Source organism: Pseudomonas sp. GW821-FHT09E04 (assembly GCF_059416185.1).
The window spans coordinates 287,909-397,997 of sequence record NZ_JBWKOR010000003.1 but is presented as its reverse complement, the minus strand read 5'-3'; the positions used below and the strand labels follow the sequence as shown (position 1 = coordinate 397,997).

119 protein-coding genes and 1 pseudogene (2 of these 120 cut by a window edge) are annotated in these 110,089 nt (G+C 60.7%); 59 read left to right on the top strand and 61 right to left on the bottom strand.

Translation table 11 applies throughout. From position 1 onward, the window contains the following. Positions 1-1,050 carry the 5' portion of a flavin-containing monooxygenase gene (locus AC07N4_RS12985; RefSeq protein ID WP_493066067.1) on the bottom strand. 405 nt of this gene lie to the left of the window's left edge, so 1,050 of the gene's 1,455 nt are visible here — the first part of the coding sequence; it begins with the start codon at positions 1,048-1,050; its stop codon lies off the left edge, out of view. Between the two features lie 171 nt (positions 1,051-1,221). Between AC07N4_RS12985 and AC07N4_RS12980 the strand changes: the two genes are divergently transcribed. After that, the gene (locus AC07N4_RS12980) at positions 1,222-2,295 is read left to right on the top strand and encodes a diguanylate cyclase (protein ID WP_102619568.1); all 1,074 of its coding nucleotides are present in this window, start codon (positions 1,222-1,224) and stop codon (positions 2,293-2,295) included. An 84-nt stretch (positions 2,296-2,379) separates the two neighbouring features. After that, positions 2,380-3,615: a M20/M25/M40 family metallo-hydrolase gene (locus AC07N4_RS12975; protein WP_493066068.1), complete on the top strand. Its 1,236-nt coding sequence runs from the start codon at positions 2,380-2,382 to the stop codon at positions 3,613-3,615. Between the two features lie 88 nt (positions 3,616-3,703). Here the strand turns inward: AC07N4_RS12975 and AC07N4_RS12970 are convergent, their stop codons facing one another. From AC07N4_RS12970 to AC07N4_RS12935, 8 genes are all read right to left on the bottom strand, one after another. After that, positions 3,704-4,573, bottom strand: a complete 870-nt coding sequence (locus AC07N4_RS12970) for an isocitrate lyase/PEP mutase family protein (protein ID WP_096822909.1) — start codon at positions 4,571-4,573, stop codon at positions 3,704-3,706. A gap of 160 nt (positions 4,574-4,733) precedes the next feature. After that, complete coding sequence (gene astA / locus AC07N4_RS12965; protein ID WP_096822908.1) at positions 4,734-5,768, bottom strand: arginine N-succinyltransferase; 1,035 nt, start codon at positions 5,766-5,768, stop codon at positions 4,734-4,736. Between the two features lie 55 nt (positions 5,769-5,823). Continuing rightward, a complete protein-coding gene (locus AC07N4_RS12960) occupies positions 5,824-6,840 on the bottom strand; it encodes an arginine N-succinyltransferase (RefSeq protein WP_493066069.1) in 1,017 nt (338 codons plus the stop codon). 118 nt (positions 6,841-6,958) lie between these two features. Further along, entirely contained in the window at positions 6,959-8,308 is a 1,350-nt protein-coding gene (locus tag AC07N4_RS12955) for an APC family permease (protein ID WP_085733174.1), read from the bottom strand. An 87-nt stretch (positions 8,309-8,395) separates the two neighbouring features. Further along, a complete protein-coding gene (locus AC07N4_RS12950; protein ID WP_493066070.1) occupies positions 8,396-9,148 on the bottom strand; it encodes an N-formylglutamate amidohydrolase in 753 nt (250 codons plus the stop codon). After that, on the bottom strand, positions 9,132-10,463 hold the full coding sequence (locus AC07N4_RS12945; RefSeq protein WP_493066071.1) for a type I glutamate--ammonia ligase: 1,332 nt from the start codon (positions 10,461-10,463) through the stop codon (positions 9,132-9,134). Before AC07N4_RS12945 ends, AC07N4_RS12950 begins: the two co-directional genes overlap by 17 nt. After that, on the bottom strand, positions 10,460-11,104 hold the full coding sequence (locus AC07N4_RS12940; protein ID WP_493066072.1) for a cysteine hydrolase family protein: 645 nt from the start codon (positions 11,102-11,104) through the stop codon (positions 10,460-10,462). Before AC07N4_RS12940 ends, AC07N4_RS12945 begins: the two co-directional genes overlap by 4 nt. A gap of 2 nt (positions 11,105-11,106) precedes the next feature. Further along, entirely contained in the window at positions 11,107-11,961 is an 855-nt protein-coding gene (locus AC07N4_RS12935) for a MurR/RpiR family transcriptional regulator (RefSeq protein WP_493066073.1), read from the bottom strand. A 317-nt stretch (positions 11,962-12,278) separates the two neighbouring features. Here AC07N4_RS12935 and AC07N4_RS12930 point away from each other — a divergent pair, with 317 nt between their 5' ends. Together AC07N4_RS12930 and cobF are read left to right on the top strand one after the other, a co-directional pair. Next, positions 12,279-12,851, top strand: a complete 573-nt coding sequence (locus AC07N4_RS12930) for a histidine phosphatase family protein (RefSeq protein ID WP_493066074.1) — start codon at positions 12,279-12,281, stop codon at positions 12,849-12,851. Beyond that, entirely contained in the window at positions 12,848-13,603 is a 756-nt protein-coding gene (gene cobF / locus AC07N4_RS12925; protein WP_493066075.1) for a precorrin-6A synthase (deacetylating), read from the top strand. The genes AC07N4_RS12930 and cobF overlap by 4 nt, the downstream gene beginning before the upstream one ends. On the opposite strand, the gene ftrA is transcribed toward cobF, so the two are convergent. Then, positions 13,572-14,561, bottom strand: a complete 990-nt coding sequence (gene ftrA, locus AC07N4_RS12920; protein WP_493066076.1) for a transcriptional regulator FtrA — start codon at positions 14,559-14,561, stop codon at positions 13,572-13,574. The genes cobF and ftrA overlap by 32 nt on opposite strands. 102 nt (positions 14,562-14,663) lie before the next feature. Between ftrA and AC07N4_RS12915 the strand changes: the two genes are divergently transcribed. From AC07N4_RS12915 to AC07N4_RS12900, 4 genes are all read left to right on the top strand, one after another. After that, positions 14,664-15,098: a rhodanese-like domain-containing protein gene (locus AC07N4_RS12915; RefSeq protein ID WP_096822899.1), complete on the top strand. Its 435-nt coding sequence runs from the start codon at positions 14,664-14,666 to the stop codon at positions 15,096-15,098. 255 nt (positions 15,099-15,353) lie between these two features. Beyond that, positions 15,354-16,133: an ABC transporter substrate-binding protein gene (locus AC07N4_RS12910; RefSeq protein ID WP_011333505.1), complete on the top strand. Its 780-nt coding sequence runs from the start codon at positions 15,354-15,356 to the stop codon at positions 16,131-16,133. A gap of 127 nt (positions 16,134-16,260) precedes the next feature. Further along, positions 16,261-17,373: a succinylglutamate desuccinylase/aspartoacylase family protein gene (locus AC07N4_RS12905; protein WP_493066077.1), complete on the top strand. Its 1,113-nt coding sequence runs from the start codon at positions 16,261-16,263 to the stop codon at positions 17,371-17,373. A 69-nt stretch (positions 17,374-17,442) separates the two neighbouring features. Next, complete coding sequence (locus tag AC07N4_RS12900; protein ID WP_493066078.1) at positions 17,443-18,159, top strand: alpha/beta hydrolase; 717 nt, start codon at positions 17,443-17,445, stop codon at positions 18,157-18,159. A 3-nt stretch (positions 18,160-18,162) separates the two neighbouring features. Here AC07N4_RS12900 and AC07N4_RS12895 read toward each other — a convergent pair whose 3' ends face one another. Then, complete coding sequence (locus AC07N4_RS12895; RefSeq protein ID WP_493066079.1) at positions 18,163-18,729, bottom strand: DcrB/PsbP domain-containing protein; 567 nt, start codon at positions 18,727-18,729, stop codon at positions 18,163-18,165. Positions 18,730-18,943: 214 nt separating this feature from the next. Here AC07N4_RS12895 and AC07N4_RS12890 point away from each other — a divergent pair, with 214 nt between their 5' ends. Further along, positions 18,944-19,273: a hypothetical protein gene (locus AC07N4_RS12890; RefSeq protein WP_493066080.1), complete on the top strand. Its 330-nt coding sequence runs from the start codon at positions 18,944-18,946 to the stop codon at positions 19,271-19,273. A gap of 40 nt (positions 19,274-19,313) precedes the next feature. On the opposite strand, the gene AC07N4_RS12885 is transcribed toward AC07N4_RS12890, so the two are convergent. Continuing rightward, positions 19,314-20,081, bottom strand: a complete 768-nt coding sequence (locus tag AC07N4_RS12885) for a hypothetical protein (protein ID WP_493066081.1) — start codon at positions 20,079-20,081, stop codon at positions 19,314-19,316. A 147-nt stretch (positions 20,082-20,228) separates the two neighbouring features. On the opposite strand from AC07N4_RS12885, the gene AC07N4_RS12880 reads away from it, so the two are divergent. After that, positions 20,229-20,768 (top strand): chalcone isomerase family protein, encoded by a 540-nt coding sequence (locus AC07N4_RS12880; protein ID WP_096822894.1) that lies wholly within the window; start codon positions 20,229-20,231, stop codon positions 20,766-20,768. A gap of 76 nt (positions 20,769-20,844) precedes the next feature. Further along, a complete protein-coding gene (locus AC07N4_RS12875) occupies positions 20,845-22,164 on the top strand; it encodes an Nramp family divalent metal transporter (protein ID WP_102619580.1) in 1,320 nt (439 codons plus the stop codon). Here the strand turns inward: AC07N4_RS12875 and AC07N4_RS12870 are convergent. Then, positions 22,161-23,054: a LysR family transcriptional regulator gene (locus AC07N4_RS12870; protein WP_102619618.1), complete on the bottom strand. Its 894-nt coding sequence runs from the start codon at positions 23,052-23,054 to the stop codon at positions 22,161-22,163. The genes AC07N4_RS12875 and AC07N4_RS12870 overlap by 4 nt on opposite strands. 18 nt (positions 23,055-23,072) lie before the next feature. On the opposite strand from AC07N4_RS12870, the gene AC07N4_RS12865 reads away from it, so the two are divergent. After that, complete coding sequence (locus AC07N4_RS12865; protein WP_493066082.1) at positions 23,073-23,771, top strand: NADPH-dependent F420 reductase; 699 nt, start codon at positions 23,073-23,075, stop codon at positions 23,769-23,771. Positions 23,772-23,877: 106 nt separating this feature from the next. On the opposite strand, the gene AC07N4_RS12860 is transcribed toward AC07N4_RS12865, so the two are convergent. Genes AC07N4_RS12860 through AC07N4_RS12850 form a run of 3 tightly spaced genes read right to left on the bottom strand, consistent with a single transcriptional unit; the run spans position 23,878 to position 26,459 of the window. After that, entirely contained in the window at positions 23,878-25,059 is a 1,182-nt protein-coding gene (locus tag AC07N4_RS12860; RefSeq protein WP_493066083.1) for an acetyl-CoA C-acetyltransferase, read from the bottom strand. A gap of 11 nt (positions 25,060-25,070) precedes the next feature. Beyond that, complete coding sequence (locus AC07N4_RS12855) at positions 25,071-25,736, bottom strand: CoA transferase subunit B (protein ID WP_085648845.1); 666 nt, start codon at positions 25,734-25,736, stop codon at positions 25,071-25,073. Between the two features lie 24 nt (positions 25,737-25,760). Then, complete coding sequence (locus tag AC07N4_RS12850) at positions 25,761-26,459, bottom strand: CoA transferase subunit A (protein WP_085698663.1); 699 nt, start codon at positions 26,457-26,459, stop codon at positions 25,761-25,763. A 265-nt stretch (positions 26,460-26,724) separates the two neighbouring features. On the opposite strand from AC07N4_RS12850, the gene AC07N4_RS12845 reads away from it, so the two are divergent. Next, the gene (locus AC07N4_RS12845; RefSeq protein ID WP_096822891.1) at positions 26,725-27,603 is read left to right on the top strand and encodes a LysR family transcriptional regulator; all 879 of its coding nucleotides are present in this window, start codon (positions 26,725-26,727) and stop codon (positions 27,601-27,603) included. A 10-nt stretch (positions 27,604-27,613) separates the two neighbouring features. Here the strand turns inward: AC07N4_RS12845 and AC07N4_RS12840 are convergent, their stop codons facing one another. From AC07N4_RS12840 to AC07N4_RS12830, 3 genes are all read right to left on the bottom strand, one after another. Beyond that, positions 27,614-28,456, bottom strand: coding sequence for an NAD-dependent protein deacetylase (locus tag AC07N4_RS12840; RefSeq protein ID WP_096822890.1), 843 nt, complete (start codon positions 28,454-28,456; stop codon positions 27,614-27,616). A gap of 80 nt (positions 28,457-28,536) precedes the next feature. Beyond that, positions 28,537-29,583 carry a class I SAM-dependent methyltransferase gene (locus AC07N4_RS12835; protein ID WP_096822889.1) on the bottom strand — a complete coding sequence of 349 codons (1,047 nt, stop codon included), beginning with the start codon at positions 29,581-29,583 and terminating at the stop codon, positions 28,537-28,539. A gap of 53 nt (positions 29,584-29,636) precedes the next feature. Next, on the bottom strand, positions 29,637-29,903 hold the full coding sequence (locus AC07N4_RS12830) for a DUF3077 domain-containing protein (RefSeq protein ID WP_493066084.1): 267 nt from the start codon (positions 29,901-29,903) through the stop codon (positions 29,637-29,639). 285 nt (positions 29,904-30,188) lie between these two features. Here AC07N4_RS12830 and AC07N4_RS12825 point away from each other — a divergent pair, with 285 nt between their 5' ends. The 3 genes from AC07N4_RS12825 to AC07N4_RS12815 all read left to right on the top strand — a co-directional run bounded on the left by AC07N4_RS12825 (position 30,189) and on the right by AC07N4_RS12815 (position 32,662). Beyond that, a complete protein-coding gene (locus AC07N4_RS12825) occupies positions 30,189-30,722 on the top strand; it encodes a YjaZ family protein (protein ID WP_493066085.1) in 534 nt (177 codons plus the stop codon). Positions 30,723-31,080: 358 nt separating this feature from the next. Next, complete coding sequence (locus tag AC07N4_RS12820) at positions 31,081-31,920, top strand: HvfB family MNIO-type RiPP peptide maturase (protein WP_493066086.1); 840 nt, start codon at positions 31,081-31,083, stop codon at positions 31,918-31,920. Next, complete coding sequence (locus AC07N4_RS12815; RefSeq protein ID WP_493066087.1) at positions 31,913-32,662, top strand: HvfC family RiPP maturation protein; 750 nt, start codon at positions 31,913-31,915, stop codon at positions 32,660-32,662. Before AC07N4_RS12820 ends, AC07N4_RS12815 begins: the two co-directional genes overlap by 8 nt. Positions 32,663-32,667: 5 nt before the next feature. Here the strand turns inward: AC07N4_RS12815 and AC07N4_RS12810 are convergent, their stop codons facing one another. From AC07N4_RS12810 to AC07N4_RS12795, 4 genes are all read right to left on the bottom strand, one after another. Beyond that, positions 32,668-33,702 (bottom strand): NAD(P)/FAD-dependent oxidoreductase, encoded by a 1,035-nt coding sequence (locus AC07N4_RS12810; protein WP_102619587.1) that lies wholly within the window; start codon positions 33,700-33,702, stop codon positions 32,668-32,670. Further along, on the bottom strand, positions 33,689-35,872 hold the full coding sequence (locus AC07N4_RS12805; protein ID WP_493066088.1) for a hypothetical protein: 2,184 nt from the start codon (positions 35,870-35,872) through the stop codon (positions 33,689-33,691). Before AC07N4_RS12805 ends, AC07N4_RS12810 begins: the two co-directional genes overlap by 14 nt. A 230-nt stretch (positions 35,873-36,102) precedes the next feature. Further along, positions 36,103-37,410, bottom strand: coding sequence for a sensor histidine kinase (locus AC07N4_RS12800; RefSeq protein WP_493066089.1), 1,308 nt, complete (start codon positions 37,408-37,410; stop codon positions 36,103-36,105). Then, a complete protein-coding gene (locus AC07N4_RS12795; protein WP_085708690.1) occupies positions 37,407-38,147 on the bottom strand; it encodes a response regulator in 741 nt (246 codons plus the stop codon). The genes AC07N4_RS12800 and AC07N4_RS12795 overlap by 4 nt, the downstream gene beginning before the upstream one ends. A gap of 306 nt (positions 38,148-38,453) precedes the next feature. Between AC07N4_RS12795 and AC07N4_RS12790 the strand changes: the two genes are divergently transcribed. From AC07N4_RS12790 to AC07N4_RS12780, 3 genes are all read left to right on the top strand, one after another. Next, a complete protein-coding gene (locus AC07N4_RS12790; protein ID WP_096822885.1) occupies positions 38,454-38,717 on the top strand; it encodes a DUF2790 domain-containing protein in 264 nt (87 codons plus the stop codon). Between the two features lie 27 nt (positions 38,718-38,744). Continuing rightward, a complete protein-coding gene (locus AC07N4_RS12785) occupies positions 38,745-39,041 on the top strand; it encodes a hypothetical protein (protein WP_102619590.1) in 297 nt (98 codons plus the stop codon). Between the two features lie 78 nt (positions 39,042-39,119). Continuing rightward, positions 39,120-40,334: a cytochrome c biogenesis protein DipZ gene (locus AC07N4_RS12780; RefSeq protein ID WP_493066090.1), complete on the top strand. Its 1,215-nt coding sequence runs from the start codon at positions 39,120-39,122 to the stop codon at positions 40,332-40,334. A gap of 18 nt (positions 40,335-40,352) precedes the next feature. On the opposite strand, the gene AC07N4_RS12775 is transcribed toward AC07N4_RS12780, so the two are convergent. Beyond that, entirely contained in the window at positions 40,353-40,814 is a 462-nt protein-coding gene (locus AC07N4_RS12775) for a GNAT family N-acetyltransferase (protein WP_169429817.1), read from the bottom strand. A gap of 225 nt (positions 40,815-41,039) precedes the next feature. Here AC07N4_RS12775 and AC07N4_RS12770 point away from each other — a divergent pair, with 225 nt between their 5' ends. Together AC07N4_RS12770 and AC07N4_RS12765 are read left to right on the top strand one after the other, a co-directional pair. Then, entirely contained in the window at positions 41,040-41,312 is a 273-nt protein-coding gene (locus tag AC07N4_RS12770; protein ID WP_493066251.1) for a DUF4242 domain-containing protein, read from the top strand. Positions 41,313-41,345: 33 nt separating this feature from the next. Beyond that, positions 41,346-42,158, top strand: coding sequence for a class I SAM-dependent methyltransferase (locus AC07N4_RS12765; RefSeq protein ID WP_096822880.1), 813 nt, complete (start codon positions 41,346-41,348; stop codon positions 42,156-42,158). Positions 42,159-42,203: 45 nt separating this feature from the next. On the opposite strand, the gene pcsA is transcribed toward AC07N4_RS12765, so the two are convergent. Next, positions 42,204-42,926 carry a phosphatidylcholine synthase gene (gene pcsA / locus AC07N4_RS12760; protein WP_102619594.1) on the bottom strand — a complete coding sequence of 241 codons (723 nt, stop codon included), beginning with the start codon at positions 42,924-42,926 and terminating at the stop codon, positions 42,204-42,206. Between the two features lie 259 nt (positions 42,927-43,185). Here pcsA and AC07N4_RS12755 point away from each other — a divergent pair, with 259 nt between their 5' ends. Both AC07N4_RS12755 and ligD read left to right on the top strand, forming a co-directional pair. Beyond that, entirely contained in the window at positions 43,186-43,929 is a 744-nt protein-coding gene (locus AC07N4_RS12755; RefSeq protein ID WP_096822878.1) for a tellurite resistance TerB family protein, read from the top strand. 122 nt (positions 43,930-44,051) lie between these two features. Next, on the top strand, positions 44,052-46,571 hold the full coding sequence (gene ligD / locus AC07N4_RS12750; RefSeq protein WP_493066091.1) for a DNA ligase D: 2,520 nt from the start codon (positions 44,052-44,054) through the stop codon (positions 46,569-46,571). Here ligD and AC07N4_RS12745 read toward each other — a convergent pair whose 3' ends face one another. Next, a complete protein-coding gene (locus tag AC07N4_RS12745; RefSeq protein ID WP_085733146.1) occupies positions 46,572-46,973 on the bottom strand; it encodes a hypothetical protein in 402 nt (133 codons plus the stop codon). Positions 46,974-47,069: 96 nt separating this feature from the next. After that, entirely contained in the window at positions 47,070-47,384 is a 315-nt protein-coding gene (locus AC07N4_RS12740) for a DUF2388 domain-containing protein (protein ID WP_096822876.1), read from the bottom strand. Positions 47,385-47,631: 247 nt separating this feature from the next. On the opposite strand from AC07N4_RS12740, the pseudogene AC07N4_RS12735 reads away from it, so the two are divergent. The 3 genes and pseudogenes from AC07N4_RS12735 to mqo all read left to right on the top strand — a co-directional run. Beyond that, a pseudogene (locus AC07N4_RS12735) lies at positions 47,632-48,390 on the top strand (MCP four helix bundle domain-containing protein); the annotation flags it as partial. After that, positions 48,382-49,245: a methyl-accepting chemotaxis protein gene (locus tag AC07N4_RS12730; RefSeq protein ID WP_371858598.1), complete on the top strand. Its 864-nt coding sequence runs from the start codon at positions 48,382-48,384 to the stop codon at positions 49,243-49,245. The pseudogene AC07N4_RS12735 and the gene AC07N4_RS12730, both read left to right, overlap by 9 nt. A 491-nt stretch (positions 49,246-49,736) precedes the next feature. After that, positions 49,737-51,383: a malate dehydrogenase (quinone) gene (mqo, locus tag AC07N4_RS12725; protein WP_096822874.1), complete on the top strand. Its 1,647-nt coding sequence runs from the start codon at positions 49,737-49,739 to the stop codon at positions 51,381-51,383. A gap of 67 nt (positions 51,384-51,450) precedes the next feature. On the opposite strand, the gene AC07N4_RS12720 is transcribed toward mqo, so the two are convergent. Further along, positions 51,451-51,879, bottom strand: a complete 429-nt coding sequence (locus AC07N4_RS12720) for a nuclear transport factor 2 family protein (protein ID WP_493066092.1) — start codon at positions 51,877-51,879, stop codon at positions 51,451-51,453. Between the two features lie 346 nt (positions 51,880-52,225). Beyond that, entirely contained in the window at positions 52,226-52,939 is a 714-nt protein-coding gene (locus AC07N4_RS12715) for a hypothetical protein (protein ID WP_493066093.1), read from the bottom strand. A 14-nt stretch (positions 52,940-52,953) separates the two neighbouring features. On the opposite strand from AC07N4_RS12715, the gene AC07N4_RS12710 reads away from it, so the two are divergent. The 3 genes from AC07N4_RS12710 to AC07N4_RS12700 all read left to right on the top strand — a co-directional run bounded on the left by AC07N4_RS12710 (position 52,954) and on the right by AC07N4_RS12700 (position 55,371). Beyond that, positions 52,954-53,400: an NUDIX hydrolase gene (locus tag AC07N4_RS12710; protein WP_096822871.1), complete on the top strand. Its 447-nt coding sequence runs from the start codon at positions 52,954-52,956 to the stop codon at positions 53,398-53,400. 94 nt (positions 53,401-53,494) lie between these two features. Next, on the top strand, positions 53,495-54,706 hold the full coding sequence (locus AC07N4_RS12705) for a helix-turn-helix domain-containing protein (RefSeq protein WP_493066094.1): 1,212 nt from the start codon (positions 53,495-53,497) through the stop codon (positions 54,704-54,706). 32 nt (positions 54,707-54,738) lie between these two features. Beyond that, positions 54,739-55,371, top strand: coding sequence for a Vgb family protein (locus tag AC07N4_RS12700; RefSeq protein WP_096822869.1), 633 nt, complete (start codon positions 54,739-54,741; stop codon positions 55,369-55,371). 5 nt (positions 55,372-55,376) lie between these two features. Here the strand turns inward: AC07N4_RS12700 and AC07N4_RS12695 are convergent, their stop codons facing one another. Together AC07N4_RS12695 and AC07N4_RS12690 are read right to left on the bottom strand one after the other, a co-directional pair. Beyond that, entirely contained in the window at positions 55,377-56,243 is an 867-nt protein-coding gene (locus tag AC07N4_RS12695; protein WP_493066095.1) for a CAP domain-containing protein, read from the bottom strand. 140 nt (positions 56,244-56,383) lie between these two features. Further along, positions 56,384-57,154 carry an alpha/beta hydrolase gene (locus AC07N4_RS12690; protein WP_493066096.1) on the bottom strand — a complete coding sequence of 257 codons (771 nt, stop codon included), beginning with the start codon at positions 57,152-57,154 and terminating at the stop codon, positions 56,384-56,386. 112 nt (positions 57,155-57,266) lie between these two features. Here AC07N4_RS12690 and AC07N4_RS12685 point away from each other — a divergent pair, with 112 nt between their 5' ends. The 3 genes from AC07N4_RS12685 to AC07N4_RS12675 all read left to right on the top strand — a co-directional run bounded on the left by AC07N4_RS12685 (position 57,267) and on the right by AC07N4_RS12675 (position 59,741). Next, a complete protein-coding gene (locus AC07N4_RS12685) occupies positions 57,267-58,211 on the top strand; it encodes an aldo/keto reductase (protein ID WP_493066097.1) in 945 nt (314 codons plus the stop codon). Between the two features lie 167 nt (positions 58,212-58,378). Then, on the top strand, positions 58,379-58,585 hold the full coding sequence (locus tag AC07N4_RS12680) for a hypothetical protein (RefSeq protein ID WP_096822865.1): 207 nt from the start codon (positions 58,379-58,381) through the stop codon (positions 58,583-58,585). A 94-nt stretch (positions 58,586-58,679) separates the two neighbouring features. Further along, positions 58,680-59,741 (top strand): hypothetical protein, encoded by a 1,062-nt coding sequence (locus AC07N4_RS12675; protein ID WP_493066098.1) that lies wholly within the window; start codon positions 58,680-58,682, stop codon positions 59,739-59,741. A 94-nt stretch (positions 59,742-59,835) separates the two neighbouring features. Here the strand turns inward: AC07N4_RS12675 and AC07N4_RS12670 are convergent, their stop codons facing one another. After that, positions 59,836-60,108: a hypothetical protein gene (locus AC07N4_RS12670; protein ID WP_096822863.1), complete on the bottom strand. Its 273-nt coding sequence runs from the start codon at positions 60,106-60,108 to the stop codon at positions 59,836-59,838. A 230-nt stretch (positions 60,109-60,338) separates the two neighbouring features. On the opposite strand from AC07N4_RS12670, the gene AC07N4_RS12665 reads away from it, so the two are divergent. Together AC07N4_RS12665 and AC07N4_RS12660 are read left to right on the top strand one after the other, a co-directional pair. After that, a complete protein-coding gene (locus AC07N4_RS12665) occupies positions 60,339-61,403 on the top strand; it encodes a hypothetical protein (protein ID WP_493066099.1) in 1,065 nt (354 codons plus the stop codon). 18 nt (positions 61,404-61,421) lie between these two features. Continuing rightward, entirely contained in the window at positions 61,422-61,775 is a 354-nt protein-coding gene (locus tag AC07N4_RS12660) for a DUF1428 domain-containing protein (protein WP_096822861.1), read from the top strand. A 15-nt stretch (positions 61,776-61,790) separates the two neighbouring features. Here AC07N4_RS12660 and AC07N4_RS12655 read toward each other — a convergent pair whose 3' ends face one another. After that, entirely contained in the window at positions 61,791-61,985 is a 195-nt protein-coding gene (locus AC07N4_RS12655; RefSeq protein ID WP_096822860.1) for a hypothetical protein, read from the bottom strand. Between the two features lie 107 nt (positions 61,986-62,092). Here AC07N4_RS12655 and thpR point away from each other — a divergent pair, with 107 nt between their 5' ends. Then, positions 62,093-62,632, top strand: coding sequence for an RNA 2',3'-cyclic phosphodiesterase (gene thpR, locus AC07N4_RS12650; protein WP_493066100.1), 540 nt, complete (start codon positions 62,093-62,095; stop codon positions 62,630-62,632). Between the two features lie 252 nt (positions 62,633-62,884). On the opposite strand, the gene AC07N4_RS12645 is transcribed toward thpR, so the two are convergent. From AC07N4_RS12645 to AC07N4_RS12625, 5 genes are all read right to left on the bottom strand, one after another. Next, entirely contained in the window at positions 62,885-63,982 is a 1,098-nt protein-coding gene (locus AC07N4_RS12645) for a polyamine ABC transporter substrate-binding protein (protein ID WP_096822858.1), read from the bottom strand. Positions 63,983-64,051: 69 nt separating this feature from the next. Continuing rightward, positions 64,052-64,936, bottom strand: coding sequence for an ABC transporter permease subunit (locus AC07N4_RS12640; protein ID WP_011333555.1), 885 nt, complete (start codon positions 64,934-64,936; stop codon positions 64,052-64,054). Beyond that, positions 64,933-65,814, bottom strand: a complete 882-nt coding sequence (locus AC07N4_RS12635) for an ABC transporter permease subunit (RefSeq protein ID WP_493066252.1) — start codon at positions 65,812-65,814, stop codon at positions 64,933-64,935. Before AC07N4_RS12635 ends, AC07N4_RS12640 begins: the two co-directional genes overlap by 4 nt. A gap of 29 nt (positions 65,815-65,843) precedes the next feature. After that, positions 65,844-66,986 carry a polyamine ABC transporter ATP-binding protein gene (gene potA / locus AC07N4_RS12630; RefSeq protein WP_096822856.1) on the bottom strand — a complete coding sequence of 381 codons (1,143 nt, stop codon included), beginning with the start codon at positions 66,984-66,986 and terminating at the stop codon, positions 65,844-65,846. Positions 66,987-67,205: 219 nt separating this feature from the next. Next, the gene (locus tag AC07N4_RS12625; RefSeq protein ID WP_007957108.1) at positions 67,206-67,967 is read right to left on the bottom strand and encodes a gamma-glutamyl-gamma-aminobutyrate hydrolase family protein; all 762 of its coding nucleotides are present in this window, start codon (positions 67,965-67,967) and stop codon (positions 67,206-67,208) included. Positions 67,968-68,249: 282 nt separating this feature from the next. Here AC07N4_RS12625 and AC07N4_RS12620 point away from each other — a divergent pair, with 282 nt between their 5' ends. The 4 genes from AC07N4_RS12620 (at position 68,250) to AC07N4_RS12605 (ending at position 73,285) form a co-directional block, all read left to right on the top strand. After that, positions 68,250-69,626: a glutamine synthetase family protein gene (locus AC07N4_RS12620; protein WP_096822855.1), complete on the top strand. Its 1,377-nt coding sequence runs from the start codon at positions 68,250-68,252 to the stop codon at positions 69,624-69,626. Positions 69,627-69,704: 78 nt separating this feature from the next. After that, positions 69,705-71,195, top strand: coding sequence for an aldehyde dehydrogenase (locus AC07N4_RS12615; RefSeq protein ID WP_273538546.1), 1,491 nt, complete (start codon positions 69,705-69,707; stop codon positions 71,193-71,195). A gap of 52 nt (positions 71,196-71,247) precedes the next feature. Beyond that, on the top strand, positions 71,248-72,531 hold the full coding sequence (locus AC07N4_RS12610; RefSeq protein ID WP_493066101.1) for an NAD(P)/FAD-dependent oxidoreductase: 1,284 nt from the start codon (positions 71,248-71,250) through the stop codon (positions 72,529-72,531). A gap of 205 nt (positions 72,532-72,736) precedes the next feature. Beyond that, positions 72,737-73,285, top strand: a complete 549-nt coding sequence (locus tag AC07N4_RS12605; protein WP_007957093.1) for a cupin domain-containing protein — start codon at positions 72,737-72,739, stop codon at positions 73,283-73,285. A gap of 117 nt (positions 73,286-73,402) precedes the next feature. On the opposite strand, the gene AC07N4_RS12600 is transcribed toward AC07N4_RS12605, so the two are convergent. From AC07N4_RS12600 to AC07N4_RS12590, 3 genes are all read right to left on the bottom strand, one after another. Next, positions 73,403-74,431: a hypothetical protein gene (locus AC07N4_RS12600; RefSeq protein WP_493066102.1), complete on the bottom strand. Its 1,029-nt coding sequence runs from the start codon at positions 74,429-74,431 to the stop codon at positions 73,403-73,405. Further along, a complete protein-coding gene (locus AC07N4_RS12595; protein WP_493066103.1) occupies positions 74,428-75,681 on the bottom strand; it encodes a hypothetical protein in 1,254 nt (417 codons plus the stop codon). The genes AC07N4_RS12600 and AC07N4_RS12595 overlap by 4 nt, the downstream gene beginning before the upstream one ends. A 196-nt stretch (positions 75,682-75,877) precedes the next feature. After that, a complete protein-coding gene (locus AC07N4_RS12590; protein ID WP_493066104.1) occupies positions 75,878-76,168 on the bottom strand; it encodes a fructose-bisphosphate aldolase in 291 nt (96 codons plus the stop codon). 588 nt (positions 76,169-76,756) lie between these two features. Between AC07N4_RS12590 and AC07N4_RS12585 the strand changes: the two genes are divergently transcribed. Next, positions 76,757-77,182, top strand: coding sequence for a hypothetical protein (locus tag AC07N4_RS12585; protein WP_102621935.1), 426 nt, complete (start codon positions 76,757-76,759; stop codon positions 77,180-77,182). An 80-nt stretch (positions 77,183-77,262) separates the two neighbouring features. Then, positions 77,263-77,694 carry a hypothetical protein gene (locus tag AC07N4_RS12580; protein WP_096820485.1) on the top strand — a complete coding sequence of 144 codons (432 nt, stop codon included), beginning with the start codon at positions 77,263-77,265 and terminating at the stop codon, positions 77,692-77,694. 15 nt (positions 77,695-77,709) lie between these two features. Here the strand turns inward: AC07N4_RS12580 and AC07N4_RS12575 are convergent, their stop codons facing one another. After that, the gene (locus AC07N4_RS12575; RefSeq protein ID WP_493066105.1) at positions 77,710-78,183 is read right to left on the bottom strand and encodes a hypothetical protein; all 474 of its coding nucleotides are present in this window, start codon (positions 78,181-78,183) and stop codon (positions 77,710-77,712) included. 203 nt (positions 78,184-78,386) lie between these two features. Here AC07N4_RS12575 and AC07N4_RS12570 point away from each other — a divergent pair, with 203 nt between their 5' ends. From AC07N4_RS12570 to AC07N4_RS12550, 5 genes are all read left to right on the top strand, one after another. Next, positions 78,387-78,776: a hypothetical protein gene (locus tag AC07N4_RS12570; RefSeq protein ID WP_493066106.1), complete on the top strand. Its 390-nt coding sequence runs from the start codon at positions 78,387-78,389 to the stop codon at positions 78,774-78,776. 15 nt (positions 78,777-78,791) lie between these two features. Next, complete coding sequence (locus tag AC07N4_RS12565) at positions 78,792-79,214, top strand: HD domain-containing protein (protein ID WP_085708646.1); 423 nt, start codon at positions 78,792-78,794, stop codon at positions 79,212-79,214. 28 nt (positions 79,215-79,242) lie between these two features. Beyond that, positions 79,243-80,262 carry an AbrB family transcriptional regulator gene (locus AC07N4_RS12560; protein WP_493066107.1) on the top strand — a complete coding sequence of 340 codons (1,020 nt, stop codon included), beginning with the start codon at positions 79,243-79,245 and terminating at the stop codon, positions 80,260-80,262. Positions 80,263-80,418: 156 nt separating this feature from the next. Beyond that, the gene (locus tag AC07N4_RS12555; RefSeq protein ID WP_493066108.1) at positions 80,419-80,559 is read left to right on the top strand and encodes a hypothetical protein; all 141 of its coding nucleotides are present in this window, start codon (positions 80,419-80,421) and stop codon (positions 80,557-80,559) included. Positions 80,560-80,923: 364 nt separating this feature from the next. Next, positions 80,924-81,709: a DeoR/GlpR family DNA-binding transcription regulator gene (locus tag AC07N4_RS12550; protein WP_493066109.1), complete on the top strand. Its 786-nt coding sequence runs from the start codon at positions 80,924-80,926 to the stop codon at positions 81,707-81,709. A 50-nt stretch (positions 81,710-81,759) separates the two neighbouring features. Here the strand turns inward: AC07N4_RS12550 and AC07N4_RS12545 are convergent, their stop codons facing one another. The 8 genes from AC07N4_RS12545 to AC07N4_RS12510 all read right to left on the bottom strand — a co-directional run bounded on the left by AC07N4_RS12545 (position 81,760) and on the right by AC07N4_RS12510 (position 89,379). After that, the gene (locus AC07N4_RS12545; protein WP_493066110.1) at positions 81,760-83,043 is read right to left on the bottom strand and encodes an NAD(P)/FAD-dependent oxidoreductase; all 1,284 of its coding nucleotides are present in this window, start codon (positions 83,041-83,043) and stop codon (positions 81,760-81,762) included. Positions 83,044-83,076: 33 nt separating this feature from the next. Further along, positions 83,077-84,441: a glutamine synthetase family protein gene (locus AC07N4_RS12540; protein ID WP_493066111.1), complete on the bottom strand. Its 1,365-nt coding sequence runs from the start codon at positions 84,439-84,441 to the stop codon at positions 83,077-83,079. Positions 84,442-84,863: 422 nt separating this feature from the next. Further along, complete coding sequence (chrA, locus tag AC07N4_RS12535) at positions 84,864-86,210, bottom strand: chromate efflux transporter (RefSeq protein WP_493066112.1); 1,347 nt, start codon at positions 86,208-86,210, stop codon at positions 84,864-84,866. A gap of 71 nt (positions 86,211-86,281) precedes the next feature. Then, positions 86,282-86,743, bottom strand: a complete 462-nt coding sequence (gene moaE / locus AC07N4_RS12530) for a molybdopterin synthase catalytic subunit MoaE (protein WP_102621924.1) — start codon at positions 86,741-86,743, stop codon at positions 86,282-86,284. Between the two features lie 3 nt (positions 86,744-86,746). Continuing rightward, on the bottom strand, positions 86,747-86,998 hold the full coding sequence (locus tag AC07N4_RS12525) for a MoaD/ThiS family protein (RefSeq protein ID WP_096820496.1): 252 nt from the start codon (positions 86,996-86,998) through the stop codon (positions 86,747-86,749). Then, positions 86,995-87,480, bottom strand: a complete 486-nt coding sequence (gene moaC / locus AC07N4_RS12520) for a cyclic pyranopterin monophosphate synthase MoaC (protein ID WP_493066113.1) — start codon at positions 87,478-87,480, stop codon at positions 86,995-86,997. Before moaC ends, AC07N4_RS12525 begins: the two co-directional genes overlap by 4 nt. Further along, complete coding sequence (fdhD, locus tag AC07N4_RS12515; RefSeq protein ID WP_493066114.1) at positions 87,477-88,319, bottom strand: formate dehydrogenase accessory sulfurtransferase FdhD; 843 nt, start codon at positions 88,317-88,319, stop codon at positions 87,477-87,479. Before fdhD ends, moaC begins: the two co-directional genes overlap by 4 nt. A gap of 160 nt (positions 88,320-88,479) precedes the next feature. Then, positions 88,480-89,379 (bottom strand): LysR family transcriptional regulator, encoded by a 900-nt coding sequence (locus AC07N4_RS12510; RefSeq protein WP_096820498.1) that lies wholly within the window; start codon positions 89,377-89,379, stop codon positions 88,480-88,482. A gap of 298 nt (positions 89,380-89,677) precedes the next feature. Here AC07N4_RS12510 and moaB point away from each other — a divergent pair, with 298 nt between their 5' ends. Together moaB and AC07N4_RS12500 are read left to right on the top strand one after the other, a co-directional pair. After that, the gene (moaB, locus tag AC07N4_RS12505) at positions 89,678-90,217 is read left to right on the top strand and encodes a molybdenum cofactor biosynthesis protein B (RefSeq protein WP_493066115.1); all 540 of its coding nucleotides are present in this window, start codon (positions 89,678-89,680) and stop codon (positions 90,215-90,217) included. Further along, complete coding sequence (locus AC07N4_RS12500; RefSeq protein ID WP_493066253.1) at positions 90,214-91,419, top strand: molybdopterin molybdotransferase MoeA; 1,206 nt, start codon at positions 90,214-90,216, stop codon at positions 91,417-91,419. The genes moaB and AC07N4_RS12500 overlap by 4 nt, the downstream gene beginning before the upstream one ends. A 6-nt stretch (positions 91,420-91,425) precedes the next feature. On the opposite strand, the gene AC07N4_RS12495 is transcribed toward AC07N4_RS12500, so the two are convergent. Next, the gene (locus AC07N4_RS12495; RefSeq protein WP_493066116.1) at positions 91,426-92,223 is read right to left on the bottom strand and encodes a MipA/OmpV family protein; all 798 of its coding nucleotides are present in this window, start codon (positions 92,221-92,223) and stop codon (positions 91,426-91,428) included. 199 nt (positions 92,224-92,422) lie between these two features. Here AC07N4_RS12495 and AC07N4_RS12490 point away from each other — a divergent pair, with 199 nt between their 5' ends. Then, a complete protein-coding gene (locus tag AC07N4_RS12490) occupies positions 92,423-93,067 on the top strand; it encodes a hypothetical protein (protein WP_493066117.1) in 645 nt (214 codons plus the stop codon). A gap of 49 nt (positions 93,068-93,116) precedes the next feature. On the opposite strand, the gene AC07N4_RS12485 is transcribed toward AC07N4_RS12490, so the two are convergent. From AC07N4_RS12485 to AC07N4_RS12475, 3 genes are read right to left on the bottom strand one after another with little or no spacing between them, the layout of a single operon-like run. Continuing rightward, a complete protein-coding gene (locus AC07N4_RS12485) occupies positions 93,117-93,734 on the bottom strand; it encodes a DNA-3-methyladenine glycosylase family protein (RefSeq protein ID WP_493066118.1) in 618 nt (205 codons plus the stop codon). 3 nt (positions 93,735-93,737) lie between these two features. Next, positions 93,738-94,535 carry an isocitrate lyase/PEP mutase family protein gene (locus AC07N4_RS12480; protein ID WP_493066119.1) on the bottom strand — a complete coding sequence of 266 codons (798 nt, stop codon included), beginning with the start codon at positions 94,533-94,535 and terminating at the stop codon, positions 93,738-93,740. 23 nt (positions 94,536-94,558) lie between these two features. Continuing rightward, positions 94,559-95,641 (bottom strand): methylated-DNA--[protein]-cysteine S-methyltransferase, encoded by a 1,083-nt coding sequence (locus AC07N4_RS12475; protein WP_273537213.1) that lies wholly within the window; start codon positions 95,639-95,641, stop codon positions 94,559-94,561. Positions 95,642-95,750: 109 nt separating this feature from the next. On the opposite strand from AC07N4_RS12475, the gene AC07N4_RS12470 reads away from it, so the two are divergent. After that, positions 95,751-96,164 carry a VOC family protein gene (locus tag AC07N4_RS12470; RefSeq protein ID WP_249490248.1) on the top strand — a complete coding sequence of 138 codons (414 nt, stop codon included), beginning with the start codon at positions 95,751-95,753 and terminating at the stop codon, positions 96,162-96,164. Here AC07N4_RS12470 and AC07N4_RS12465 read toward each other — a convergent pair. Beyond that, complete coding sequence (locus tag AC07N4_RS12465) at positions 96,161-96,781, bottom strand: LysE family translocator (protein ID WP_192560445.1); 621 nt, start codon at positions 96,779-96,781, stop codon at positions 96,161-96,163. The genes AC07N4_RS12470 and AC07N4_RS12465 overlap by 4 nt on opposite strands. A 273-nt stretch (positions 96,782-97,054) precedes the next feature. On the opposite strand from AC07N4_RS12465, the gene AC07N4_RS12460 reads away from it, so the two are divergent. Further along, on the top strand, positions 97,055-97,660 hold the full coding sequence (locus tag AC07N4_RS12460) for a biliverdin-producing heme oxygenase (protein WP_493066120.1): 606 nt from the start codon (positions 97,055-97,057) through the stop codon (positions 97,658-97,660). Beyond that, complete coding sequence (locus AC07N4_RS12455; protein WP_493066121.1) at positions 97,657-99,894, top strand: ATP-binding protein; 2,238 nt, start codon at positions 97,657-97,659, stop codon at positions 99,892-99,894. The genes AC07N4_RS12460 and AC07N4_RS12455 overlap by 4 nt, the downstream gene beginning before the upstream one ends. Here the strand turns inward: AC07N4_RS12455 and AC07N4_RS12450 are convergent. Continuing rightward, positions 99,872-100,657, bottom strand: coding sequence for a type 1 glutamine amidotransferase domain-containing protein (locus AC07N4_RS12450; RefSeq protein WP_493066122.1), 786 nt, complete (start codon positions 100,655-100,657; stop codon positions 99,872-99,874). The genes AC07N4_RS12455 and AC07N4_RS12450 overlap by 23 nt on opposite strands. Before the next feature lie 142 nt (positions 100,658-100,799). Between AC07N4_RS12450 and AC07N4_RS12445 the strand changes: the two genes are divergently transcribed. Continuing rightward, a complete protein-coding gene (locus AC07N4_RS12445) occupies positions 100,800-101,387 on the top strand; it encodes a LysE family translocator (RefSeq protein ID WP_493066123.1) in 588 nt (195 codons plus the stop codon). Between the two features lie 355 nt (positions 101,388-101,742). Beyond that, complete coding sequence (locus tag AC07N4_RS12440; protein ID WP_493066124.1) at positions 101,743-102,114, top strand: DUF6124 family protein; 372 nt, start codon at positions 101,743-101,745, stop codon at positions 102,112-102,114. Positions 102,115-102,154: 40 nt separating this feature from the next. Here AC07N4_RS12440 and AC07N4_RS12435 read toward each other — a convergent pair whose 3' ends face one another. Together AC07N4_RS12435 and AC07N4_RS12430 are read right to left on the bottom strand one after the other, a co-directional pair. Then, on the bottom strand, positions 102,155-102,988 hold the full coding sequence (locus tag AC07N4_RS12435; RefSeq protein ID WP_493066125.1) for a helix-turn-helix transcriptional regulator: 834 nt from the start codon (positions 102,986-102,988) through the stop codon (positions 102,155-102,157). 35 nt (positions 102,989-103,023) lie between these two features. Further along, positions 103,024-103,527, bottom strand: a complete 504-nt coding sequence (locus AC07N4_RS12430) for a VOC family protein (RefSeq protein ID WP_493066126.1) — start codon at positions 103,525-103,527, stop codon at positions 103,024-103,026. A gap of 148 nt (positions 103,528-103,675) precedes the next feature. Between AC07N4_RS12430 and AC07N4_RS12425 the strand changes: the two genes are divergently transcribed. From AC07N4_RS12425 to AC07N4_RS12415, 3 genes are all read left to right on the top strand, one after another. Beyond that, positions 103,676-105,022: an FG-GAP repeat protein gene (locus tag AC07N4_RS12425; RefSeq protein ID WP_102621906.1), complete on the top strand. Its 1,347-nt coding sequence runs from the start codon at positions 103,676-103,678 to the stop codon at positions 105,020-105,022. 165 nt (positions 105,023-105,187) lie between these two features. Then, positions 105,188-105,436, top strand: a complete 249-nt coding sequence (locus AC07N4_RS12420; protein WP_493066127.1) for a transmembrane sensor/regulator PpyR — start codon at positions 105,188-105,190, stop codon at positions 105,434-105,436. Positions 105,437-105,438: 2 nt separating this feature from the next. Beyond that, complete coding sequence (locus tag AC07N4_RS12415) at positions 105,439-106,593, top strand: NnrS family protein (protein WP_493066128.1); 1,155 nt, start codon at positions 105,439-105,441, stop codon at positions 106,591-106,593. 4 nt (positions 106,594-106,597) lie between these two features. On the opposite strand, the gene AC07N4_RS12410 is transcribed toward AC07N4_RS12415, so the two are convergent. Together AC07N4_RS12410 and AC07N4_RS12405 are read right to left on the bottom strand one after the other, a co-directional pair. Continuing rightward, positions 106,598-107,269: a class I SAM-dependent methyltransferase gene (locus AC07N4_RS12410; protein ID WP_493066129.1), complete on the bottom strand. Its 672-nt coding sequence runs from the start codon at positions 107,267-107,269 to the stop codon at positions 106,598-106,600. A gap of 37 nt (positions 107,270-107,306) precedes the next feature. Further along, positions 107,307-108,455, bottom strand: a complete 1,149-nt coding sequence (locus AC07N4_RS12405) for a GGDEF domain-containing protein (RefSeq protein ID WP_493066130.1) — start codon at positions 108,453-108,455, stop codon at positions 107,307-107,309. A gap of 109 nt (positions 108,456-108,564) precedes the next feature. Between AC07N4_RS12405 and AC07N4_RS12400 the strand changes: the two genes are divergently transcribed. After that, the gene (locus AC07N4_RS12400) at positions 108,565-108,957 is read left to right on the top strand and encodes a GFA family protein (RefSeq protein ID WP_192560457.1); all 393 of its coding nucleotides are present in this window, start codon (positions 108,565-108,567) and stop codon (positions 108,955-108,957) included. Positions 108,958-108,995: 38 nt separating this feature from the next. Here the strand turns inward: AC07N4_RS12400 and AC07N4_RS12395 are convergent, their stop codons facing one another. Next, complete coding sequence (locus AC07N4_RS12395) at positions 108,996-109,826, bottom strand: alpha/beta fold hydrolase (RefSeq protein WP_493066131.1); 831 nt, start codon at positions 109,824-109,826, stop codon at positions 108,996-108,998. Between the two features lie 227 nt (positions 109,827-110,053). Here AC07N4_RS12395 and AC07N4_RS12390 point away from each other — a divergent pair, with 227 nt between their 5' ends. Continuing rightward, positions 110,054-110,089 carry the 5' end (the start) of an acetoacetate decarboxylase gene (locus AC07N4_RS12390; RefSeq protein WP_493066132.1) on the top strand. It continues 897 nt past the right edge of the window, so only the first 36 of its 933 coding nucleotides appear in the window; the start codon lies at positions 110,054-110,056; the stop codon falls past the right edge of the window.

Sequence of the window (110,089 nt, the reverse complement as noted above, 5' to 3'; positions counted from 1 at the left end):
TCCGCTGACCGGGTAAGAAATCACGCCGTCGGTGGCGTCGTAACCGGTCGACCACACGATCAGGTCGACGTCGATGTGCTGGCCGTCCGTGGTGACGATGCCGGTTTCGTCGAGGCTGGCGATGCCTTGCTCGCGGCTGTGCAGCGTGACGTTGGGCCGGGTCAGCGCCGGGTAATAAGTGCTGGAGACCAATACCCGTTTGCAGCCGATGGTGAAGTCCGGCGTCAGTTTTCGCTGGAGTTCGGGATCCGTTACCTGGTGTTTGAGGAATTTCAGGGCCTGGTGCTGCACCATGTGAATCGCCGGTTTTGAATATTTGAAGGCGATGACCCGGGTTTCGAACTGCCAGTAGATCATCCAGCGCAACAGCTTGTAGGCCGGTTTCAAACCCAGCAGCCAACGCTGGAAGGGCCCGAATTTGCGGTCCGGTCGGGGCAGCACCCAATGCGGCGTGCGTTGAAAGACGTGCAGTCGCTCGACCTGCGGCGCAATCGTCGGTATCACCTGCGCCGCACTGGCGCCGCTGCCGACGATGGCCACGCGTTTACCGCGATAGTCGTAGCTGTGATCCCAACTGTTTGTATGAAAGGTCTTGCCCTGAAAGCGATCCTGTCCCGGGAAGTGTGGGACGACCGGTTGGCTCAATGGCCCGGTGGCGTTGATCAGGAACTGTGCGTAGAACGTGCCTTTGGTGCCGGTGTGTACGGCCCAACGTTTCTCGGTTTCGTCCCATTCGATGCGTTCGACGTTGGCTTGCAGTTCCACGCGGTCGCGCAGGCCGAAACGCTCGATCACATGTTCGGTGTAGTGATGCAGCTCGGCCTGTTCGGCGAACATCTGCGTCCAGGGGTAGGGCGCGAACGACAGTGAATACAGGGGCGACGGCACATCGACCGCCGCGCCGGGGTAAGTGTTCTGGCACCAGGTGCCGCCGAAAAAGTCCCGCCGTTCCAGCAAGCGAAAATCGTCGATGCCGGCCTTGAGCAAATTGATGGCCGCGCACTGGCCGCCAAACCCGCTGCCGATGATCAACACTTGATAGGTCTGCATGGGCCTCCTTCTTAGAGTGTTTTTTCCATTTTCTTCCTTTCATGTATAGCCAATCATTTGCCTGCTGTGTGATGGAAATGGCGGGGTATTCGGCCGCTGGCCGGTGATGGCTATTTAACGTCTCCCTGTTAGACTCCGAGCACATCCTTTTGCGGTGTACTCGAGGCCCTTATGGGAAGAACGGGAGGAAAGGGACTTTCACTGGCCAGGAGGCTTTACACATCGCGAACCCTCGGGTTGGTCCTGGGGCTTCTATGCGTGAGCGTTGCGATGCACCCGCTCGATCCGCCGACCTGGGTCTGGGCGCTGATGCTGTTCAACGGCCTGGTCTGGCCGCACCTCGCGTATCAATGGGCCCGACGGGCCAAGGTTCCGTACCACGCCGAACACCGCAACCTGCTGCTCGACGCCTTTCTCGGCGGCTTCTGGGTCGCCGCCATGCACTTCAATCCCTTGCCCAGTGCCACGACCATTTCAATGATGGCGATGAACAATGTCGCCATCGGTGGCCTGCGTTTTCTGCTGGCCGGGGCGGCGGCGCAGTTGCTTGGCGTCGGCGTCGGGCTGGTAGTGTTTGCCCCGGCCTTCATCCCCGCGACCTCTCCGGCGCAGCTCTATGCGTGCCTGCCGTTGTTGATGCTGTATCCGCTGGCGCTGGGCTGGATCTGCTTCCGCCAGGCCTACACCCTTGGCCTGCACAAGCGTGAATTGCTGGCGTTGAGCCGTACCGACAGCCTGACCGGTTTGCTCAATCACGGCGCCTGGAAGGATCAACTGGACATCGAATTCGAACGCAGCAAACGCCAGCAGACAGGCGCGGCAATTGCGCTGATCGACATCGACCATTTCAAGGCGATCAACGACACCTACGGCCATGTGGCCGGCGATATCGTCCTGCGTCAGTTAAGCAAGATGCTCAAGCAGAACCTGCGCATGGCCGATGTGGCGGGGCGCTACGGCGGCGACGAGTTTTGCGTGATCCTGCCGGACTTGCCGCTGTTCAACGCGGCGCAGGCCATGGAAGCCTTGCGTGAGCGTTTTTCCTTTCTGGTCTACGAACAGAGCCCGGCGCTGAAAGTCAGCTTGAGCATTGGCCTGGCGGCACTCGATCCGGCTCACGGCGATGCAACGCGCTGGCTGAACGATGCCGATGAAGCGCTCTACGAAGCCAAGGCCAGCGGGCGCAACCGGGTGATCTGCTGCAACGATGACAAGCCGCGGCGTGAGGTATTCGATTCGGTTTGAACGGATTGGGTGTCGCATCCGGGATAGAGCCTTGGGGCGATGTCAGGTACGGTTCAGTACCCGACACGAAACAAGGATTGATTCATGACGTTCAAATTCCCTCGTTCCCTGCTGGCCGCCGGTCTCGGCCTGACCCTCTCTTTCGCAGCCGCTGGCGCCTTCGCCGAACCGCACAAACAGGTGCTGGCCGACGCCGAGCAATACAAACCCGAAGCCCTGAAATTGCTCGAGCGCCTGGTCAATATCGACTCCGGTTCCGGTGATGAAAAAGGCCTCAAACAAGTCAGTGACATCGCCATCGATGAGCTGAAAAAGCTTGGTGCAACCATTGAATTGGTGCCCAACACTCCGGAAAAAACCAACCACGTGCTCGCCACGCTCAAAGGCACCGGCAAGGCGAAAATCCTGCTGATGGCGCACATGGACACGGTGTTCAAGGAAGGCTCCGCCGCCGAGCGACCGTTCCACATCAAGGACGGCCGCGCCTACGGGCCGGGGGTGATGGACGACAAGGGCGGGATCGTCGCCGGCATTTATGCGCTGAAGATCCTGAAGAACCTCGACTTCAAGGATTACGCGCAAATCACTTTCCTGCTCGATGCCAGCGAAGAAACCGGTTCGGACGTCGCCACCGACCTGATCAAGAAAACCGCCAAACTTCACGACGTGACCCTCAACCTTGAACCGGGTCGCCCGGCGGATGGCCTGGTGGTGTGGCGCAAGGGCAGTGCCACCGCACTGGTCGAGGTCAAGGGCAAGGCTGCTCACGCCGGCGTCGCACCGGAACTGGGGCGCAACGCGGCGATGGAAGCGGCGCATCAGATCCTGCAACTGGGCAAACTCGGCGACGAAGCCAAGAAAACCACGATCAACTTCACCGTGCTCAAGGCCGGCGACCGCACCAACGTCATTCCGGATCAGGCCATGGCCAAGGCTGACGTGCGGGCGGCGGTGCCGGAAGAGTTCGACCGGATCGAGAAGGATCTGGCGCGGGTGTCGCAGGACAAGTTGATTCCTGACACTGAGGTGAAAACTTCATTGCAACGCGGCTTGCCACCGATGCCGCAGACGGCGGAGTCGGATCGTTTGATGGCGATGGCCCAAGGGATTTATGGCGAAATCGGCCGCAAGTTGACCGAAGAAGGCAGTGGCGGGGCGGCGGATGCGAGTCTGTCAGCCGGGGTGGGCACGCCGACGCTGGATGGGTTCGGGATTGTTGGCGGCAACATTCATACGCCGGAGGAGTATGCGGAAGTGGAGAGTGTGGCGCCGCGGATTTATCTGTTGTCGCGGATGATTATGGAGCTGGCGAAGCAGTAACGGCAGCTAGCGGTTTCGCGGCGGGCGCCATGCGAGTGGACTCGTAATGGCGTCGGGCCGCTCTGCCTCTTTGTAGCGGGGTGCGAGGTTACTCTTTGACGCTCATGTATTCCTTGGCCCAGAGGATGTATTCCTCAGGCTGGGTGTAGGTGTGGGTCAGTTCGGTGGCGCTCAGGTCCGAGGCCTGGGTGAAGATCTGGCGCTGTTCGCGCAGGCTGTCGTAAGTGGCCTTGATCGCCGCGAAGTAAGCGCCGTGGCCGTCGATGGTCACGCGCACACCCAGTTCGGCCAGGCGCTTGTCGTCGCGCAGCGCCGGGTTGCCGTAGGTGACCAGCATCAGCGGGACAGTCAGGTGTTCGGCGATTTGCTCGAGCTGATCGAAGTCCTGGATGCCGACCATGCAGATACCGTCGGCGCCAGCGGCCTGGTATTGGCGGGTGCGGCTGATGATTTCCTGATTCGGCAGGATGCCGGCGTTGGTCCGGGCGATGATCGCCATTTCCGAGTCGACTCGGGCTTCCAGTGCCGCGCGGATCTTGCCGACGCCTTCGGCGACCGAGATCAGGTCGGTGGATTTACGGCCGAATTGTGCCGGCAGCAGGGTGTCTTCGATGGTCAGCGCGGCGACGCCGGCGCGTTCCAGTTCGACGATGGTGCGCATCACGTTCAGGGCGTTGCCGTAGCCGTGGTCGGCGTCGGCGATCACCGGCAATTGGGCGACCCGGCCGATGCGGGTGGCCTGTTCAGCGAATTCGCTGAGGGTGATCAGGGCAAAGTCCGGAGCACCCAGGACCTGCAGCGAGGCGACCGAGCCGCCAAGAATCCCTACTTCAAAACCCAGGTCAGCGGCGATGCGGGCGGACATCGGATCGAACACCGAGGCGGTGTGATAGCAGGTGTCGGAAGCCAGCAGCTGACGGAAGTTACGGCGCAAATCTTGATGAGAAAGCCTGGTCATACGAGTTCCACCAATACAAAGGAATGGAAAGGCTTGAGCAAAGGTGTCAACGCCGAAGGTGAAAAGGCTATCACGCCAATGGGTCAAGGATCATGACGAATTAACGAGGAAGTTAACCAGGGAAAACCTGTTCAGGCTTTCTTGCAGCAGGCAGAGGCGCTCAGGCCGCCACCGCCTGCTGCTGTTGATTGGGCAGCGGCACTGCCCGCACCGAGTTGCCCGGCTGCAATTGCAGGCGTTTGGCGGTGAGACGGTCGATTACCAGAGTGCTGCCGACCCGGCGCCCCGGAGCGACGGTGATGCGGCAGTTTTCCAGACGCCGGTTGTGGATCAGCCACAGCGGCGCCTGATCGTCCGGCGCGCCAATGCTCAGGGTCAGTTCCAGGCTGTCGCGTACCGTGCGGATACTGCGGATCGGCGCCTCGATGACCGGGCCGCCGTCGAAGATGTCGATGTAGCCTTTGTGGGCGAAACCCTCGGACTGGAGGATTTTCAGTGCCGGCTCGGTGTTGGGGTGGGCCTGACCGATCACGGCCTGAGCCTGTTCGGTGAGCAAGCAGGTGTACAGCGGCTGGCGCGGCATCAGTTCGGCGATGAAGGCCTTGTTGCCCAGCCCGGACAGGTGGTCGGCGTGGCTGAAGTCCATCTGGAAGAAGTGCCGGCCGAGGCTGTCCCAGAACGGCGAACAGCCTTGCTCGTCGGCACTGCCGCGCAGTTCGGCGATCATCTTCTCGCCGAACAGGTGCGGGAATTCAGCGACAAACAGCAAACGCCCCAATGACAGCAGGCGTCCATTGCTGCCGTGGCGCTGATCGTGGCGCAGGAACAGCGAGCACAGTTCCGATTGGCCGGTCAGTTCATTGTTGAGGAACAGCGTCGGGATCTGCCGCTGGATACCGAGGTCCGGCGCCGAGCTGACAGTCAGCCCGACCCGATAGTTGTACCAGGGCTCACGCAGGCCGACAGCCCCGGCCAGGGCGCTGACCCCGACCACCCGCTGCTCGTCGTCCTCGAGCACAAAAAGATAGTCGGCATCGGCCCGTTCGACCTGCTCGGCGAAGGCGCGCTGCGCCCAGCGTACCCGGTGGGCCAGGCGATCTTCGTTGGCGGGCAGGGTGGTGAACCCTGGCCCGGCCTGTTGCACCAGCGTCATCAACGCTGGCAGGTCGCTGACTTGGACCGGACGGACAATCATGCTGCAACTCCTTTTGCGCGCCTGCTCGGGCACTGTCGTTGGGTGAGGGCGCGGTTCACAGGGCAATCACCCGGATCTTGCTGCCAGCGCTGACATTCAGTGCTGCACAAATCGCCGGCGTAAGCGCCAAGGGCTGACCGGGCTGGTAATCCAGCTCCGCGACCACCGCCCGAAAGCCATGCAGTGCATCGTTACTCACCAGATAACGACCGCGGGCATCGATCAGTGGTTCCGTTTGAACCGTGGCGGTCTGGCTCTGGGCGATCGAACGGATGTTGGCGGTGCGTGCATACAAGGTCGGGCCGGCATCGAACAGGTCGATGTAGCTGTTGGTTTCAAAACCCTCGCGCTCCAGGATGTCGAAGGCCTCCTGACCGTCCGGGTGGATGCGACCGATGCACTCTTGCGCCGCCAGCGGCAGCATCGGCACGTAGATCGGGTATTGCGGCATCAGTTCGGCAAGAAACGTACGGCTCTGCAAGCCGCACAGGCGCTCGGCCTCGACGTAGGGCAGATCGAAGAAGTGCTTGCCCAGCGCGTCCCAGAACGGCGAGTTGCCCTGCTCGTCGCTGTAGCCGACGATTTCGGTGATCACCGCTTCGGCAAAACGCGTCCCGTGGGCGGCGATGAACAGCAAGCGTGCCCGCGACAGCAATTCCGAGAACGGCGTGCGCACCAGCGCCGCGTCGATGTGAAAACCGCGCAGCAGCGTGTGGCCGCTCAGGTCGTGGCACAGCGACAGCGCCGGCACGCCGTGTTCGATGTTCAGTTCCCGCGAAGCGCTGGTGAAGTGGCGGTTGCGCAGGCTGTAGAACGGTTCGTTGTGGCCGGCCGTGGCGAGAATCTCCGAGCAGCCGACCAGGCGACGGCTGTCCAGATCTTCCAGCACGAAGAAGTAATTCTCCGGGCCCTGAGCCGCGTCGTCGCTGTCGAACGAGGCGCAGGACGCGGCGATTTTTTCGCTCAGGCGCTGGCTGTCGTCCGGCAGGGACGTGACGCCCACCAGGCTGTCGCGAGCCAATTGTTGCAATTGAGGCAGGTCGTTTGGCTCGACTGGGCGTAAGACCAGCATGGATGCACTCCTGTATCAAAAGGTTCGGCCCATTCGCCGAACCTGACTATCACTGTCGGTTTCCACGCGTTAAAGCGGCGGACGCCTGATTTGTTGTCAGACGCCGCTCTTTTTCTTGTCAGCCATTGCTCGGGTCAGGCAGCGCGGTACTGGCGCCGAGCTTGTTCAGGAAGAACAGGTACACCAGACCCAGGGCGATCCAGATCAGGCCGAGTTTCTGTGCATCGACGCCCATGTTGTACATGATGGCCGCGACGATGATGAAGCCGATCACCGGGCAGATCAGGTGACGGATCACCTGGCCGGACTTCTGCCGGCGCCAGTAGTAATTGATCACGGTCAGGTGCAGCAGCATGAAGCCGCTCAAGGCGCCGAAGTTGACCAGCGAGGTCAGGGTGTCCACCGAGTTGATGAACAGGTAGCAGATCACCAGCGACAGCACGGCCACCAGATAGATGCTCAGGTACGGCGTGTTGTGTTTCGGGTGGACCTTGGCCAGCACTTTCGGCAGCTTGCCGTCGCGGGCCATGCCGAACAGCAGGCGCGAGACCGCCGCTTGCGAAGTGATCGCCACCGCCACGCCCCAGGCCAGGGCCGTGGCCACGCCGGTCAGGGTCGCGAGCCAGCTGCCAGCGGCAATTTCGGCGATTTCATAGAACGCGGTGTCGGCGGACTTGAAGCCCATGCCGGCTGCCAGGTCGGTAGCGATCCAGGTCTGTACGACGAAAATCGCGCCCATCACCACCAGGGTAATCAACGCCGCTTTGCCGACGCTGCGGCCCGGATCGCCTTTGATCTCTTCGGCGAGCGTGGAGATCGCATCGAAGCCAAGGAACGACAGCACCGCAATCGACACTGCTTGCATCAGCAGGGCGAAGTTGAAGGTTTCCGGGTGATACAGCGGCGCCAGGGTCAACTGGCCGTTGCCGCCACCGTTGTGCAGGGCATTCCAGGCGTAGAACAGGAAAATCCCCAGCACAACGAGTTGCGCCAGCAGGAACACGATGTTCATGCGGGCGGTGAAAGTGATGCCGCGCAGGTTGACGAACGTGGCGCTGACCAGGAACGCCAGGATGAAGCCGACCTTCGGAATGTCCGGGTACAAATGGTTGAGTGCCATCGCCGCGTAGACGTAGAGCAGCGGCGGAATCAGCAGATAGTCGAGCAGCATCAGCCAGCCGGCGATGAAGCCGACGTGTTGATTCAGGCCTCGTTGTGCGTAGGAATACACCGAGCCGGCAATCGGAAAGGCCCGGGCCATGCTGCCGTAGCTCAGCGCGGTGAAGACCATCGCCACCATGCCGATGATGTACGCCAAGGGCACCATCCCCGGTGCCTCCGCGTTGACGTAGCCATACACGCCAAACGGGGCGATGGGGATCATGAAGATCATCCCGTACACCACCAGGTCGGTCAGTGTCAGGCTACGTTTCAACTCCTGTTTGTAGCCGAACTCTTCTATTTCCATGAAGCGCAACTCCTTGTCAGCCAATCGGTCGTTTTAGTTGTTATATCGGTCCGTCGTTTACAGCGTCAGCAGTGGTTACAACAATCTTTACAGCAGGGGTGCCAGATAATTTGCCCAGCGGGTCACCGCTTCCGGGTTGCGCAGCAGGTCGTTGCGCACTTCGATCAAGACCGACTCCAGACCACGGGCATCGCCGTGCACCGGCACGGTCATGTCGCCCAGCGGGTCGATCTTGTACGGCTGGTTGCCGGCGACTTTCAGCGGATGCCGGTCGAGACCGTCGAGCAGGCGCTGGGCGTATGCCTTGGACTGACCGAACAGCACGCCGACTTCCAGTTCCCGTGGCTGGCCGTAGTACACCGGGGTGAAACTGTGAATCCCCACCACCCGCACTGGCCGGCCATCGGCCAGGCGCTCGTCGATCAGTTGTTGCAGCCGGGTGTGAAACGGCTTGAACAGGCACTGGCGACGGTATTCGCGGGTGGCTTCATCGAGCTCGCGATTGCCCGGCACCTGATAGATCTCGCTCTGCGCCGGAATGCTGTCCGGGGCATGTCGGGGCCGGTTGAGGTCGATCAACAGTCGCGAATAATTGGCGCTCAGCAGCGTGGCGCCGATCTTTTCCGACAGTTGCTCGGCCAGCTCCAGCGCACCGATGTCCCAGGCAATGTGTTCACGCGCAGCCGTGTCATCCAGGCCCAGATTGTTCAGGGCGTCGGGGATGTAACGGCTGGCGTGCTCGCACACCAGGATCAGTGGATGCGACGAGTTTTCGCGGATCAGGTTGTAGACCGGTCGGGTGTACAACCCAAGCTCGGCGGATTCAGTACAGGCGTGCATAGTGCTCACACAGGTCAGCGGGCGAGAGCTGTTCCGTCAGCGCCAGTTCCTCGGTTTTAAGGGCGAAATATGTGTCGAGCAACGGTGCCGGCAGCGCTGCCATCAGCGCTTCGCTGCGACGCAGGCATTCCAGTGCCTGAGCCAAAGAGGCGGGCAGGGCAACGATGCCCCGCGCCTCGCGTTGTTCGTCGTTGAGTGAATCGGGGATTTCATCGGTGATCGCGTTCAGCGCCAGACGCTGTTCGATGCCCAGGCGTCCGGCGATCAGCAGCGCAGCCATCGCCAGGTGCGGCGAAGCGGTGGCGTCCATGGCGCGGAATTCCAGGTTGTACTGCTTTGCCACGGGTTTGTTGCCCAGGCTCACGGTCGGGCAGATGCGCAGCGCCGCTTCGCGGTTCTGTTGCCCGAGGCAGGCGTAGGACGCGCTCCAGTGGTGCGGCTGCAAACGTTCATATGAGACCGGCGTCGGTGCGGTGAACGCACACAGCGCCGGCAAGTAATGCAGCACGCCCGCCGCCCAGTGCTGGCCGAGGGTCGACAAGCCATTGCTGGTGCCGGCGTCGTACAGCATCGGCTGACCGGCCAGGTCGAGCAGGCTGACATGCAGGTGCACGCCGTTGCACACCGCTTCAGCAGCGGTCTTCGGCGCAAAACTCAAATCCAGGCCCATCTGCCGGGCAATTTCCCGGGTGATCTCGCGTACATTCACCGCGCGATCCGCCGCCGCCACGCCGAGGGTCGGGCGGCAGGTGATTTCGTATTGATGCTTGCCGTATTCGGGCAGGAACATTTCCGGCTCGACGCCGCCGGCGCGCAACGCGCTGAGCAGCCAGCCGCCGAACTCGGCGCCCTGGCGTTGTGCTTCGAGAGAGAAGGCCAGGTGTTCGGCAAACCCTGCGTGCAGGTTGAATTCGTGTTCGAACGCGGCGTTGACCTGCAGACCGAGCTGGTCGCGATACCGCTCGATTTCATCGCGCAGCAGCGTGCGCGGGCAGGCGCCCCACGGGCGGCCGTCGGTTTCGCGGATGTCGCCGTGGATGAAATCCAGCGCCGGGGCGGCGGTGTCCGGGCCGTTGCCGACGGTGACGCGGCTGGCCAGATCGGGAATCAACCGCAGATCGCCATAGGCGCCCCACGGATTGCTCGACGCGATGATGTCCTGCGGCGTCAACGCGCTGTTGGCCGGCACCCAGCCGCAACCGGCCGCTTGATAGTGTTCCAGCTCATCGCTGGGAAACGAGCGGCCACGGGTGATACCGATCAGGTCGGTAGTGACGATGGTGGTCATCGGCAACGGCGACAGGCGTTCGCTCATGGCTGCATCTCCTGCAACCGGCCGAGTACGGTGTCGGTGTCGGTGATCCAGCAGTAGCCCTTGATCGCGTTCAGGCACGCGTCGTGGCGTGCTTCGGTGTAGGTCGCGCAGGCGTCCGCCACCAGTGTCACCAGATAACCCCGGTCGGCGGCGTCGCGCACGGCCATGTCCACGCACTGGTCGGTGACGATGCCGGCGATGATCAGGTGCCGGGTTTCCAGATTGCGCAGCACGTAGTCGATGTTGGTCGAGTTGAAGACACCGGAAGAAGTCTTCGGCAGCACGATTTCGTTTTCCGCCGGGGTCAGTTCGGCGATGACCTGTGCCTGCGGGCTGCCCTTGGGCAGGTGCATGTCCGACAGTTTGTGGTCCAGCGAGCGGTCGCGACCGTCGGCGGTGAGGCTTTCGATCAGGGTGTGCAGCACGTTCTGCTGTGCGTCGCGGAAGGCGTTGAGCAGGCGCACCTGATTCGGCACCACTTGCGAGCGCGTGCGGTTGAGGAAGTAGGCGGCGTCCGGGCCTTCGAGGTGCGGGTCGAACTGCGGCTCAAGCCAGGCACGCTGCATGTCCACCAGTAACAGCGCGGTGTGGTCGGTGACAAACGGCAGGTCCCGCGGCGAGCGGTGGGGAAGGCTGAACATCCTTATTTATCCTCCAGCAGGTGGGTGTCGAAGTCGTTGCGCAGGGCGTCGATGCCTTCCAGGCGATCGGCCAGGTCCGGGCTGCGCAGGGTCAGGCAAGCGATCAGTGCTTCAACCTGGGCCAGCGCCGGGACCATGGTGTCGAACGGCGATGCCGACTCCACCGGGGCGCTGATGATCATGTCGGCCAGCTCGCGCAGCGGCGAGGCATAGATGTCGGTGAACAGCACGACGCGAGCGTTGTTGTTCTTCGCGGCAGTGGCCACGCGCAGGGCCTGGGTCTGGTAGCGGCGATAGTCGAACACCAGCACCACGTCCTGGCGCTGCAGGTCGAACAGACGATCCGGCAATTGCGCGTTGTCCTCCAGCGCAAAGCAACCGGGGCGCAGCAGACGCAAATGATTGAGCAGGTAAGTGGCCATCAGGCTGCTGAAGCGCCCGCCGAAGCAGTAGATCTGGTGGCGCGTATCGAGCAGCCATTGCGCGAGAATCCGCACGTCTTCGGGTTGGGTCAGGGCCTGGGTTTCGGCCAGCAGATTGTGACTGTGGGCCAGATAGTGGCTCCAGGCATCGTCCTGATTCAGGTTCGAACGCGGTTGCAACAGCGTGCGCGGCGAGCGCAGGCGATGGTCCATGTCGCTGAGCAGGGCGTCCTGGAATTCGGCGTAACCGCCAAAACCGAGTTTTTTTACCAGACGCACGATGGTCGGATCGCTGACGCCGGCGTGTTCGGCCAGACGCGCCATCGGGCCGAGCCCGTTGCGCGGGTACTGATCGAGCAAGGCCCGGACGACTTTGCGCTCTGATGGCGTAAGGTCCAGGCCGGGATCAGTAATCAGGTCTCTGAGAGGGGGCATCCGGGCTCCTGCTGGATGGGGTGTTGGATTCGCTTCACAATCCGTTAAAACAGTATTTATGTAACTCACGCTACATGTCTAGTGAATTTTCCAGGCAATTATTTCAGCCCCAAAATGGGGCGAGATGCCCGTGTAACAAGGGCTACACGTCTATCGATCGATCTTGTAGTCCATTGCCCATTGTTGTGTCAGACATTGCCGCTTTGTTTTGACAGGGCGATTGAAGGGCTTCCCCGGAATCGCCCGGTTTACGGCACAATTGCCGTCCTGTCGGCACGTTGCCGGGTGTTTTTTACCTTCTGACCGAGTGACTGATTGTGCAAGCCACCCGTTTGACCTTGATCTGTCACGCCAGAACCGTCGCACAAAAATTGGCGCGTTTTCCTACGAACGAAGCTGTTGAAGAAAGCGCTGTAGCGTCTGACTCGCTGGCCGCTCGGTTCGAGAGGCCGCGCCGTTTGATCTGTGGCCCGGAATTGCGCACGCGTCAGACTGCCGCATGGTTCGGTCACGATGCCCAGGTGGATGAAGCACTGCGCGATTGCGACTGGGGCCGTTGGCAGGGGCAGTCGATCAAAGACCTGCAGCGAGATGAACCGGAAGCCCTGCAAGCCTGGTTCGAAGATCCCGGCGCCGCGCCCCATGGCGGGGAATCGGTGGTGCAACTCGGCGAGCGAGTGGCCGCATGGCTGACGACCCTGCAAACCACGCAGGGTCATGTCGTGGCCGTCACGCATCCGTTCATCATTCGAGCGGCGCTGATGCAGGTCATGCAAGGCCAGGCTTTCCATAGCATCGATGTCGAGCCGCTGGCGGTGGTCGAGTTGAGTTTCTTCGGGCGCTGGCGGCTACGCTTGTCCGGCATCGACCTTGAAGGAGACCGTACATGAAACGCTTGCTGGTCATCGGCATTGGCGCCGGCAACCCCGACTACATCACGATGCAGGCGGTGAAGGCGCTGAATCAGGTGGACGTGTTTTTCCTCATGGACAAGGGCCAGAGCAAGGACAAGCTGATCGACCTGCGGCGCGAAATCTGTGAGCGCTACATCACCGATCGTACCTACCGTTTCGCCGAAGCCCACAGCCCGGAGCGCGAGCGCGGCGATGTGGACTACAGCGCTAGCGTCGATGATCTGAACCGCGCCAAGCAGCAAACCTTCGAGCACCTGATCAATGACGAATTGGCTGACGGGCAGTGCGGCGGTTTTCTGGTGTGGGGCGACCCGGCGCTGTACGACAGTACGATTCGCATCCTTCAGGCAATCCTGGCCTCAGGACAATGCGCGTTCGAATTCGACGTGATCCCCGGCATCACCAGCGTTCAGGCCCTGGCAGCGCAGCACAAGGTGCCGCTGAACACCATCGGCCGCTCGATTGAAATCACCACCGGCCGGCGTCTGGCGGCGGGGCAGGTGAGTGATACCGACAGTCTGGTGGTGATGCTCGACGCCGAAGACTCCTACCATCAAGTGGCGGATCAGCAGACGGAGATCTACTGGGGCGCCTACCTCGGCACGCCGGACGAAATCCTCATCAGCGGCCGGCTCAAGGATGTCGCGGATGAGATCGAGCGGGTGCGCAAGGCTGCGCGGGCCGAGCATGGTTGGATCATGGACACTTATCTGTTGCGCAAGCCTTGACCTCACGACCAAAGCGCTCGCGATACACCGATGGCGGCACTCCGACCACGCTGCGAAACGCGACGCGAAAGCTTTCCACCGAACGATAACCGCAGCGCTGGGCGATCTGATCAGTGTTCTGCGGTGTGCTTTCCAGCAGCTCTCGGGCTCGGGCCAAGCGCTCGTGTTGCAGCCAGGCCTTGGGTGACTGGCCGCTGGCTTCCGTGAATTTGCGCAGGAAGGTGCGTTCGCTCATCGCCGCTTCGCTGGCCAGATCACGCACTTCCAGTGGTTCGTGCAGGCGTTCGCGGGCCCACTGCATCACGCGCGACAGATCGCTGCGCGGGGTCGGGCTGACCGGGGTGGGAATGAATTGCGCCTGACCGCCGGTGCGTTGCGGCGACATCACCAGCCGTCGCGCTACCGAATTGGCCACCTGAGTGCCGAAGTCCCGCGCCACCAGATGCAGGCAGGCGTCGATCCCGGCCGCGCTGCCGGCCGAGGTGATCAACTGGCCGGAATCGACGTAAAGCACATCCGGATCGACATCGATGGCCGGGAAGCGCTCGGCCAGCTCCGAGGTGTAGCGCCAGTGGGTGGTCGCGCCGTGCCCGTCGAGCAGGCCGCTGGCGGCCAAAACAAAGACGCCTGAACAGATCGACAGCAACCGAGCGCCGCGTGAATGGGCATTGCGCAATGCTTCGAGCAAGGCTTCCGGCACCGGCGCACTGCGGTCGCGCCAGCCGGGAATGATGATGGTGCGAGCCTCCGCCAGCAGCTCCAGCCCACCATCGGCCAGCACCTGAATCCCGCCCATGGCGCGCATCGGGCCTTGATCCACCGCTGCAATGCAGTGCGCGTACCACGGGAAATCGAACTCCGGCCGGGCCAGGCCGAAGATCTCCACGGCGATGCCGAACTCGAACGTACAGAGGCCGTCGTAGGCCAGGATCGCGACCAATCCAGGTGATTCAGGCATTTGGCGGAAACTTCCCGGTGAGTGTCTTGTGCGCCACTGTAGCGGCAAGCGGCAGCTCGATAAAGTCTGTTCATCCCTTCACAGACGTAGGAGCAACACAACATGCCTAGCCTGGTTCGCGAAATTCCTGCCGCCCCGTCGGCGATTGCCCTGATGCACTTCAGCAACCGTCTGACCTTCGAAACCGATTGTTCCGACGTCTTCAGCAGCCAGGAAGCCGGTGAGATCGATTTCGTGCTGGTGGACGTGCGCGGGCCGCTGGCCTTCGAGCGCGGCCACGTACCGGGGGCGATCAATATTCCGGGGCGTTTGCTGACAGCCGAAAGGCTGGCGGATTACCCAACATCCACGCTGTTCGTGGTGTATTGCGCCGGTCCCCACTGCAACGGCGCCAACAAGGCAGCGGTGAAACTGGCGGCGCTGGGTTATCCGGTCAAGGAGATGATCGGCGGGGTCACCGGCTGGCTCGATGAAGGCTTCGAATTGAGTGTCGCGGCACCGCGAGCGGCGACCCATCCGATTGCCTGTGATTGCTGATATTCAGTGAGTTGCCGCCCTCGGCGGCAACTTTTATCGGCTTTGTCCTACAACCCTTGCACCGCTCTGGCGCACACTTTTCCCACGTGATGGCACTCGCCGATTTTCTATAAGTATTTGTCGCTTAAACACAATTTGCCCCGTGCGCGCCGCCATAGACTGCCGGCCACTTCGGTTTCTTTGCGCTCCATAGCCCAAGGCCGAACCTGACAATCGAAAGCTGCCAATAAAAGCCTCCGCACACGGGAGTAATAAATGAAAAAGCTGGTTATGTTCGGTGCCCTGGCACTGTCGATGTTGTCCCTGACCGCCGTGGCCGAAGACGCCAAACCGATCCGTATCGGTATCGAAGCCGGTTACCCGCCATTCTCGATGAAAACCCCTGACGGCAAACTGGCCGGTTTCGACGTGGACATCGGCGATGCGCTGTGTGAGCAGATGAAAGTCAAATGCACCTGGGTCGAGCAAGAGTTCGACGGCCTGATCCCGGCGCTGAAAGTGAAGAAGATCGACGCGATCCTGTCCTCGATGACCATCACTGACGATCGCAAGAAAAACGTCGATTTCACCATCAAGTACTATCACACCCCGGCGCGCTTCGTGATGAAGGCAGGCTCCGGCGTGAAAGATCCGCTGACCGAACTCAAAGGCAAGAAAGTCGGCGTGCTGCGCGCCAGTACCCACGACCGCTACGCCACCGAAGTGCTGGTGCCGGCCGGGATCGAACTGGTGCGTTACGGCTCGCAGCAGGAAGCTAACCTCGACATGGTCTCCGGTCGTATCGACGCGATGCTGGCCGACTCGGTCAACCTGAGCGACGGCTTCCTGAAAACCGACGCCGGCAAAGGCTTCGAATTCGTCGGCCCGACCTACGAAGACGCCAAATACTTCGGCGGCGGCGCCGGTATTGCCGTGCGTAAAGGCGATACCGAGCTGGCGGAAAAATTCAACACTGCCATCAACGAAATCCGCGCCAACGGCAAGTACAAGCAAGTGCAGGACAAGTACTTCGACTTTGACGTGTACGGCCATTAATACGCCGTAGAAAAAAGTGGCCCCGTTGACGCGGTGGCCACTTTTTTTTCGCCTGTGATTTATCCTGTCAGCACATTTTCAATGCAGTCACTGTGCAGCAGCGACTACAGAATTTCCGGAGTTCCCCATGCAACGCATCGATCATGTACTGCCCTGGAGCCACTTGGGCAGCGAACGCTCCCTCAGCGTGTTCCGTTACGGCGCCGGCCCGCGCAAGGTCTACATCCAGGCCAGCCTGCACGCTGATGAACTGCCGGGCATGCGCACCGCGTGGGAACTGAAAAAACGCCTGGCCGAGCTGGAAACCAACGGCCAGTTGCAGGGCGTGATCGAACTGGTGCCGGTGGCCAACCCCATCGGCCTCGATCAGCACCTGCAAGGCAGTCACATGGGCCGTTTCGAACTGGCGAGCGGCAAGAATTTCAACCGCTCCTTCGTCGAACTCAGCGCCCCGGTGGCCGAGCGCATCGGCGATCAGTTGGGCAGCGATGCCCTGGCCAACATCGGCTTGATTCGCCAGACCATGGGCCAGGTACTCGACGAGCTGCCGGCCCCGGCCTCGCAACTGGAAGCGCTGCACCGTCTGCTGCTGCGCCACGCGTGCGATGCCGATGTCACGCTGGACCTGCATTGCGATTTCGACGCCGCGATCCACATTTACGCGCTGCCGCAACACTGGCCGCAATGGCAATCCCTCGCTGCACGTCTGAAGGCTGGCGTGGCGCTGTTGTGTGAAGACTCCGGCGGCAGTTCGTTTGATGAATCGTGCTCCACGCCGTGGTTACGCCTAGCGCGAATGTTCCCGGCGGCGGCGATCCTGCCGGCCAACCTCGCCACCACCCTGGAACTGGGCAGCATGGGCGACACCCGCGTCGATCAGGCCCAGGCCAATTGCGAAGCGATTCTGGGTTTCCTCGCCGAACAGGGCTTCATCAGCGGCGAATGGCCGAAGGCGCCAGACGAATGCTGCGAAGGCATGCCGTTCGAAGGCACCGAATACCTGTTCGCCCCGCACCATGGCGTGGTGAGTTTCCTGCGTAATGCCGGTGAATGGGTCGAGCGCGGTGATGCGTTGTTCGAAGTGGTCGATCCGTTGAAAGATCGCGTGACCACCGTGCGTGCCGGCACCAGCGGCGTGTTGTTTGCCATCGACCGTGGACGCTACACCCAGCCGGGTACCTGGCAGGCGAAAGTGGCGGGGCGCGAGCCGATTCGGGCGGGCAAGTTGATCAACGACTGAGGCCCCCCCATCTTCCGGATCACAGTGTTAGGCTCTGCCCCGAACCCTGCACTGTGTGAAGGAAGGCTTATGTTGAAGGTGTTTGCTCTGTTGACCCTCCTGGCGTCCAGCGCCGCCCATGCTCAAACCTCGCTGCAAACCGATCTGCCGCTCAACTACCTGGCCCAGGTTCACCCGGATGCCGAACAGCGTCCGCTGGTGCTTTTCCTGCACGGCTACGGCAGTAACGAAGCCGATCTGATCGGCATGAAATTTCAGCTGCCCAAGCAGTACAACTACCTGTCGGTGCAGGCGCCGATGGCGTTGGGGGAAGGGCGTTTCCAGTGGTTTCGCAAGAAAGGCGACGGTGCCTACAACGGCGAGACCGATGATCTGAAGATCGCCAGCCAGAAGCTGCGAGCCTTTATCGCCGCAGCCGCGCAGAAATATCACGCCCGACCGGACAAGGTGTACCTGATCGGTTTCAGCCAGGGCGCGATGATGACGTATGAGGTGGGCCTACGGCAGCCAGCGGCGGTCGGTGGTATTGCCGCGTTGAGTGGGCGAGTGTTGCCGGTGCTCAAGGGGGAGCTGAAGTCAGGGCAACAACATCCGCCGCTGGAAATCTTCATCGGCCACGGCACGGCGGATGACCGGGTGCCTTACAGTGGCGCCATCGCAGCCAAAGAGCTGCTGGAGAAGCTGGATTACAAACCGGCGTTCCATGCCTATCCCGGCGTCGGCCACAGCATCAGCGCGGCCGAGCTTCGGGACTTGAACGACTGGTTGCAGCAACTCAACCCTTGAGGATCATTTTTCGCTGAGGATGTTTTTTACCAGCGCATCGTGACCGCTCTTGTCGCTGGCCCGGGAAATCACCTGGACCAGCGCCATGTGCGTGCCGGAGCCCGCGATCAGCGTGGTGTTAAGGGTCTGGCCGCCACCTTGGGTCGCGGTGCTGTCGACTTGGCGCAGGCCCAGGCCGTTGCCTTTCTGTGTCAGGCTCTTTTCGCTGAGTTTGTTGAAGTCCGGCAGCGCCTTGCGCTGGGCTTCGATGAAATCGGACACGGTGCCGTCGAGGAACGCGCTGTCGTTATCCTTGACGTTGTTGCCTTCGGGAATCTGGTTTTCGGCGGTAATGACCACCGTCTTGGTCGCGTCGTTGGTGAACATCGTGCCCTTGGCACCGGTCGGGCCGGCCGGCAGCGGGTCACCGACAAAGCCTTTGGGCAGGACAAAACGGAGCTTGCCTTCGAGCATCGAGACTTTCTCGGTGACAGCCTTCTCTTTGGCTTTGGCTGCCTGAGCATTCAGGGCGCCGAAACCGGCCACCGCCGCCAGCAACAGGACGACGGCTTTCTTGCTAAGCAATGACATTCGAATCTCCGAGGGATGGTCGCGCTTGGGCGGCGATCATCCCATGCGGGTTAGTCGCACTCCAGTACGGATTGTCCGACTCCTCTGAAAATTGATGTTCAACTCATTTACCCGTTTGTCGGAACTGGTATTTCTTACAGGTGTGCGGCACGAGGCAGCTTGGTAACAATGATCCCGCAAATCTCAACTTCACGTATTAGAAAGGAAACTAGACATGACTACTGAAAAAATTTCGAATGTGGAAATTTTGTTCAAGCGGGGCAACGAATATGAATCCGATGTATTCAAAGTCTCAGGTCTGGGACCTGAGGGCGGTCGAGGCGATTTCGGGATGGCGAAGATTTATTACAAGGACAGAGTCAACTGGATTCCGTTTGCCAGCTGTCAAGTCGGCGCTTATGACCATGGTGCTCCAGCCATGATTGAGGATGTCAGGAAGACCGCTGAGTTTCCCCGCGGATATCACGACGTCACAGTTGCGTTGGATAAAGACGGACCGACTGGCAAGTCCGCTTCGGTTCCACAGTCAGTCGATTTCCAATAAGGGCTCAAGTTGTCTCTGAAAGGGACTTGGGTAAAAGATTTCAAGTACCTTTCATTGTTGATCGCAATGCAAGCTGTTTGGTGACTACCAGCATTGCCAATGACGTTGCCACACCGATTGCAAACCCTGACCAGCCAAACGTCGGCAAGGCAATCGCCAACACCAGACAAAACGCCGAAAACGAATACATCCCCGTCGCCGTCGCTCGCAACAACGCAGCGGTAAACGCCGGGCCGCGCGTCTGCTGGGAAAACACCGCCATCACGCTGCCCAGCACCGGAAATACCGCGAGCAATCCGCTCCAACGCTCGCCGACCGTGCTGGCCAGCATCGTCACTACCAGCGTCAACGCCGCGCCGGCAATCATCCGCCAGATCAGTTTGTCCGACTTCGGTGCTGGCCCACTGACCACCGGTTGAACCTTGGGAAACAGGTACGGCGCAGCAAGAAGGGCGGTTGCAGCCGCAGCCACCGAGAACGGTAGCGACGCCGGAATCAGCGACAGGATCAATGCCAGCAAGGCCCAGACCGACAAAGACACAACCAGCGCCAACGGCCAGTTCGCCCGCTGCGCCACCTGCGCATACGTGACGCAAAACGCGATCATCGCAAACATGGCCGACAACGCCGCGACCGCCGATTGCGCGGCAAACGCCGGCCCTTGCTCGATGGCGAGGAAGAACAGGATCGGCCCGACCACCACCGGCAACCCCGACAGCCACCCGGCCACACTGGGCCCCCAACGCTTGCCGGCCAGGGAAATCAGCAGCAGAAAACCGGGAATCAGCAGCAGTTTGAGGATCAGCACGCAGGTGTCTCCATCGGGTCAATGAGGGCCACGTTAGCATTGTCGTTAATGGATTGCTGCATATGTATGCAAAACATGTATACAAAGTGCTGAGCGGGATAGCCAACTATGCTCTGACTATCAGGGTTTACCGGAGTCGATGCCGCGATGAGCAGAACACCGAAGGTGTTGCGTGGATGCTGCGGAATCGGTTTGTGGGCACTGTTGCTGACGCCGACCTGGGCCAGTTGGCAGGACGCGGTGCCCGGCGCGCAAATCATTGGCACCGGCGATTTCAGCGTGTTCGGTTTCGACATTTATAACGCCCGGTTGTGGAGTGCCGCGCGCCCGCTGGCCGATGGACAGCCCTTCGCCCTGGAATTGATCTACCGGCGCAATGTGTCTCGCGAAGATCTGGTGAAGGCCAGCGTCGATGAGATCAAGCGCCTGGCCGGATCCTCCATCAGCCCGGCGCAACTGGCACTGTGGCAGGCCCAGATGCAGCAATCGTTCGTCGACGTTCAGGCCGGCACGCGGATTACCGGGGTGTACTTGCCGGGGCAGGGTGCACGGTTCTTCGTGGGGCAGCAGTTGCAGCACGAGATCGACGATCCGCTGTTCGCCCGGGCGTTTTTCGACATCTGGCTTGATCCCCGCACACGCAGTCCCGAGTTGCGTCAGCAATTGCTCGGCACTGCCAAACCCTGAGCGCAGCACGTCTGCTCTTGGGCACGCCGACTGAAACGTCTAAGCTGCGCCTTTCGACTTGTTTCTGGATGTGTGCGTGAAATTCAGTTTGCCCAAAATCGCCACGGCGCCGTTCTGCCCGCCGGAAGTGGCCGGCAGTGTCCCGGTGGATCCGAATGCCTCGTTCTTCAAACGCGTGCTGCGCTTTGCCGGCCCCGGTTTGCTGGTGTCGATCGGCTACATGGATCCGGGCAACTGGGCCACCGCCATCGAGGCCGGTTCGCGCTTCGGTTACAGCCTGTTGTTTGTGGTGTTGCTGGCGAGTCTGGCGGGCATGGTCGTGCAATGCCTGTGTTCGCGGCTGGGCATCGCCACCGGGCGCGACTTGGCGCAACTCTCCCGCGAGCGCTACAGCACCCCGACGGCGCGGCTGCAATGGGTGCTGGCGGAAATCTCGATCATCGCCACCGACCTTGCGGAAGTGCTTGGCTGCGCGCTGGCGTTCCACCTGCTGCTGGGTTGTTCACTGACGTTCGGCATCGCCCTGACCGCATTCGATACGTTGCTCGTGCTGGCCTTGCAAAATCGCGGCTTTCGGCGGCTGGAAGCGATCATGCTGGTGCTGGTGGGCACCATCGGCGTGTGCTTTTTCGTTGAACTGCTGCTGATCAAACCGTACTGGCCGGACGTCGCCCAGGGCTTCAAACCGTCGTTGTCGGCCATCAGCGATGCGGCGCCGCTGTACCTGGCTATCGGCATCCTTGGTGCGACGGTAATGCCGCACAACTTGTACCTGCACACCTCGATCGTGCAGACGCGGCTGATCGGCCAGGACCTGGCGAGCAAGCAGGATGCAGTGAACCTGGCGCGCATCGATACCATTGGCTCACTGGCGCTGGCGTTGCTGGTCAACGCGGCGATCCTGATTCTTGCGGCGGCAGCCTTTCATCAAACCGGGCATTCCGACGTGGTGGACATCCAGGACGCCTACCACTTGCTCGATCCGCTGGTGGGCGGCGCGCTGGCCAGTGTGTTGTTCGGCGTGGCGCTGCTGGCGTCGGGGCAGAGTTCGACCTTCACCGGCACCATCGCCGGGCAAGTGATCATGGAAGGCTACCTGAACCTGCGGATTCCCTGCTGGCAGCGGCGCCTCATTACCCGTGGGCTGGCACTGATTCCGGCGTTCATCGGCGTGTGGCTGATGGGCGATGGCGCGGTGGGCAAGTTGCTGGTACTGAGCCAGGTGGTGTTGAGCCTGCAACTGCCGTTTGCCCTGTATCCGTTGATCCGCATGACCAACGACAAACAGCTGATGGGGCCGTTTGTGAATCGCTTGCCGACGCGGGCTCTGGCTTGGGGACTGTTTGTGGTGATCAGCGGCGCCAATGCCTGGCTGATTCTGCAACTGGCCGCCTAGCGGCCGAAGGCATCCACCACAAAATCAATGAACACCCGGGTCTTGGCCGGCATCAAGGTGCGGCTCGGGTAGTACAGCGATATCGCCCCGGCGTCGCACTGCCAGTCGGGCAACAGCCGCACCAGTTCACCGCGCTCGATCTGCACGCTGACATCGGGCAGCACCACCATTGTTATCCCGAGTCCCAGCAGCGCAGCCTTGCGCATGGCCATTGGATCGTTGAGCACGATGTTCGGGTTGAGCAGGGCGCTGGCCTGTTCGCCGGCGCCGTTGTGCATCTGCCATTGGCGAATGCGCCCGGTGCGCAGGCCGCGCATGACAATGCCCTGGTGGTCGGCGAGGTCTGTCGGATGCCGGGGCAGGGTGCGTCCGGCCAGATACGCCGGAGAGGCCACTGCCAGTATTTCAGCGGACGCCAGTCGCCGGGAAATCACGCCGGGCGTCAGCTCGAACCCGCCACCAATCGCCACGTCATAACCCTCGGCGATCAAATCCACCTGACGATTCTCGAAGTGCCATTCCGGGCGAATCAACGGATAGCGCGCTAGAAACGCCGGCAGCAGCGGCAGCATGTGATCGATGCCGAACGTCGGCGGCAGGCTGATCTTGAGCACACCCGCCGGCTCGCCGCGCTCGGTCGCCACCGTCGCAATCGCTGCCTGCAAGGCGTCGAGGTTGCCGCCGATGCTCGCCAGAAAACCTTCACCGGCCTCGGTCAGCGACAGCTTGCGGGTCGAGCGCTGAAACAGCCGAACGCCGAGGTTGCGTTCAAGAATCGCCACGTTGCGGCTGACCGCTGCCGGTGTCAGCGCCAGCAACCGTGCGGCGGCGGAGAAGCTGCCGGTCTCGGCGCTGCGGACGAAGGATTCAAGATTGGCGAGGGTTTCCATGGTTTCGACCTGATAGCGATGCTTGAAGATCATTCAAGGCATTACCGGCTAATCAAGTGGGAATGGCAAGCGCAAGATTGGTTTCGAGTCTTACCCAACTTTCTGGAGAACACCATGAGCACTATCGGAATCATCGGCGCTGGCGCCATCGGTTCAGCGTTTGCCAAAGCCTTGTCGCGTCAGGGCATCCCGTTGGTCATCGCCAACAGTCGCGGGCCGGAGACCTTGTCCGGACTGGTCGCAGAGCTCGGCCCGACCGCCCGCGCCGTTACCCGTGAAGAAGCCGCTGCCCAGGACATCGTGCTGGTCGCAGTGAACTGGTCGAAACTGCCGACGGCGCTGGCCGGGTTGCCGGATTTCGGCGGGCGGATCGTCATCGACGCCAACAACTCGATTGAAGCGCCGTCGTTCAAACCAGTGGATTTACAGGGGCGGCCGTCCAGCGAAGTGTTCGCTGAATGGGTGCCTGGGGCGCGGGTGGTCAAGGCGTTCAACCATCTGCTGGCGCGTTTGCTGGAAGCGGATCCGGCGTCGGAGGGTGGCAAGCGCGTGTTGTTTCTGTCCGGGGATGATGCGCAGGCCAAGGCTGAAGTGGGCGCGCTGATCGATCAGCTTGGTTTCTTCGGGATCGACCTGGGCGAGTTGAGCGTGGGCGCGCGACTGGTGCAATTCCCGGGCGGGCCGTTGCCGGTGCTGAATCTGGTGAAGTTCGCCTGACGGCCGGGCAAAAAAATACCCGGTGCGACGTGAGTCGTACCGGGTTTGTTGCCAACAGGCAGTGGATGTCGTGGATCCGCCGCCCGCTGTTGAACCTCTTTTGCGCTTAAGCGCGTTCCAGCGCCAGGGCCACGCCTTGACCGCCGCCGATGCACAGGGTCGCCAGACCCTTTTTCGCATCACGCTTGATCATTTCGTGCAGCAGGGTCACCAGCACACGGCAGCCCGATGCACCGATCGGGTGACCGAGGGCGATGGCGCCGCCATTGACGTTGACCTTGTCCAGATCCCATTGCAGATCTTTGGCCACTGCCAGCGATTGTGCGGCGAAGGCTTCGTTGGCTTCGATCAGGTCGAGCTGGCCGATGCTCCAGCCGGCCTTGTCCAGGCAACGGCGGGTGGCCGACACCGGGCCGATGCCCATGATCGCCGGGTCGACGCCGGCATTGGCGTAAGCGGCGATTTTCGCCAGTACCGGCAGGCCCAGGGCCTTGGCTTTTTCGGCGCTCATCAGAATGACCGCAGCCGCGCCGTCGTTCAGCGACGAAGCGTTGCCGGCGGTGACGCTGCCGTCCTTCTTGAAGGCCGGACGCAGTTTGGCCAGGGATTCGGCGGTGGTGTCGCCGCGTGGCTGCTCGTCGACCTTGAACGCCACCGGATCGCCTTTGCGCTGCGGGATCAGGATCGGGGTGATTTCATCGACAAAACGGCCGACCTCGATGGCGGCTGCTGCTTTCTGCTGCGATGCAGCGGCGAAGGCGTCCTGCTGCTCACGGCTGATTTCGTACTTCTCGACCAGGTTTTCGGCGGTGATGCCCATGTGGTAGTCGTTGAACGCGTCCCACAGGCCATCGCTGATCATGGTGTCGACGATTTGCGCGTGACCCATGCGCAGACCGGTGCGTGCGCCCGGCATCACATAGTTGGCCAGGCTCATATTTTCCTGGCCGCCGGCGATGATCACGTCCGCATCGCCGCAACGGATCGCCTGGGCGCCGAGGTGCAGGGCCTTGAGGCCCGAGCCGCAGACCTTGTTCAGGGTCATGGCGGGTACGGCGTGGGGCAGGCCGGCCTTGATCGCCGACTGGCGCGCCGGGTTCTGGCCGGCGCCGGCGGTCAGCACCTGGCCCATGATCACTTCATCGACCTGAGCACCGTCCAGACCGGTCTGCTCAAGCAACTGGCGGATGACCGCTGCGCCCAGATCCACGGCGGAGACGGTGGCCAGCGATCCCTGGAAACTGCCGATCGCGGTACGCGTGGCGGCAACAATGACGACGTCTTGCATTTTCGAATTCCTCACTCGGCAGCGAACTGCATTTCCGGTACGTGATCCGGGACGATCAGTTTACCAGCGGTTTTGGCGACGATTTCCTCGACGCTGACGCCAGGTGCGCGTTCCTTGAGGACAAAAGCGCCATTTTCGATTTCCAGGTACGCCAGGTCAGTCAGCACGCGCTTGATGCAACCGGCGCCGGTCAGCGGCAGGCTGCATTGGCTCAGCAACTTGGACTCACCGTCCTTGGACGCGTGGGTCATGATGACGATGATGTTGTCGGCACCGGCCACCAGGTCCATCGCGCCGCCCATGCCCTTGACCAGTTTGCCGGGGATCATCCACGAGGCGATGTTGCCTTGCACGTCCACTTCGAAGGCGCCCAGCACGGTCAGGTCGACGTGGCCGCCGCGGATCATCGCGAAGGACTCGGCGGAGCTGAAGATCGATGCGCCGATACGCGCAGTCACGGTTTGTTTGCCGGCGTTGATCATGTCGGCATCGATGGTGTCTTCAGTCGGAAACGGGCCCATGCCGAGCAGGCCGTTTTCCGATTGCAGCATGACTTCCATGCCTTCGGGGATGTAGTTGGCGACCAGGGTCGGGATGCCGATGCCGAGGTTCACGTAGTAGCCGTCCTGCATTTCGCGGGCGACGCGTTGAGCCATTTGTTCGCGGGAAAGTGCCATGTTCTTGTTCTCCGTCAGCCTGGATTATTTGCGGATGGTGCGTTGTTCGATACGTTTTTCGAACGTGCCGCAAATGACCCGGTCGACGTAGATGCCGGGCGTGTGGATGTGTGCCGGATCCAGTTCGCCGGGTTCGACGATTTCTTCGACTTCGACCACGGTGATCTTGCCGGCGGTGGCGGCCAGCGGGTTGAAGTTCTGGGCGGTGTGGCGGTAGATGACGTTGCCGAAGTGGTCGGCTTTCCAGCCTTTGACGATGGCGAAGTCACCGGTGATGGACTCTTCCATCAGGTACTTGCGACCGTGGAACTCACGCACTTCCTTGCCTTCGGCGACCGGGGTGCCGACGCCGGTGGCGGTGAAAAACGCAGGGATGCCGGCACCGCCTGCGCGCATTTTTTCGGCGAGGGTGCCTTGCGGGGTCAGGACGACTTCGATGTCGCCTTTGAGCAGTTGCTCTTCGAACAGTTTGTTTTCGCCCACGTAGGAGGCGACCACTTTTCTGATCTGGCGATCGGTCAGCAGCACGCCGAGGCCGAAACCATCGACGCCGCAGTTGTTGGAGACGACGGTGAGGTCGCGGGTGCCTTTGCGCTTGATCTCGGCGATCAGGTTTTCCGGAATGCCGCACAGGCCGAAGCCGCCGGCGATCACGGTCATGCCGTCTTCAAGGCCTGCCATGGCTTCCTCGTAGGAATACACGCGCTTGTCGAAACCTGCCATATGCACCTCTTTTATTGTTTGTCGGGCGGCTGGCTAGCCGAATGGTTGGAGTGTCTCGCCGGGGGATATATTTGTTAAGTTGATTTTTAAGGTTGATTGATTGATAAAGCTCATCAAATGACCACCCTTTGTTTTGATCGTTCCCACGCTCCTGCGTGGGAACGCAGCCCGTGACGCTCCGCGTCACTGGACGCAGAGCGTCCCCGGAGGCATTCCCACGCAGAGCGTGGGAACGATCAAAATGCTGATATGGAAGCATAGCGTTATGACCATCAAGCAGATGCGCGCCTTTCTCGCCGTGGCCCAGAGCCTGAGCTTTGCCGTGGCCTGTGAGCGTCTGCACCTGTCGCAATCGGCGCTGAGCCTCACCATCAAGGCGCTGGAGGAGGGGCTGGGCGGGCGTCTGTTCAGCCGCAATACGCGCAACGTGGCGCTGACCCCTGAAGGGGAATCGCTGCTGCCGCTGGCCCGGCGTCTGATCGCCGACTGGGACAACGCCGAAGACGAAATGCGCCAGCGCTTCAGCCTGCAACGGGGGCGAGTGACGCTGGCGGCGATGCCGTCGTTTGCCGGCAACCTGCTGCCGCCGATCCTCAAGACCTTCCGTGCGCGCTATCCGAACGTCAACGTGACGGTCAACGACGTGATCAACGAGCAAGTGCTGGAAATGGTCCGCGATCGTCAGGTCGAACTCGGCGTGGCGTTCGAGCCGATGCAGAACACGTCGCTGACCTTCACGCCGCTTTACAGGGATCGCTTCGTCGCGGTGGTGCCACAGGATTCGCCGCTGGCCCAGCGCACCGACATCGACTGGCAGACCTTGCTGCAGGAACCGTTCATTACCCTGCAACGACCGTCCACGGTGCGGGTAATGCTTGAGGAACACTTGCAGGCCCGGGGCATGAAACTGCCGGTGGAGTTTGAAAGCCATCAACTGGCGACGGTCGGGCGAATGGTCGCCAGCGGGCTGGGTGTCAGTGCGGTGCCGGCGTTGTGCGCCGAGCAGATGCGTGAGCTGGGCGCGCGGTGTCTCACGTTGCATGAACCGGTGGTGGAGCGGGCGATTGGCGTGTTGACGGATTCCGGGAATGAGTTGTCGGCGGCGGCGCAGGCGCTTTTTGACATTCTCAAGGCTGAACACTGACCTTCGGAGGTCACGAAGTCAGGCGTTGTGTCAGAAGTGGCAATAGCTGTTCGCAGGACGCTTCAATCTTCAAATCCAGCAACTCATCCGCTCGCGTCTTCCCCAGGTTGATCGCAATCAGCGGCTTGCCCCGATCCGCAATCACCCGGCACAGGCGAAACGCCGAATACGCCATCAACGACGAGCCAACCACCAGCATCCCGGCCGCATTTTCCGCTGCCGCCATGGCCCGAGCCGCCGTCGGTTGCGCCACGTTCTCGCCAAAAAACACCACGTCCGGCTTCATCCGTTCGCCTTCGCAATGCGGACAATGCGGCACCTGGAAACGTGCCTCGAAGGCCGGGTCGAGCAGGGTATCGCCGTCCGGCGCCTGCACGGCGTCGACACCCGCCAGGTACGGGTTCTGCGTTTCCATCAATTGCTGAATCGAGTCCCGCTCGCTGCGCTGACCGCAATCCAGGCACAACACCCGATGCAGGCTGCCGTGCAGTTCGATGACGTCGTGGCTGCCGGCCTGATCGTGCAAGGTGTCGACATTCTGGGTGATCAGGCCGCCGATCCGGCCGTGGCTTTGCAGGCTGGCCAGTGCTTCATGAGCCGCGTTCGGTTGCGCCTGACGCACACGGGGCCAGCCGAGCATCGCCCGGGCCCAGTAGCGGCGGCGTGATTCGGGTGCCGACAGAAACTCCTGATACATCATCGGCTGTCGGCCCCGGCGCACGCCGTTGGTATCGCGGTAGTCCGGGATGCCCGACGGCGTGCTGATCCCGGCGCCGGTCAGCACCACGAAATCGCCGTCGGCCATGGCCTGTTGCAGGTAATCGAGATGTTCGTGGAGGGGGCGGTCGAGCATGGTCAGCGCTCCGCAGGCTGTGAGTGCCTTGCAGGTTAGCACTGTCGGGCGCCTCTTAAAGAGGCGCCCGGTGCCGACGTTTACTTGCGAGCCTCCAGAATCAGGTTGAACGGCGTCTGCGTCGCCCGCCGGAACTGCTTGAACCCGGCTTCGCTGAACACTTTGCGCAAGCGCATCTCGCCAGCCTGCGCACCGAGCCCCAGGCCCACTTCCTGGGACAGCGAGTTCGGTGTGCAAATGAACGTCGATGCTGCATAGAAAAGCCGCCCGACCGGGTTGATATTGTCGTCCAGCGTGTCGTTGGCAAAGGGCTCAACCAGCAACACGGTGCCGTCGTCCTTCAGACAATCGTAGGCATGTCGCGCCGCGCCGACCGGGTCGCCCATGTCGTGCAGGCAGTCGAAGTAGCAGATCAGGTCGTAGTCGTCGCCGGGAAAGCTTTTCGCCGTGCCCTGGAAAAACTTCGCGCGGCTGCTGACGCCGCCTTCTTCAGCACGCTGGGTGGCAACGGTGACCGAAGGTGCGTGGTAGTCGAATCCGACGAAACGCGAGTTGGGATAGGCTTGGGCCATGATCACCGTGGAAGCGCCATGACCACAGCCGACATCGGCGACCTTGGCGCCTTCTTCGAGTTTGGCCACAACGCCCTCCAGCGCCGGCAGCCATTCGGCAATCAAGTGTCCTTTGTAGCCGGGGCGGAAGAACCGTTCAGTGCCGGTGAACATGCACGGATGGTGATCACCCCAGGGCAGGGCGCCATTGCCGCGCATGGCTTTGACCAGTTTGTCCTTGTCGTGGAAAAACGACGCCACTACGCCGAGCCCACCGGCCACGTAGACCGGCGAATCTTCCTTGGCCAGGGCCATCGCCTGTTCTTCCGGCAGGCGGAATTTGCCGTCCAGGTGTTCCATGTAGCCGGACGCCGCGTGGGCGCTCAGCCATTCGCGGACCAGCCGGGAGTTGCAGGCGGTTTTTTCGGCGAGGGTTTCCGGGGAGATCGGTTGGCTGTCGGCCATGGCTTTGTACAAGCCAAGTTCTTCGCCGACGATGACATTGGCCAGCATCGCCGCGCCGCCCATGTCGTTGACCAGTTTGCCCATGAACTCGTTGAGTCTGGCCTCGTCCATGTCATGTGCTCCTGTTAAGGATCACAGTCCGGTGGTGTTGGGGGTCGAGGCATTCACCACCGGGCGGTGGTCGTGGAAACGGGCAGGGCGCCGATAGCGGCCTGCGTCCCCCTCGACTGGGTAATGTTTGAGTCTAGCCGCTGTTGGCGCCGGTGGGAGCGGGCTGCGTGGATTTCGAGGCTTGTATCGTTGTATGTCGCGACGGTGCGTGGATACGCTTTAACAAGGCCCAGCAGATCGGAAGCCTGTTCCAGCGCTTTTTTGACAGGGACGCCAGCGCTGAAAGAGAGGCCAGCAAGACGACGCCTGCTGAAAAGCACGATAGGCGCACTTCCTCACGCAACACGCAGATTTTGCCTACAACTTCGACGTGACTCTATCCCATATTCTTAATCGACTCGGTCGAGGCAAGGACTTTTGAGTGCTGAAGTCTTTGTTTATCTGTGAAGTCCGAAGTCACTTCCTCGCACAGGCTGATCGAATCCGCCGAGAAATCATCCCCGCTAAAAGCCATGAACTCTGTCGTCTGCCGGGTTACTCACCGATGGTGCACGCGAGCCGAAGCGCAGAAATGAAATGATGCATTGGATGCAACGGAGAGCGAATTGACCGCCTACTTTCCACCGCTGTGCATAGACGGATCAACGTACAACCTTTCTCATCTCGAACCCTTTACGTTCACGATTCAGAGTCAATTGGCGAAGCGTGATTTACGCGTGCATGTCACTTTTTCGAATCATTGTTTCAGCAAGGGATACGATCAAGACTTACATCCGGCTGGGGAGCCAATCCTGTTCGACCATGCCCAGCGGCAGCGTAGCTTTTGCATGACCCGTTACCGCCTTTCACTGTCACTGCCGCCAGTGATCAAGGGATTGAATCATCCCCAGGCGAAAGTTAGTGAAACGGCGGCGATGCGAAACTGGGCGTACTCCATCATGATTGAGGATCCGAGCGGGCCCTACCATGTCTTTTTTGAGTTGCGTCGCGCTGCCGAAGAGAAGCAGCAAGATCTCAATCTGGTCGTGGAAAGCGCTTACCACCAGACTGAAAAGCCGCCCAGGCTGTTCGGGAAAATGGGATTTATGCTGCTGTGCGGTAAGGTCTACCTTCGTCAACCGACCTCCACCAAACGCTGACACCAGAAACGAAAAAAGGCGCCAAAGGCGCCATTTTCGATTCGGTAAAGCAGATCCAGACACCACTTACGAACCGCCTTGCGCGGTTACAGCTCTCGCTGCTGGGAAGCGCTCAATCTCATCTGGTCAGTCGCTTCGATGGGGCAAAGCTAACGAAAACTGGCGGATACGTCAATGAATTAGTAACTCGTCGTTCACGAAGAAGTCAGCGGGTTCTGTATCACATTGTGTACAGGCTCGCCGCCGATACAAAACTCGCCATTTCCCGCGCATTGCCCACACAGCGGCGATACACCCACCGGTTTAACTGAGTCTGTCAGTCGCCACGCCCGGCGGCTCTTTTGCAGAGAACTTGCCCATGCAGACTCCCCACCCCACCTTGCAGGCCAGCGTCGGGCTCGGCCTGCGTCGCGGCTTGATGAAAGATCTTCAAGCCGCCCGCACCGGCGATTTCGACTTTCTCGAAGTCGCCCCGGAAAACTGGATCGGCGTCGGCGGTGCCCACGGTGCCGCGCTGCGTGAACTGGCCGAGCGTTATCCGTTGTCCTGTCACGGCTTGTCGTTGTCGCTCGGCGGGTCGGCGCCGCTGGATGTCGAATTTCTCCGGGAAGTCCGGGTGTTTCTCGATCATTACAACGTGCCGCTGTACAGCGAACACTTGAGCTATTGCAGCGACGACGGCCATCTCTATGATCTGCTGCCATTGCCGTTTACCGAAGAAGCCGTGCGCCACGTGGCTGCGCGGATTCGTCAGGCCCAGGACATCCTCGGCCGGCGTCTGGCAGTGGAAAACGTTTCCTATTACGCCGCGCCCCGTCAGGACATGGACGAGGTGACCTTCACCAACGCTGTGCTGCGCGAGGCCGATTGCGACCTGCTGCTGGACGTCAATAACGTCTACGTCAACTCGATCAACCACGGTTTCGATCCGCAGACGTTTCTGACCGGGATCGAGTCGGGGCGGGTGGTCGGGATGCACGTGGCCGGGCATTTCGACGAGTCCGACACGCTGAAGATCGACACCCACGGCGCGTCGGTGAAACCTGTGGTCTGGTCGCTGCTGGCGGACGCCTATGCACGCTTTGACGCCCAGCCGACCCTGCTCGAGCGCGACTTCAACTTCCCGACCTTCTCCGAGTTGGTGGCGGAGTTACAGACCATTCGCCGCTTGCAGAATCAGGGAGGCCAACGTGGATAACCTTGAGCAGCAACAACGGGCCCTGACTCGCTACCTGCGCGATCCCGAGAACGAGGCGCCCCCGGCCGCCATGAACGCGGCGCGGGTCAACGTTTATCGCGACCTGGTGTTCAACAATGTCTCGCAACTGTTGGGTGGGACCTTTCCCGTGCTGATCCGGATCATCGGCGATCAGCGCTGGCGCACACTGATTCGCGGCTTTCTGCGGGACTACCGCGCGCAGACGCCGAAATTCGGTGAGATCGCCGAGGAGTTTGTCGGTTATCTCGCCTCGGAACCCGCCGTATTGAGCGCGGGCGAGTGGCCGGCGTTTCTGGTGGAGCTGGCGCATTACGAGTGGGTGGAAATGGTGTTGCAGCAGTCCGACGCCGAGCCATTGTCGGCAAGTGATCCCGCGTTGCTGGTGGAGCGGCCATTGCAGGTTTCGGCGCTGGCGTGGCCATTGGCGTATGCGTGGCCGGTGCAAGTCCTCAGTTCGGATCATCAACCGTCTACACCACCGGCCCAGCCAACCTTGTTGCTGGTGCGGCGTGCGGTGGATTTCGGTGTGAAGTTTTCCGAGCTGAGCCCGTTGGCCTGGCGGTTGTTGCAGCGCATTGGCGAGTTCCCTGCGTTGAACGGTCGTGAGCAACTGGAAGGGCTGGCGATGGAGGCAGGGTTGCCGGGAACTGCGTCGTTCATGGACAGCGGGTTGGCGTTGTTGCGGCAGATGCATGCAGACGGTGTGCTGGGCGTGGTGTAGTCGGTTCAGCTATCGCGTAACAGCCATTCGGGTGGATGGGGATGCAGGCTGTAGAAATTGCGCAGTTGTGCCGAGTCTCGCTCGAACCACTCGTTCACCCATTGGCTGTATTGCTGGCGCGCGGCACCTTGCCATGCCGGTTGCCGGAGACAGTCGTACACGGTTTTTGCCGCCTGCATGCCCGTCATCAACGCTTTGAGTACGCCATGTGACGAGGCAGGGTCGAGCAGGCTGGCGGCATCGCCAACCATGAAATAACCTGGCCCGGCGGGCGCCGTGCAGAGGCGCCAAGTGACGTCGGCGCCGCGAATCGGAGCCGATCGTGGCAGTGTTCGCAGACGCTCGGGAATCATCTCTGGAGAGTACTTCTGCTTTTCGAAAGTCAGGCGCGCCCAGTGCAGCCGCTGCTGCTCAACCTGCGCGAGCCAGGTCCAGCCATCAGGATCGGCTGACAATCGAGGTGCCTTTTCATCGGGGGGCAGACTGCCCTCGTGATATCCGAAACAGGCCACCAACGGCGGCGAGTAGTGTCGAACTGCGATCTGTCGTTTTCGACTCAACCATCCCGGTCCACCACTGCCATCGATCAGGTAGGGAGCAAACAGCAGGCCGGCGTCGGTGTTCACGCCGATCACGCGATCGTCCCGCATGAGTACCTGTTGCGCGCGGCATGGCTGGTACACCGTGACACCGAGAACAGCAGCCTGTTGCAGCAGCGCCGCATCCAGTTTGGCCCTGGAGATCTGAAAGCCGCGCCAGGGGCCGTTGTCATCGCCACCAAATCCGATGAACTGCAGCGGACCATTCCACTGGACCCAGTGTCCCTCGAAACGCAAGGCATGGTGGTTACACAGTTGTTCAGCCACGCCAAGCTGTTCCAGCAACGGTTCGATGCCGGGGTGCAGACTTTCTCCGGGGCGGAATCTGGGAAATCGTTGCTGCTCGATCAGCGCAACCCGCAAGCCGCGCTGCGCACAGCCGATCGCCGCCGCGCAGCCTGCGGGGCCGGCGCCGATCACCAGCACGTCAAACCGATTCAAGTGCGAGCTGCCAGGCAGCGTTGCCGTACTTGATCAGCATGACTTTGGCGCTGACCAGGAGGCTCACTTGTTCCTCGACCTCAACATCCCGCCACTTGAAATTGGCGGCCGGCTGGATCACTTTGCCGCGCCTGTACATCTGGTAGCGATGCACCCATCCGTTCAACGTCACACCGGATTGTTGCTGAGCGATGTCGAGTTCTGCATCGGGACGTTGCACCAGGAAAAAAGACAGCAATGGCCAATAGTTGCGCAGGGCAGGGTTGTCGCCGGGTCCAAGCACGGTGTAAACGCGGTACATCGAGAGTACGCGGTCCTGATACGCCTGTTGGGTGATCTGGCCGGTCAGACTCAGCGAAAACCCGTTGGCAAGGGCCGTGCCCGTGTAGTCGCTGTACTCGTAGGCGTGGTAACGGACGAAGGTCTTGCCTTGGTCGAGTATCACCTGCGGGGCAGGATGACTGTCCCAGGCCACATCACCCTGACCGGTTTCCGCATCGGTCAGCGGGATGATGGTGTGCAGGCTGTCGCGTGGCTCGAAGGTGCGGGTGGAGTCCGGTGCAACGCCTGGCCAGTAGGAACCGAGCGCGGCACAGATGCGCTTGTCTTCACAAAAGGGGCTGGCCATCTGATAACCGGCCAGCGCATTGATCCAGGTTCCGTTCGGACCTGGCAAGCGAACCCAGCCCACCTCCCAGCCTGGGCCGAAGACCCCGGCGGCAGCGTCCGGCAATGAAGACGGGCGAGGGGGCGAGGGGTGCCAGGTTCCGGGGGCCGGACGCGGTTTCGGCTTGCGCGGCAGCGCCACAATGGCCGTGATCCCGCGATCCTCAGGCGTGAAGGGCTGATCTTTCAAACTCAGGTTCGCGCAATAGCGCACATTCGATAAGGCTTCCAGCCGCGCATGCCAGATGTCGGGGCTGGAGAAGGCAGGTTCCTCTTTCACCCAGTGCAGGAGCCGGCGCGGATTGCAAAACGTAAAGTAATCCGTGGCGCCGATGACCGAATAGACAGCCTTCGAAGGCAGGTTGTCTGTCAGGGGTGGGCAGATAGCCCGGACAAAACCGTCAGCGGTGCCATCCTGATAGTGCAGTGCACGATAGCCACCTTGCTTGACCAGTTCGGCAACTCCCTCGCGATCATTCAGATCCTCGATCTGGCCATCGTCTCTCACCTTGTGCCGGCCATGGACCATGCCGCCGGTGTTGGCCGGCATCATGAAAGACAGTGGTTGCCCCTTGTAATGAGCCAGCTCGACCAGATGCGGCTTGGGCTCAGGAGAAAGAATTCCCGGTCCCAGGTCAGGCTGCGTTGCCCAACCTGCAAGGTCCTTGGTGATGATGAATGGATGCTCGGATATCTCTGGCTCTTGCCAGCCGGTGCCGCTGTGGCGCAAGTGGACATGACGGATCTTTTCGTTGATCTGGTAGTTATCCAGCGTCAGGGTCAGATCCAGCCCATGCAGGCACTCCGCTCCACTGAAGAGCTTGTGCAAGGGCACTTGGAAATCCAGCCCGTCATCCAGCCCTGACTGAAAGTCCATAGGCCCGAATCGTTGGTCATCGCCTTTCAGTTGCACCGCAAGGTAGGCGCTGTAATGCACCGGCATCACCCGAATCCCGTGGACATCATCGTCGACGAAGGGCAGGAAACACCGCAGTCGTTCGTCATAGCGGGCGCCTGCGGTGCCTGTTCGGGCGATCCCGGTGCGGGAGAAACACAGATCGGCATGCTGGCCGTGGACCGTGTCGATGGCGCAGCGGTACTCGCTGGCGAACACCGCCACCGACAGTGGTGCACCTTGAGCCTGTTGCAGCAGGTCGTTGAGCGTGGGTGGCTGGATGCCGAACACGTAGTTCAGAACCGCCTCGATTTCGGCATGGGTAGGAAAAATCCCTAGAGGCTGCCCGGTCTCGTCAGCCGTGACTTGCGGTGAAGCGAGCGCGTGGTAGAGCAGGCTTTGTGCGGGCAGGGCAGGCTCGATGGCGCGGTTGCCGTCAGGGCAAAAGTCCTCGAAACCGGTGAGCGTCCGGTCGATGATCAGTGGTTTGAGCAATTCTGCCTTCAGTGAAGGCGCCAGAATATCCAGGCCGTGCGCCAGCAACAGCGAATGCCAGCCACCTGGAGCCAATCGCTGACAGGTTCGGGTTACGGATTCGAGCAGATTCATGCGTGCTCCATGGTACGGTTGTACGAGGGGCCATCGCACATCAATCAGTTGGCGATCGCGACTGTCAGAACTTACAGTCGCGACCAACGGTGCTCATCGCGGCGGTGGAAACCAAACGATAGAGTTCGACACCGGGCAATAACAGTCGGCCATTTCCGAGAAGAATGTAGCCGTCGACTTCGCGCGATGTCATCCCGGACACCCGCAGGCCGGCGTCGCTTAAACAGCCATCACGAATGAAGCGGTAACTTCAGCTCCGCACACAACCCGCCACCGTCACGGTTGCTCAGATTCAGCGAACCACCCAGCGCCATCGCCAGTTGCTGGGCAATCGCCAGCCCCAGGCCGGTGCCACCCGTGCTGCGGTTGCGTGAGTTTTCCACGCGGTAGAACGGCTCCATCACCTGGGCCAGTTCTTCTTCGGCGATGCCCGGCCCGCGATCCATGACTTTGATCGACAGTTCGGTGCTTTTGCGCTCGACGTACAGTTCGGCAGCGCCGGCGAACTTCAGCGCGTTGTCGGTCAGGTTGACCAGCACCCGGCGCAAGGCGTGGGGACGGGTGTCGATGACGGCATCGCTCTTGCCGCTCAATTGCACTTCTTTGCCCATGTCCTGATAGTCGAACACCAGGCTGTCGAGGAATGAATCCAGATTGGTGCGCCGACTTTCTTCGGTCGAACCGTGGATGCTGCGCGCATAGGCCACGCCTTCACGCACCAGATGCTCCATCTCGCCGAGATCGTTCCACAGTTTGTCCTTTTCCGCCGAATCGTCCATGAACTCCGCGCGCAGTTTCATCCGGGTGATCGGGGTTTGCAGGTCGTGGGAAATCGCCGCCAGCAATTGCATGCGTTCCTTCAGGTACGCGGCGATCCGCGCCTGCATGGTGTTGAACGCACGGGCGGCGTAGGCCACTTCGTTCGGGCCTTTTTCGTCCAGATTGATCGGATGGGCGTTGGGGTCGAGGGTTTCCACCGCGTTGGCCAGGCGGGTGAGCGGGCGAATGGCGATGCGAACTGCCAGCCAGGTGCAGGCGATCATCAGCGCCAGTTGTCCGAGCAGCACCACGGGTAACCACGGCGACAGCGGCACCATCGAAGGTCGCACGTCGATGGTCACCGGGCTGCCGTCGCTCAAGCGCAGGTGGCCCTGAAAGTGCTTTTTCGGCCCGGGAATATCGGTGAAGGTCAGCGGGTAGGCTTCGCCGATGGCATCGGTGATCGAGGTGACGGCAATCGGCACGTCGCCCGGGCCGATCGGCGTGCCCGGTTCGCCTTCGCTCAGCAGGTAACCGTAGTTGTTCCGGGCCAGGCGTTCGAGCCACATCGGGCGTTCGTCGGCGGGCAGGCGGTCGAGGATCGCGATCGAGGTCGAGACGTCGGTTTCCAGGTTGCCGAGCATGGTGTTCTTCGCGCTTTCATAGCGCTCGTAATACTGCGCACCGAACGACAGCGCCTGCGCCAACAGCAAACCGATCAGGAAAATCAGCGACAACCGTGAGGCCAGGGTACGCGGCCAGTGCAGGGCAAACGTCATGCGGGGGCTCCGAGGATTTCTACCGGTAGCGAGAACACATAACCTTCACTGCGCACGGTCTTGATGTAGGCCGGTTCGCGGGCGTCGTCCAGCAGGCGCTGGCGCAAACGGCTGACCAGCAGATCGATGGAGCGGTCGAACAGATCGGCGTCGCGGCCCTGGGTCAGGTTGAGCAACTGATCGCGGCTCAACACCCGTTGCGGATGATCGAGGAACACCCGCAGCAAGCGATATTCCGCACCGCTCAGGGCGACCATGGTGCCGTCGGTGTCCAGCAGATGCCGGGCCGAGGTGTCGAGCTGCCAGCGACCGAACGCCAGCAAGCGACCGCTTTCGGTGACCACCAGATTGGGCGGCAGCATCCGTGTACGGCGCAGCACCGCGTTGATCCGTGCCAGCAGTTCACGGGCGGCGAAAGGCTTGGTCAGGTAGTCGTCGGCGCCCATTTCCAGGCCGATGATGCGGTCGGTTTCGTCATTGCGGGCGGTGAGCATCAGGACCGGCGTGGCCTTGTGTTTGCCGGCGCGCAATTCGCGGCACAGCAGCAGGCCGTCATCGCCCGGCATCATGATGTCGAGCACGATCAGGTCGACGGTGTTGGCTTCCAGGAAACTGCGCATCTGCCGGCCATCGGCGACCACGGTGGTGCGCAGACCATTCTTCTTCAGGTAATTGCCAACCAGTTCGCGAATCTCGCGGTCGTCGTCGACGATGAGAATGTGATCGACATGATCCATGGAGCCAAACCTCTATCAAGGGGGGAATGTCTCGCAGTCTATAGAGCCCGCGCGGGCTCGCCTGCCTGCCTTTGTATTGCAGTGTATCCGGCGCAACGACGGATACACGGGGACGCAAAAACACGATTTTTTCAGGGTTTTGTATCGCTGTGTATCCCCCGGCGGGCGAGATACGTAGCGATTTATACCTGCCGTTTCCCGACACAGACGGGATACCTCGCGAGCCTTAAATGAGCTCCATCGAGGCACACCACAGCGCCTCGGCTCAATCAACGACCTACCCATTGAAGCCTTGAGGAAATCGCCATGAACAACAAATCCGTAATCGCCGCCTGCCTGTTTGCTGCCCTGAACATCTGCACCCTGTCGGCCCGCGCCGAAGCGGTTGCCGCTCCGCAAACCTACACCTACGGCACGCATCTGGACATCCAGAAAGTGATCTCGATGAAAGAGGACAAATCGATGACCTGCGGCATCGTCGACGCCCGCATGACTTACCTCGATTCGGCCGGTCAGACCCGCGTTCTCGACTACAGCAAATTCGCCGACGGCTGCGACAACCAGAACTGATCCGCCCCCAATTAAAGGAAGACCGCCATGAACAACGTATCGCGTTTCTTGACCGCCATTGCCTTCTCGTTTGCCGGTGTTGCGGCGCACGCCAACAGTGCCGTCGAACAGAATAGCTGCGCCGGCAGCACCTGCTTTCAACTGAGCCCGGTGGCCAAGCAGGGCAGTGATGCCTTGATCGCCGCCGACGGCGCCAGCCACACGCCGCAGGGCCAGATGGTCGCGGCAGACGGCTCCAGCCATACCCCGCAAGGCCAGACGGTGGCCGAAAACGGCGCCAGCCGAACCCCGCAGAGCCAATGGCTGGACAGCCAGACCGCTTAAGCCCCCGAGCGTGTCTGTCGGTCATCGGCAGACACCTGTTTTATCGGCAGACCGCCCATCCTTCAAGAGGTGAACCTCATGTTCCTTATCGCTTTCCTGGGCGGTCTGTTGACTGTCCTCAGCCCCTGCATCCTGCCGGTGGTGCCGTTCCTGTTTGCGGGCGTCGACCGCAGCCGTTCTTCGATCCTGCTGACCCTCGGCGGCATGGCCCTGACCTTCGCGGCGATTTCCAGCCTGGCGGTGGTCAGCAGCGAGTGGGTGATTCAGGCCAACAACACCGGTCGGCACATCGCCCTGGTGGTGATGGTGCTGTTCGCGCTGTCGCTGATTTCCGCGCGTATCGGTGACTGGTTGGCACGGCCATTTGTACTGCTGGGTAATTGTCTCGATCCGGACACCCGCCAGAAGGCCGGCCCCATGGGCTCGATCATGATCGGCGTTGCCACGGGGTTGCTGTGGGCGCCGTGTGCCGGTCCGATCCTCGGCGTGATCCTCACCGGCGCCATGCTGCAAGGTGCCAATGCGCAGACCAGCCTGTTGCTGCTGGCCTACGGTGCGGGCAGTGCGTTGTCGCTGGGGACGCTGATCTTCGCCGGTCGCGGCCTGGTCAACCGGTTGAAACCGTCGATCCCGTTCACTGGCTGGTTCCGGCGCGGGGCGGGTGTTGCGGTGTTAGCGGCAGCCGCCGTGATTTCCACCGGTGCGGATAAAACCCTGCTGGCCGGCACGTCATCCGAAGGTGTCGCCAGCGTCGAGAAAAACGTATTGGAAAACGCGCCGAAAGTGGTCGACTACTTCATCAGCAAAGTGCGGGCGGACTCGACGGCGGAGGAGCAGGGCAAAGGCGCGATGCCGTCTCTGACCGGCGCAGTGCAATGGCTGAACTCACCGGAACTGAGCGCCGAATCCCTGCGTGGCAAAGTGGTGCTGGTGGACTTCTGGACTTACGACTGCATCAACTGCCAGCACACGCTGCCATACGTGAAGGACTGGGAGAAAAAGTACGGCAAGGACGGCCTTGTGGTGATTGGCGTGCACACCCCGGAATACGGTTACGAGCGGATCATCGACAACGTCAAGGATCAGGTGAAGAAACTCGGCATCACCTACCCGGTGGCCATCGACAACAACTACGCGATCTGGCGCAACTTCGACAATCAGTACTGGCCGGCGCACTACCTGATCGACGCCAAGGGCCAGGTGCGTTACACCCACTTTGGCGAGGGGCGTTATGAAGCGCAGGAGCAGATGATTCAACAGCTGCTGAAAGAGGCCAAGGCGCCAGCAGCCTGAACCGCGAACATCAATGGCTTACAGGTCGCGCACCATGAGCCATTGTTCGTTGTCCCAGGCCTGAAAACGCTCCAGCACTGTCCAGCCGCGTTTTGCGTAGTAGTCCTGTTTGTTTTGCGTATGCAGGTAGAAACGCGGCAGGCCTTGTTTCTTTGCTTGCTCGGCAATCCCTTCGATCAACTTTTCTGCCAGCCCCTGACCGCGAGATTCGGGGCTGACCAGCACGCAGGCCAGCCAAGGCTCCAGATCCGGTCGTTGCGCAAGATCTGCACGAGCCAGTGCCGCGCCACCCAGCAAGCGCTCGCCGTCCAGTGCGATCAGGCAGCGCCAATCACCATTGGTTTGCCCTTCGGCAAATTCCCGCTGCCATTCGGCCAATGGTTGATGGGCATATTCGTAGTGAAACTGGCGGTGGATCCACTCGGCGTAAGTGTCGCTGTGCTGCATGTGGTCGGCGAGCCATTCGAGGCGCAAGGACATGGTCGGATTCCGTTCTCGGGTCGGGAGCGCATGAGAGCCGATCCGCTCGCGCATTGGCAACCCCCGGCAGTGTTTCGGGACCTTTACAAAATCCCGCCATTCATCGGCGAAAGCCCGGTTTACGGGCTCTTTAGACGATTGGAGGGGACGCCGGGCGGCCTCGGCGCGATAGTGGTGGAGCAGGGTGATGTGAACCCTGTCACACATAAGAAAAGCGAGGTTGCCATGCCGAAATTCGTGATTGAACGCGCGATTCCAGGGGCCGGAAAGCTGTCGGAGCAAGAACTCAAAGCAGTGTCGAAAACGTCCTGCAACGTGCTGCGTGAACTCGGGCCGGAGGTGCAGTGGCTGCAGAGTTACGTCACTGCCGACAAGATTTACTGCGTGTACATCGCACCCAACGAAGAGCTGGTGCGCGAACACGCCCGGCAAGGGGGATTCCCGGCCAACAGCGTGTCCCGGGTGACGACCATCATCGACCCGACGACCGCCGAGTGACGCCTGATCCAACCTGTCGTGGAGCACCTGTTCATGAGTACCCCCGTTGATCTCACTGCCCTGAAGGAACGCCAGAAAGTCGCCTGGGCCAGCGGCGACTACGCCGTGATCGGCACCACCCTGCAGATCGTCGGCGAAACCCTTGCCGAAGCCTGCGACCTGCGTTGCGACGAAGAAGTGCTGGACGTCGCCGCCGGCAATGGCAATGCCACGCTGGCGGCGGCACGCCGTGGTTGTCTGGTGACGTCCACCGACTATGTCGCGGCGCTGCTGGAACGCGGCCAGGACCGGGCGCGAGCCGAACACCTGGACGTGACCTTTCAGGTGGCCGACGCCGAAGCGCTGCCATTCGCCGATTCCAGTTTCGATGCGGTGCTGTCGACTTTCGGTGTGATGTTCGCACCGGATCAGACCAAGGCTGCGAAGGAGTTGGCGCGCGTCTGCCGCCGTGGCGGGCGGATCGGTCTGGCCAACTGGACGCCGGAAGGCTTCGTCGGCCAGATGTTCAAGACCCTTGGCCGCCATTTGCCACCGCCACCCGGTGCCCAGCCTCCGTCGAACTGGGGCGCGGAAGCCTGGTTGCATTCGCAGTTCGATGATCGCCAGTTCCAGGTGCAGGTGACTCGTCGTCACTTCAACTTCCGCTATCGCTCGGCGGCGCATTTCATCGACATCTTCCGCCACTGGTACGGGCCGGTGCACAAGGCGTTCGCGGCGTTGCCGCCGGAGAGCGGGCAGGCGCTGGAAGGAGATCTGACGCAATTGATCGACGGGTTGAACCGGGCAGGACCGGAGTCGATGGTGGTGCCCAGTGAATATCTGGAGGTGGTGATTACCAAACGCTGAGCGCAAACCCGTGTGGGAGCGAGCCTGCTCGCTCCCACGGGATTTCTATTTCAGGTGCGAAGCATCAAACCACTCCAACGCCGTGCGCCAGATGCAGATGCCGAGAAAGTACGCCGACGCCAGCAACCACAGGCCCATCACCAGTGGATTGATCACCGGGTGGTTGATCACCAGCGACAGACTGCACAGCAACCAGATCGCCGTCACCGCGATATTGATCGGCATGAAGCGCCGCACGCGGAACGGGTGCAGGAATTTCATCCGGGTGATAGTCAGCAAGGCCAGGCCGATCACGGTCAGGAAGGTGAGCCACGGCCCCGGGCCGATGATGTAAAGGCACAGCGCAACCACGTTCCAGGCGGCGGGGAAGCCGACGAAGTAGTTGTCCTTGCTCTTCATGTTGACGTTGCAGAAGCAGAACAGCGACGACACCAGAATCAGCGACACCGTCAGCAGCAGCGTGTAGTCGGGCAGCGGAATGTAGCGATAGATGAACAGTGCCGGAATGAATACGTAGGTCAGGTAATCGATCACCAGATCGAGGATCGATCCGTCGAAACTCGGCAGCACCGACTGCACATTGACCTTGCGCGCCAGCGCGCCGTCGAGTCCGTCGACGATCAGCGCCACACCCAGCCACATCAGGCAGTGGGTCGGCTGGTTTTCCAGCAGGGCGAGGGTGGCCAGAAAGGCAGTGACCACGCCAGTCGCGGTGAAACCATGGGCGCCCCAGGCCTTGAGCCTGGCGATGTGGACGGTCGATATCACAGGGGCGTTCTCCAGAAAGTGAAGCGAGCCGGGTATCACGCTTGATTGACAAGGGTGGCGGCCAACCGGGTCGGGTTTGCAGCTATCGACCGGTCGGGCCGGGATAAGGTTCACCCTTCATGAATCTTAGCTGGCCGGGAAAATTTTTCGACGCCGAAATCGCTTCCCCGCAGCAGCGTCAGCCAAACGGTGCTGGCGCAACGCGTGCGGAGGTCTATCGTTGCCTGACGCTGTTACGCCTTTGCCTGAGGACGATGTCATGAACACCAGTGATTTGCTCGAACAACTGCTGCGAGGCCAGGCCTCGGCGGGACAACAAAGTGGCGCTTCGGCCGGCGATGGCCTGGGCGGGCTCGGCGGTTTGCTGGGTGGCCTGCTGGGCGGCGGCGGTAACAGCGGCGGCGGTTCGCCTGCCGGTGGATTGGGTGGCCTGGGTGGGCTGCTCGGCGGATTGCTCGGTGGCGGAGCCTTGGGTGGCGGGGCGCTTGGCGGCGGTACGCAGAGTCGTTCCGGCGGCACCAACTACGCGGCACTGGCTTCGCTGGGCATGATGGCGTTCCAGGCGTATCAGGCCTGGCAGCGCAGTCAGGCATCGGCGGCGCCGCAACAAACACCGCAGACCGCAGACCTGTTGGCCGGCCCGCAAGTCGAGGAACACAGTCACGCCGTGCTGCGTGCGCTGATCGCAGCGGCCAAGGCTGATGGCCGGATCGACGATTCGGAAAAACACCTGATCAGCAGCGAAATCGGCCGCCACACCGACGACCCGAACCTGCAGCAATGGCTCGACGCTGAAGTCGCCAAACCGCTTGATGCCAGCGAAGTCGCGCAAGCCGCCAACAACGATCCGGCGGTGGCCGCCGAAATGTACATCGCCAGCGTGATGCTGGTGGATGACCAGCAGGACGCCGAGCGCAATTACCTGGATGAGCTGGCGGCGGCATTGCAGATCGATCCCGAATTGCAGGTGCATCTGGAGCAGCAGGCCAAAGGCACAGCCTGAAACACGTCATCACCCAAGCCCCGGACGTTTCCATCCGTCCGGGGCTTTTTTATGCCGATTGAATTTTTCTCCGCCAGCGTCGCTCTTCTGCATAACAGGACCCGATTGCAGCCGGAGCCGCCATGAACAGGAACCTCGACGACTACAACCGCATGCGCGACTTCTCGGCAACCTCTGAACCGGCGGCGGTCAAGCGGCGGGGCAAGAAGGCTGATGCCGATCACGCGTTGCAGTTCTGCATCCAGAAGCACGACGCGTCGCACCTGCATTATGACTTTCGCCTGGAACTCGACGGTGCGCTCAAAAGCTGGGCGGTGCCCAAAGGCCCGTCGCTGGACCCCACGGTCAAGCGGCTGGCGGTGCATGTCGAAGACCATCCGCTGGATTACGCGACCTTCGAAGGCAATATTCCCGAGGGCCATTACGGCGCCGGGGACGTAATCGTTTGGGATCGCGGCGTGTGGATCCCGCTGGAAGACCCGCAGAAGGCCTACGCCAAGGGCAAACTCAAGTTCGAACTGCAAGGCGAGAAGCTTGGCGGGGTGTGGAATCTGGTGCGCACTCACATGCCGGGCAAGCAGGAGCAATGGTTTCTGATCAAGCATCAGGACAGCGCCGCCCGGCCGCAAAGCGATTACGACGTGCTGGTCGCCGAGCCGGACAGCGTGCTCAGCGAGCGTACCTTGGTCGACAAACCCAGGCTCGACGCCAGACAAGTCAAACCGCTCAAAAAGCCAGCGCGCAAGCCAGCCTCAGGAAAACTTGTTGGCGCACACAAGGCCCGGATTCCCGCGCAGTTGAAACCGCAACTGGCCACGTTGGTGGACAGTGCGCCGGCGGGAGACTGGAGCTACGAAATCAAGTTCGACGGCTACCGGATCATGGCGCGCATCGATCATGACGACGTGCAGTTGTTCACCCGTAACGGTCATGACTGGACGTACAAACTGCCGGAGCAAGTCCAGGCGCTCGCCGCGCTGGGGCTGGAATCGGCCTGGCTTGACGGTGAAATGGTCGTCGCCGACGAGGCGGGTGTTCCGGATTTTCAGGCGCTGCAGAACGCGTTCGAAGCCAGCCGCAGCGCGAACATCATTTATTACCTGTTCGATCTGCCTTACCTCAACGGCGTCGATCTTCGCGAAGTACCGGTCGAAGAGCGGCGCGCGGCGCTGGCCACGGTATTGAAGGCGCACAAGGATCCACTATTGCGCTTCTCCGAAGCCTTCGACGAAACCCCGGAAGCGTTGCTCAACAGCGCCTGCCAGATGCAGATGGAAGGCCTGATCGGCAAGCGTCTCGGCTCGCCGTACGTGTCGCGGCGCAGCAGTGACTGGATCAAGCTCAAGTGCAAGCATCGTCAGGAATTCGTGATTGTCGGCTACACCGATCCGAAGGGTTCGCGCAGTGCGTTTGGTGCGTTGTTGCTGGGTCTGCACGATCGCGACAGCGGTGAATTGCGTTATGCCGGCAAGGTCGGCACCGGTTTCAATGAGGCCACGTTGAAAAACCTGCTTGCGCAGTTGAAGCCCTTGCGGGCGAAGAAACCGGCCGTGGTCAACCCGCCGAGTGGCTTCGAGGCCCAAGGCGTGCACTGGCTGAAACCGAGCCTGTTGGCGGAAGTCGCGTTTGCCGAGATGACTCAGGACGGTTCGGTGCGCCATGCGGTGTTTCATGGCGTGCGTGAGGACAAACCGGCCCGGGACATCACCCAAGAGAGGGCCAAAACGGTGAAACAGTCTGAATCAGAACCCGGCCTGGCCAGCGGCAAGGTGCGCATCACTCACCCTGACCGGGTGATCGACGCCAGCAGCGGCACCACCAAGATGCAACTCGCCGAGTATTACGCCAGCGTCGCCGAGTGGATCCTGCCGCAACTCAAGGATCGCCCCGTGGCACTGGTGCGGGCGCCGGATGGCATTGCCGGCGAACTGTTCTTCCAGAAAAACGCCGAACACCTTGCGATCCCGGGCATCCGCACGCTGGACAAGGACGTCACCGGGCAACCGGTCATGTTGATCAACAATGCCGAAGCGCTGGTCGGCGCGGTGCAGATGAGTACCGTCGAACTGCACACCTGGAACGCCACCACGGCGGATCTGGAGAAACCCGACCGCTTCGTCCTCGACCTCGACCCGGATCCTGCATTGCCTTGGAAAAGCATGGTCGAGGCCACCGCCCTGACTCTGACCGTGCTGGATGAACTGGGTTTGCGGGCATTCCTCAAGACCAGCGGCGGCAAAGGCATTCATCTGGTGGTGCCGTTGATCCGCAAGCACGGCTGGGACGAGGTCAAGGATTTCAGCCATGCCATCGTCAGCCACATGGCCAAGCTGTTGCCGGAACGGTTTTCAGCGGTGTCCGGGCCGAAGAACCGGGTGGGGCGGATCTTTATCGATTACCTGCGCAACGGTCTCGGTGCCACCACCATTTGCGCCTACGCGGTGCGCACCCGCGAAGGGTTGCCGGTGTCGGTGCCGCTGTTTATCGATGAAGTGAAGACGATCAAGGGCGGCAATCAGTGGAATATTCATAACGTCCACGAACGACTGGCGGATGTCGGCGATGAGCCTTGGGCGGACATGAAGAAAACCCGGCAAAGCATCACGGCCGAGATGCGCAAACGGGTCGGCATGAAAAAATGATCAGGTGTCGCGCAGCAAGTCGTGGGCGTTGAGCAATTGGTAGGCGACTTCCGGATGTTTTTTCAGGCCACGGCGGATGGCGGCCGGAATGGATTGTTTTGTCTTGCGGCAGAGGCCCGGCAGTTCATCGATCCTGATATCGATCCCGAGCATGGTCTTGACCACGTTGTCACCGGGGGCGATTTCCACGCGAATACCCAACTGCTCGAACATCCGGCCTTGCAGGCGTTCGAGATCGGCCAGGCTTTGCAGGTTTTCCAGACGATCGAGGAGGCGTTTTTCCTCCTGCCGGGTCAGCAACAGGATGCGTATATCTGCGCCAGGATTTTCCAGCAGCGGATCGCGCCCGCAGTCGCAGACACCGGGAGGGCAGGGGGAGCGGATCGGGGCGGAAATCGTCATGGCCTCCATCATAGAGGCCGTTCGACGGTTTTGCCCATGGTCGCCCGCCTGCCGTCCATCGGCAGAGTGCAGAGCTGGCGACGTCGAGCGTACGGCTTACTGCGACAAGCCTTCGTAATGAACCAGGATGGCGTTGGCCAGCTCTTCATCGCTGGCATTCAGGCCGGGGTTGTCCTGGCGAACCTGTTGCAGCACCGACTCCAGATACACGCCACGAATGGCACCGCCGCTGGCGACGAAGGCGGACAGGTCGTCACGGGCCGGAATCACCATTTTGTGATCCTTGAAGGTGGAGTACAGCGACGCTGAAACACCCGCCGATGTGGCGACATCTCCCGCATCCACACGGGCGAAGGCCGATCCAAAGGGCAGGCACAGCACAAGAGACGAAACGAGTAATAAACGACGCATGACGGTGTTCCTCCAGCAGCGTAAAGCGAAAAGGAAGTTCCACATAATGTGAGAGGTGCCGCGTGGCTCGGGAGTTCCATGGGCGGGAACAAGTTGTCGGGGCTGCAAACCGAGAACTGCCGCACAGTGTTCTTTTTTACCGGATGTGACGACACACGTTGAGACGCTCTAACCCGGCGGGTTCGCGGAAATAGGCTTAACTGAAGCTTTGAAAGCGCTGTGCGGCGCGACCAGGGAGAAAATTACCGTGTCGATCAAACTGCGTTTGGTGTTGCTGATTGCGACCAGTCTGTTGACGGCGCTGATCGTGAGCCTGGTCAGTTACGTCGGCAACCAGCGGATGGCTTCGGCGGTCAGTGACAACGCGGTCAGCATGAGCGCGCTGCGCAACCACATGGAAGCCGACATGATGCACGACGCCCTGCGCGCCGACGTCTATTCGGCGATGCTCGTAGGGTTGGGCAAAAGCACCAGCACGGCGGACGAGGTGCGCAGTTCCGTCGAAGAACACGCCGCGCATTTTCGTGAGGTACTGGGCGAGAACCTGAAACTGCCGCTCGACGCCACGATCCGGGCCGCGCTGGAGCAGATCCGGCCAAATCTCGACACTTACATCAACGCCGGCGAGCGGATTGTCGGGCTGGCGCTGGACAACCCGGACACGGCGCAACACGAACTCGGCACGTTCAGCGCCGCGTTCAGCCAGCTCGAAGAGCAGATGGCGTCCCTGAGCGAACTGATCGAAACCAATACCCGGCAGACCAGCCAGGGCACCGAAGCGGCGATCCGCAACGCCAATATCGCCCTTGGTGTCGTGTTGATTGCCAGCCTGTTGCTGCTGTTGGTGCAGGGGCGCTGGGTGATCCTGAGCATCACCGGGCCATTGAAAGCCGCCAGCCGCATTGCTGAAAGCATTGCCCATGGCAACCTCAGCGAGCCGATCGCCGAGCCTGCGGGCAAGGACGAGGCCAGCGTGCTGATCCGCACGCTGGCGACCATGCAGCGGGATCTGCGCGACATGATCGACGTGGTACGCCGCAATGCCCACGGCGTCAGCGGCATGAGCGAGCAACTGAGCCACGGCTGCCATCAGGTGGCCGACAGCAGCCAGCAGCAAAGTACCGCCGCCGGCACCATGGCCGCCGCCGCCAGCCAGATGACCGCCAGCATCGAGGAGATCACCCGCCACGCCGAACGGGCGCTGAACATGGCCAGTCAGGCCGAGTCACTGGCGAAAAACGGCGGTCAGGTGATCCATCAGGTGGTCAGCGACATGGACGACATCGCCCGTTCCGCCCAGCAATCGGCGCAGGTGATCCGCACGCTGGATCAGGAGTCCGAAGGCATCTTCAACATCATTCAGGTGATCAAGAGCATCGCCGACCAGACCAACCTGCTGGCGCTCAACGCGGCTATCGAAGCAGCCAGGGCGGGTGAACAGGGCAGGGGGTTTGCAGTGGTCGCCGATGAAGTGCGCAGCCTGGCCGCCCGCACCAGCGCTTCAACCCAGGAAATCGCCGCAATGGTCGCCCGCATCCAGAACAGCACGCGCGAAGCGGTCAGCAGCATGGAAGCAGGTGTGGCTCAGGTCGACAAGGGCATGGCGGTCACCGCCGACGTCGAACGCGCTATCCGCGAAATCCTCGAAGCTACCCTGAACACCACGCAACTGGTCAACGACATCACCCGCACCATCGGCGAACAGAGCCAGGCCAGCAACGAAATTGCCCATCAGGTTGAGATGATCGCGGGCATGTCGGAAGGCAATAGCAAAGTGATCGGCGAGACGGCGAATACGACAGATGAGTTGTCGAGCCTGGCGGGTAGGCTGGCGCAGTCGGTGGATCGGTTTCGGTTGTGAAGGTTTCTGGAGAGCGCAGTCGGGCGGTGCCGGGAACCCTATTTGTAACAAGGGAGCGTCAGGATTCTGGATTGGAAGGGGCGGTCAAACGGCTGAAAGGCTCAGGCCAGAGCCGCTGATGGGGGTCATGTTCGGCCGCTGGCAGCCGATAAGTCCTTGAACGGATAAAGACTATCGAGTCGGGAACAGACGCGCGGGTTTGTCCTGACGTGATATTCTTCGCCCCACTTGGTTTGACCTAATTCAGTCCGGCGCGCTTTTCGGCGGGCCGACCGAACCCCTGTCGCTCAAGTAGCTGAAGCCAATAATGATAAGAAGTCAGTTCAGAAGGGACATATAACTGAGGTCGACGCAGCCTGTCGGCCTTGTGTGCCCACCCGTCAAAATTGAAGTGTGCCGGAACCCGCGACGCTGGCCTGAGTGTCGCGAACAAGGGGAACTCATACGTACAACAGCGGCGGGCGGAAGGCGTTTTATCATAGGTGCAACAGATGTTTAAAAAAGTGAACACAGCCTTGCTGGGGCTGGCTTTGGCGATGGGGATGTCGTCTGCCAATGCCGAAGAAGCAAAGAAAGTCGACGTTCTGCTGATCGGCGGCGGCATCATGAGCACCACCCTGGGTGTGTGGATCAATGAGCTGGAACCGACCTGGTCGATGGAAATGGTCGAGCGCCTCGACGGCGTTGCCCTGGAGAGCTCCAACGGCTGGAACAACGCCGGTACTGGTCACTCCGCACTGGCCGAACTGAACTACACCCCGGAAGACGAGAACGGCAAAGTGTCGATCCCGAAAGCCGTCGAGATCAACGAAGCGTTCCAGGTCTCGCGTCAGTTCTGGGCCTGGCAGGTTCAGCAGGGCGTCCTGAAGGACCCTCGCTCGTTCATCAACACCACTCCGCACATGAGCTTCGTGTGGGGCGATGACAACATCAAGTTCCTGAAAAAGCGCTACGAAGCCCTGCAAGCGAGCCCGCTGTTCGCCGGCATGCAGTACTCCGAAGACCCGGCTGTGATCAAGAAGTGGGTTCCGCTGATGATGGAAGGGCGTGACCCGAACCAGAAAATCGCGGCCACCTGGAGCCCGTTGGGTACCGACATGAACTTCGGCGAAATCACCCGCCAGTTCGCCGGTTACCTGCAGACCAAGCCTAACTTCAGCATGAAGCTGTCGAGCGAAGTACAGGACATCACCAAGAACGCCGATGGCACCTGGCGCGTCAGCTACAAGAACCTGAAAGACGGCACCAAGACTGAAACCGACGCCAAGTTCGTGTTCATCGGCGCCGGCGGCGGTGCTCTGCACCTGCTGCAGAAGTCCGGTATCGAAGAAGCCAAGGAATACGCTGGCTTCCCGGTAGGCGGCTCGTTCCTGGTGACCGATAACCCGGCCATCGCCGAGCAGCACCTGGCCAAGGCCTACGGTAAGGCTTCGGTTGGCGCGCCTCCGATGTCCGTTCCGCACCTGGACACCCGTGTCCTGGACGGCAAGCGCGTCATCCTGTTTGGCCCGTTCGCAACCTTCAGCACCAAGTTCCTGAAGGAAGGTTCGTACCTGGACCTGCTGACCAGCACCACCACCCACAACATCTGGCCTATGACCAAGGTCGGCATCAAGGAATACCCGCTGGTCGAGTACCTGGCCGGTCAACTGATGCTGTCGGATGAAGACCGTCTGAACGCGCTGAAGGAATACTTCCCGAACGCCAAAGCCGAAGACTGGCGCCTGTGGCAAGCCGGCCAACGCGTGCAAATCATCAAGCGTGATGAAGCCGCTGGCGGCGTGCTGAAACTGGGCACCGAAATCGTTGCTTCGAAAGACGGCTCCATCGCCGGTCTGCTGGGCGCATCGCCAGGCGCATCGACCGCTGCACCGATCATGCTGAGCGTGCTGCAGAAAGTCTTCAAAGACAAAGTCGCTACCCCTGAATGGCAAGCCAAGCTGCACCAGATCGTTCCAAGCTACGGCACCCAGCTGAACAACGATCCAGCCAAAGTGGCTGAAGAGTGGGCTTACACCGCCAAGATCCTGCAACTGCCAACCCCACCGGTGATTGGCCAGGCTGCAGCTCCGGCGGCAGAAGCGGCTGACAAGGCTAAAGCTCCGAAAGAAAACGCTGCACGTGACATGGCTCTGTAATTCAGACGCCTGACACACAAAGCCCACTGAACCGGCGACGGTCAGTGGGCTTTTTTGTGTCCGGGTTTCAGGCCTTGGCAGCGGCCAGATAGACCCCCAACCGACGCCCCATTTCCTCACCGAGCGCCTGCAACCCACTTAACGGTCGCACCATCACCTCGAACTCGACAATCTTCCCCTGTTCATCGAAGCGGATCATGTCGATGCCCTTGAGCTCTTTCGACCCTACCTTGGCACTGAATTCCAGCACCACATTCAAACCATCAGCCGTCGCCAGTTCACGGTGGTATTTGAAGTCTTCAAACACTTCGAACACGGTGTTGAGGATCATCGCGACCACCGGCGCGCCGGGGTAGGGTGTGTGGGCCATCGGCGAACGGAATACGGCTTTGGGGTCGAGCAGGTCGGGCAGGGCTTTCAAGTTGCCGGTACGGATCATCTCGTGCCAGCGGTTCAGGGATTCGGCGGCGTTGGGGTGCAGGTTCAGCTCGGACATGGTTTCACTCCTGTATTTTTGTTGTTCTTGCGCGACGCCCATGACTCTAGATTAAAGCGGCGTAATGGAAACCTTCTGTACCGAGCTGAATGACGACACATGAGTGGGCCAAATCCATCTGATCCGCTTTTTCCTGTTGAATCTGCATCTGTAACCATCTCAGCCATAGGCCCAAAATACCCTTGCCGTTCGGCCACACGCGACGAGCTTCATTCCGAAGCGCCCGGTGCGCCGGACATTCAGTATTCAGGAGGCCTTCATGGCTAAGATGGCGTTTTTCCTCGGCGGCTTTCTCGTGTTGACCATCATGATCGGCGTTCTGGCCACGATTTCTCCGGTCTGACGATCAGCAGTTGAGTACCGGCATGTAACGTTCTTCATGCTTTTTGAAATGGATCGGCGCTGTCGGGATTTTCTCTCCGTTCAGGAAGAGCTCCGGCAGCGTCAGGATGAAATCGTCCATTTCGCCGCTGCCCAGGGGTGTTCCGGGGGAATATAGATCCAGCTCTTTTTCACGCGGGTCGAAACCGGTTTTCAAGCGTTCGATGCTGACCTGGTACGACTTGCCATTGGCCAGTTGCACGGTGGCCATCGGCGAAGCCGCGCTGATCCACAGGGCCGGTTCGGGCGTGCTGTAGGCGGTTTTCCACTGTTCCGGTGTATTCAGGTTACGCATGTACGGGGGCGTATAAAGATACGCGTACAGGCGCACTTCGGTATCGGTGCTGTGATGATAATCAGGCCTGGTCGGCGTCCCCGGCAGCGCTGCATAGACCAACAGATGCACCCAATCGAGCTCTTCTGACGTGGTCGTGTAGCTCATTGCCTGGTGGGGGCCGGGGCACGTTCTGATCAGCAACGCGTTCTGACCGACAGTCGATTGCGGATTCAGGTAAGGGCCCGAGCTACAGGCCGAGAGCAGGGGTAGAAGCAGATAGCAGGCTAGACGTTTCAAATAATCGACTCCGTGATTGGCTGTATTCCCTTTCAAACCACCGCAGATTACCTGAAGCAGCGCCCCTGCTGCGTGTGATCTAATGCCGGGCTTTTCATCCAGCAAACGGACTTCACCCCATGGCCGAACCGCGTATCCGCGCACTTGCACTGTGTGTCTTTCAGCACAACGGCAAAATTCTGGTTAACCGCTTCCACGACCCGGTCGCAGACCAAACCTTCTACCGTCCCATCGGCGGTGGCATCGAGTTTGGCGAAACCAGTCGCGAGGCCATCGTGCGCGAAGTGCAGGAAGAGTTGGGCCTTTCAATGAAAGACCTGCGCCTGCTCGGCACACTTGAAAGCCTCTTCGTCTACAACGGCAAACCGGGACATGAGATGGTTCAGGTGTATGACGCCCGTTTCGAAGACGCGCAGGTCTACGAGCAATTGCAGATCGTCGGTCACGAAAGCGACGGCGCCCCGTTCACCGCCAGTTGGCAGGACAACTCAAGTTTCACTGAGCAATCACCGCTGGTGCCCGTCGGTTTGCAGGCGTTGCTCAAGAACGCCGCCATTCTCGACTGAGCACGCAGTCACACGAGCACCCAGACAAAACCGCATTCGGTATTAGACTCCACCCACGATCTGATACCGGAAACCGTGACATGCCGGACTCCCCATGGACTCGCTGATCAACGCTGCCGGTCGCGCACTGGCGGCGGGTGATCCGTTGGCCGCGCTGAATTTCGTGGCGCTGCGCGAAGACCCGCCCGCCCTGGCCCTGCGCGGGATCGCCATGGCCCAGCTCGGCGATATGGCGCGGGCCAAGGTATTGCTGCAGCGGGCGGTGAAAGCGTTCGGCGCCAATGAGCCGTTGTCTAGGGCACGCTGCGTGGTGGCCGAGGCCGAAGTGGCACTGGCGGCGCGGGATCTGGGCTGGCCGGTGAAGGCGCTGGAGGCGGCACGGCGGGCTTTGCACGATCACTGCGACTGGCTCAACGCGGCGCACGCGCGCTATCTGCAGATTCGTCGGTTGCTGCTGATCGGGCAGTTGGACGACGCAGATGTGCTGCTCGCTGGACTCGATCCAGCACCGTTGCCGCCAGCCCTGCGCGCCGTTCATGAACTGATGACTGCCGGGATCGCGTTGCGCCGGGTGCAGGCGCACAAGGCGCAAATGGCGTTGGAACGTGCGCAACGGGCGGCTCAGTCGGCTGCTATTCCGGCATTGTCGGCGGAGATCGAGCACGCTCGGCAAATCCTCGAAGCGCCCGCTGCCCGATTGATCGTTGCGGGTCAGGTGCAAGCGGTGACATTGGCACAGGTTGAAGCGTTGTTTGCCTCGCCGACGCTGGTGGTCGATGCCTGTCGCTATAACGTTCGCGGTGCAGGAATGACGGTGGCGCTGGCCACGCGGCCGGTGCTGTTTCACCTCGTTCGGCTGCTCGCTGAAGCCTGGCCCGGGGATGTGCCCCGAGAGACACTGGTCGCCAAAGCCTTTCGATTGAAACTCGATGATGAATCCCACCGCGCCCGTTTGCGGGTCGAGATCGGCCGGTTGCGTGCAGCGCTGCAACCGCTGGCCGGAATCACTGCGACTTCCCGTGGCTATGCGCTGGTTGCACAAGACGTGGCGCTGCTGACGTTACCGCTCGAAGACAAACACGCCGCACTGCTGGCCCTGCTCGCTGACGGCGAGGCGTGGTCGAGCTCGGCACTTGCGCTCGCGCTGGGCAGCAGCCAGCGTCAGATACAGCGGGCACTGGAAACGTTGGCGGCGCAAGACAAGGTCCAGGCGTTCGGTGTCGGCCGTGCGCGGCGATGGCTGACCCCGCCCGTGCCGGGTTTCGCGACGATCTTGTTACTCCCGGTGTCGTTGGGCAATGGCTAGGCTGGACTCACCCACTCAACGAGGAAGCCAGCATGAAACACGCAAACGCAGAAATCCTTCGTGAATACGGCCCGTTCGACGGCATCGACGGTGTCCACGGCGTGACCTTCGACGGTCGGCAAGTCTGGTTCGCCAGTGACGGCCAGCTCAATGCGCTGGACCCGGCCAGCGGCGAAACCGTGCGCACGATCAAGGTCGGTGCCGATGGCGGGACCGCGTTCGACGGCAAGCACCTGTTCCAGATTGCCGACCGCCGAATCCACAAGATCGACCCGGCCACCGGGCGTGTGCTCCACACCATTCCGGCCCCCGGCGACGGCGGCGATTCGGGCATGGCCTGGGCCGAGGGCACGTTGTGGGTGGGGCAGTATCGCGATCGCAAGATTCATCAGATCGATCCGGAAACCGGGAAAATCCTCCGCACCCTCGAATCAAACCGTTTTGTCACCGGCGTGACCTGGGTCGACGGTGCGCTGTGGCATGGCACCTGGGAAGGCGAAGAAAGCGAGATCCGGCGGATCGATCCAGGCAGCGGCGAGGTTCTGGAAAGCCTGACGTTGCCCGCCGGGATCGGCGTCTCCGGACTGGAGGCCGATGGCGGGGATCGCTTCTACTGCGGTGGCGGCAACAGCAGCAAGGTGCGGGCCGTGCGTCGGCCGAAGTGAGGCGCTCAAGGCGCCCCGAACAGCATCGTCCAGTACACACCGTTATCGCTGCGGGCCTCACTGGCAAAACCGGCACCGACCTGGGTGAACATCGGGTTCATCAGGTTGGCGCAATGTCCGGGGCTGGCCAGCCAGCCGGCCATGGCCTTGCTCGGAGAACTCTGCCCGGCAGCGATGTTTTCGCCGATCTGCCGGCCACGGTAGCCGGCAGACCGGGCGCGGTCGGCTGGCATGTCGCCGTCCGGATCCTGGTGAGCGAAGTAGTTGCCGTAGGCCATGGCCTTGCTGTGACCCTGGGCGGCGGCGCCGAGGGCCGGGTTCCAGCTCAAGGGCCGGGCGGCGGCAAAGCGCTGGCGACCGCACATCCGGGGTCGGGCGCGGGCGGCGTTGACCTCGGCCAGCAAGGCTTTGCCGACACTGCGGTTGTCGCCCATGTGGCTGTCGATCACCGGACGCGCCAGTACCACTTGCCATTCACTGCGAGCGCGGCTGATGCCGATGTCGGCGTACTGCGCATCCAGCAATGCGCCGCAATGTTCATTCTGCAATTGATCAAACGCCTCTTCGGCATCCTCGGCCCCGACGATCCGGATGCTGCGCACCGCGACCGCTGCATAACCGGAGGCCTTCAGTTGCTCGCGCATCCCGCCGCCGTAGCCATAGCCGATGGGCAACGCAATGTTCTGCTTCAGCGCCAGTGGCGCCAGGCGTTGTGCCGGACGTCGGTCGCAGCGTTGCGGATGGGCACGGAGGTCATTGATGGCGGCTGCCAGTTGCCGCTCTGCGCCAGCGTGGACAGAGGGGGCGAGCAGGGGAGAAAGGATCAGCAGGCACAGCGAAACGAAGCGAGACGAACGGACGGCGTGGCGCATGGGACGCAAGGCTCTGAAAAAAGATAGCGCTGATAGGGAGTTAGCCGCGAAAGCGGCGCGAGTAGGACTGGCCTTTTTGCACTTGGTTCAGGAGGCGCCTCAGGCTTTCGCTGGTCGCCGACGAAGTGCGCAGGTTTCACTCACCGGTTCAACACATCCTTCATCCATTGCAGGTATTGCGGCCGTTCGGATATCGAGTTGTGCGCCGAGTCCTTTATCACTTTGAGCATCGCCACCCCGTCGGGGAAGCTGTGCAGCAGGCGTTCGGTGCTGGCCCGTGAAACCACCTCGTCATCGCTGGCCGCCAGCAGCAGCGTCGGCACGCTGATGTGCGCCGCATATTTGCCGGACTCGTAACGATCCTTCAGCAACCACTTCACCGGCACCCACGGGTAATGCTGGACGGCGAGTTCAACGAGGCTGTTGTAGGGCGTGACCAGAATCAGCTGGGCCACCGGCCGCTGGCTGGCCAGCCGCACCGCAACGCCGGAACCGAGGCTGCGTCCAACCAGTGCAATCTGTGGATGCCGGGCATACACCTGATCGAACAGCGCCAGCGCATCTTCAGCGATCGCCGCTTCGGACGGGGAGCCGCCGCTGCCGCCAAACCCCCGATAGTGCAGCAGATACACCGCGTAGTCGGGAAACGCCTCGGCAAACGCCGGCAGATTGCGCGACACGTCTTCGGCATTGCCGCCGAAATAGATCAGCGCTTTCGCCCCGGAATGCTCACGAACACTGACGCGAATATCGGCGTCGGGCATCGCCAGCGTCATTCGCGATTCCGCCGTATCCATGGAGCCGGGCTGCGGGAAATAGATCAGCGAGCGCTGAAAAACGAACAGCGCCGCGCACAGGATCAGGTACACGGCAACGATCAAGGCGACGAGCGACATCAGGATTCTGGACATTCGGCTAACTTTAACGGGGCGTGAGGGTGCTCAGTCGCAGTGTAGTTGAGCCTTCCCGAGTGACCGCCGCCGAACACAAGGCGCAACAGATCCATCAAGCAGAGACGCGAGCATGAGCCACACTGAGGGTTGTTCCCGCCGCCGCCTGCTCACGCTGGCTGCCGGGGTTTCGGCGGTTTTCACGTTTGACCGGGCGTTGGCCACTGCCACGTCGCCGAGCGCCTCAGGAGGCCAGACCATGCAGACCCGCGCCATTCCTTCCAGCTCCGAGCGGCTGCCCCTGGTCGGGCTGGGTACGTATCGCGGCTTCGATGTCGCGCCCGGCGATCCGGCCTATCGGCCCTTGGCGGCAGTGCTCGACGAGTTGTTCAGAAAGGGTGGCATGCTGATCGACAGCTCACCGATGTATGGCCGCGCCGAAGAAACCACCGGCGAGCTGTTGTCGATCCACGAACCGCGTTCACCGGCCTTTCTGGCGACCAAGGTGTGGACGCGCGGGCGCGAGGAGGGCATCGCGCAGATGGAAAACTCCTTCCGTCTGCTGCGCACCGAGCGCATCGACCTGATGCAGATCCACAACCTGCTGGACTGGCAGACGCATCTGCCGACCCTGCGTGAATGGAAAGAGCAGGGCCGCATCCGTTACATCGGCATCACCCATTACACGCCCTCGGCGTACGAGGAAGTGGAAGCGGTACTGAAGGCCGAACAGCTCGACTTCCTGCAGATCAACTACGCCCTTGATGACCGGGGCGTGGAGAAACGCATCCTGCCGTTGTGCCGCGAGCGTGGAGTGGCGGTGATCTGCAATCGCCCGTTCGGCGGCGGCGAGCTGCTGGCACGGCTAAAGGGCAAACCGCTGCCGGGCTGGGTGTCGGATGTGCAGGTCAACAGCTGGCCGCAACTGGCGCTGAAGTTTTTGCTGTCGAACACGGCGGTCACCTGTGTGATTCCCGGCACCGGCAATCCGCGCTACATGGCCGACAACGCCGGCGCCGGGTTCGGGCCGATGTTGACCGATGCGCAGCGCCAGCAGTTGATTGCGCTGGTGGGTTAGCAGCGCTCGCGTCAGTCTTGCAGGTAGGGCGATGAACGGTCGCTGTCTCCCTGTGAATCATCGTTCGTTTCCCAGGTCGTATCTGCGGCTGCGCGCACCTCGCCATTTCGGTGTGGGCTGCGTTGACCGTTTCCGTCGTCAAGACCTTGGTTTTAGGGAAATTCTGAATGATGCGTGCAACAACGCTGCTGCTGACTGTTTCCGCCGCCGTATTGCTGGGCGGCTGTGTGGCGGACTTTGATGATGACTACCGACATGGCCGCCATTACGACCGTGATCATGGCCGTTACTACGATCATGATCGGCGTTGGGACGACCGCGATTACGATCGCCGCGACGGGCGTCGCTACCACCGTGACCGGGATGATGATTGATCAACGCTGGACAGGCAGGTTTTGACGGGATGGACGCAGTAGTGGCTATTCAGTAGCATCGCGGCTTTTCCCGGCCTTTCCCTCAAGGATGAACATGCCAGTCACTTCGCTCCTTCGCCGTTCTTCGGCGCTTTTCGGCTTGATGGTGTCCCTCTCGGGGCTTGGTGGTTGCGCACTGACGGGGACCTATCAGGACGCCACCGGGCCAGACGCTGCCAAGATGCGTTTTGTGGCCAACACTGACAATGCCACCGTCAATTACTTCGACGCCGAGCATTGCGATGGCCTGACCACTGGCATCCTGAACAATTTATTTGTCAGAGACAGTCCGCGGCGGGTGGGCATGACCGTGGCGCCTCCGGAAAAGGCCCGTGGTTATCTTGAAGTGAAATTGCCGCCCGAAAAGGAAGTGTTCCTGCAGGTCAATACCCAGGTGGGCTATGGCGTGTGTGGCGCGGTATTCGGTTTCAGACCCGAGCGCGCAATGGAGTATGAACTCACCTTCGAACTCAAGGGCAACCAATGCTTGACCTTGATGCAGCGCCTGCAACGGGTTGATGGCAAGGATGTACGTACGCCCGTCACCATCAGGCGCGATGGATTTGCCGCTTGTGAGGGCCGCAGCCCGATCTTTCCGAAACCACCCGCGCTGCTGCCCGATACGCCGGAACGCACGGCGATGATGGATCGCATCATTGCCGGCAGTACGTTCGTCCGGATGACCTCCGACACGGCCAGGGACAAGGTCGCGGGCAACTCGCCGGAAAAAATCGACTCACTGATCAGCGAGCGCAAGGCCAAGCTGGGCTTCAATCTGCCGGACGAATACTGGACGTTGTATCGCCAGAATCTTGAGGCGTTCGATCAGGATTTCGCCGCCAAGAAGACGCAGGTGATGCAACGCTCGACCGACGAATACCGCAAACGCCTGAGTAGCGCGGACGACAAGCAATTGAAGGCGTGGACAGGAACGGGCGAAGCCGCCAAACCCATGAACGCGGCGCCGGCGGAGCTGGAAAAAACCATGGTCATGTTCTATTTCCAGACCGACAGAGCGGTGACGGTCGAAACCATCAATCGCCACCTCGACCGCATGGCGAAAATGGAGCAGCAGTACGACGTCTGCTCGCGCTACGCCGATTGCTGGAAGCGTTGATAGTCCGTCTGCGCTGACAAAAAAAGCCCACTGAGCCTAATCGGCCAGTGGGCTTTTTCATGGCCGTTCCTCAAGGGAACAGCAGGTACAGCGATTAAAAATGAGCGTTCGCCCGGACGCTGGATCGCGCAGGCACGGAGGCCTCGATGTCCAGCAAATGGGTGGCGAGTATGTCGCTCAGAAAGCGGAACTGATCGTTGAGGCCCACCACTTCATTGCTGAAATGATTACTCGCGGCGGGCATCAGCAGATCTTCGAAATCTTCGTTGAACACCAGCGGCTGTGTCTTCAGCGACACCACGTGCTGGTCGTAATAGTTGTTGCCGAAGACCGGGAAACTCACGGCGAGGGTGACGGTATGACTCATGATGTGAACTCCTCGTGGTGTTTGTCTCGGATGGGTAAATCCTGCGCCAGACGCGTTTGATGCGGAAGGCAATCGTCGTAATGGTGAACATCGACGTCAGTGATGGTTGGGAAGAATGTTGAAATCGCCCGCCAGAATTGCAGCCCCCTACAACCGGACAAACGGCTGAAACCCGCACCTATACTCAAACCATTACCTCCAGATCTGATCCACAAAAGGACACCGCCACCGTGAACCTGCGTGCGCTGATCGTCGCCGCACTGATGTTGCTGGCCGGCTGCGCGACGACGGCGCGGGGCCCGGCGAGCGCGCCGCCGGTGGTGGTTTCACCGGCTACCTGGCAGCAGATCGACCGGGACATCGTTACGGCCTCCCGACAGTCCACCGAGCAGGTCAAGGTTTTCGCTCGCGGTTCAATGGAACATTGGCGCATTCGCGTCTATGAGCAAACTGAAGAAAAATTCATCCCGTGGTTCAGCAGCTACTGGACCCAGGAATGGCTGTCGATGAAGGTCAGTTGGTACACCATCAGCGCCGGCGGCGAGCAGGATGCTTCGTCCAAACGTCTGGCCGCCTATTTGCTGGAGCAGTATCAGGAGCGAGTCCTGGCGCCCGTCGCGGCGGAAATCGACCCGGACGCGATCCTCGGCCAGTCCACCGCGTTCTACGCGCAATTGATGGCGCAGCAGATGCCGGTCATCGCCCAGCGCTACGGCGTGCCCATTGCCCAGCTCAACGGGCATTTGCAGAAAATCCCCGCCATTGCCCTCGGCCCGCCGCCGGCCCGGGATGCCTCGCTGTATCAGATCGTCAGCACTGAACCGCTGAACACCTTGCCGGCCTACGCGGCGTTGATTGACAAGATCCACATCGAAGGGGGGGCCAGGGGCATCGCCTCGACCGACGCAGGCATGGCCCCGGTGGCCAAGCGTGCCAGCCAGCGCATGGAGGCGGAAATGGCCCCGCGTGGCGCCGCCAGCGCGGTGGCGGCGGCGGCCGGCAAACTCGTCGGCGGGCTGATCTCGGCCGGTGTGGCAGGCATCCGCGCCATCCTCCAGGCCAGTGATCGTCCCGACAGCGAAGCGCTGATCCGCAGCAGTCTGGGCAACACCTTCGACAAGGCCTGGCTGAAGCTGGTGCAGAACCCGACCACCGGCGTGATGGCCGGTACGCTGCACATGGCGGCGCAGGTCGAAGGCAATCTGGGCGGGGGCGATGAACCGTCGGTCGGCTTGGGCGCCACTCCTGTCGAATGGCGGCCGCCTGAGTCGACTACTCAGCAGATCGACCCCTAAACCCGCAGGAGAACGACCATGGCTTACATTGATGTTTTTGTCGCACCCGTGCCGAACGCCAATCGCGAACAGTACAAAAAACACTGCGAAATCGCCGAGAAACTGTTCAAGGAGTACGGCGCCCTGGAGGTGGTGCAAGGCTGGGGCGATGATGTGCCGGACGGCAAGGTCACCTCATTCCCGATGGCGGTGAAACTCAAGGAAGGCGAAACCGTGTCGGCCGGTTGGCTGGTCTGGCCAGACAAAGCCACCCGCGACGCCGGCATGGGGAAAATGATGGAAGACCCGCGCATGCAACCGGACGTCAATCCGATGCCGTTCGATGGGCAGCGGATGATCTTCGGTGGCTTCAAGAACATTCTCGAATCTTGAGGCATAACTGCCGGATCACTCCGCCGACGGGGTGATCCGGCAGCCTTTGCGGTTGCGAATCTGCTCGTCCGTCGGCCGCTCGCGAACAAACTCGAAACGCGGCTCACCCTCGCTGTAATGCACCAGCCAGCCCCATTCCAGCTCGTTTTCATCCTGCCCCGGATTCGGTGGCCGAGCCCACCAGGGTTCTTTACTGAGGATCTCGCGCATGACGCCCTCCGGTTGATGGCAATCGTTGAACTATAAACCCCATGCCGAGAGTCGCCAGGAATGGCCGTGTAGAATCGACGGATCGACATCGACAAGGGAGCGGGGCCATGACGGATGACAAGCACGGCGAACAACCGTTCAAGCGGCTGTTCTTCGCCCTCGACTGCCCGCCGGCGCAGCGCAAGGCGATTGCCCAATGGCGCAGCGAACTGGGGCTTAGGACCGGTAAACCGGTGCCGGCAGACAATTTCCACCTGACGCTGCTGTTTCTCGGCGCGGTGCCGTTGGCGCAGATAGGTGAAGTCTGTGAGGCGGCGTCCAAAGTGAGTACGCCGGGCGAGGCGCTGAGGATTTCGCTGGATCGCTTGCAGGTCTGGCGCCGCGCCGGGGTGTTGTCGCTGGCACCGGAGCAGGCACCGCAGGGATTGCTGCGACTGGTGTATGCGCTGGAGCAGGCGATGTTGCCGTTTGGTTTTGAAGAGACGACGCGTGAATATCGCCCGCACCTGACGCTGGCCCGGGACTATCGGGCGACGGAACCGGAGTCCGCCACGCCGCCGGAGTTCTTCCTGCGGGCCGAGCGCTTTGCATTGTTCGAATCCCACAAGGGCCGTTACCGCGCACTGGCCGATTGGCCGCTGATCTGAGCCCACAAAAAAAGGCGCCCAAGGGCGCCTGAATTCACCTGAACCGAGGAAGCCAGGTGAGGCCGTTCAGAGCAGGGGGCAGCGGTGGTAAGGCGCTGCGTGAACGGAAACTTTCAAGGCTGATCGCTGACTGTCTGATCGTTCCCACGCTCTGCGTGGGAATGCAGCCCGGGACGCTCCGCGTCCCAAAGCGGACGCAGAGCGTCCATTGAGGCATTCCCACGCGGAGCGTGGGAACGATCACGGTAAGGTTTATTTGCCGAGTTTTACGCGGGTCCAGCCCCGGGTCATGATCCGTTGTGTGGAAATCGGTTGATCCGGCACCGCATACAGCGTGGCCATCACTTCCTGCGACGGGTACGAGCCCGGGTCGTTGCGGATCGCTTCGTCCACCAGCGGTGTCGCCGCCGAGTTGGCGTTGCTGTAACCGTTGCTGTTGGTGATCTCGGCGATGATGTCCGGACGCATCAGGAAGTCCATGAACAGGTAAGCGTTCTCGACGTTCGCCGCATCGCGCGGAATGGCGACCATGTCGTAGAAGCTGCCGGCACCTTCCTTCGGAATGCTGTAGTCGATCACTACGTTGTTGCCCGATTCCACCGCGCGGGCCTTGGCCTGCAACACGTCACCGGAGTAACCGACCGCCACGCAGATGTTGCCGTTGGCCAGGTCCGAGATGTATTTCGACGAGTGGAAGTACGCCACGTTCGGGCGAATCTTCATGAACAGCGCCTCGGCTTCCTTGATGTGCGCGGTGTCCTTGTCATTCACCGGATAGCCCAGGTAGTGCAGGGCAGCCGGGATCATTTCGGTCGGCGAATCGAGGAAACTGATGCCACAAGCCTTCAGCTTCTCGGCGTTCTCCGGTTTGAACAGCAGGTCCCAGGAGTTGGTCGGCGCGTTCTTGCCGAGCACTTCCTTGACCTTGGCCGGGTTGAAGCCGATGCCGATCGAGCCCCACATGTACGGGAACGCGTGGGCGTTGTCCGGATCACTGGCGGAGGCGTTTTTCAGCAGCACCGGGTTGAGGTTTTTCCAGTTTGGCAGCTTCGACTTGTCCAGGGTCTGATAGACCCCGGCCTTGATCTGCTTGGCCAGGAAACTGTTGGACGGCACCACGATGTCGTAGCCGGATTTACCCGCGAGCAGACGCGCCTCGAGGGTTTCATTGCTGTCGAACACGTCGTAGGTCACGCGGATGCCGGTCTCGTCCTCGAACTTCTTGACGGTGTCCGGGGCGATGTAATCCGACCAGTTGTAAACGCGCAGCACCTTGTCGTTGGCCTGGGCGCCTGTGGCGATTGCGCCCAATAAGGACAGTGTCAGCAGAGTCCTGCCAAACATTTTCATCGGTGAAACTCCATTCTTTTTATTCAAAAGCTTTTAAGCAAAAGCGCAAAGCCGTAAAACGCGACGGCCCTAGGCCGTCGCTGCCACTCGTTGAGGTTGCGGTTGCTGCCACGATTCGTTGGCGGTCTGATCCATCGCTTCCTGAATCGCCCGCTTGCGGTTGGCTTCTGCCTTGCGGCCGAAGTACCAGACCAGGAAGGTCACCAGTGACACCGCCAGCAGGATCAGGCTGGCCACGGCGTTGATCTCGGGCTTAACGCCCAGACGCACGGCCGAGAACACTTCCATTGGCAGGGTGGTGGAACCAGGCCCGGAGACGAAGCTCGCCAACACCAGGTCATCCAGCGACAGGGCGAAGGACATCATGCCGCCCGCCGCCAGCGACGGCGCGATCATCGGGATGGTGATCAGGAAAAACACCTTGAACGGTTTCGCACCCAGATCCATCGCCGCCTCTTCGATCGACAGGTCCAGCTCGCGCAAGCGGGCGGAGACTACCACCGCCACATAAGCGGCACAAAACGTGGTGTGGGCGATCCAGATCGTGACGATGCCACGCTCCTGCGGCCAGCCGATCAGTTGCGCCATCGCCACGAACAGCAGCAACAGCGACAGACCGGTGATCACCTCAGGCATGACCAGCGGCGCGGTCACCAGACCACCGAACAGCGTACGACCCTTGAAGCGTGTCACGCGGGTCAGCACGAAAGCGGCGAGGGTGCCCAGCGCCACGGCGGCAATCGCGGTGTAGCAGGCGATTTCCAGCGAGCGCACCACCGAGCCCATCAGTTGCGTGTTGTCGAGCAGGCCGACATACCACTTCACCGACCAGCCACCCCAGACCGTCACCAGTTTCGAGGCGTTGAACGAGTAGATCACCAGAATCAGCATCGGCAGATAGATAAACATCAGGCCGAAGATCAGCATGAACTTTGAAAATCCGAAGCGTTTCATCCCCGTGCCTCCATCTCTTTGGCCTGGCTGCGGTTGAACAGCAGAATCGGCACAATCAGGATCAACAGCATCACCACCGCCAGGGCGGACGCCACCGGCCAGTCGCGGTTATTGAAGAACTCTTGCCACAGCACGCGACCGATCATCAGGGTTTCCGGGCCACCCAGCAGTTCCGGGATTACGAACTCGCCCACCACCGGAATGAACACCAGCATGCAGCCGGCGATGATGCCGTTCTTGGCCAGCGGCACGGTGATTTTCCAGAAGTTGTTGAAGTTGCTCGAGCCCAGATCCTGCGCGGCTTCCAGCAAGCTGCCGTCGTGCTTCACCAGGTTGGCGTAGAGCGGCAGCACCATGAACGGCAGGTACGCGTAAACCACACCGATATACACGGCCGTGTTGGTGTTGAGGATCTCGATCGGGTGATCGGTGAGCCCGGTCCACATCAAAAATGCGTTGAGCAAACCGTTGTTGCTGAGGATGCCCATCCACGCGTAAACGCGGATCAGGATCGCGGTCCAGGTCGGCATCATGATCAACAGCAGCAGGACGTTTTGCGCTTCCTTGCTGGCCTTGGTGATCGCGTAGGCCATCGGGAAACCGATCACCAGGCACATCAGCGTGCTCAGTGCCGCGACCTTCAGCGAACCGAGGTAGGCCGACAGGTACAGCTCGTCTTCGCCGAGCATGGTGTAGTTGCCGATGTTCAGGAGCAGCTGGAATTTCTGTTCGGCGTAGGTGTAGATCTCGGTGTACGGCGGGATCGACAGCGCGGCTTCCGAGAAACTGATCTTCATCACCAGGAAGAACGGCAGCATGAAGAACAGGAATAGCCAGATGAACGGGATGCCGATGACGAACTTTCGCCCGCTGGGCACCAGGCGCAGGAAGTGCTGATTGAAGGTTCTCATGAGCGCAGTACCACGCCGCTGTCGTCTTCCCACCAGACGTAGACCTTGTCGTCCCAGGTCGGACGCGCGCCACGGCGTTCGGCGTTGGCCATGAACGACTGGACGATCTTGCCACTCGGCAACTCGACGTAGAACACCGAGTGGCCGCCGAGGTAGGCGATGTCATGCACCTTGCCTTCGGACCAGTTGTAGCGGGTCTCTGGCTTGATCGTGCTGACGAGCATTTTTTCCGGGCGGATCGCGTAGGTGATCGACTTGTCCTGCACCGAGGTGCTGACGCCATGACCGACGTAGATCTTTTGCTGCAAGTCCGGGCTGTGAATGATCGCGTGACCTTCAAGGTCCTCGACCACGGTGCCGTCAAAGGCGTTCACGTTGCCGATGAATTCGCAGACCATGCGGCTGACCGGCGCTTCATAAATGTCGACCGGGCTGCCGATCTGGGCGATCCAGCCCAGGTGCATGATCGCGATGCGCTCGGCCATGGTCATGGCCTCTTCCTGGTCGTGGGTCACCATCACGCAAGTCACGCCGACGCGTTCGATGATCTCAACCAGCTCAAGCTGCATTTGCGAGCGCAGCTTTTTATCCAGTGCGCCCATCGGTTCGTCGAGCAGCAACAGCTTCGGACGCTTGGCCAGGGAGCGGGCGAGGGCCACGCGCTGACGCTGACCGCCGGACAGTTGATGCGGACGGCGTTTGGCGTATTGGGTCATGTGCACCAGACGCAGCATCTCTTCGACACGGGCGTCGATTTCGCTGGTCGGCAAACGGTCCTGCTTGAGGCCGAAGGCAATGTTCTGCGCGACAGTCATGTGCGGGAACAGGGCGTAGGACTGGAACATCATGTTGATCGGCCGCTCGTACGGCGGCATGTCGGTGATGTCCACACCGTCGAGCAGAATGCGTCCTTCAGTCGGCCGTTCGAAACCGGCGAGCATGCGCAGCAGGGTCGATTTGCCCGAGCCGGAGCCGCCGAGCAGGGCGAAGATTTCGCCCTGATGGATCTCCAGGGACACGTCGTCCACAGCGGTGGTTTCGTCGAACTTCTTGGTGACTCGATCGACTTTCACCAGAACCTTTTTCGGTTGCTGATGACCTTCAAGAGCCTTCCTGTAAGTGCTGGAGGCGTTTGCCATGTGAAACTCCCAACAGGTTTCAGTCGCCGGGCCAACGTGGCCTGGCTTAAGAGTGGATTGCAGACCCGCACCGTGCGGGTTGTTCGGCGCCGCCGTCCTGGCTGCCGGGTGGTGCTTTTTGTTTTCGCGGTGTGTTGCTGATCGCGGATGACGGATGCGCAGGTGCGCAGCCGCCAATCCCGCGGGGGCAGTAAATGGTTTTGCAATCGTTGGGTGGCGTCAGCGCTGGTTGCGTCGCGCCGCACGCTGGCGGCAAGCCTCGCCGAATGCCTGGAAAATCCGCAGGTAGTTCGGGTTGTCCAGCACCTGCCATTCCGGGTGCCATTGCACGCCGAGGGCAAAGGTCGGGCTGTGCTCCACCGAGACCGCCTCGATCAGGCCATCCGGCGCCACGGCTTCGGCGCGCAGGCCGGGAGCGAGGCGGTCGATGCCCTGACTGTGAATCGAGTTGACCTGGAATTCACCCGGCAGCTCCAGCGCTTCGAACACACCACCGGCCAGCACCGTCACGGCGTGGGCCGGGGCGTACTGCACGGCGACATCCGGGCTGTCGGCTTCGCGGTGATCGAGCATGCCCGGCAACTCATGCACCTTCTGGTGCAGGCTGCCGCCGAACGCCACGTTCATTTCCTGGAAACCCCGGCAGATGCCGAGTACCGGAACGCCCGCCGCGATGGCTGCACGTAATAAAGGAAGGGTGGTGGCATCCCGCGCCGGATCGTGATCCGTGCCGGGAGCGCTGTCCGGGCCCTGATAGTGGAAAGGTTCCACGTTGGACGGCGAGCCGGTCAGCAACAGACCGTCGAGCTGACCCAGCAGGTCTTCGATTTCAGTCAGTTTGCCAAGGGATGGAATGACGACGGGCAACCCCAGCGCCGCAACGCTGACAGCGCGAACGTATTTGTCGCCGCTGATGTGGTAGGGGTGCAGGCCAATCTGTTTGACGCACGCAGTAACGCCGATCAATGGCTTGAATGCCATTTTTATTCACCTCGAAGTTTGACACTTGAACGAGCTTTTCCGGAGCTTAGCCTCGTTGATTTTAATTAACAACTCCCATGTAAAAAATTCTAAACGCCGTTCATCAAATCTTCATCAAGACCGGGGCCCTGGCGCTTGCATTGGCACGCGAGTGTTAAAAAAAGCCCGAAAAATAAACGCTGAGCGGCCATGTGTTCGCTATTGACTTCACTTTGCCGTTCGGGTTGACTGGCTCGGCGAAACAGCAGTGAACATAATAATTAACAGCTAAATAGGTGCATCATGTCGGTCCCTCTGCGTGCCGTTCAACTCAACGAAGCAAACGCATTCCTTAAGAAACATCCTGAGGTTTTGTACGTCGACCTTCTGATTGCAGACATGAACGGTGTGGTGCGCGGCAAGCGCATCGAGCGCACCAGTCTTCATAAGGTTTACGAGAAAGGCATCAACCTGCCGGCCTCGCTTTTCGCCCTCGACATCAATGGCTCCACGGTGGAAAGCACCGGTCTGGGCCTGGACATCGGCGACTCCGACCGTATCTGCTACCCGATCCCCGGCACCCTGAGCATCGAGCCTTGGCAGAAGCGTCCGACCGCACAACTGCTGATGACCATGCACGAACTGGAAGGCGAGCCGTTCTTCGCCGACCCGCGTGAAGTGTTGGCCAACGTGGTGCGCAAGTTCGACGAAATGGGCCTGACCATCTGCGCCGCGTTCGAACTCGAGTTCTACCTGATCGACCAGGACAACGTGAACGGCCGTCCGCAATCGCCGCGTTCGCCGGTTTCGGGCAAGCGTCCGGTGTCGACCCAGGTTTACCTGATCGATGACCTGGACGAGTACGTCGACTGCCTGCAAGACATCCTCGAAGGCGCGAAAGAGCAGGGCATTCCTGCCGACGCCATCGTCAAGGAAAGCGCCCCGGCGCAATTCGAAGTCAACCTGCACCACGTGTCCGATCCGATCAAGGCGTGCGACTACGCCGTCCTGCTCAAGCGTCTGGTGAAGAACATCGCCTACGACCACGAGATGGACACCACCTTCATGGCCAAGCCGTATCCGGGCCAGGCGGGCAACGGTCTGCACGTGCACATTTCGATTCTGGACAAGGAAGGCAACAACATCTTCGCCAGCGAGGATCCCGAGCAGAACGCCGCGCTGCGCCACGCGATCGGCGGTGTGCTGGAGACCCTGCCTGCGCAAATGGCTTTCCTGTGCCCGAACGTCAACTCGTATCGCCGCTTCGGCGCACAGTTCTACGTGCCGAACTCGCCGAGCTGGGGCATCGACAACCGTACCGTGGCAGTACGCGTGCCAACCGGTTCGGCAGACGCCGTGCGCATCGAGCATCGTGTCGCCGGTGCCGACGCCAACCCGTACCTGCTGATGGCTTCCGTGCTGGCCGGTATTCACCATGGCCTGACCAACCAGATCGAGCCGGGTGCCCCGGTGGAAGGCAACAGCTACGAGCAGAACGAACAGAGCCTGCCGAACAACCTGCGCGACGCCCTGCGTGAGCTGGACGACAGCGAAGTCATGGCCCGCTACATCGACCCGACGTACATCGACGTGTTCGTCGCGTGCAAGGAAAGCGAGCTGGCCGAGTTCGAAAACTCGATCTCTGACCTTGAGTACAACTGGTATCTGCATACCGTCTGACGCTCGAGCGCTCACCCCGCAAGCACCGCCGATTCCGTGGGAACGGCGGTCACCTCTTTCTCTGTGTGAGTCACCCCCATGACCATGACCCGCAACGACTGGGAACAACGCTTCCAGTCCCTGACCCTCGAATCCCGCGCCTTCATCAATGGCGAATACCGCCCGGCCATCAGCGGCGACACCTTCGAATGCCTGAGCCCCGTCGACGGCCGTTTCCTGGCCTCCGTCGCCAGCACCGATGAAGCCGACGCCAACCTGGCCGTCGAAGCCGCGCGTCAATCCTTCAACTCCGGCGTGTGGGCCAACAAGGCCCCGGCCGAGCGCAAGCGCATCCTGATCCGCTTCGCCGATCTGATCCTGCAACACCAGGAAGAACTGGCGCTGCTCGAAACCCTCGACATGGGCAAACCGATCAGCGACTCGATGAGCATCGACATCCCGGCGACCGCCAACGCGATCCGCTGGAGCGCCGAAGCGATCGACAAGATCTACGACGAAGTCGCCGCCACCCCGCACGATCAACTGGGTCTGGTGACTCGCGAGCCGTCCGGCGTGGTCGCGGCCATCGTGCCGTGGAACTTCCCGCTGATCATGGCCAGCTGGAAATTCGCTCCTGCGCTGGCGGCGGGTAACTCGTTCATCCTCAAGCCTTCGGAAAAGTCGCCGCTGACCGCGATTCGCATCGCTCAGTTGGCGCTGGACGCGGGCATTCCGAAAGGCGTGTTCAACGTCCTGCCAGGCTTCGGCCACACCGTCGGCAAGGCGCTGGCGTTGCACATGGATGTCGACGTGCTGGCCTTCACCGGCTCCACGGCGATTGCCAAGCAACTGATGATTTATGCCGGCCAAAGCAACATGAAACGCGTCTGGCTCGAAGCAGGGGGCAAGAGCCCGAACGTGGTGTTTGCCGACGCACCGGACTTGCGTGCGGCAGCACAAGCAGCGGCCGGCGCCATTGCGTTCAACCAGGGCGAAGTCTGCACCGCCGGCTCGCGCCTGCTGGTGGAGCGTTCGATCCGCGAGCAATTCATCCCGCTGCTGGTGGAAGCGCTGCAGGCGTGGAAACCGGGTCATGCCCTCGATCCGGCGACCACCGTCGGTGCTGTGGTCGATCAGCGTCAACTGGACAACGTGCTGCGCTACATCAGCATCGGTCGGGAGCAGGGCGCCGAGCTGATCGCCGGCGGCCACCGCACCCTCGAAGAAACCGGCGGAAGCTACGTCGAGCCGACGATTTTCGACGGCGTGACCAACGCCATGACCATCGCCCGCGAAGAAATCTTTGGCCCGGTGCTGTCGCTGATCACCTTCGACACCGTTGAAGAAGCGCTGCACATCGCCAACGACAGCATCTTCGGTCTCGCTGCCGGGGTCTGGACCAGCAACCTGAGCAAGGCCCACACCTTCGCCCGTGGCCTGCGCGCCGGCAGCGTGTGGGTCAACCAGTACGACGGCGGCGACATGACCGCGCCATTCGGTGGCTTCAAGCAGTCGGGCAACGGTCGCGACAAATCGCTGCACGCGTTCGACAAGTACACCGAGCTGAAAGCGACCTGGATCAAGCTCTGACTCTTTTACAGCGGTGGTCGCCTGCAACCGGCGACCCTCGGAGAATAAAAAAATGAAACAACAACACGTGAACAGCTACTACGCCGCCACCCGCAACGAAGTGATCGATTTCCCGATCCTCGAAGAGTCGGTGGAGTGCGATGTCTGCATCATCGGCGCCGGCTACACCGGCCTGTCCTCGGCGCTGTTCCTGACCGAAGCCGGCTACAAGGTGACGGTGCTGGAAGCGGCGAAAGTCGGCTACGGCGCCAGCGGTCGCAACGGTGGCCAACTGGTCAACTCCTACAGCCGCGACGTCGACGTGATCGAAGAGCGCTACGGCGACAAGACTGCCGAAATCCTTGGCAGCATGATCTTCGAAGGCGCCGACATCATCCGTTCGCGCATCAAGGAATACGACATCAAGTGCGACTACCGCCCGGGCGGCATTTTCGCGGCGATGAACAACAAGCAGCTCAAGGGACTCGCCGAGCAAAAGCGTAGCTGGGAACGTTACGGCAATAAAAACCTGAAGATGCTCGACGCTGCGGACATCCGCCGCGAAGTCGGCTCCGACGCCTACGTCGGCGGCCTGCTGGACATGCAGGGCGGCCACATCCATCCGCTGAACCTGGCCCTCGGTGAAGCCGCGGCCATCGTGCGTCTGGGCGGCAAGATCTACGAGCAATCCGCTGCGGTGGAAATCAAGTACGGCGAGCCCAACGTCATTCGCACCGCCAAAGGCCAGGTCCGCGCCAAGTACCTGCTGATCGCCGGTAACGCCTACCTGCCGCAAGGCCTCGACAACCGCGTGACCGCCAAGAGCATGCCGTGCGGTTCGCAGATCTGCGTCACTGAACCGTTGACCGAGAAACAGGCCCGCAGCCTGATCACCAACAACTACTGCGTCGAAGACTGCAACTACCTGCTCGACTACTACCGCCTCACCGCCGACAACCGTCTGCTCTACGGCGGCGGCGTGGTCTACGGCGCCCGTGAACCGGACGACATCGAAACCCTGATCCGCCCGAAGATCCTCAAGACCTTCCCGCAGCTCAAGGACGTGAAAATCGACTACCGCTGGACCGGCAACTTCCTGCTGACCATGTCACGCATGCCGCAATTCGGCCGCATTGAGAAAAACGCGTACTACATGCAGGGCTACAGCGGCCACGGCGTCACCTGCTCGCACCTGGCCGGCAAGCTGATCTCGGAAATGATCCGCGGCGACGCCGAACGCTTCGACGCCTTCGCCTCGCTGCCACACATGCCGATGCTCGGCGGCCGCACTTTCTCCGCGCCGCTGACTGCCCTCGGCGCCGTGTATTACTCGCTGCGCGACCGTTTCGGCATCTGATTTACCTCGCCGGCGGCGCCCCCCAAAAGGGCGCTGCCGGCTTTTTCATGTGCCGTCCATCGAACCTGCTGAGCAACACCGACAAACGTGATTTAATAGCCGCCTTTCACGGTTCCGGGACACGGGAGCAACGTGATCCGCGCGACCTGCGCGGCACCCGCCACCCACCCCCATTACCCTTAAGTCGTTCTCACATAAGGCTGTCATGGATACGGGTTCTCGACTCAAACTAGTACGCGAAAGCTACAAACTCTCCCAGCGCGAGCTGGCCCGGCGTAGCGGCGTGACCAATGCCACCATCTCCCTGATCGAACAGAATCGTGTCAGTCCTTCCGTCAGCTCACTGAAAAAGCTGCTCGAAGGCATCCCGATGTCCCTGGCCGACTTCTTCACCTTCGACCAGCCCCCGCGTGAACACCAATACGTCTTCCGCGCCAACGAACAACCCGACCTCGGCCGCCACGGCCTGCGCCTGCTGCTGATCGGCGCCTCGGTCCCCAGCCGCCAGATGCGCTTGCTGCGCGAGCAATACGCGCCGGGCGCGAGTTCCGGGGAAGAGCCGATTGTGCACTCGGAAGGTGAAGAGTGTGGGTTGGTGACGCGCGGCACCGTGGAGTTGACGGTGGACGGGCAGGTGAGCGTGTTGAGTGCGGGGGATGGGTATTATTTCCCGACCACGCTGCCGCACAAGTTCCGGAATATCGGGGCGGATGAGGCAGAGATTATTAGTGCGAATACGCCGGCTAACTTCTGATGATAGCGTGTTGGATAGGCTCGTTCAGAACTTGAGTCTCTGAAAATACTGCGTGATAGTTGATAAAGAAATGGCCGATCCAATTTGGATCGGCCATGTTGGTGCAAGTGGTGTGATTTACATTAATATTTTCTTTCGGTCCCGATCAAAAAAGTCAGCGACTATCCCCAGATAAGATTGGGCGTGAGCCGGTAAAGTTGAAGGGAGTGGGATATCTGTCATGTATCCATAGCCTTCAAATAACTTTGCGGACTCAAATAGGGAGGCAAATACTTGCGACTTTGAAAAGAATTCAGCTAATACTTCAGCTTTAACGTCAGAAGCTTGGTCGGCGAGCTCACGCTCGAGGGTTTGAGATAATCCTGGTTGTGTGACTATGCTACCTACTAAAGCAGACGCCATTTTTCCTACCTTCATCGTAAATGACTTACCAGCTGATCCATATCTAAAGCCATTGTCCAAAACCTGCTTTCTTTGGTCGTGCTCTGCTGCGACATGCTCGCGAAGAATAAAGTCTATACAGATTAGTAGGTGGGAAATTGAAATGTAGATCATTCTCCAAGCAGACGAAGAGTTTGAGTGGTTGTTGATCTCACTCATATAGTAGTCGATGTCATTCAACCAAGCGTTGGCTCCGTCAAAGTTTAGAGAGTCAAGCATCCTTGATTTGCTAGATTCGTATCTACCCCGCCAGTCACCTCCGAGCTTGCCAAGGGAATGCTTTTCAATTTCGGCAATGAGGTCCTCTTCGTTGATTCTGGCTAAATGACCTCTTTCGCTTTTGTTTAACCTGCTTAAAAATCTGCCGTCTAGAACTTTTACTTTGTGCTCAAGCCCAAAATCGCGTACGTCAGATCGGATGTCAGTAGTTGCGACCATGCTTCCGTCTAGGCCGAGAACTTGCTGCAGGCCTTTTGCCCAAAATATCCGTTCAATTGCTTGAGGCGTCTTTTTGTTTTTTATGTCGACATTCAACCGTTCGCGGCTAAATGCGGAACTCTTGCCGTAAATAAATAGGTCGATATCTGTAATGTCAAATTGATTGTATTTAAATTTGCACCCTCTTACGACGAAGTATCCGATGCTTAAGAAGTAATTCCTAATTGTTTCTTCTGCTGCTGCGCCTTTCAGGAGTTGTTGGCTCATCTGTTAAGTCCACCTGTCCTGATCTCGTTAAGTAGATTTCGAGTTTTTAATTTTACTGCCTCGGTCGAGTTTTTCCGGCAAATATCACGATTGACCTCCGGTGCTGTATATGACGTGACCTTAGCTCCGGGTAGATTGTCGACTGCTTCTCCAGTAATGTTTCCGCTCTGGATAACGGAAAGTGCTAATCGACCGACTTCAGGTTTCAACAATTTCATGCTGAACATTCCCCCATTTGCAGGGATGACTTTCACAACACCCTTGTATTCTAAAGCCTGGTAGTCATTGCCAATGGCAGTGGCTGGGCCTACAGTTCCTCCGTCAATCAGTTTTTGCATTAGTAATGATATGGCTGTAATTCTTCCGCGATAGTATGTACTTACGGTCATTCCATAAGTTAGTGATGCTACGAGTGCCTTAGCTAGATCGAGTGCATCATCTGCAATAGAACTAGTAAATTTGGAGAAGGCAGCTGGGCGCGTAACGAAAGAGCTTTTTCCGCTTTCGTTGCCAACTACGTTAACATCAAACATTCCAATTGAGTGGAGTTGAGAGAAAAGTTTTTCTCCTAGGATTTTCGTAATTGACGCCAGAGGTAAACAACCAGAAGCGTTCAGTCTTGCATTGACTTCATTCAGGTTCTGTGTTTCTGCTGCATTTAGTGTGCTAAGTACAGCATTGATTTTTCGGGCGTCTTCTCTGCGGAATAAATTCCCGTTGAAAATAAGTTTTTCAGTTGCGGATATTGCCTCTGTGTCGAAAAAGCCAATATTGCTACCAAGCTGTAATGTCGATTCAGCCTCTGTTTTTGGTATTTTGAAAGTGTCAGAAATGAAATCGATTGCTAAGGTGTTTGTAATAGGAAGGTCAGAGGTGGTTTCTGAAAGGCTTATGACTGCGTCTTCATAGCTTTCTCGGTCTGACTCATCGAATATGGTTGCGGTAAAGTTTAATACTTCTTTCCCTGTTAAACCTAAAACCTCAATTCCGCCTGTTCCCGACAAAATTAATTTTTGTCGCTCAAACTCTGCAAGAATTGCAGGGACTTCAGTTCGGGGGCTGATGTAGTTGGCTCTCGCTAGTGCGTCCAATCTCTTGTTAGAAATTTGCTCTTGGTTCTCGGCGGATATCGCGGATAAGAATTTTCCACATTTACCCGCAAATCCTATCGCGTCAAAATCTTGGTTGGTCGTCGCTTGTAGCTTTTGACCATGCTGAATGATCCACGCGCCTTTTATGTTTTTTTCCATATCCTATCCGCATCCTGTCGTATATCAGCACTCTTCAGCCACATTTCGGTGGGTGAAGATTATTCCCTCATTCGCGAGGGGTCGCGGCTAATAATTGCAGATTGCCATCGTCTGATCAATTGCGAGAAAAATGGGAGCTCGCTTCTTTGACGGAGAAGGTAAAGGTGCGGGATCCATGACTCTCTCCATGTGCCTTCTATTTCTGTTCTGCACCTAACTCTCTCCGTTCAATAACTCCAAACAAATCACTCACGTCCTGAACCATGATCCTCGCAATGGTGGTAACTGTGTTGATGTCTTGCTCTGCGTGGTCGAGGAGACGTATGCAGGCTATGAGGTCCAGGTATTTTAAAACGGCGTTGAGACGTTCGCTTAGGCAGGCGTGTAAGTCGCGTAGGGGTGCCTCTGCATCGATAAGCAGGACGGGTTGGTCTGTGGCTGGGTGGGACATGTTCACGCAGTGGCGGAGCGGTGTTTTGCTGGTCATTTGGAGCACTCTTCAGTTGGTTCAAAAGTGCCACCTTTCTGCTGCGAAACAAATGGGTGGCAGCTGTATGCGGGTTCGCAGACCGGAGAAGAGCTAAACCGGCAGACCGGAAGGTCTCCCACACACAGCCGCCATAAAATGAAACTGCGGCGAATTTTGCCACAGTTGTTATTGAGCGGTGTGCGTCACTTCTGAGGGCTGCGAAACCCTATCGCCAAATTCGTTCAGCGACAGACCCACTCTAGGCACCGATCCCCACTGCCGCAATCAGCCTGTAGGACGCAAAATCCCCGCATCTGGCCAGAGAGTTCGATCACGGTCGGCGGCGTAACTGGCGTAAATCAATGGCTGCGAAGTGTATGGGGAAAATGACTCGCCAGGTTTCGACCCGCTTCGCCTCCCCGCAAGAACAAGCTCCCTCACCACGCAGGGTAATTTCCTACGCCGTTTTCAGATCAAAAAAATCATCACACATTCCCGCCCCGGAACTTTCCCCAAAACCGATGTCAATTTGATGGCGTGTCGCGACGCTCATTCATCGGCTCAAGCAGTGCCAGGCTGTTTCCTGGTCGACCAAGGAAGTGTGTGATGAGACTAGTGCTTGCGATGTTGTTGATGTTCAGCGGATACACGTTTGCCGGGTGCGCCAGCATCAGTGACAGTGATCAGCGGGCCTATTGCGAAGCCAGAGAGAAGGGCAGCAGTTGTTCGTACATCCACGACTCTGATTTGCGTTCGGCCTGTGATGCTGAAGTGAACGGTAGATCCTGCTCGTACATCGCCGACACTGACCAACGTGACTACTGCAACGCCAAGAAGAACGGCAGCAGTTGCTCGTACATCCATAACTCGGATCTGCGCGCGGCGTGCGAGGCGGAGCTGAAGGGATATTCCTGTTCATACATCAGCGACAGTGACCAGCGCGCCCTGTGCAATGCCAAGCAGAGTGGCAGCAGTTGCTCGTACATCAGCAATTCCGATCTACGCAACGAGTGCGAAGCCATGAAGCGCTGATTTGAGGGTGCTTCGCGAGACTCATTTAAATCGGATTAAACAGTGCCAGTCTGCTGACTGGAATACCAAGGAAGCGTGTGATGAAGAAAATACTGGCGATGTTGTTGATGTTTGCCTTTGCCGGCCATGCCTTTGCTAGCTGCATGAACATCAACGATCCGGATCAGCGCAGATATTGCGAGGCCAAGTCCGGCAGTGGCAGCTGTAACGATATCAACAATACGGACCTGCGCAGGATGTGCGATGCGGAAAAAGGCAGTGGTAGTTGCAACTCGATCAATGACGGGGATCAACGTCGTTACTGCGAGGCCAAAACCCGTGGCGGCAGTTGCAACAGCATCAACGATACGACTCTGCGCAGGATGTGCGATGCAGAAACAGGAGGCGGTAGCTGCAACTCGATCAATGACACGGATCAGCGTCTTTTCTGTGAGGCCAAAACCCGTGGTGGCAGTTGCAACAGTATCGGCAGCCAGGATCTGCGTAATCAGTGCGAAGCGATGAAGCGTTGATTGGGTGTGATTGCGTCAACCAGTGCCAGTCTGTTTACTGGTAAGCCAAGGAAGCGTGTGATGAAGAAAATACTTGCGATGCTGTTGATGTTTGCCTTCGCCGGCCATGCCTTCGCTGGCTGCTCGGGCATCAACGATCAGGATCAGCGCAGATATTGCGAAGCCAAGTCCGGTAGCGGCAATTGCAGCGGGATCGGCAATCAGGATTTGCGCAGGATGTGCGAGGCAGAAACTGGCCATGGCAATTGCAGCGGCATCAACGATCAGGATCAGCGCAGATATTGCGAAGCAAAGTCCGGCAGTGGTAATTGCAGCGGGATTGGCAGTCAGGATCTTCGAAGAATGTGTGAAGCAGAGACAGGAAGCGGCAATTGCAGCGGTATCGATAATCAGGACCAGCGCCGTTTCTGTGAGGCCAAAACCGGAAACGGCAATTGCAGCGGCATTGGTGATCAGGACCTGCGCCGTCAGTGTGAAGCCATGAAACATTGATCGATTGGCTTACCCCAAACGCCAAAAGGGACACCCAACGGTGTCCCTTTTTTGTGGGCGACTGAAACGGAATCCCCGGACTGCCCAGTCAAACCTTTCACTTGCCACAATCCGACTCATCGCCAAAGGTTCCCCCCATCGGCACCACGTCGTAGACTGCGAAACAAGTTGTAACGCCTCTCCCACGGACGGAACCGCGCATGATTCAGATCGGCAGCCGCAACAACGCCCCCACGCCGCAGCACAAAACCCAGGACATCTACATCTTCAGCATCGACCTGTCCCGCCCGGCGACGCCGTTCTGCTTCGAGCAATCGATCGGCGGCGGGCATGCCAATCAGGGTGGTGCGCGGTGGTTGGCGCTGGATGAGCTGGAGGCGTGGCCGGGCGAGTGGCGGGAGCATTTGAAGAAGGCCGACTGCGCCTGGGTGGCCGACTTGATGGACGCTCATCCGGCGGCGGATCAGGCTGATCTGGTTTCGCTGATCCTCCAGCAATACGCCGAGCCGGCGCAGCCAACCGGCCGTTTGCAGGCGATTGGCCGCTGGCTCAAACGCAACATTCACGTCGGCGGCCGGTACGGCGTCTAACCCGAGGAAACGCCCATGACTCAGACTCTGGAACGCGCCATCGCCATTGCCGCCACGGCCCACGCGGGGCAGGTGGACAAGGGCGGTGCGCCGTACATTTTGCATCCACTGAAAGTCATGTTGCGCATGAGCAGCCTGGAAGAGCGCATCGTCGCGGTGCTGCACGATGTGGTCGAGGACTGCGGCATCAGCCTGGATGATTTGCGCAAGGAAGGCTTCAGCGAAGAAGTCTTGTCAGCCATCGAATCGGTGACCAAGGTGCCGGGCGAATCCTACGAGGATTTCGTCGAGCGTGCGGCGCAGAACCCGATTGGGCGGGTGGTTAAACTGGCGGATCTGGAAGAGAACAGCGACCTGTCGAGGATTGCCTCGCCGAGTTGGGAGGATCTGGAGCGGATCGAGAAATATCGGCGGGCGATCGGACGGTTGCGCGCCTGACTCAATTTGAATAGCCAGGAAGGCGACCATGAAATCCATTCTGTGTTTGTTGAGCGCTGCCGGATTCGGTGCGCTGTTGCAGTTCGAGGGCGTGCCTCACGGTTTGCTGTTGGGCTCGATCCTCGTCACCGCACTTGTCGTCACCCGGTTCGGCTTCGTGCCTGCGACGCCTTATGGGCTGGGTTACATCCAGGTCACGCTGGGCATCGCCACCGGACTGATGTTCGAAGCGTGGGACAGTGCGACCGTTTCGACGATGTTGCCAAGCCTCGGCGTGTTGCTGCTGTGCCTGACGGTGCAGGTCGCGCTGTCCGCCTGGTGGCTGGCGCGAGGGGCAGGGTGGAACCGCACGGATGCATTGCTGGCGGTGTATCCGGGGGCGCTGGCGGCGGTGTTTGATTTGCTGGAGTCGGAGAAGGCATCGAGCAAAGTCATCATCGTGCACCTGATGCGGTTGTTGCTGATCACGGTGCTGGTGAGTTTCCTGATTCCCGGGCCGGTATCGGTCGCCGTTGCCGAAGCCGATCCGCTGTCGACAGGCATGGCGTTGACCGTGCTGTCGGTGATCTTCCTCAGCGTGGTGGTCGGGCGATTGCTGCTGGCGATGGGTGTGCCGGCGCCGTTCATGTTGACGGCAATCATCATCACCGCCGTATTCGTGAAATCGGGATGGCTGCACGGCTTTCACATGCCGGACTGGAGTTTGAATCTGGCGGCGTTGATTCTCGGGGCGCGGATCGGCTCACGGTTCCAGGGCCTCGGCTTTGCGGAACTGGCCCGTCATGGCCGCACGGCGTTGGTCTCGGTGGGTTTGATGATTCTGGTCGCGGCGGGATTCGCCGAAGTGGCGGCGCGATTGCTGGGGAGTGATGCGTTGTCGCTGTGGCTGGCGTACATGCCGGGAGCGATCGAGACCATCGCCATCGTGGCGTTTGGTGGTGGGTTAAACGTGGTGTTTATCCTGACTCACCATCTGGTGCGGATGGTGGTGCTGCACTTTGCGCCGGCGTTGTTGGTGCAGGTGCGTAGAGCGCGGGAAGAGGTGTGATTTGTGCGTCGTTCACTTATTTGTGTCTTGAGGTAGGTCATGGGGTCATGGGTTCGGTGCAAATGTGATGAGCTGGTTCACAAAAACTGGTTTTGCGGGGCGGGTGTATCTCTGGTGGCTTCAGAGGATGCACTTGATCTGCCGGATGGAAATGAAATGTCCGCCAATCAACTCGTCGACAAGCTGTTTGCAGAGTCCGACATGCTTCTCAGATGCTGGAATTGCTCTCGGATCATTTTGTTGAACGAGCGGGGCGGGGAGTTTGTCGTCAAGTTCTTCGCGCCCGAAGAAGATTGATCTGTTGTGACGTGATTGTGAGCCTGGGCTGCCTGGCAGCCGACAGGAAAACTCGAGATAAGGCAATTAGAGGTGCGCCGTAAATCCTTCACTACGTGAAGGCGGTGCCCGCGTAAATCACGCGTGCCCCAACGCAATCGCAAACGACACGACGATCATGCACGCAAACGCAAAATTGAGATTCATGGGGTGTTCATCCTGGGCCTTATTAAAGTGGTGCCATTGTGAACAGGCCCGATGCAAAGAAAAAATTCGGCTTCATGATTTCAATGATCGAAACAATTGATACCAGCCGGTTTGTGTTTGCTCGAGGCTTTGGTTAGTCTCGTTAAACCTGCAACTACAAGCACAAACAGGCATAACCATGCACGATCATTCCGTTGCCGAGCTCCCCTCCCTGCGTCGGCAGAAAATCCTTCTGATTCTCGAACGTGACGGCAAGGTCATGGCTTCCGAGTTGAGCCAACACTTTGCGGTGTCCGAAGACACCATCCGCCGCGATCTGGCCGAGCTGGACAACGCCGGGCTGGTGCAGCGAGTGCACGGTGGGGCGCTGCCGCGACCGAAGGATACCGGCAAGGATTACTTCACGCGGATCAGTGAAACCGACGAGGTGAAAACCAGCCTCGCGCAGCTGGCGGCAGGCAGGGTGAAGAATGGTCAGATCGTGCTGTTCGATTCCGGCACCACCACCTTGCAGATCGCCCGTTCGTTGCCCTCGGATATCTCGATCACGGCTGTGACCACATCACCGATGACGGCGATCACCCTGGCTGAATACAAGGGCATCAAAGTGATTCTGGCGGGCGGGCAGCTCAACCTGGCGACGATGTCGGTCAGTGGCCACGAAACGGTGCGACTGCTGCAAAGCATCAAGGCGGATGTGCTGTTTACCGGGGTTTGCGCGATTCATCCGGAAGTGGGGCTGAGCTCGCTGTATTTCGATGAAGTGCCGGTGAAACAGGCGTTGTTCGACAGTGCGGCGCAGGTGATCGCCGTCACCACGGCGGACAAGCTGGGGGCGGTGGAGCCGTTCGTGGTTGCGCCGTGCAATCGGGTGCATACGTTGATCACCGAGCGGCACCTGGCGTCGGGCAGTGCCGAGGATTACCGGCGGTTGGGGATTGAGGTGGAGCAGTTGCAGGACTGACGTTTTGGAGCGAAACAAAGGCCCCACCGCTCGCGATGGGGCCCGTTCAATCAGCGCAGTTTTTCCAGCATCTGGTAGTACCACATGCCGGCGGCCAGCATCGGATTCCCCAGCAGATCCCCCATCGGCACCCGAATGTGCGAGCACGCGGCAAACGTGTCGTACTGCTGCATCTGCCCGGTGATCGCCCGGCTCATGATTTCGCCCATGATGTGGGTCGTGGCGATGCCGTGGCCGGAGTAGCCCTGGCAATACCAGACGTTGTCCGAAAGCTTGCCCAGTTGCGGAATGCGGTTGATGACGATGCCCATCGCGCAGCTCCACTGGTAGTCGATTTTCACCCCCTTGAGCGCCGGGAAGGTCTGTTCGATGCACGGCCGCAGTTCGCCGGCGATGTCCCGTGAGTCCTTGCCGCTGTAGTTGGCGCCGCCGCCGAACAGCAGGCGGCCGTCGGCAGTGAGGCGGTAGTAGTCGAGGACGAAGCGGCAGTCGTACACGGCGAGGTCTTCGGGGTTGATCTGTTTGGCCAGGTTCCCCAACGGTTCGGTGGTGACGATGCCGCCCATGGCCGGGAAGATCTTGCCCTTGAGCTGGCCCGGTTCGAGCTTGTGGTAGACGTCGCCGGCCAGCAGCACTTGATTGGCGTCGATCCGGCCGTGGGCCGTGCGAACACCCGGGCTTTCGCCGTGAATGATCTCCAGCACTTCGCTGTTTTCGAAGATCAGTGCGCCGAGGCTTTCCGCTGCCCGTGCCTCGCCGATGCACAGGTTGAGCGGGTGCAGGTGCATGTTGCGAGTGTTCTTGATCGCGCCGTGATAGAGGTCGCTTTGCAGCAGGTCGCGCACCTGGCTGCGGTCGAGCAGGCTGACCTCATCGCCCATGCCTCGGCGTACGGCTTCGTCGTAGTCGCTGCGCAGACCGGCCATGTGGCTCGGCTTGTACGCCGCGTGCAAATGGCCGTGCTTGAGGTCGCAATCGATTCCGTATTTCTCGACCCGTTGCTGGATGATTTCGTGCCCGCGCCAGCGCAGGTGCCAGATGAAGTCGTCGACTTCATCGCCCAGCGTATTGCGCATCTGTTTGCGCATCGCGCCGTCGCCGGACAGGCTGCCGGTGACCTGGCCGCCGTTGCGCCCGGTGGCGCCCCAGCCGATCTTGTGGCTTTCGACGATGGCGACTTTCAGGCCTTTTTCGGCCAGTTCGACGGCGGTGGCGACGCCAGTGAAACCGCCGCCGATGATCACCACATCGACCTTGTGCCGACCTTGCAGGGTCGGGTAGTCGGTGTCGCGGTTGAGGGTGGCGGTGTAGTAGGAATTGCTGCGTTCAGTCATGTCGGTATCCAAGGCAAAAAGAGGAAGAACGGATCAGGCTTCGGTCAGATACCAGCGCCAGTCCTGCTCACCCACTTCGGCCATGAACTGCCGGTATTCCGCACGCTTCACTGCCAGATACACCCCGAGAAACGCCTGCCCCAGTGCATCACGCGCCCATACCGAATTTTCCAGCGCCGTGAGCGAGGTCAGCCAGTCGGTCGGCAGCAATTCTTTCGCCTGCGCATAGCCATTGCCTTGCACCGGTTCGCCCGGATCGATGTCTTCTTTTATGCCGCGATGAATGCCCGCCAGGATCGCCGCCGCTGCCAGATACGGGTTGGCATCGGCGCCGCAGATGCGGTGTTCGATGTGCCGGGTGTTGGCCGGGCCGCCGGGCACGCGCAAGCTGACGGTGCGGTTGTCGACGCCCCAGGTCGGTGCCAGTGGCGCGTAGCTGTTGGCCTGGAAACGACGGTAGGAGTTGGCGTTGGGGCAGAACAGCAGCAGCGAATCGAGCAAGGAGGCGAGCATCCCGCCAATCGCCGTGCGCAACAGCGGCGTGCCGGCCGGGTCTTCGGAGGCAAACAGATTGCGCCCCTCGGCATCGGCGAGGCTGACGTGCATGTGCATGCCGGTGCCGGCCAGGTGATCGAACGGCTTGGCCATGAACGTCGCCTGCATCCCGTGCTTGTGCGCCACGGCTTTGACCAGCCGTTTGTAGCGCACCGCTTGATCCATCGCCTCCAGCGCATCGCCGTGTTCGAGGGTGATTTCCACCTGACCCGGTGCGTATTCCGAGATCGCCGTGCGCGCCGGAATGCCGTGCAGTTTGCAGGCGCTGTAGAGGTCGGCGAGGAACGGTTCGATCTGCTCCAGCTCGCGCAAACCGTAGACCTGCGTGTGCCTCGGTCGACCGCCGTCGGCATCCAGCGCCGGTTGCGGACGACCGTTGTGATCGCGTTTGGCGTCGAGCAGATAGAACTCCAGTTCGCAGGCCATCACCGGGTGGTAACCCTCGGCTTTCAAGCGGTCGATCACGTTGATCAGCAAGTGACGCGGGTCGGCAATGCTCGCCGGCATGCCTTGTTCCGGGTGCATGCTGACCTGCACCGCAGCGGTCGGAATCTGCCGCCACGGCAGGCGCACCAGACTGCCTTCCAGCGGGTAGGCGCGACAGTCGATGTCGCCGACGTCCCACACCAGACCGGAATTTTCCACGTCCTCGCCGTGCACGGTCAGGCCGAGGATGGTGCTCGGCAGCGGGCGACCGCTTTCGTACACGGCGAGCAGTTCTTCGCGGTGCAACAACTTGCCGCGGGGCACGCCGTTGGCGTCGAGGATGAACAGCTCGATCATGTCGATGTCGGGGTTTTGATCGAGAAAATGACGGGCGTCTTCAATGGCTGCGAATTTCATAATCAATCACTCACGATGGCGCCGCACAGGCGCGCAGATTCGGGCCGGACGCAGCTCGGCAATAGGCGCGGGCGTCCTGGCAGGGATATCGAAAAAAGAGGGGGACTGTCGCGGTTTTTAACGGCGCGATCAGACGGACAGGCAGATATCCGGCGGGCGTGCGGAGTGACGCAGCTTGGAACGGCTCAGGGCCATGGGGAGATTGACGATGCGATTCATGCGCGGCCCCTGTGAAGGAGGGCGCACAGTGCAGAGACGTTCAACGATTCTGATTGTTGTAGTGACGTGCTCATGACGCGTGTTTCCGTTGGCGGAAAACGTCGGCGGCGGGAGTGTCCCGCCATGCCGGTGTGGCTGGATAGTAAGGGGGAACTCCCGGATAAGTAAACGCCTGATTCCGGTGTGCGTGGCGAACCCCCGGTTCAGCGCAACAGGTGAAACCCCAGCCCGACGAGGGCGCAAACGATCAACACCTCGATCACCCCGCGCTTGAAAACAAACAGTGCGAGGGTTGCCGCCAGTGCGAGCAACAGCGCAAAAAAGTCAGGTTGCCCGGCAAACCCCTGGGGCCAGAACACGTGGTAAGCAAAGAAACACGCCAGATTGAGGATCACCCCGACCACGGCGGCGGTGATCGCAGTCAGCGGTGCGGTGAATTTCAGTTCGTTGTGGGTCGACTCCACCAGCGGTCCGCCGGCGAAGATGAACAGGAACGAAGGCAGAAAGGTGAACCAGGTCACCAGCGTCGCGGCCAGCGCGCCGGCGGCAAACGCATGTTCCGGGCCGAACGTCGGTTGCACGTAAGCCCCGACGAACCCGACAAACGCCACCACCATGATCAGCGGCCCCGGCGTGGTCTCGCCCAGGGCCAGGCCGTCGATCATCTGCGTCGGCGTCAGCCAGCCGTAATGCCCGACCGCGCCTTGATACACATAGGGCAGCACCGCGTAAGCGCCGCCGAAGGTCAGCAGCGCCGCTTTGGTGAAAAACCAGCCCATCTGCGTGAAGGTGCCGTTCCAGCCGAACAGCGCCGTCAGCAGCGCCATCGGCAGACACCACAGCAACGCGCCGACCAGCGCCAGACGCAGCAGCCTCGGCAGGCTGAACCGTGCATGTTCGGGCGTTGGCGTGTCGTCATCGATCAGCGCCGGGCCGAAGGATTTTTCGCTGCCACGATGACCGCTGTGGTTGAACCGCTGCGGCGCCCAGCGTCCGCCGAAATACCCGATCAATGCCGCGCCGAGCACGATCAGCGGGAACGGTACGTTGAAGGCGAAAATCGCCACGAACGCTGCTCCGGCAATCGCCCACAGCCAGCCATTCTTCAAGGCCCGCGAACCGATGCGATGGGCCGCGTGCAACACAATCGCGGTCACCGCCGGTTTGATCCCGTAAAACACCCCGGCCACCACCGGCACGTCGCCAAGCGCAATATAAATCCAGGAAAGGACAATCAGAATCAGCAGCGACGGCAGCACAAACAGCGCCCCGGCCAGCACGCCGCCGCCCGTGCGGTGCAGCAGCCAGCCGATGTAGGTCGCCAGTTGCTGGGCCTCCGGGCCGGGCAGCAACATGCAGTAGTTGAGCGCGTGCAGGAAGCGTCGCTCGGAAATCCAGCGCCGACGCTCCACCAGTTCCTGATGCATGATCGCGATCTGCCCGGCCGGGCCGCCGAAACCGATGCAGCCGAGCTTGAGCCAGAAGGGCCAGGCCTGGCGCAGGCTGACAGGCTGGGGGCGGGGCAAATCCTCAGGGGGCGTTGTGCTCAAGTGCGGCTCCGCGTTCGAATCGTCGGGAACCGCTATCTAATCAGGCTTTTGTTGCATCCGACAGTGCCCCGTCAGGCATGCGCCAGACTCCAGCGAAACGCCGCATTCTGATCACTTTCCCGCGCCTCAACCCAATGCGAGCCCTCAGGCGTGGTCTCACGCTTCCAGAACGGGGCGCGCGTCTTCAGCACATCCATGATGAACGCGCAGGCCTCAAACGCCGCATGCCGATGCTTGCTGCTGACGCCGACAAACACGATTGGATCGGTCACCGACAGCGCGCCGACCCGATGCACGATCTCCACCGCCAGCAGCGGCCAGCGCTCGCGGGCCTGTTCGGCTATCTGTTCCAAAGCCTTCTCGGTCATGCCCGGATAGTGTTCGAGGAACAGTTCGTTAACCGTTTGGCCGACATTCAGATCACGCACGTAACCGATGAAATTCACCACCGCGCCCACCCGTGGATTGCGCGCATGCAAATCCGCAATCAACTGACCGGCATCGAAGTTTTTGCGCTGGACTCGAACGCCCATGGCTCAACCTCCCGTGACCGGTGGGAAAAACGCGATCTCGTCGAAATCCTCGATCGCCTGATCCGGCTGGCAAAGCTCCTGATTCACCGCACACATCAGGTTGCCGGCGCCGAGCACTTCGCGCCATAAGTCGCCACGCTGCATCAGCATCTGCCGCACGTCCTCTACGCTGGCGAGGGCGCTGCTGGCCGGAATCTTTTCACCGCCCAGATTGAGCCGGTCACGGTAGCTGGCGAAGTAGTTGATCAGAATCATTGCAGGTTCTCCCATTGAAAGTGGCCGGAGCGGCCGCCCTGTTTGCTCAGCAGACGGATGTCGCCGATGACCATCGCCCGGTCCACCGCTTTGCACATGTCGTAGATCGTCAGCGCGGCGACGCTGGCGGCGGTCAGGGCTTCGAGTTCGACGCCGGTCTGGCCGGTGAGGCGGCAGGTGCTGGTGATCTGCACGCGGTCCGGTTCGCAGGCCTTGAGTTCGACGTGGATCGAGCTGAGCAGCAGCGCATGACACAGCGGAATCAACTCGTGGGTGCGCTTGGCCGCTTGAATCCCGGCGATCCGCGCCACGGCGAACACGTCGCCCTTGGGGTGGCCGTTGGACTGAATCATTTGCAGGGTTTCAGGACGCATCTGCACCCAGGCCTGGGCAGTGGCTTCGCGGCGCGTCGCGGCCTTGTCGCTGACGTCGACCATGTTGGCGCGGCCCTGATCGTCGAGGTGGGTGAGGGTGTCGCTCATGGGGTTTGCTCCTGGATCGGGCTGTAGATTCGGGGGGCGTTGCGGTGCGGGACGTGGATCAGGTTCAAGCGGTGCTTGAGCGCCCAACGCACGGTCAGTGCGGTGGGCGCGGACAGGCTGACGAGGGTGCCGAGGCGGGCGCGCACGGCTTTGTGGATCAGTTCAAGACTGCAACGGCTGGTGACCACGACGAAGCCCTGACGCGCATCGAGGCCTTCGAACTGCAGGGCGCCGATCAGCTTGTCGAGGGCGTTGTGGCGGCCGATGTCTTCGCGGCACAGCAGCGCTTCGCCGTCGGCGTCGAAGTACAACGCTGCGTGCAGGGCGCCGCTGCTGCGGGCCAGTTGCTGGGCTTGTTCGATGCGTTGGCGGATGCCCTCGAAATGCGCGGCCGGTGGCAACGGTGTCGGCGTCAGGATCTCCAGTTGCGGCAGCGCCTGTTCAAGGGCTTCCACACCGCAGAGGCCGCAACCGCTGGTGCCCGCCATCTGCCGGCGATGATCTTTCAGGGCCCAGAACGCGCGGCTGGAAATCTGCACGTCGGCCTGGCAGGCCTGGTCAAAGTGAGTCAGACGGATGTCGTGGATATCGTCGAGGCTGTCGACGATGGCGTTGCTCAGACTGAAGCCGCGAATGAAGTCCTCGATGTTGCCCGGCGAGACCATCATCACGGCCTGATTCAAGCCGTTGTAGCTGATAGCCAACGCGATCTCTGCCGCCAGCGCCGCGTGGGACACAGGCGCATCGTCGAGGTATTCGCGGTAAGCCACTGGCGAAGGTTGTGGCGCGGGGGCGTTGGCTTCGCCCGGTTCGATGAGTTGTTCAACTTGGCACAGCATCTTGAAAGTCCCCGAAGCGCTGAAGTGAGTTCAGGCTACGGGGCAGCGAAAAGTGCGTCCAATCGCTTGTTCCGATGCAGTGATTGGATTGGTCGATCACTGCTGGCGAAGTTGAAAGCGTTGCACCGAAGTGCAACGTTTCAGGCTACTTGAGGGGGTGTTAAACGGCAGGCGCCTCGATCCCGAACATCTTGCGCGCCTCGGCAAAACACTTTTCGGCAATCGCCGAGCGCGGTTCGGTCTTGCGCATCACCAGCCCCAGCGGCGCGAGTACGCTCGCATCCGGCAAGTTAATGAAGGCCAGGTGTTCGATCGGCTCTTGCAGACCACTGTCCAGCGGCATGATCGAGCAGCAGAAACCCTGGTGAATCGCCTGCAACAGTTGATAGGTCGAGTCGCTTTCCATGATCGGCTGCGGGTTGAGGCCGCGACTGCGGAAACTCAGGTCGATGGATTTGCGGTAATGCATGCCGGTGGTGATCATCCCCAGCGGCAGTTCGGCGGCGTCTTCCCAGCTCATTTCCGGGCCTTCGAAATGGAAGTGGCGGGTGTCGTAGAGCAGGCCGACGCGGGTTTCGCCGATCTCGAAGAAATCGAAGTAGTTCGGGTTGACGTGATCCAGATAACACACGCCCAGGTCCAGCTGATTGTTGCCCAGGCCTTCGATGATTTCGTTGGAACTCAGCGACGACAGGCTGTATTTCAGCTCCGGATAGATCGCGGACAAACCCTGAATGTAATTGACCGGATTGAAGTTGCTCAGCGGCACCAGCCCCAGGCGCAGACTGCCGACCAGTTGCCCCCGGCAGGCAGCAGCTTCGGCAAACAACCCGTCGTGGGCGGCCAGCAGCGTGCGGGCCCAGGCCAGTACGCGTTCGCCAGCCTGGGTGAAACCTTCGAAGCGCTGGCCGCGATTGACCAGTACCAGATCCAGCTCGTCTTCCAGATTACGCAGGCGCATCGACAGGGTCGGCTGGGTGATGTGGCAACGCGCGGCGGCCTGGCCGAAGTGACGGGTTTCGTCCAGCGCGATCAGGAACTTGAGTTGTTTGATGTCCACGATGGCACCTGCTCGATTGAGAATTTTGATTGAGTATTGACGCAGATGCGTACGGCGCACGGAAAGCGCAGGGGGTGACGATCCCATTGATCGCGTTTTACGTCCAATCGGAAGCGTTGAAGAGGCTATCGAGGGTTTCGATGACGGCCGGTTTCATTGGCGCGAACGGTAGTCGAAGTTCGTAGAAAAATAGCCGATAGAGCGGGTCGATAATGCGGTTGGTTAGAGTGATTAGACAGTCTTCATAAGTGGCACTTAGGCTCTGGCCCAATTGAATTGGCGAATGCCGGAGAGTGCCATGAGTGTTAAAGCGGATGCCCTGTTTGTTCCCTTGAATATTGCCGTGCTGACGGTCAGCGATACCCGCGATTACGCCAGCGATACTTCCGGCCAGTTGTTGGTCAGCCGTCTGCTGGAGGCTGGCCACACGTTGAGCGAACGCAACCTGCTCAAGGACGACCTGTACAAGATCCGCGCCCAGGTCGCGCACTGGATTGCCGACGACAGCATCCAGGTGGTCCTGATCACTGGCGGCACCGGTTTCACCGGGCGCGACAGCACCCCGGAAGCGGTAGCCTGCCTGCTGGACAAGCAGATCGACGGTTTCGGCGAACTGTTCCGCGCCATCTCGATTCTCGACATCGGCACCTCGACCGTACAAAGCCGCGCGCTGGCGGGCCTGTCCAACGGCACGCTGGTGTGCTGCCTGCCGGGCTCCACCGGCGCATGCCGCACGGCGTGGGAAGGCATCCTCGCTGAGCAACTGGATAACCGCCATCGCCCATGCAACTTCGTTCCGCACCTCAAACCGGTGCAAGCCTGCGGGCCACGCGGATGAGCAAGGCTGCATTGATGCCGGTCGAAGACGCCCTCGACCAACTGTTGGCGATGGCCAATGAACAACGCCTGCCGGACAGCGAATCAGTGCCGCTCAATGAGGCACGCGGACGAGTATTGGCCAGCGATCTGGTCGCCACCCTCGATCTGCCGCCGTGGCCGAACAGTGCCATGGACGGTTACGCCTTGAACCTCGCCGATCTGCACCGTCAGCCGTTGAATGTTTCGCAACGGGTCTACGCCGGGTTGGCGCCGGACGCCTTGCTGCCCGGTACCTGCGCGCGGATCTTCACCGGCGCACCGCTGCCGCCGGGCGCCAATTGCGTGGAGATGCAGGAAAACGTCGAAGTGCTGGAGGATGGCCGGGTGCGGTTTCTGCAACCGCTGAAGGTTGGCCAGAATATCCGTGCCCAGGGCCAGGAGAACCGCGTTGGCGATACTTTGCTGCGCGCCGGCAAACGCCTTGGCCCGTTCGAACTGGCGGTGGCTGCGGGGCAGGGCATGACTCATCTGCCGGTGGTCCGCCGACCGCGTGTGGCGTTACTCTCTACCGGTGATGAACTGGTGGAACCGGGCCAGCCACTGCGTCCCGGCAGCATCTACAACAGCAATCGCACCTTGCTCGATCACTGGTTACGCGAACTGGGTTGCGAGGTGATCGACGCGGGTATCCTGCCGGATCGTCCGGCGCAGACCCGACTCAAACTTGAGCAATTGCAGGTGGCCGCCGATCTGATTCTGACCACGGGCGGCGTGTCTGCCGGCGATGCCGATTGCCTCGGCCAGGTGCTGCGCGACAACGGCAAGCCGCTGTTGTGGAAGCTCGCGATCAAACCCGGCAAACCGTTGACGGTTGGCCATTTCGGCACGGTGCCGGTGATCGGTCTGCCAGGCAATCCGACCTCGGCGCTGGTGACGTTCGGCCTGTTGGCGCGCCCGTACCTGCTGCGCATTCAAGGCGTGGAAGAGGTGATGCCGCTGAGTTTTACCGTCAATGCCGGGTTCGACTGGCCGAAACCCGGCAGTCGCCGCGAGTACCTGCGGGTGCGTCTGGAGGGCGGGCAGGCGGCGCTCTATCCGAACCAGAGTTCCGGCGTTCTGCTCGGCGCCACCTGGGCTGACGGGCTGGTGGAAATCCTGGAGAACAGCACCTTGCGAATGGGTGATCCACTGCGTTTCATTCCGTTCAGCGAGCTGTTCTGAGCGCGATCAAAAGGTGTAGGCCACTTGCCCGGCGAGGGAGGTCTGCAGCCGACGTTCGACAATCGGGCTGTCGGCCGCCTCGTGGTTCAGGTATTGCACCGCCAGCACTGTCGAGACGCTCCATTGTTTGTCCAGAGGCAATGACCACGTCAGGTCTGCGCCGCGACTGATCAACCCGGCGCGGGCCTTGTACGCGCGGAACTGGCTGCGCGAGGCCTGCGCATCGCTGACGCCGTACCAGGTACGCATGTAGTTGCTGTCGCCAAACTGGCTGTTCAGACCGCCGACCACTTTGCCGAAACGCCCTTCGTAGAACGGCGCGCTGATGCTCAGCTTGAGGCGGTTCCAGGCCGAACCGGTGTCGTGGTCATCGTCATCCTTTTCCAGCGCATGCTCGAAGCTCGCGCCGAGGATGATCGGGCCCATGTGATAGGTCCCGTCGAGCCCGATCACCGGGCGCGACTTGATCGAGCCCATGCCGTTGAGCTCGTCCGAGCCTTTGAATCCGGTCTTGCGATCCTTGCGCACGTCGCTGGCGCCGATGTAGACGCTGAGGCCGAAATCCTCTTCATCGAAACCCCAGCCCAGGCCTCGGCTAGTGTCGAGGAACACGCCGTAGGGGCTGACGATTTCGACACCCACCAATGGCGCCACCACCCGCTCATCACTGCCGCTGTAGCGCGGCGCACTGGCAGCCCCGGCGCGCAGCGTGGTGTGCCAGTCTTCGGCACGCAGCGAGTCGCCGGGCAGCAGCAGGCAAAGGGAGGTCAGGGACAGCGAGAACGTACGCAACGAAACCGGCATGGGGCACCCGAGGGAAATGTGGATGCGCCATGCTAGGCGGGGGCTGGCCGGCAATCTTTGGCAGCTTTGTCGGGAAACTGTCAAAGACTGTTAAGTCGCTGTCTGTGGTGAGCATCAGTGGGAAGGGTCGGCAGCAGGAAACGGAAAACCGGTCTTTAATCAGATGCAATGGATACCGACTGAACATGGAGTGAGTTTCATGACCCCCGAGCAATTCGTAGAAGCCAGTCTTGGCGCCAAAGTGATACTGATTGGCGAGACTCACGACGATCCGGAGCCTGCTACGGTACTGCGCATCATCACCGAACTGCGCAATCGCGAACCCAAACTGACGTTTTACTTCGAGCAGTTTCCCGGACAATACGAACTACACGAAAAGCTGTCGAAACACGAAATCACCGTCGAAGGTTTTTTGAACGCCAAAGTGAATTACCCGAGTTACAACGTAAACGGGATCATCAACCAGACTCCGTTGGAGTATTGGGAGCGGCCTTTACAGACCGAAAAACTGAAGGCACTCATGACCTTCGCCAATCAGAACGGAATAGCAACCAAAGGCCACGACCTCATTCAGAAGAATTTTACGCCGGAAGGCACTCGGGAATGGAGCAGACGACGGGACATGTGGATGGTTCATTACATGTTGAGCGATTTCAAAAATGAGGGCGTCGTAACGGCAGTTGCGTTTATCGGCAATTACCACGTAAAACCACAGGCACACCTGCTGCGCCAGTACCTTGCTCCGGAGACTATCGTCACCCTGCGTTTCGATGAGTCTGTGGAACCGACAAATATCTTGCGCATCGAGCAATCTCCCACGCTTGATTACAAGTACCGCTCCTGACCAGGGCGGGCGATGTCGCGTGCTTGTCGACGGTCAACGATGAAACAGTCTACGGCTTGGCCACCCGCCACAAATACCAAGCCGCCACCGTCCGAAACGGACGCCAGCCCAACCCGATCTCAATCATCTGCTTGCGCGTCGGCTGCACCTCCAGCCCCTTCAGCCGGCGATATCCTTCGCGTACGCCAAAGTCATCCGCCGGCAAAATATCCGGCCGCTCCAGGCTATAAATCAGCAACATCTCCACCGTCCAGCGGCCAACCCCGCGCAGGCTGACCAAACGCTCGATCAGCGCCTCATCCTCCATCGCCAGCGCGGTCGAGTAATCCGGCACCACGCCGTCCAGGGTCGCCTGGGCAATCCCCTGAATCGTCGCAATCTTGCCTGCCGAAAACCCGCAACCGCGCAACCGATCGAAGTCCGTCGCCAGAATCTGCTCCGGACGCGGAAAGGTCTGCCCGGGAAACAACCCCACCAACCGCCCGACAATCGCATCGCCAGCCTTGGCATGCAGTTGCTGATAGGCAATCGCCCGCACCAGCGATTCATAGGGATCGCGCGCCGGATGCGGTTGATGCAGGCAAGGGCCGACCGCAGCGATGTGGCGCTGCCAGTCGGCGTCGAGGCTGGCCAGAAACTCGCTGGCCGGTTGGTAGGGATCGGGCATGGCTTACTTCAGCAGACCGTTGACTTCGCCATAGGTGAAGGCCTTGAGGTCATGGGTATCGAGCTTGCCGCTGGCGAGGAAACTTTTCACCAGTGAACCCATGGCGCCGTAGAGGAACTCGGCGATCCCGGAGCCCGCGCTCAAGCGGCGCACGCCGAGGGTGACCAACTCTTCGGGGGAGGGCAGGCAAGCGAAGCCGAGAACGTTGACCGGCAACGTCGTGCCTTTGCAGATGGCTTCGATTTCATAGGCGGAAGTCACCCCGGCGGCAAACAGTCCATCCGCCCCGGCTGCCTGATACAGCGCCGCGCGGTGCAGGGTTTCGGCGACGCGATCCTCGGCTGGCACCAGACTTTTGAGGTAAACATCGGTGCGGGCATTGATAAACAGCTTCACATCGCGCTTGTCGGCGACTTGTCGTGCCACTTCGATCTTGCGCGCCAGCAGTTCCGGCGTGCCGTTGCCGTCTTCGATATTGATCCCGACCGCACCCGCTGCGACAACCGCATCGATCACTTCGGCGACCCGGTCGAGGTCATCGGAGTAACCGGCCTCGATGTCCACACTCAACGGCACCTTGATGACACGGGCAATCGACTCCACGGTGCTGATCAAGCGCTCCAGCGGCAAGGTGTTGCCATCCGGGTAACCGTGGGCCCAGGCCACCGCGGCGCTGCTGGTGGCGACGGCCTTGCCGCCGAGTTGCTCGACCAGTCGCGCGCCCGTGGCGTCGGCAACGTTGGTCAGGATCAGCAGGCCATCGTGGTGCAACTGGTGAAACTGTGTGTCGAGCGCGTTCATCAAGATCCCTTCTTGTCGGTTTGTCAGAAAGCCAGCGGTTGCGTGAGCTGCACAGCGGCGTTTTCCAGCCTGAGCAGAAACGCCTTGCGCGGTTGCCCACCACCATAGCCGGTCAGCGAGCCGTCCGCACCGATCACCCGATGGCACGGCACCACGATCGACAGCCGATTGTGCCCGTTGGCGAGCCCCACCGCGCGACTGGCGCCGGGTTTGCCCAGCCGTGCGGCGATGCTGCCGTAAGTGCTGGTGTGGCCGTAGGGGATTTGCCGCAGTTCGGCCCAGACCTGACGGGCAAACTCACTGCCGGGCAGGTGCAGCGGCACGCTGAACTCGCTCAGCTTGCCGGCGAAGTACAGCGCCAGTTCGTTTTCGATCTGCTGCAAATGGGCGTTGTGTCCCGGCGCGACCACGTAGCCGTAGCGGTTTTGCAATTCTTCGACTTCGCGGGTCAGCGCCGGGCGGTCGAGAAACTCCAGCAACACCAACCCGCGTCGCTCGGCCATGGCGATCATTGGCCCCAGCGGCGTGGTCAGGCGGGTGAACAGCAGCGGTTCGCTGGCTGCCGCGCGTCCTGGTGTGATGTGGAATGACTTCTGAAACGCATCACGAAAACCGCTGAGGGATTCATAACCGGAGTCGAATGCCGCGTGGTCGATGGACGTGCCTTGCTTGATCCCGCCCAACGCCATGCCGAGCCGGCGGGTGCGCAGCCACGCATGAAAGGTCATGCCGAAATGCTGCTTGAACCAGCGCCGCAGCTTCAGCGGTTCGATGCCCTCGGCGAGCAATTGCGCATCGCTCCAGCGCAGCTCCGGATCGGCGTCGACGGCTTTCAACAGCCGTTGCACCCAGTCCGGGGCGATGGCTGCAGCGTCCAGCGGTTTGCAGCGCAAGCAGGCGCGGTAACCGGCGGACAGGCAGTCGTCAGCGTGGGCGAAGAACTCGACGTTTTCCGGTTTCGGCTTGCGCGCCGTGCAGGTCGGGCGGCAAAAGATCCCGGTGGTTTTCACGGCCGTGAAGAACACGCCTTCATAGGCAGTGTCGCTTGCGAGCATGGCGCGAACCATTTCGGCGTGAGGGGGCAGGGCAGTGGTCTGTATGTTCATGGGCCGAGGATAAAACCAGTTATTCGATGGCTCCACCGAAAAATCGACAATGAATTTTCGGGCCGCTGCACTACAGTGATCGGGTCGCTACAACTCGGGAATTGCCTGTATGCCACCGTTCACGATTCAACACATCGATCACATCGTGCTGCGCGTTGCGGATCTGCAACGCAGCATTGATTTCTACGACCGGGTCTTCGGTGCCGAAGTGGTCAAGCGCAACGAAAAATTCGGTCTGGTACACCTGCGCGCCGGCACGTCGATGATCGATCTGGTCGACCTCGACGGGGAAATCGGCCGCAAGGGCGGCGCCGCTGCCGGCAGCGAACGGCGCAATGTCGATCATTTCTGCCTGCGCATCGAGCCGTTCGATGAAGCGGCGCTGGTCAGCCACCTGCAATCCTGCGGCCTGACCGTCGACAAGGCCGCCACCCGTTTCGGCGCCGAGGGCTACGGCCTGTCGCTGTACTGCTTCGATCCGGACGGCAATCAGGTCGAGCTCAAAGGCCCGTCCGAAGCTTAGGCCCGTTTGGCCATCAGCAACACCGAAGCCGCCGCCGACAACAGCCCCGCGCAGCAACGGTTGAAGATTCGTTTGCCGCGCGGCTCGGCGAACCAGCGGCGCATGTGCAGACCCATGTAGGCGTAGGCGCTGATGGCGATCCATTCCAGCAGCAGGAACAGCACGCCCAGCAGCATGAACTGCGGAGTGATGGCGCGATTCGGGTCGACGAATTGCGGCAGGAACGCGGTGAAGATGAGGATTGCCTTGGGATTGCCTGCGGCCACCAGGAATTCCTGACGTGCCAGGGCCAGAAGCCCACTTGCCGGCGCAGTAACGGCGTCTTCTGCAGCCGGATTCGCTCGCCACAGCTGCCACGCCAGATACAACAGATACCCCGCGCCGACAATCTTGATCCCATAGAACAGCAACTCAGACGTTTGCAGCACCACCGCCAGCCCCGCCGCCGCGAGGGCGATCATCCCGGCAAACGCCAGCAACCGACCGACACCCGCCACACAGGCGCGACGATAGCCGTAACGGGTGGCGTTGCTGACCGACAGCAGGTTGTTCGGGCCGGGTGCCATGTTCAAGGCGAAACAGGCGGGCAGAAACAGGGATAGGGTGGCGAGATCCATGGCGTGGGCTCCGGTGGCGGGATGGCTATTTTTATCATGCTGGCGGCGGGCCGGAACCGTACAGTCAGGCTGCGGAGTCGCGGTACAGCGATTGCCGGGCGCGAATCCGTTCGAACTTTCTGCCGCCCCGCCAACTCTGAATTCGTCACAGGGTGATGGAATCGGCAGAAAAACCCATCAACCGGTCAGAAAACGCCTTGGCCGTGTAAGCTTTCGCGCCACGCTATTCCATTCCCCCATGGCCCCAGGCGGCCCACTGTACGAGCGACCTACATGCAAGCAAAGGCCCGCGAGGTTCATGTACCACCGGTGTTGCAGGATCTGCGCGCCGGCACGGCCGAACTGCACATTGCTCTGGAAAAACGCCTTCCTTTCTTCACCGACACCCTTGATCTGCAAGCCTTCGAGCGACTGATGCGCGCCTACTACGGCTTCTATCAGCCACTGGAAAGTGCATTGCAGGACAGCGGCGAGATCCCTGCCGATTTCGATCTGGTTTCGCGCCTCAAGACGCCGACCCTGCAACGCGATCTGCAAGCGTTGGGCGCGAACGGCGGAGAGTTTTCGCTCTGCCGCCAGTTGCCCGCCATCGATTCCGCCGCCGCGTGCCTGGGCGTGCTGTACGTGCTGGAAGGCGCGACCCTCGGCGGGCAGATCCTGCGTCGGGAGATCGCCGCGCGACTGGGCCTGGGCGCGGACAACGGCGCAGCGTTTCTGGACATCTACGGCGCTGCCACCGGTCGGCGCTGGCGCGACTTCATCGAATACCTGGGCAGTCGCTCGATGGACGCCGTCGAGCGTGAAGCCGTTGTGACGGCCGCCCACACCACATTTAGCTGTTTCGAGCGCTGGCTCGAAAGCCAGGAGGTTCTGGTATGACCCCGCAAGACAAAGAAGCCTTTGAAGAGTTGCTGGCCAATTGCGCCGACGAGCCGATCCGCTTTCCCGGCGCGATCCAGCCTCACGGGTTGCTGCTGACCCTGAGCGAGCCGGACCTTTCGATCATTCAGATCAGCGCCAACGTCGAGACTTTGCTGGCGCGCCCGGCACAAGAACTGATTGGCCAGCCACTGCAAAGCCTGATCGGCGATGCCCATGCCGCGCAGGTTCGCGAAGCCTTGCAGCAGCCGACCCTGTCCGACGCGTCGCCGCTGCACTTTCGCCTTAATGGCACGGCGTTCGAAGGCTTGCTGCACCGGCATCAGAATGTGCTGATTCTGGAGCTGGAAATCCACGTCGAGAACTTCCAGCCGCGCAACGTCGCCGGCACCGAAACCCACTTGGGGCGGATGCTCGCGCGCCTGCAAAAGGCCCAGAGCCTGCAGGCGCTGTACGACATCAGCGTCAAGGAAATCCAGGCCATGACCGGTTACGACCGGGTGCTGATCTATCGCTTCGAAGAGGAGGGCCACGGTCAGGTCATCGCCGAAGCGTCCGATCCGTCGATGGAAGTCTTCAACGGTCTGTTCTTCCCGGCCTCCGACATCCCCGAACAGGCCCGCGAGCTGTACCGCACCAACTGGCTGCGGATCATCCCCAATGCCGACTATCAACCTGTGCCGCTGGTGCCCAAGTTGCGCCCCGACACCCAGACCCCGCTGGACCTGAGCTTCGCCACATTGCGCAGCGTGTCGCCGATCCACTGCCAGTACATGAAGAACATGGGCGTGCTGTCCTCGATGAGCATTTCCCTGCTCAAGGGCGACAAGCTCTGGGGCCTGATCAGTTGCGGCAACCGTCAGCCGCTGCACGTACCCCATGAATTGCGCACGGCGTGCCAGACCATCGGCCAGGTGCTGTCGTTGCAGATCAGTGCGATGGAAGCGCTGGAAGTCAGCCGTCAACGCGAAGAAAAGGTCGAGGCGCTGGCGTTGCTCAATCAGGCGATGATCGATTCGCCACAGAACGTCTTCGATGGCCTGGCCAACCAGCCGCAGGTCCTGATGGCGCTGGCCAATGCCGGTGGCATCGCGATCATCGAAGACAAGCAATTGCACCGTTACGGCAACTGCCCGGAGCCGGAAGCGATTCGTGCGCTGCACAAGTGGCTGCAGGAGCGCGGCGAGCCGGTGTTTGCCAGTCATCACCTGGCCAGCGTCTATCCGCCGGCCGCGCACTATCAGCAGGTCGCCAGCGGTGTGCTCGCCATGAGCCTGCCCAAACCGGTGGACAACGGCGTGCTGTGGTTCCGCCCGGAAGTCAAAGAGAACATCAACTGGAGCGGTGACCCGCGCAAGCCGCTGGACCTGGAAAACTCCGACGCGGGCCTGCGTCTGCGACCGCGTACTTCGTTCGAAATCTGGAAGGTCGAGATGGCCGGAATTTCCACCAAGTGGAGCCACGGCGATCTGTTCGCTGCCAACGACCTGCGTCGCTCGGCGCTGGAAAATGATCTGGCCCGTCAGGTGCGCCGCGAGCAGGAAGCGGTGCGCGCCCGTGATGAGCTTGTCGCTGTGGTTTCCCACGATCTGCGCAACCCGATGACCGTGATCTCGATGCTGTGCGGCATGATGCAGAAGGCTTTCAGCTCAGACGGGCCGCACACTTCGCGACGCATATCGACCGCCATCGACACCATGCAACAAGCCGCCGGGCGCATGAACACGTTGCTGGAAGACTTGCTCGATACCTCGAAAATCGACGCCGGGCGCTACACCATCGCGCCGCAGAAACTCGACGTCGCGCAGATGTTCGAAGAAGCCCAATCACTGCTCGCGCCACTGGCGCTGGACAAGGACATCAGCATCTCGTTCGAGGCCGATCCCGATCTGAGCATCCATGCCGATCCTGAGCGACTGTTTCAGGTGCTGTCGAATCTGGTCGGCAATGCGATCAAATTCACGCCGCGTCTGGGCACGGTCGATGTGCATGCCAAGTCAGTCGGTGACGATATTGTCTTCACGGTACGCGACAGCGGCGAAGGCATCCCCAAGGATCACTTGCCGCACGTGTTCGACCGCTACTGGACGGTGAAGGAAGGCAATCCGAACGGCACCGGGCTGGGCCTGTACATCACGCAGGGCATCGTCGAGGCCCATGGCGGGCGGATTGTTGCCGAGAGCGAGCCGGGACAGGGCAGCGAATTTCGCTTCACCGTGCCACGTCTGGACTGAGTACCGGCTCGCGTCGGGTGGCCTGCAACAGGGCCACCCATTCTGCGGCGAATCGATGGCAATCGCCGGGCCAGCGCGCTGTCAGCAATTGGCCGTCACGCACCACAAATCCCGCGTGGGGTGACTGCGCGCAGTCTCGCTTGGCGATGAGTGGGCCGCGTATGAAATCGGCCTTGCTGGCCAGTGCGGTTTTCACTTCTGCCTCGACCGTCTGTTTGTAGGTGCGGTAGTAGCGCCCCAGCCAGAACGAGGTCATCAGCCACGCCGGCAGCTCCATGGTTGCCGCGAGCAATGCGGTGACCTTGCGCCCGAACAACACCGAACGCCCGGTCTCGGGGTCGAGCGTGCGCGCCAGCAACAGCACGCCATGACACACCGCCGCCACGGGTTTTTCGGCCTTGAAAAATTGCAGGGCGATCTGCTGGGCCTGTGTGGACTCCAGCAGCGTGCGCATCCCCTTGGCATGGCCGCCGGGAATCAGCAAACCGTCAAACTGCTTCGTGTCGACATCGGCATACGCCAGCGGCTGGCGAAACGCTTCGGATTCGATCATCTGCGTGTAACTGTCGAGGTCGGCCTTGCGCGTCATCAGCATCGAACTCAACAGACCGAACCCGATGTCCACCAGCCGCGGGTCGGCGTGGGCGGGCAAGCCTTGCGGCGTGGCAAAACGCACCTCGATGCCCGCGTTGCGCAATGCCTGCCAGGGCACGCTGCTTTCGGTGGGGTCGTAATCGGCGGCGGGCAGCAGAATCAGAATCATCGAGGGCGGACTTCCTGGTCGAGAGTGGTCGCATAGTCAGAGCGTAGTGGGTCTGCGCGTGCGGGGGTGATTTCCTTCAATACCGCCTGGTGTGTGCTGGCTACTGTGAGCGCCTTGTTCCTCGATTTGAAGCAGGTGTGCGATGAGTCTGATTGTGTCGATGGCGGCGTTTGCCCTGGCCGCGTCCATTACCCCGGGGCCGGTGAATATCGTGGCGTTGAGTTCGGGTGCGCAGTTCGGTTTTCGTGCCAGCCAACGGCATGTGGCGGGGGCGACGCTGGGGTTTGTGTTGTTGCTGGTGTTGATGGGACTGGGATTGCATGAAGTGCTTACGCTGTGGCCGTCGCTGACCCGCGTGGTGCAACTGGCCGGGGTGGCGTTTCTGTTGTTCATGGCCTGGAAACTGGCCACCGATAACGGTCAGTTGAATACGGGAGAATCGGGCAGGGCGCCGTCGATGCTCTACGGCGCTGTGATGCAATGGCTCAATCCCAAGGCGTGGCTGGCCTGCGTGGCGGGGATGGGCGCGTTTGTCGCCGATGGCGAGGCGCGGCTGGTGTGGCAGTTTGCGGCGGTGTATCTGGTGATCTGTTATCTGTCGGTGGGGTGTTGGGTGTATGCCGGGACGTTTCTGCGCGGTCATCTCGGCAACCCGGCGGGGATGCGGTTGTTCAACCGGGTGATGGCGGCGTTATTGGCGATTAGTGCGGGGTATTTGTTGCTGCCGTGAGCGGGCGGGCGTTGGGTTTAAAGGTGTTTAAGGATGCTTCCGGCAAGCCACAACGCCTTGCGCCTTTGCCTACGCATCCGCCAGAATCCGCCGGCTTGTGGGCCTTGGGGCCGGGTTCTATCGTGTGTCGGTCGCTGACGAATCAGCGATCGGGTTTCGCAGCCCGGATCAATCAAGGCGCCCAGCGCGTCGTTTCCGTTCAGCTTTTTTGGCTGATCGCGTAATGGCGGTTGTGCGCGGGATACCTTCGGGTATGCCGGGTTCCTTGATTCCCGGTCTGCGAACCCGCGTACAGCTGCCACCTCCTTTCGTTTCGCAGCGAACCGTGGCAGCTCCATCAATCAGGGAGTTCACCATGATCAAACCAACGCCAAACCCGCCTGAAACCGACCCGACCTCGCCCTACGAAACCCTCGATTCAAAGAAATTCCACGAAGCCGCCGAACGCGCCCTCGATCACTACCTCAATCCGTTCCACCCCAGAAAGCCGCTGCTCAAACCCAACACCCGCTACCTCATCGCCCCCGGCATCGCGAACGAAGAACTGCTGGCCGACGCCTGCGAAACCCTGACCTCGGCCAAAACCATGGCCAGCGATTTCGCCGGGATGCTCGACACGCCGCAGCGGCATGTGCTGTTGGGGATTGCGCAGTTGATCATGCTGGGGGAACTGGCGGTGAATCGGGTGCTGGATAATCTGGACGTGGCGGCTGAGCCCCGTGTCTGAGTGCTGAAACCGAAACGGCCCATTGCGGGCCGTTTTGTTGTTATCCCCGATACTGTCCCGGCGTCGCCGCCAGATGCTGCTTGAACGCCCGCTGAAAATGCGCCTGATCGGCAAATCCCGCTTCCAGCGCCACATCCGCAATCAATTGCCCGCGTCGCAAACACTCGCGAGCGAACTGGATGCGCTGGTTAACCAAAAACGCATGGGGTGTCATGCCGAAGTGCAGTTTGAAGGCGCGAATCAGGTACGACGGTGACAGCTCGGCAGCGACGCAGATGTCGTCGAGGCTGAGCAGGTCGGTGCAGTGCCGGCGGATGAAGTCGGCGGCGCGTTCGAGTTTGAAGTTTGGTTCGCGCAGTGGCTGTTCGATGGGGTTCAGGCGCAGTTGCAGCTCGCTGAAAAACTCCACCGCTGCGCTCTGTTTGCGCAGCACGTCTTGCTGATCGTCGACCAATACCGCGTACAACGCATTCAAGTCGCGAAACAGGCGGACATCATTCAAGTGGGTATCGGAAAACCGCCGAAACTCCAGTTCCGCACTGAACCCCAACTGATGCTGCAGATCTGTCAGCCACGGCGTTTCCACATACAACATCAAATACGACCACGGCTGATCGTCGATCGGGTTGCACGCGTGCACGTCCCTCGGGTTCATCAGCACCACGGTGCCGGCCGCCACTTCGAACGATGATTGCTCATGCACGTAAGTGCTGCGCCCGGCGGTGATCGCGCCGATGGAAAAATGCGCGTGGGAGTGCCGTGAGTAGCAGACCTCACGCCCGTCGGCGATGGCCCGCGCTTCGATGAAGGGCAGGGCATCGTCGCGCCAGAAGCGCGGGGCTTGTTCGGGGTTCTTGGCGGCAGCGTGTTTCATCGTTGTCGTTCTCGGCAGGCCAGTGCCCGAGTGTATTAGCTCTGGCCGGCGAAGGCTCGTTCCAGTTCGGCGATGTCGAGTTTTTTCATGCCGAACATGGCCTGCATCGCCCGTTGGGCTTTGGTCTGGTCGGCGTCGGTCATCATGTGCATGAAGGCCACCGGCACGATCTGCCAGGACACGCCGAACTTGTCCTTGAGCCAGCCGCACTGTTGGGCTTCCACTGGGCCGCCGGCGGACAGGTTGCCCCAGAAGTGGTCGACCTCTTCCTGGTTCTGACAATTGACTTGAAACGAGATCGCCTCATTGAATTTGAACACCGGCCCGCCATTGAGCCCGGTGAAGCTGTGGCCGTCGAGTTCGAAACTGACGGTCATCACCGAGCCTTCCGGGCGGCCGTGGAATTCCTGGCCGACCTTGCTGTAGTGGGTGAGGGCGGTGATTTTCGAGTGATCGAAGATCGAGCAGTAGAACTTGGCCGCCGCCTCGGCCTGATCGTCGAACCACAGGCACGGGGTCAGCTTTTGAAAGCGTTGCATGGCAGTCATCCTCGGCAGGTTAGACACGCTGGATTAATAGCGTAGTCAGTCCGAAGCGGGTCGTAGGCGCCATAGATCGACAAGTGCGCCCAAAAACGTTTGTCGTTAGACTTGCCGCCCCGATTTTGCCGCAAGGACGCTCTGCATCATGGTTGCCTCTCGTACATGGGTTTTTTTCTGCCTGTTTGCCGCCGCGTCGGCCAGTGCCGAACCGTTGAGCTGTCAGCTCTCGGATCCGGCAAACAGGTACAGCGTCGATGTGACCATCGAGCATCCACCGACGCAGAACTTCGAGCCAGTGGCGGCGCAAGTCATCCTGCGCGACAAGTCCAATGGCGAAGTGTTGCAACGAATCGACACGGCCGATGCCGTCGACCTGGTTCCGCTCAACGATTCAGCCAAGGCCTTGCGATGCGACGAGCAACGTCTGGTGGTGTTTGGCGACTTCAATTTCGATGGACACCAGGATCTGGCGATCCGCAACGGTAACGACGGTGGCTACGGCGCGGCGTCCTACGACGTCTATCTGTTTGATCCGTCGAGCCCGGTGCTGGTGCCGAACAAGGCATTGTCGGCGCTGACTCGCGAACCGTATCTGGGATTGTTCGAAGTCGATTCCGCCGCTCGCCGGCTGGTCACTCACGCGAAAAGCGGTTGCTGCTGGCGCCAGAGCCGTACCTGGCAGGTGCAGAACAATTCGCCGGTCAAGGTGACCGAAACCATCGAGGTGGCACAGCGGCCGTCCGAAGGCAGCCCGCTGATGCCGGCGGGTTACACCGACGTCACGCAGCGGGAATTGAAGGACGGCAAATGGCTGGAGCAGCGTCGCCTTGAAGGGCCAGTAGGTGAAGCACCCGTGATGCTGCGGGGCAAGCTTGACGGCAAGATCGCATTCGAGCTGTGGTGGCAGATGCTGGGTGGCGTCTACATTGGCGAGGTTCGTTACACGAAAACGGGCAATGGCCAACCGATCCGGCTGGTGGGCGAGACCTACGATGACGGAGCCGTGTTGCTGCATGAGCTGGATGCCCAGGGCCGTGTCACCGGCGACTGGTACGTGGCAGGTGAGCCTGATGAGCACGGCTTTCAGGGCGGAACATGGCACGACGGCGACAAGTCTCTGATCTTCGAAGCGCGACCGACGGCGTTCCGGGTTGCACCGCAAAAGTTTCAGACGCCCACGGGCGAACAGCGTGAAGGACGTTACGTGATGATGGCGTCGGATGAGCGATCGGCGTGGCTGACGATCAAAATCGTGCCGGCCACCGAGAAGGGCGCGGGTGAGCAGGCGTTGATCCAGATGGCCGTGACGCAACCGGGCAAACCACCCCGTCAGGAGAACCGGCAGTGGCCGTTGCAGGCGGGCAATCTGGTGATTGGTCAGGATCAGATCGCCGAGCCGCTCTATCGTTTGCGACTGCTCGACGGAGCGGTGCAAGTGGAGGGTGCCGGTGAGTTCTCTGATTTCAGAGGGGCTTACGCAAAGCAACCCTGAAGGCGATTGTTGTCTTTATGACAAGCATGGAAGTCAATATGACTCTTTTATGGTCGAGTCATATTGACTTCTTATGGATTATCTAGCTGATTTATAACGATAAAAAAGCTGGCACAAGAGTTGATACATCAATCGTACAAACTGATCCGCTCAGGAGTACGAAAGATGTTCACTGTCTTCGAGAATCCGCTGAACGTTCTGCAGCTGTCGAGCAAAGTGCTCGTTGCCGGTCTGGTCATGTTGCTGGCCGGAATCTACGGCGCTTATCTGTATCAGGGCCCTATGCCGATTGCGTTGCTGGTAGCGATGCACGCCATGACCATCGTCGGCCCGACGCTGCTGAAAATCGGCTACGTGATGCGGCTCCTGTCTCAATATCGGCTGGGGCGGACTCACGCCGCCGTGGTGGCTTGAACATGCGCAGACTCGCGGCGGCGCCAGTGTTCAGCCTGGGCTTTCGGCCGCTGTTTCTGGCCGGGGCCGGATTCGCCGCTCTGGCGGTGCTGATCTGGGGTCTGTGGCTTTACGGCCACTGGTTCGATCTGCAACCGGCGGGCGGCATGCTCGCCTGGCATCGGCATGAGATGCCGTTCGGTTTCGCGGCGGCAATCGTTGCCGGGTTTCTGCTGACGGCGGTGCCCAACTGGACCGGGATTCCCGGCGTGCGCGGCGGGGCGTTGATCGCTTTGGTGTCGGTCTGGCTGCTCGGGCGCGTGGCCTGGTGGCTGCCGTTGCCGACAGGGCTGATCCTTGCGCTGCAATGGGGTTTTCTGCCGCTGCTGGCGGTGATGCTGGCGCGGGATCTGATCGCCGCGCGCAAACGCGACAACTACCCGATTGTGCTGGTGCTCGCGCTGATGGCGGGTTGTCAGGCACTGACCTTGATTGGCCTGTTCAACGATGACACCGGTTTGCAGCGCCAAGGCGTGCTGGGCGCGTTGTGGCTGATTGCGGCGCTGATGACTGTGATCGGCGGACGGGTGATTCCGTTCTTCATCCAGCGAGGCCTGAACCGTCCGCCGGCGCCGGCCGCCCATCCGTTGCCCACGCGGTTGCTGTTGATTGGCAGTCTGCTGACGGCGATCACGTTTGCGGCGGGTCTTAACGATGTGCCCCGGCCGTGGCTGGCAGCACTGTTTGCGCTCACCGGCAGTTTGCAAATACTGCGGCTGATCCGCTGGCATGATCGCGGGATCTGGCGCGTGCCGCTGCTCTGGTCGTTGTACCTGGCTTACGGCTGGATGGCATTGGCAACCTGGGCCATGGCGGCGTGGCATCTGGGGCTGCTTGGCCAGCAAAGCCTGGTGACTCATGCGCTGGCCGTTGGCGGTGTCGGTGGCTTGATTCTGGCGATGATTGCGCGGGTCAGCCTCGGTCACACTGGCCGGTTGTTGCAGCCACCGAAAGCCGTGGTGCTGGGTTTTGCGCTGGTGCTGATCGCGGCGGGTTGTCGGGTGTTGCTGGTGCCGTTTTCGAGTCTTGGCCTCGGCTTGTCTGTGGTGCTCTGGTGTGCGGCTTTTATTCTGTTCTTACGGCATTACACCGGGATTCTGCTCAAGCCAAGGCTGTAGCGTTTCATCCGCGGCGCTCGGCTATCATCAACAACGACTGTGGCACAGGGCTTTGCGGATGTTGTGGCTCGCGCAGACTGCTCAACTGAAATCCGGCCATGTCCAGCGCATTCAGCCAACTGGACAAGGTGCGGAAATACCACGGCATCGGTTGCCACTGGCCCTTGAAACCGTCGAAGGTTTCCTCGCGCCAGCCATCCTGATAATCACCCGCTGCCACCGACCACGGATGCAGCGTCTGGATCACCAGCGCACCGCCGGGCACGAGCAGGGCGTTCATGGCGGCGAGCAGCGGGATGATGTCCTGATGCAGCAGGGAAAAGTTGGCGCAGATCAGGTCGTAGTCGCGGCCGATGTCGACTTTCGTTTCTACCAAATCTTCATAGCTGGCGACCTGTACCGGTGAAGATCCTACCGCTTGCGCAGCCTCGATCAGCGTCGCATCACCGTCCACGCCGACCGCTTCGATCCCGCGCTCTGCCAGCGCCCGCAACAGCCAGCCTTCGCCGCATCCCAGATCGAGCACGCGCTCGGGTTGGCGCCCCATGATTGCCAGCAGAATGGCCTGATCGGTGACCTGCCGACGGCTCTCGATAGCGCCGCTGCGTACGGCTTCGGTCCAGGCCCGGGCGTTGTGGTGCCAGCTCTGGAGGAGGGTGGATTCAGGCGTGGACATGGCGAACTCCGAGGATGCGGGTGCAGGCAAGGATAGGTCAGGTGTAGTCGGCCAGACGAATCCGGTTGCGACCGCCACGCTTGGATTCGTAGAGCGCGCTGTCGCCCTGTTCGATCAGTGCCGTGAGGCTGGCCGGCGGCTGATCGAACACCTTGGCGCCGATGCTCAGGGTGACCGCTTGCGGGGTGACGTAAGTCTGCGAAGTCATCTGCTGAAACTGCTCACGCAGCGCACTGCCCAGCACCATGATCTGTTCGTGAGAAGTATCGCCCAGCAACATGACGAATTCGTCACCGCCCAGCCGGGCCGCCAGTGCGCCGTTGGGCAGCACCGCGCGGATCATTTCGCTGAGGGCGATGAGCTGCCGGTCACCAGCGGCATGGCCGTACAGGTCGTTGATCAGTTTGAAGTTGTCGATGTCGATCAGTAGCAGGGCGCCGGGGCGAGTGCTGGATACTTGATCGAGCAGGCGCGGCGCGCGGACTTCGAGGGCGCGGCGGTTGTACAGCGCGGTCAGCGGATCCCGGGCGGCCAGTTCGGCGATCTGTTTTTCGCGGCGGTAGCGCTCGGTGCCAGTCATCGACAGCGCGATCAGCATGATCGCCATCGCGCCTTCGACCAGAGAAATCTGAATGATCTCGCCGCGCAGCGACGCCAGATCGATCAGCGTGCCCGGAATCACCGCGATGATCGCCTTGGTGAAATAGAACGCGCCGTGGATCAGCAGTACATAGCGCAGTTGCACCGCACCGATGCTCAGCGACTTGCCGTGAGGGCGCAGCAACAGACTGGCCCGCAGCATCAACAGCGCAATCAGCAGCGAGTTGGCCATCAGCATGATCTTCGACCACGACGGATCTTCCGGTAACAGAAGCAACGACAGCCAGAGCAGGAACATCAAGTACCAGGCCCGCGACAACTGTCGCTGAGTAAACCGTGCAACGCCCAACAGAAACAGCCAGTGCGCAACCACCAGCAAACCGTTGGCGAACCAGATGCCGATCAGCGGATAACCATTGGCGCGCAGCAGGGCCAGGCTCGAACCGACGGTGATGGTGGCGAAACCGGCGCTCCAGAACAGCAGGGAAGGTTCGCGGATGCTGCGCCATTCGACCGCCAGATACAGGGCGGCCGCCGCGGCCAAGGCGGTGGAAATGGTGAGCATCGTGAGGGGATCGAGCGCCATGAACGGACGGGTCTGCCTGGATAGTGGTAATGGGCCACGATTGTAAGCGTTCGCCCAGTGGGCTGCTATTTTCACTCACCGGTTATTCCATTTTCAGGCGAGGTGTTCCATGGACCGGTTTACGGGCGGTTGTCTGTGCGGCGAGGTGCGGATCGAGGCGTCGGGGCGACCTTACCGTGTCGGGATTTGTCACTGCCTCGATTGCCGTAAGCACCATGGGGCGCTGTTTCATGCATCGGCAATCTTTCCCGAGGATGCGGTGGCGATCAGCGGCGAAACCCGGGACTATGCCGGGCGACATTTCTGCCCGCGCTGCGGGTCGTCGGTGTTCGGCCGCAGCGGCGATGAAGTCGAGGTGAATCTGGGCGCGCTGGATGCGCCCGATCAATTGCAGCCGACTTACGAACTCTGGACGGTGCGTCGCGAGTCGTGGCTGCCGGCGTTTCCATTGGCCAGACACTATGTGGGTAATCGCGAGGCAACGGGGAGAACCGAAGAGTAGCCGGGGGCAGGTATCGCACCTGACCCCGGCCAATAAAATCAGCCGCGAATAAAGGCCAGCAGATCCGCGTTGATCGTTGGCGCTTCTGTGGTCGGCATCCCGTGAGGGAAGCCCGGATAAATCTTCAGCGTGCTGTTCTTCAGCAATTTCGCTGACAGCACACCGGCGTTTTCATAGGGCACGATCTGGTCGTCATCGCCGTGCATCACCAGCACCGGGATCGAGATGCTTTTCAGGTCGGCGGTGAAGTCGGTCTGCGAGAAAGCAACGATCCCGTCGTAGTGCGCCTTGGCGCCGCCCATCATCCCTTGGCGCCACCAGTTCAGGACTACGGCCTCCGAAGGCTTGGCCCCGGGCCGGTTGTAGCCATAGAACGGGCCGGCCGGCACATCGTGATAGAACTGCGAACGATTGGCCGCCAATTGGGCCTGAAGATCGTCGAACACCGACTTTGGCAGGCCGCCCGGATTACTTTCGGTTTTCACCATCAGCGGCGGCACCGCGCTGATGATTGCGGCTTTGGAGACCCGATCCTCGCCATGCCGGGCGATGTAATGGATGACTTCGCCGCCACCGGTGGAATGGCCGACATGCACGGCTTTTTGCGTTCCCAGATGATTGACCACCGCCGCCACGTCATCGGCGTAGTGATCCATGTCGTGGCCGTCCCAGACCTGGCTCGAGCGTCCGTGACCGCGTCGGTCGTGGGCCACCACCCGGAAGCCCTGAGCGAGGAAGAACAGCATCTGCGCATCCCAATCGTCCGAGCTCAGCGGCCAGCCGTGGTGGAAGTGGATCACCGGGGCATCTTTCGGGCCCCAGTCCTTGTAGAAGATTTCGACGCCGTCTTTCGTTGTGACATAGCCCATGTTCGCTACTCCTGAAAAATGCGGAACGGAAACGTGAAGGGGTGAAGACAAGCGCTATGAACTCTAGGATTGAAGTGCACTTTAAGGTCAAGCAAGTTCCGAACGGTCATCGCTGGCGTGAATGGTGGGCCATAGCCGTTGTGCGCTTGACCTTAAAGTTTGGTTGAACCTTAGAGTGGCGCTGACCGGCCACCTGCCGGGCCACTCATCGAGAAAGGTCAGCGAACATGAGCAAGCGCTTTACAGAAGTCGAATTCGGATCG

Coding starts and splice junctions, on each gene's coding strand:
- fdhD (WP_493066114.1), bottom strand. CDS start 88,319: ATGCTGTGCCAAGTTGAACAACTCATCGAACCGGGCGAAGCCAACGCC.
- ftrA (WP_493066076.1), bottom strand. CDS start 14,561: ATGCCTGAATCACCTGGATTGGTCGCGATCCTGGCCTACGACGGCCTC.
- AC07N4_RS12615 (WP_273538546.1), top strand. CDS start 69,705: ATGACCATGACCCGCAACGACTGGGAACAACGCTTCCAGTCCCTGACC.
- AC07N4_RS12880 (WP_096822894.1), top strand. CDS start 20,229: ATGAGCAGAACACCGAAGGTGTTGCGTGGATGCTGCGGAATCGGTTTG.
- AC07N4_RS12600 (WP_493066102.1), bottom strand. CDS start 74,431: ATGAGCCAACAACTCCTGAAAGGCGCAGCAGCAGAAGAAACAATTAGG.
- AC07N4_RS12610 (WP_493066101.1), top strand. CDS start 71,248: ATGAAACAACAACACGTGAACAGCTACTACGCCGCCACCCGCAACGAA.
- AC07N4_RS12680 (WP_096822865.1), top strand. CDS start 58,379: ATGATGCGTGCAACAACGCTGCTGCTGACTGTTTCCGCCGCCGTATTG.
- AC07N4_RS12670 (WP_096822863.1), bottom strand. CDS start 60,108: ATGAGTCATACCGTCACCCTCGCCGTGAGTTTCCCGGTCTTCGGCAAC.
- AC07N4_RS12765 (WP_096822880.1), top strand. CDS start 41,346: ATGAGTACCCCCGTTGATCTCACTGCCCTGAAGGAACGCCAGAAAGTC.
- AC07N4_RS12445 (WP_493066123.1), top strand. CDS start 100,800: ATGAGTCTGATTGTGTCGATGGCGGCGTTTGCCCTGGCCGCGTCCATT.
- AC07N4_RS12785 (WP_102619590.1), top strand. CDS start 38,745: ATGAACAACGTATCGCGTTTCTTGACCGCCATTGCCTTCTCGTTTGCC.
- AC07N4_RS12780 (WP_493066090.1), top strand. CDS start 39,120: ATGTTCCTTATCGCTTTCCTGGGCGGTCTGTTGACTGTCCTCAGCCCC.
- AC07N4_RS12870 (WP_102619618.1), bottom strand. CDS start 23,054: ATGGAAACCCTCGCCAATCTTGAATCCTTCGTCCGCAGCGCCGAGACC.
- moaE (WP_102621924.1), bottom strand. CDS start 86,743: ATGGGCGTTCGAGTCCAGCGCAAAAACTTCGATGCCGGTCAGTTGATT.
- AC07N4_RS12620 (WP_096822855.1), top strand. CDS start 68,250: ATGTCGGTCCCTCTGCGTGCCGTTCAACTCAACGAAGCAAACGCATTC.
- AC07N4_RS12970 (WP_096822909.1), bottom strand. CDS start 4,573: ATGACCAGGCTTTCTCATCAAGATTTGCGCCGTAACTTCCGTCAGCTG.
- AC07N4_RS12490 (WP_493066117.1), top strand. CDS start 92,423: ATGACCCCCGAGCAATTCGTAGAAGCCAGTCTTGGCGCCAAAGTGATA.
- mqo (WP_096822874.1), top strand. CDS start 49,737: ATGTTTAAAAAAGTGAACACAGCCTTGCTGGGGCTGGCTTTGGCGATG.
- AC07N4_RS12805 (WP_493066088.1), bottom strand. CDS start 35,872: ATGAATCTGCTCGAATCCGTAACCCGAACCTGTCAGCGATTGGCTCCA.
- AC07N4_RS12705 (WP_493066094.1), top strand. CDS start 53,495: ATGGACTCGCTGATCAACGCTGCCGGTCGCGCACTGGCGGCGGGTGAT.
- AC07N4_RS12775 (WP_169429817.1), bottom strand. CDS start 40,814: ATGTCCTTGCGCCTCGAATGGCTCGCCGACCACATGCAGCACAGCGAC.
- AC07N4_RS12410 (WP_493066129.1), bottom strand. CDS start 107,269: ATGTCCACGCCTGAATCCACCCTCCTCCAGAGCTGGCACCACAACGCC.
- moaC (WP_493066113.1), bottom strand. CDS start 87,480: ATGAGCGACACCCTCACCCACCTCGACGATCAGGGCCGCGCCAACATG.
- AC07N4_RS12455 (WP_493066121.1), top strand. CDS start 97,657: ATGACCCCGCAAGACAAAGAAGCCTTTGAAGAGTTGCTGGCCAATTGC.
- AC07N4_RS12800 (WP_493066089.1), bottom strand. CDS start 37,410: ATGACGTTTGCCCTGCACTGGCCGCGTACCCTGGCCTCACGGTTGTCG.
- AC07N4_RS12395 (WP_493066131.1), bottom strand. CDS start 109,826: ATGGGCTATGTCACAACGAAAGACGGCGTCGAAATCTTCTACAAGGAC.
- AC07N4_RS12545 (WP_493066110.1), bottom strand. CDS start 83,043: ATGACTGAACGCAGCAATTCCTACTACACCGCCACCCTCAACCGCGAC.
- AC07N4_RS12895 (WP_493066079.1), bottom strand. CDS start 18,729: ATGTCATTGCTTAGCAAGAAAGCCGTCGTCCTGTTGCTGGCGGCGGTG.
- AC07N4_RS12425 (WP_102621906.1), top strand. CDS start 103,676: ATGGTTGCCTCTCGTACATGGGTTTTTTTCTGCCTGTTTGCCGCCGCG.
- AC07N4_RS12465 (WP_192560445.1), bottom strand. CDS start 96,781: ATGGATCTCGCCACCCTATCCCTGTTTCTGCCCGCCTGTTTCGCCTTG.
- AC07N4_RS12740 (WP_096822876.1), bottom strand. CDS start 47,384: ATGCGTCGTTTATTACTCGTTTCGTCTCTTGTGCTGTGCCTGCCCTTT.
- AC07N4_RS12470 (WP_249490248.1), top strand. CDS start 95,751: ATGCCACCGTTCACGATTCAACACATCGATCACATCGTGCTGCGCGTT.
- AC07N4_RS12625 (WP_007957108.1), bottom strand. CDS start 67,967: ATGGCATTCAAGCCATTGATCGGCGTTACTGCGTGCGTCAAACAGATT.
- AC07N4_RS12555 (WP_493066108.1), top strand. CDS start 80,419: ATGTCCGCCAATCAACTCGTCGACAAGCTGTTTGCAGAGTCCGACATG.
- AC07N4_RS12460 (WP_493066120.1), top strand. CDS start 97,055: ATGCAAGCAAAGGCCCGCGAGGTTCATGTACCACCGGTGTTGCAGGAT.
- AC07N4_RS12480 (WP_493066119.1), bottom strand. CDS start 94,535: ATGAACGCGCTCGACACACAGTTTCACCAGTTGCACCACGATGGCCTG.
- AC07N4_RS12850 (WP_085698663.1), bottom strand. CDS start 26,459: ATGGCAGGTTTCGACAAGCGCGTGTATTCCTACGAGGAAGCCATGGCA.
- AC07N4_RS12795 (WP_085708690.1), bottom strand. CDS start 38,147: ATGGATCATGTCGATCACATTCTCATCGTCGACGACGACCGCGAGATT.
- AC07N4_RS12900 (WP_493066078.1), top strand. CDS start 17,443: ATGTTGAAGGTGTTTGCTCTGTTGACCCTCCTGGCGTCCAGCGCCGCC.
- AC07N4_RS12655 (WP_096822860.1), bottom strand. CDS start 61,985: ATGCGCGAGATCCTCAGTAAAGAACCCTGGTGGGCTCGGCCACCGAAT.
- AC07N4_RS12835 (WP_096822889.1), bottom strand. CDS start 29,583: ATGGACGAGGCCAGACTCAACGAGTTCATGGGCAAACTGGTCAACGAC.
- AC07N4_RS12730 (WP_371858598.1), top strand. CDS start 48,382: ATGCAGCGGGATCTGCGCGACATGATCGACGTGGTACGCCGCAATGCC.
- AC07N4_RS12935 (WP_493066073.1), bottom strand. CDS start 11,961: ATGCCCCCTCTCAGAGACCTGATTACTGATCCCGGCCTGGACCTTACG.
- AC07N4_RS12640 (WP_011333555.1), bottom strand. CDS start 64,936: ATGAAACGCTTCGGATTTTCAAAGTTCATGCTGATCTTCGGCCTGATG.
- moaB (WP_493066115.1), top strand. CDS start 89,678: ATGAGTGTTAAAGCGGATGCCCTGTTTGTTCCCTTGAATATTGCCGTG.
- AC07N4_RS12955 (WP_085733174.1), bottom strand. CDS start 8,308: ATGGAAATAGAAGAGTTCGGCTACAAACAGGAGTTGAAACGTAGCCTG.
- astA (WP_096822908.1), bottom strand. CDS start 5,768: ATGATTGTCCGTCCGGTCCAAGTCAGCGACCTGCCAGCGTTGATGACG.
- AC07N4_RS12420 (WP_493066127.1), top strand. CDS start 105,188: ATGTTCACTGTCTTCGAGAATCCGCTGAACGTTCTGCAGCTGTCGAGC.
- AC07N4_RS12720 (WP_493066092.1), bottom strand. CDS start 51,879: ATGTCCGAGCTGAACCTGCACCCCAACGCCGCCGAATCCCTGAACCGC.
- ligD (WP_493066091.1), top strand. CDS start 44,052: ATGAACAGGAACCTCGACGACTACAACCGCATGCGCGACTTCTCGGCA.
- AC07N4_RS12500 (WP_493066253.1), top strand. CDS start 90,214: ATGAGCAAGGCTGCATTGATGCCGGTCGAAGACGCCCTCGACCAACTG.
- AC07N4_RS12940 (WP_493066072.1), bottom strand. CDS start 11,104: ATGTTCAGCCTTCCCCACCGCTCGCCGCGGGACCTGCCGTTTGTCACC.
- AC07N4_RS12980 (WP_102619568.1), top strand. CDS start 1,222: ATGGGAAGAACGGGAGGAAAGGGACTTTCACTGGCCAGGAGGCTTTAC.
- AC07N4_RS12440 (WP_493066124.1), top strand. CDS start 101,743: ATGATCAAACCAACGCCAAACCCGCCTGAAACCGACCCGACCTCGCCC.
- AC07N4_RS12975 (WP_493066068.1), top strand. CDS start 2,380: ATGACGTTCAAATTCCCTCGTTCCCTGCTGGCCGCCGGTCTCGGCCTG.
- AC07N4_RS12450 (WP_493066122.1), bottom strand. CDS start 100,657: ATGATTCTGATTCTGCTGCCCGCCGCCGATTACGACCCCACCGAAAGC.
- AC07N4_RS12575 (WP_493066105.1), bottom strand. CDS start 78,183: ATGTTTCATGGCTTCACACTGACGGCGCAGGTCCTGATCACCAATGCC.
- AC07N4_RS12945 (WP_493066071.1), bottom strand. CDS start 10,463: ATGAGCGAACGCCTGTCGCCGTTGCCGATGACCACCATCGTCACTACC.
- AC07N4_RS12755 (WP_096822878.1), top strand. CDS start 43,186: ATGAACACCAGTGATTTGCTCGAACAACTGCTGCGAGGCCAGGCCTCG.
- AC07N4_RS12485 (WP_493066118.1), bottom strand. CDS start 93,734: ATGCCCGATCCCTACCAACCGGCCAGCGAGTTTCTGGCCAGCCTCGAC.
- AC07N4_RS12905 (WP_493066077.1), top strand. CDS start 16,261: ATGCAACGCATCGATCATGTACTGCCCTGGAGCCACTTGGGCAGCGAA.
- AC07N4_RS12675 (WP_493066098.1), top strand. CDS start 58,680: ATGCCAGTCACTTCGCTCCTTCGCCGTTCTTCGGCGCTTTTCGGCTTG.
- AC07N4_RS12710 (WP_096822871.1), top strand. CDS start 52,954: ATGGCCGAACCGCGTATCCGCGCACTTGCACTGTGTGTCTTTCAGCAC.
- AC07N4_RS12950 (WP_493066070.1), bottom strand. CDS start 9,148: ATGCACGCCTGTACTGAATCCGCCGAGCTTGGGTTGTACACCCGACCG.
- AC07N4_RS12430 (WP_493066126.1), bottom strand. CDS start 103,527: ATGCAACGCTTTCAAAAGCTGACCCCGTGCCTGTGGTTCGACGATCAG.
- AC07N4_RS12960 (WP_493066069.1), bottom strand. CDS start 6,840: ATGCTGGTCTTACGCCCAGTCGAGCCAAACGACCTGCCTCAATTGCAA.
- AC07N4_RS12865 (WP_493066082.1), top strand. CDS start 23,073: ATGCTTGAAGATCATTCAAGGCATTACCGGCTAATCAAGTGGGAATGG.
- AC07N4_RS12525 (WP_096820496.1), bottom strand. CDS start 86,998: ATGATTCTGATCAACTACTTCGCCAGCTACCGTGACCGGCTCAATCTG.
- AC07N4_RS12855 (WP_085648845.1), bottom strand. CDS start 25,736: ATGGCACTTTCCCGCGAACAAATGGCTCAACGCGTCGCCCGCGAAATG.
- AC07N4_RS12605 (WP_007957093.1), top strand. CDS start 72,737: ATGGATACGGGTTCTCGACTCAAACTAGTACGCGAAAGCTACAAACTC.
- AC07N4_RS12820 (WP_493066086.1), top strand. CDS start 31,081: ATGCAGACTCCCCACCCCACCTTGCAGGCCAGCGTCGGGCTCGGCCTG.
- AC07N4_RS12860 (WP_493066083.1), bottom strand. CDS start 25,059: ATGCAAGACGTCGTCATTGTTGCCGCCACGCGTACCGCGATCGGCAGT.
- AC07N4_RS12540 (WP_493066111.1), bottom strand. CDS start 84,441: ATGAAATTCGCAGCCATTGAAGACGCCCGTCATTTTCTCGATCAAAAC.
- AC07N4_RS12565 (WP_085708646.1), top strand. CDS start 78,792: ATGACTCAGACTCTGGAACGCGCCATCGCCATTGCCGCCACGGCCCAC.
- AC07N4_RS12415 (WP_493066128.1), top strand. CDS start 105,439: ATGCGCAGACTCGCGGCGGCGCCAGTGTTCAGCCTGGGCTTTCGGCCG.
- AC07N4_RS12405 (WP_493066130.1), bottom strand. CDS start 108,455: ATGGCGCTCGATCCCCTCACGATGCTCACCATTTCCACCGCCTTGGCC.
- AC07N4_RS12585 (WP_102621935.1), top strand. CDS start 76,757: ATGAGACTAGTGCTTGCGATGTTGTTGATGTTCAGCGGATACACGTTT.
- AC07N4_RS12550 (WP_493066109.1), top strand. CDS start 80,924: ATGCACGATCATTCCGTTGCCGAGCTCCCCTCCCTGCGTCGGCAGAAA.
- AC07N4_RS12845 (WP_096822891.1), top strand. CDS start 26,725: ATGACCATCAAGCAGATGCGCGCCTTTCTCGCCGTGGCCCAGAGCCTG.
- AC07N4_RS12595 (WP_493066103.1), bottom strand. CDS start 75,681: ATGGAAAAAAACATAAAAGGCGCGTGGATCATTCAGCATGGTCAAAAG.
- AC07N4_RS12890 (WP_493066080.1), top strand. CDS start 18,944: ATGACTACTGAAAAAATTTCGAATGTGGAAATTTTGTTCAAGCGGGGC.
- AC07N4_RS12560 (WP_493066107.1), top strand. CDS start 79,243: ATGAAATCCATTCTGTGTTTGTTGAGCGCTGCCGGATTCGGTGCGCTG.
- AC07N4_RS12690 (WP_493066096.1), bottom strand. CDS start 57,154: ATGTCCAGAATCCTGATGTCGCTCGTCGCCTTGATCGTTGCCGTGTAC.
- AC07N4_RS12495 (WP_493066116.1), bottom strand. CDS start 92,223: ATGCCGGTTTCGTTGCGTACGTTCTCGCTGTCCCTGACCTCCCTTTGC.
- AC07N4_RS12695 (WP_493066095.1), bottom strand. CDS start 56,243: ATGCGCCACGCCGTCCGTTCGTCTCGCTTCGTTTCGCTGTGCCTGCTG.
- AC07N4_RS12660 (WP_096822861.1), top strand. CDS start 61,422: ATGGCTTACATTGATGTTTTTGTCGCACCCGTGCCGAACGCCAATCGC.
- AC07N4_RS12645 (WP_096822858.1), bottom strand. CDS start 63,982: ATGAAAATGTTTGGCAGGACTCTGCTGACACTGTCCTTATTGGGCGCA.
- AC07N4_RS12770 (WP_493066251.1), top strand. CDS start 41,040: ATGCCGAAATTCGTGATTGAACGCGCGATTCCAGGGGCCGGAAAGCTG.
- AC07N4_RS12790 (WP_096822885.1), top strand. CDS start 38,454: ATGAACAACAAATCCGTAATCGCCGCCTGCCTGTTTGCTGCCCTGAAC.
- AC07N4_RS12400 (WP_192560457.1), top strand. CDS start 108,565: ATGGACCGGTTTACGGGCGGTTGTCTGTGCGGCGAGGTGCGGATCGAG.
- AC07N4_RS12700 (WP_096822869.1), top strand. CDS start 54,739: ATGAAACACGCAAACGCAGAAATCCTTCGTGAATACGGCCCGTTCGAC.
- cobF (WP_493066075.1), top strand. CDS start 12,848: ATGAAACGCTTGCTGGTCATCGGCATTGGCGCCGGCAACCCCGACTAC.
- AC07N4_RS12685 (WP_493066097.1), top strand. CDS start 57,267: ATGAGCCACACTGAGGGTTGTTCCCGCCGCCGCCTGCTCACGCTGGCT.
- AC07N4_RS12910 (WP_011333505.1), top strand. CDS start 15,354: ATGAAAAAGCTGGTTATGTTCGGTGCCCTGGCACTGTCGATGTTGTCC.
- thpR (WP_493066100.1), top strand. CDS start 62,093: ATGACGGATGACAAGCACGGCGAACAACCGTTCAAGCGGCTGTTCTTC.
- potA (WP_096822856.1), bottom strand. CDS start 66,986: ATGGCAAACGCCTCCAGCACTTACAGGAAGGCTCTTGAAGGTCATCAG.
- AC07N4_RS12475 (WP_273537213.1), bottom strand. CDS start 95,641: ATGAACATACAGACCACTGCCCTGCCCCCTCACGCCGAAATGGTTCGC.
- AC07N4_RS12745 (WP_085733146.1), bottom strand. CDS start 46,973: ATGACGATTTCCGCCCCGATCCGCTCCCCCTGCCCTCCCGGTGTCTGC.
- AC07N4_RS12570 (WP_493066106.1), top strand. CDS start 78,387: ATGATTCAGATCGGCAGCCGCAACAACGCCCCCACGCCGCAGCACAAA.
- AC07N4_RS12435 (WP_493066125.1), bottom strand. CDS start 102,988: ATGAAACACGCTGCCGCCAAGAACCCCGAACAAGCCCCGCGCTTCTGG.
- AC07N4_RS12590 (WP_493066104.1), bottom strand. CDS start 76,168: ATGACCAGCAAAACACCGCTCCGCCACTGCGTGAACATGTCCCACCCA.
- AC07N4_RS12915 (WP_096822899.1), top strand. CDS start 14,664: ATGCCTAGCCTGGTTCGCGAAATTCCTGCCGCCCCGTCGGCGATTGCC.
- AC07N4_RS12580 (WP_096820485.1), top strand. CDS start 77,263: ATGAAGAAAATACTGGCGATGTTGTTGATGTTTGCCTTTGCCGGCCAT.
- AC07N4_RS12840 (WP_096822890.1), bottom strand. CDS start 28,456: ATGCTCGACCGCCCCCTCCACGAACATCTCGATTACCTGCAACAGGCC.